At 41.3% G+C, this 115,343-nt stretch carries 107 protein-coding genes, 5 tRNA genes and 1 pseudogene (1 of these 113 running past the window's edge); 77 read left to right on the forward strand and 36 right to left on the reverse strand.

Annotated features, from left to right (window positions below; genetic code table 11):
- Nucleotides 1-141: 141 nt before the first annotated feature.
- Nucleotides 142-930 (reverse strand): DUF2071 domain-containing protein, encoded by a 789-nt coding sequence (locus ACE01R_RS00005; RefSeq protein WP_395543871.1) that lies wholly within the window; start codon nt 928-930, stop codon nt 142-144.
- A gap of 110 nt (nt 931-1,040) precedes the next feature.
- Nucleotides 1,041-1,820, reverse strand: coding sequence for a ferredoxin--NADP reductase (locus ACE01R_RS00010; RefSeq protein ID WP_395543874.1), 780 nt, complete (start codon nt 1,818-1,820; stop codon nt 1,041-1,043).
- Between the two features lie 105 nt (nt 1,821-1,925).
- Between ACE01R_RS00010 and tsaA the strand changes: the two genes are divergently transcribed.
- Nucleotides 1,926-2,639 (forward strand): tRNA (N6-threonylcarbamoyladenosine(37)-N6)-methyltransferase TrmO, encoded by a 714-nt coding sequence (tsaA, locus tag ACE01R_RS00015; protein ID WP_395543875.1) that lies wholly within the window; start codon nt 1,926-1,928, stop codon nt 2,637-2,639.
- 48 nt (nt 2,640-2,687) lie between these two features.
- On the opposite strand, the gene ACE01R_RS00020 is transcribed toward tsaA, so the two are convergent.
- Together ACE01R_RS00020 and ACE01R_RS00025 are read right to left on the reverse strand one after the other, a co-directional pair.
- Nucleotides 2,688-3,680 (reverse strand): hypothetical protein, encoded by a 993-nt coding sequence (locus ACE01R_RS00020; protein ID WP_395543879.1) that lies wholly within the window; start codon nt 3,678-3,680, stop codon nt 2,688-2,690.
- Nucleotides 3,681-3,878: 198 nt separating this feature from the next.
- The gene (locus ACE01R_RS00025; RefSeq protein ID WP_395544325.1) at nt 3,879-5,129 is read right to left on the reverse strand and encodes an MgtC/SapB family protein; all 1,251 of its coding nucleotides are present in this window, start codon (nt 5,127-5,129) and stop codon (nt 3,879-3,881) included.
- Nucleotides 5,130-5,387: 258 nt separating this feature from the next.
- Between ACE01R_RS00025 and ACE01R_RS00030 the strand changes: the two genes are divergently transcribed.
- The 4 genes from ACE01R_RS00030 (at nt 5,388) to ACE01R_RS00045 (ending at nt 9,755) form a co-directional block, all read left to right on the forward strand.
- A complete protein-coding gene (locus tag ACE01R_RS00030) occupies nt 5,388-7,145 on the forward strand; it encodes a GspE/PulE family protein (protein ID WP_395543880.1) in 1,758 nt (585 codons plus the stop codon).
- Between the two features lie 98 nt (nt 7,146-7,243).
- Nucleotides 7,244-7,606, forward strand: a complete 363-nt coding sequence (locus ACE01R_RS00035) for a NirD/YgiW/YdeI family stress tolerance protein (protein ID WP_395543881.1) — start codon at nt 7,244-7,246, stop codon at nt 7,604-7,606.
- A 144-nt stretch (nt 7,607-7,750) separates the two neighbouring features.
- A complete protein-coding gene (locus ACE01R_RS00040) occupies nt 7,751-8,410 on the forward strand; it encodes a response regulator transcription factor (RefSeq protein ID WP_395543882.1) in 660 nt (219 codons plus the stop codon).
- 1 nt (nt 8,411) lies between these two features.
- The gene (locus tag ACE01R_RS00045; protein ID WP_395543883.1) at nt 8,412-9,755 is read left to right on the forward strand and encodes a sensor histidine kinase; all 1,344 of its coding nucleotides are present in this window, start codon (nt 8,412-8,414) and stop codon (nt 9,753-9,755) included.
- Between the two features lie 63 nt (nt 9,756-9,818).
- On the opposite strand, the gene hemP is transcribed toward ACE01R_RS00045, so the two are convergent.
- Nucleotides 9,819-9,989 carry a hemin uptake protein HemP gene (hemP, locus tag ACE01R_RS00050; RefSeq protein ID WP_291352409.1) on the reverse strand — a complete coding sequence of 57 codons (171 nt, stop codon included), beginning with the start codon at nt 9,987-9,989 and terminating at the stop codon, nt 9,819-9,821.
- Between the two features lie 139 nt (nt 9,990-10,128).
- Between hemP and ACE01R_RS00055 the strand changes: the two genes are divergently transcribed.
- A complete protein-coding gene (locus ACE01R_RS00055) occupies nt 10,129-11,028 on the forward strand; it encodes a thiamine phosphate synthase (RefSeq protein ID WP_395543886.1) in 900 nt (299 codons plus the stop codon).
- Nucleotides 11,029-11,076: 48 nt separating this feature from the next.
- On the opposite strand, the gene ACE01R_RS00060 is transcribed toward ACE01R_RS00055, so the two are convergent.
- Both ACE01R_RS00060 and mrcB read right to left on the reverse strand, forming a co-directional pair.
- The gene (locus ACE01R_RS00060) at nt 11,077-11,643 is read right to left on the reverse strand and encodes a tetratricopeptide repeat protein (RefSeq protein ID WP_395543890.1); all 567 of its coding nucleotides are present in this window, start codon (nt 11,641-11,643) and stop codon (nt 11,077-11,079) included.
- Nucleotides 11,644-11,658: 15 nt separating this feature from the next.
- Nucleotides 11,659-14,052 carry a penicillin-binding protein 1B gene (gene mrcB, locus ACE01R_RS00065; protein WP_395544326.1) on the reverse strand — a complete coding sequence of 798 codons (2,394 nt, stop codon included), beginning with the start codon at nt 14,050-14,052 and terminating at the stop codon, nt 11,659-11,661.
- A 410-nt stretch (nt 14,053-14,462) separates the two neighbouring features.
- On the opposite strand from mrcB, the gene ACE01R_RS00070 reads away from it, so the two are divergent.
- Nucleotides 14,463-15,404: an NAD(+) kinase gene (locus ACE01R_RS00070; protein ID WP_086199634.1), complete on the forward strand. Its 942-nt coding sequence runs from the start codon at nt 14,463-14,465 to the stop codon at nt 15,402-15,404.
- Between the two features lie 3 nt (nt 15,405-15,407).
- Nucleotides 15,408-15,680: a YeaC family protein gene (locus tag ACE01R_RS00075; RefSeq protein ID WP_395544327.1), complete on the forward strand. Its 273-nt coding sequence runs from the start codon at nt 15,408-15,410 to the stop codon at nt 15,678-15,680.
- Nucleotides 15,681-15,980: 300 nt separating this feature from the next.
- On the opposite strand, the gene ACE01R_RS00080 is transcribed toward ACE01R_RS00075, so the two are convergent.
- Entirely contained in the window at nt 15,981-16,982 is a 1,002-nt protein-coding gene (locus tag ACE01R_RS00080; protein WP_395543891.1) for a glycosyl transferase family protein, read from the reverse strand.
- 435 nt (nt 16,983-17,417) lie between these two features.
- Between ACE01R_RS00080 and ACE01R_RS00085 the strand changes: the two genes are divergently transcribed.
- Nucleotides 17,418-18,764 carry a dicarboxylate/amino acid:cation symporter gene (locus ACE01R_RS00085; protein WP_395543893.1) on the forward strand — a complete coding sequence of 449 codons (1,347 nt, stop codon included), beginning with the start codon at nt 17,418-17,420 and terminating at the stop codon, nt 18,762-18,764.
- A gap of 152 nt (nt 18,765-18,916) precedes the next feature.
- Complete coding sequence (locus ACE01R_RS00090) at nt 18,917-20,059, forward strand: acyl-CoA dehydrogenase family protein (RefSeq protein WP_395543896.1); 1,143 nt, start codon at nt 18,917-18,919, stop codon at nt 20,057-20,059.
- An 89-nt stretch (nt 20,060-20,148) separates the two neighbouring features.
- Here the strand turns inward: ACE01R_RS00090 and ACE01R_RS00095 are convergent, their stop codons facing one another.
- Nucleotides 20,149-20,667 (reverse strand): type 1 glutamine amidotransferase domain-containing protein, encoded by a 519-nt coding sequence (locus ACE01R_RS00095; protein ID WP_395543899.1) that lies wholly within the window; start codon nt 20,665-20,667, stop codon nt 20,149-20,151.
- Between the two features lie 161 nt (nt 20,668-20,828).
- Nucleotides 20,829-22,535 carry a long-chain fatty acid--CoA ligase gene (locus ACE01R_RS00100; RefSeq protein WP_395543900.1) on the reverse strand — a complete coding sequence of 569 codons (1,707 nt, stop codon included), beginning with the start codon at nt 22,533-22,535 and terminating at the stop codon, nt 20,829-20,831.
- A gap of 457 nt (nt 22,536-22,992) precedes the next feature.
- On the opposite strand from ACE01R_RS00100, the gene pheA reads away from it, so the two are divergent.
- The 4 genes from pheA (at nt 22,993) to ACE01R_RS00120 (ending at nt 28,011) form a co-directional block, all read left to right on the forward strand.
- Nucleotides 22,993-24,102: a prephenate dehydratase gene (pheA, locus tag ACE01R_RS00105; RefSeq protein WP_395543901.1), complete on the forward strand. Its 1,110-nt coding sequence runs from the start codon at nt 22,993-22,995 to the stop codon at nt 24,100-24,102.
- Nucleotides 24,103-24,170: 68 nt separating this feature from the next.
- The gene (gene hisC / locus ACE01R_RS00110; protein WP_395543902.1) at nt 24,171-25,277 is read left to right on the forward strand and encodes a histidinol-phosphate transaminase; all 1,107 of its coding nucleotides are present in this window, start codon (nt 24,171-24,173) and stop codon (nt 25,275-25,277) included.
- A 3-nt stretch (nt 25,278-25,280) separates the two neighbouring features.
- Nucleotides 25,281-27,527 carry a bifunctional prephenate dehydrogenase/3-phosphoshikimate 1-carboxyvinyltransferase gene (locus tag ACE01R_RS00115; protein WP_395543903.1) on the forward strand — a complete coding sequence of 749 codons (2,247 nt, stop codon included), beginning with the start codon at nt 25,281-25,283 and terminating at the stop codon, nt 27,525-27,527.
- 109 nt (nt 27,528-27,636) lie between these two features.
- The gene (locus ACE01R_RS00120; protein WP_395543904.1) at nt 27,637-28,011 is read left to right on the forward strand and encodes a hypothetical protein; all 375 of its coding nucleotides are present in this window, start codon (nt 27,637-27,639) and stop codon (nt 28,009-28,011) included.
- Nucleotides 28,012-28,136: 125 nt separating this feature from the next.
- Here the strand turns inward: ACE01R_RS00120 and ACE01R_RS00125 are convergent, their stop codons facing one another.
- A complete protein-coding gene (locus ACE01R_RS00125; protein ID WP_395543905.1) occupies nt 28,137-28,769 on the reverse strand; it encodes an alpha/beta hydrolase in 633 nt (210 codons plus the stop codon).
- 124 nt (nt 28,770-28,893) lie between these two features.
- Here ACE01R_RS00125 and yaaA point away from each other — a divergent pair, with 124 nt between their 5' ends.
- The 5 genes from yaaA to ACE01R_RS00150 all read left to right on the forward strand — a co-directional run bounded on the left by yaaA (nt 28,894) and on the right by ACE01R_RS00150 (nt 33,281).
- A complete protein-coding gene (gene yaaA, locus ACE01R_RS00130) occupies nt 28,894-29,676 on the forward strand; it encodes a peroxide stress protein YaaA (RefSeq protein ID WP_395543907.1) in 783 nt (260 codons plus the stop codon).
- Between the two features lie 148 nt (nt 29,677-29,824).
- Nucleotides 29,825-30,055 carry a hypothetical protein gene (locus ACE01R_RS00135; protein WP_395543910.1) on the forward strand — a complete coding sequence of 77 codons (231 nt, stop codon included), beginning with the start codon at nt 29,825-29,827 and terminating at the stop codon, nt 30,053-30,055.
- A gap of 377 nt (nt 30,056-30,432) precedes the next feature.
- Nucleotides 30,433-31,755 carry an NCS2 family permease gene (locus ACE01R_RS00140; protein ID WP_395543927.1) on the forward strand — a complete coding sequence of 441 codons (1,323 nt, stop codon included), beginning with the start codon at nt 30,433-30,435 and terminating at the stop codon, nt 31,753-31,755.
- Between the two features lie 79 nt (nt 31,756-31,834).
- Nucleotides 31,835-32,836, forward strand: a complete 1,002-nt coding sequence (locus ACE01R_RS00145) for an adenosine deaminase (protein ID WP_395543928.1) — start codon at nt 31,835-31,837, stop codon at nt 32,834-32,836.
- Nucleotides 32,837-32,921: 85 nt separating this feature from the next.
- Nucleotides 32,922-33,281, forward strand: a complete 360-nt coding sequence (locus tag ACE01R_RS00150) for a hypothetical protein (protein WP_395543929.1) — start codon at nt 32,922-32,924, stop codon at nt 33,279-33,281.
- A 78-nt stretch (nt 33,282-33,359) separates the two neighbouring features.
- On the opposite strand, the gene ACE01R_RS00155 is transcribed toward ACE01R_RS00150, so the two are convergent.
- Nucleotides 33,360-33,914, reverse strand: a complete 555-nt coding sequence (locus tag ACE01R_RS00155; protein ID WP_395543930.1) for a cytochrome b — start codon at nt 33,912-33,914, stop codon at nt 33,360-33,362.
- A 233-nt stretch (nt 33,915-34,147) separates the two neighbouring features.
- On the opposite strand from ACE01R_RS00155, the gene ACE01R_RS00160 reads away from it, so the two are divergent.
- Complete coding sequence (locus ACE01R_RS00160; protein ID WP_395543931.1) at nt 34,148-34,540, forward strand: hypothetical protein; 393 nt, start codon at nt 34,148-34,150, stop codon at nt 34,538-34,540.
- Between the two features lie 74 nt (nt 34,541-34,614).
- Nucleotides 34,615-35,193: a ribonuclease HII gene (gene rnhB, locus ACE01R_RS00165; RefSeq protein WP_395544328.1), complete on the forward strand. Its 579-nt coding sequence runs from the start codon at nt 34,615-34,617 to the stop codon at nt 35,191-35,193.
- 57 nt (nt 35,194-35,250) lie between these two features.
- On the opposite strand, the gene csrA is transcribed toward rnhB, so the two are convergent.
- The 3 genes from csrA to alaS form a co-directional block, all read right to left on the reverse strand.
- The gene (gene csrA / locus ACE01R_RS00170) at nt 35,251-35,514 is read right to left on the reverse strand and encodes a carbon storage regulator CsrA (protein ID WP_067723263.1); all 264 of its coding nucleotides are present in this window, start codon (nt 35,512-35,514) and stop codon (nt 35,251-35,253) included.
- Nucleotides 35,515-35,761: 247 nt separating this feature from the next.
- The gene (locus ACE01R_RS00175; RefSeq protein WP_395543934.1) at nt 35,762-37,042 is read right to left on the reverse strand and encodes an aspartate kinase; all 1,281 of its coding nucleotides are present in this window, start codon (nt 37,040-37,042) and stop codon (nt 35,762-35,764) included.
- A 66-nt stretch (nt 37,043-37,108) separates the two neighbouring features.
- Complete coding sequence (alaS, locus tag ACE01R_RS00180; RefSeq protein ID WP_395543935.1) at nt 37,109-39,802, reverse strand: alanine--tRNA ligase; 2,694 nt, start codon at nt 39,800-39,802, stop codon at nt 37,109-37,111.
- Nucleotides 39,803-40,233: 431 nt separating this feature from the next.
- On the opposite strand from alaS, the gene ACE01R_RS00185 reads away from it, so the two are divergent.
- The 6 genes from ACE01R_RS00185 (at nt 40,234) to ACE01R_RS00210 (ending at nt 46,322) form a co-directional block, all read left to right on the forward strand.
- Nucleotides 40,234-41,259, forward strand: coding sequence for a type I glyceraldehyde-3-phosphate dehydrogenase (locus ACE01R_RS00185; RefSeq protein ID WP_395543937.1), 1,026 nt, complete (start codon nt 40,234-40,236; stop codon nt 41,257-41,259).
- 388 nt (nt 41,260-41,647) lie between these two features.
- The gene (locus ACE01R_RS00190; RefSeq protein WP_395543938.1) at nt 41,648-41,965 is read left to right on the forward strand and encodes a hypothetical protein; all 318 of its coding nucleotides are present in this window, start codon (nt 41,648-41,650) and stop codon (nt 41,963-41,965) included.
- 410 nt (nt 41,966-42,375) lie between these two features.
- Complete coding sequence (locus tag ACE01R_RS00195; RefSeq protein ID WP_395543939.1) at nt 42,376-43,542, forward strand: ATP phosphoribosyltransferase regulatory subunit; 1,167 nt, start codon at nt 42,376-42,378, stop codon at nt 43,540-43,542.
- Between the two features lie 70 nt (nt 43,543-43,612).
- Complete coding sequence (locus ACE01R_RS00200; RefSeq protein ID WP_395543940.1) at nt 43,613-44,932, forward strand: adenylosuccinate synthase; 1,320 nt, start codon at nt 43,613-43,615, stop codon at nt 44,930-44,932.
- A gap of 191 nt (nt 44,933-45,123) precedes the next feature.
- Nucleotides 45,124-45,432, forward strand: coding sequence for a hypothetical protein (locus ACE01R_RS00205; protein ID WP_395544329.1), 309 nt, complete (start codon nt 45,124-45,126; stop codon nt 45,430-45,432).
- A 113-nt stretch (nt 45,433-45,545) separates the two neighbouring features.
- Entirely contained in the window at nt 45,546-46,322 is a 777-nt protein-coding gene (locus ACE01R_RS00210) for a M48 family metallopeptidase (protein WP_395543941.1), read from the forward strand.
- A gap of 182 nt (nt 46,323-46,504) precedes the next feature.
- On the opposite strand, the gene ACE01R_RS00215 is transcribed toward ACE01R_RS00210, so the two are convergent.
- Together ACE01R_RS00215 and crp are read right to left on the reverse strand one after the other, a co-directional pair.
- Nucleotides 46,505-47,554, reverse strand: a complete 1,050-nt coding sequence (locus tag ACE01R_RS00215) for an NADP(H)-dependent aldo-keto reductase (RefSeq protein ID WP_395543947.1) — start codon at nt 47,552-47,554, stop codon at nt 46,505-46,507.
- A 183-nt stretch (nt 47,555-47,737) separates the two neighbouring features.
- Nucleotides 47,738-48,445 carry a cAMP-activated global transcriptional regulator CRP gene (gene crp, locus ACE01R_RS00220; RefSeq protein WP_395543956.1) on the reverse strand — a complete coding sequence of 236 codons (708 nt, stop codon included), beginning with the start codon at nt 48,443-48,445 and terminating at the stop codon, nt 47,738-47,740.
- A 147-nt stretch (nt 48,446-48,592) separates the two neighbouring features.
- Between crp and ACE01R_RS00225 the strand changes: the two genes are divergently transcribed.
- From ACE01R_RS00225 to ACE01R_RS00250, 6 genes and pseudogenes are all read left to right on the forward strand, one after another.
- Complete coding sequence (locus ACE01R_RS00225; RefSeq protein WP_131274600.1) at nt 48,593-49,015, forward strand: OsmC family protein; 423 nt, start codon at nt 48,593-48,595, stop codon at nt 49,013-49,015.
- 468 nt (nt 49,016-49,483) lie between these two features.
- A complete protein-coding gene (gene clpB, locus ACE01R_RS00230; RefSeq protein WP_395543960.1) occupies nt 49,484-52,066 on the forward strand; it encodes an ATP-dependent chaperone ClpB in 2,583 nt (860 codons plus the stop codon).
- Between the two features lie 227 nt (nt 52,067-52,293).
- A pseudogene (locus ACE01R_RS00235) lies at nt 52,294-53,079 on the forward strand (hypothetical protein); the annotation flags it as partial.
- A gap of 46 nt (nt 53,080-53,125) precedes the next feature.
- Entirely contained in the window at nt 53,126-54,670 is a 1,545-nt protein-coding gene (locus tag ACE01R_RS00240; protein WP_395543961.1) for a GH3 auxin-responsive promoter family protein, read from the forward strand.
- A 10-nt stretch (nt 54,671-54,680) separates the two neighbouring features.
- Nucleotides 54,681-55,850, forward strand: a complete 1,170-nt coding sequence (locus tag ACE01R_RS00245; RefSeq protein ID WP_395543962.1) for a GNAT family N-acetyltransferase — start codon at nt 54,681-54,683, stop codon at nt 55,848-55,850.
- A gap of 147 nt (nt 55,851-55,997) precedes the next feature.
- Entirely contained in the window at nt 55,998-57,275 is a 1,278-nt protein-coding gene (locus ACE01R_RS00250) for a DUF945 family protein (RefSeq protein ID WP_395543963.1), read from the forward strand.
- Nucleotides 57,276-57,339: 64 nt separating this feature from the next.
- Here ACE01R_RS00250 and rlmKL read toward each other — a convergent pair whose 3' ends face one another.
- A complete protein-coding gene (rlmKL, locus tag ACE01R_RS00255) occupies nt 57,340-59,547 on the reverse strand; it encodes a bifunctional 23S rRNA (guanine(2069)-N(7))-methyltransferase RlmK/23S rRNA (guanine(2445)-N(2))-methyltransferase RlmL (protein ID WP_395543964.1) in 2,208 nt (735 codons plus the stop codon).
- Between the two features lie 235 nt (nt 59,548-59,782).
- On the opposite strand from rlmKL, the gene ACE01R_RS00260 reads away from it, so the two are divergent.
- The 9 genes from ACE01R_RS00260 to ACE01R_RS00300 all read left to right on the forward strand — a co-directional run bounded on the left by ACE01R_RS00260 (nt 59,783) and on the right by ACE01R_RS00300 (nt 69,669).
- On the forward strand, nt 59,783-60,103 hold the full coding sequence (locus ACE01R_RS00260) for a hypothetical protein (RefSeq protein WP_395543965.1): 321 nt from the start codon (nt 59,783-59,785) through the stop codon (nt 60,101-60,103).
- A 155-nt stretch (nt 60,104-60,258) separates the two neighbouring features.
- The gene (locus ACE01R_RS00265) at nt 60,259-60,597 is read left to right on the forward strand and encodes a hypothetical protein (protein WP_395543966.1); all 339 of its coding nucleotides are present in this window, start codon (nt 60,259-60,261) and stop codon (nt 60,595-60,597) included.
- A gap of 222 nt (nt 60,598-60,819) precedes the next feature.
- Entirely contained in the window at nt 60,820-61,836 is a 1,017-nt protein-coding gene (locus ACE01R_RS00270) for an aspartate carbamoyltransferase catalytic subunit (RefSeq protein WP_395543967.1), read from the forward strand.
- A 9-nt stretch (nt 61,837-61,845) separates the two neighbouring features.
- Nucleotides 61,846-63,081: a dihydroorotase gene (locus tag ACE01R_RS00275; RefSeq protein WP_395543968.1), complete on the forward strand. Its 1,236-nt coding sequence runs from the start codon at nt 61,846-61,848 to the stop codon at nt 63,079-63,081.
- Nucleotides 63,082-63,243: 162 nt separating this feature from the next.
- Nucleotides 63,244-64,722: an OmpA family protein gene (locus ACE01R_RS00280; RefSeq protein WP_395543970.1), complete on the forward strand. Its 1,479-nt coding sequence runs from the start codon at nt 63,244-63,246 to the stop codon at nt 64,720-64,722.
- A gap of 138 nt (nt 64,723-64,860) precedes the next feature.
- Nucleotides 64,861-65,643, forward strand: a complete 783-nt coding sequence (locus tag ACE01R_RS00285) for a Rossmann-like and DUF2520 domain-containing protein (RefSeq protein ID WP_395543973.1) — start codon at nt 64,861-64,863, stop codon at nt 65,641-65,643.
- Nucleotides 65,644-65,690: 47 nt separating this feature from the next.
- The gene (locus ACE01R_RS00290) at nt 65,691-66,362 is read left to right on the forward strand and encodes a class I SAM-dependent methyltransferase (RefSeq protein ID WP_395543974.1); all 672 of its coding nucleotides are present in this window, start codon (nt 65,691-65,693) and stop codon (nt 66,360-66,362) included.
- A gap of 157 nt (nt 66,363-66,519) precedes the next feature.
- On the forward strand, nt 66,520-68,133 hold the full coding sequence (locus tag ACE01R_RS00295; protein ID WP_395543975.1) for a GMC family oxidoreductase: 1,614 nt from the start codon (nt 66,520-66,522) through the stop codon (nt 68,131-68,133).
- A gap of 75 nt (nt 68,134-68,208) precedes the next feature.
- Nucleotides 68,209-69,669, forward strand: a complete 1,461-nt coding sequence (locus ACE01R_RS00300; protein WP_395543976.1) for a coniferyl aldehyde dehydrogenase — start codon at nt 68,209-68,211, stop codon at nt 69,667-69,669.
- A gap of 59 nt (nt 69,670-69,728) precedes the next feature.
- On the opposite strand, the gene trmB is transcribed toward ACE01R_RS00300, so the two are convergent.
- A complete protein-coding gene (trmB, locus tag ACE01R_RS00305; RefSeq protein WP_291352304.1) occupies nt 69,729-70,445 on the reverse strand; it encodes a tRNA (guanosine(46)-N7)-methyltransferase TrmB in 717 nt (238 codons plus the stop codon).
- A gap of 141 nt (nt 70,446-70,586) precedes the next feature.
- A complete protein-coding gene (locus tag ACE01R_RS00310; RefSeq protein ID WP_395544330.1) occupies nt 70,587-72,032 on the reverse strand; it encodes a SulP family inorganic anion transporter in 1,446 nt (481 codons plus the stop codon).
- Nucleotides 72,033-72,251: 219 nt separating this feature from the next.
- Here ACE01R_RS00310 and ACE01R_RS00315 point away from each other — a divergent pair, with 219 nt between their 5' ends.
- Nucleotides 72,252-72,863, forward strand: coding sequence for a glutathione binding-like protein (locus tag ACE01R_RS00315; protein ID WP_395543979.1), 612 nt, complete (start codon nt 72,252-72,254; stop codon nt 72,861-72,863).
- Nucleotides 72,864-72,916: 53 nt separating this feature from the next.
- On the opposite strand, the gene ACE01R_RS00320 is transcribed toward ACE01R_RS00315, so the two are convergent.
- The 5 genes from ACE01R_RS00320 to ACE01R_RS00340 form a co-directional block, all read right to left on the reverse strand.
- A complete protein-coding gene (locus ACE01R_RS00320; protein WP_086200191.1) occupies nt 72,917-73,702 on the reverse strand; it encodes a thiazole synthase in 786 nt (261 codons plus the stop codon).
- A gap of 11 nt (nt 73,703-73,713) precedes the next feature.
- The gene (gene thiS / locus ACE01R_RS00325; protein ID WP_395544331.1) at nt 73,714-73,911 is read right to left on the reverse strand and encodes a sulfur carrier protein ThiS; all 198 of its coding nucleotides are present in this window, start codon (nt 73,909-73,911) and stop codon (nt 73,714-73,716) included.
- 18 nt (nt 73,912-73,929) lie between these two features.
- Nucleotides 73,930-74,295, reverse strand: a complete 366-nt coding sequence (locus ACE01R_RS00330) for a DUF423 domain-containing protein (protein WP_395543980.1) — start codon at nt 74,293-74,295, stop codon at nt 73,930-73,932.
- Between the two features lie 147 nt (nt 74,296-74,442).
- Complete coding sequence (rpoH, locus tag ACE01R_RS00335) at nt 74,443-75,312, reverse strand: RNA polymerase sigma factor RpoH (RefSeq protein ID WP_395543981.1); 870 nt, start codon at nt 75,310-75,312, stop codon at nt 74,443-74,445.
- A 140-nt stretch (nt 75,313-75,452) separates the two neighbouring features.
- Nucleotides 75,453-75,686: a sulfurtransferase TusA family protein gene (locus ACE01R_RS00340; protein WP_395543982.1), complete on the reverse strand. Its 234-nt coding sequence runs from the start codon at nt 75,684-75,686 to the stop codon at nt 75,453-75,455.
- A 383-nt stretch (nt 75,687-76,069) separates the two neighbouring features.
- Between ACE01R_RS00340 and ACE01R_RS00345 the strand changes: the two genes are divergently transcribed.
- Nucleotides 76,070-76,282, forward strand: a complete 213-nt coding sequence (locus ACE01R_RS00345; RefSeq protein ID WP_004648643.1) for a cold-shock protein — start codon at nt 76,070-76,072, stop codon at nt 76,280-76,282.
- Between the two features lie 97 nt (nt 76,283-76,379).
- Nucleotides 76,380-77,531, forward strand: a complete 1,152-nt coding sequence (gene rhlB / locus ACE01R_RS00350) for an ATP-dependent RNA helicase RhlB (RefSeq protein ID WP_395543984.1) — start codon at nt 76,380-76,382, stop codon at nt 77,529-77,531.
- A gap of 129 nt (nt 77,532-77,660) precedes the next feature.
- Here rhlB and ACE01R_RS00355 read toward each other — a convergent pair whose 3' ends face one another.
- Nucleotides 77,661-78,041: a hypothetical protein gene (locus ACE01R_RS00355; RefSeq protein ID WP_395543985.1), complete on the reverse strand. Its 381-nt coding sequence runs from the start codon at nt 78,039-78,041 to the stop codon at nt 77,661-77,663.
- Between the two features lie 225 nt (nt 78,042-78,266).
- Here ACE01R_RS00355 and ACE01R_RS00360 point away from each other — a divergent pair, with 225 nt between their 5' ends.
- From ACE01R_RS00360 to ACE01R_RS00425, 14 genes are all read left to right on the forward strand, one after another.
- Nucleotides 78,267-78,842, forward strand: coding sequence for a nitroreductase (locus ACE01R_RS00360; protein WP_395543986.1), 576 nt, complete (start codon nt 78,267-78,269; stop codon nt 78,840-78,842).
- Nucleotides 78,843-78,875: 33 nt separating this feature from the next.
- Nucleotides 78,876-79,949, forward strand: coding sequence for an NAD(P)H-dependent glycerol-3-phosphate dehydrogenase (locus ACE01R_RS00365; protein ID WP_395543987.1), 1,074 nt, complete (start codon nt 78,876-78,878; stop codon nt 79,947-79,949).
- A 72-nt stretch (nt 79,950-80,021) separates the two neighbouring features.
- A complete protein-coding gene (locus ACE01R_RS00370) occupies nt 80,022-80,477 on the forward strand; it encodes a phosphoglycerate mutase family protein (RefSeq protein WP_395543988.1) in 456 nt (151 codons plus the stop codon).
- A gap of 30 nt (nt 80,478-80,507) precedes the next feature.
- A complete protein-coding gene (gspL, locus tag ACE01R_RS00375) occupies nt 80,508-81,647 on the forward strand; it encodes a type II secretion system protein GspL (protein ID WP_395543989.1) in 1,140 nt (379 codons plus the stop codon).
- Nucleotides 81,647-82,126, forward strand: a complete 480-nt coding sequence (gene gspM, locus ACE01R_RS00380; protein WP_395543990.1) for a type II secretion system protein GspM — start codon at nt 81,647-81,649, stop codon at nt 82,124-82,126. Before gspL ends, gspM begins: the two co-directional genes overlap by 1 nt.
- A gap of 90 nt (nt 82,127-82,216) precedes the next feature.
- Entirely contained in the window at nt 82,217-83,227 is a 1,011-nt protein-coding gene (locus tag ACE01R_RS00385) for a quinone-dependent dihydroorotate dehydrogenase (RefSeq protein WP_395543991.1), read from the forward strand.
- Nucleotides 83,224-83,808, forward strand: a complete 585-nt coding sequence (locus ACE01R_RS00390; protein ID WP_395543993.1) for a CvpA family protein — start codon at nt 83,224-83,226, stop codon at nt 83,806-83,808. Before ACE01R_RS00385 ends, ACE01R_RS00390 begins: the two co-directional genes overlap by 4 nt.
- A gap of 24 nt (nt 83,809-83,832) precedes the next feature.
- Nucleotides 83,833-85,371, forward strand: coding sequence for an amidophosphoribosyltransferase (gene purF / locus ACE01R_RS00395; RefSeq protein WP_395543997.1), 1,539 nt, complete (start codon nt 83,833-83,835; stop codon nt 85,369-85,371).
- Nucleotides 85,372-85,500: 129 nt separating this feature from the next.
- Nucleotides 85,501-87,351, forward strand: coding sequence for a M48 family metalloprotease (locus ACE01R_RS00400; protein ID WP_395544004.1), 1,851 nt, complete (start codon nt 85,501-85,503; stop codon nt 87,349-87,351).
- A 97-nt stretch (nt 87,352-87,448) separates the two neighbouring features.
- The gene (locus ACE01R_RS00405; RefSeq protein WP_395544006.1) at nt 87,449-88,111 is read left to right on the forward strand and encodes a hypothetical protein; all 663 of its coding nucleotides are present in this window, start codon (nt 87,449-87,451) and stop codon (nt 88,109-88,111) included.
- Nucleotides 88,108-89,076: a 2-hydroxyacid dehydrogenase gene (locus ACE01R_RS00410; protein ID WP_395544011.1), complete on the forward strand. Its 969-nt coding sequence runs from the start codon at nt 88,108-88,110 to the stop codon at nt 89,074-89,076. Before ACE01R_RS00405 ends, ACE01R_RS00410 begins: the two co-directional genes overlap by 4 nt.
- Nucleotides 89,077-89,206: 130 nt before the next feature.
- Entirely contained in the window at nt 89,207-90,601 is a 1,395-nt protein-coding gene (locus ACE01R_RS00415) for a M48 family metalloprotease (RefSeq protein WP_395544012.1), read from the forward strand.
- A 46-nt stretch (nt 90,602-90,647) separates the two neighbouring features.
- On the forward strand, nt 90,648-91,016 hold the full coding sequence (locus ACE01R_RS00420; protein WP_395544021.1) for a GFA family protein: 369 nt from the start codon (nt 90,648-90,650) through the stop codon (nt 91,014-91,016).
- An 80-nt stretch (nt 91,017-91,096) separates the two neighbouring features.
- The gene (locus tag ACE01R_RS00425) at nt 91,097-91,456 is read left to right on the forward strand and encodes a hypothetical protein (RefSeq protein ID WP_395544033.1); all 360 of its coding nucleotides are present in this window, start codon (nt 91,097-91,099) and stop codon (nt 91,454-91,456) included.
- Nucleotides 91,457-91,626: 170 nt separating this feature from the next.
- On the opposite strand, the gene ACE01R_RS00430 is transcribed toward ACE01R_RS00425, so the two are convergent.
- Nucleotides 91,627-92,073 carry a GatB/YqeY domain-containing protein gene (locus tag ACE01R_RS00430; RefSeq protein WP_395544038.1) on the reverse strand — a complete coding sequence of 149 codons (447 nt, stop codon included), beginning with the start codon at nt 92,071-92,073 and terminating at the stop codon, nt 91,627-91,629.
- Between the two features lie 33 nt (nt 92,074-92,106).
- Nucleotides 92,107-92,322, reverse strand: coding sequence for a 30S ribosomal protein S21 (gene rpsU, locus ACE01R_RS00435; protein WP_001136722.1), 216 nt, complete (start codon nt 92,320-92,322; stop codon nt 92,107-92,109).
- A 146-nt stretch (nt 92,323-92,468) separates the two neighbouring features.
- Between rpsU and tsaD the strand changes: the two genes are divergently transcribed.
- Entirely contained in the window at nt 92,469-93,485 is a 1,017-nt protein-coding gene (gene tsaD, locus ACE01R_RS00440) for a tRNA (adenosine(37)-N6)-threonylcarbamoyltransferase complex transferase subunit TsaD (RefSeq protein ID WP_395544045.1), read from the forward strand.
- Between the two features lie 91 nt (nt 93,486-93,576).
- On the opposite strand, the gene ACE01R_RS00445 is transcribed toward tsaD, so the two are convergent.
- Nucleotides 93,577-94,449: an ATP-binding protein gene (locus tag ACE01R_RS00445; RefSeq protein ID WP_395544048.1), complete on the reverse strand. Its 873-nt coding sequence runs from the start codon at nt 94,447-94,449 to the stop codon at nt 93,577-93,579.
- Between the two features lie 191 nt (nt 94,450-94,640).
- On the opposite strand from ACE01R_RS00445, the gene ACE01R_RS00450 reads away from it, so the two are divergent.
- The 7 genes from ACE01R_RS00450 (at nt 94,641) to ACE01R_RS00480 (ending at nt 97,705) form a co-directional block, all read left to right on the forward strand.
- On the forward strand, nt 94,641-96,152 hold the full coding sequence (locus ACE01R_RS00450) for a DUF3336 domain-containing protein (RefSeq protein WP_395544049.1): 1,512 nt from the start codon (nt 94,641-94,643) through the stop codon (nt 96,150-96,152).
- Nucleotides 96,112-96,969: a protein kinase gene (locus ACE01R_RS00455; RefSeq protein ID WP_395544050.1), complete on the forward strand. Its 858-nt coding sequence runs from the start codon at nt 96,112-96,114 to the stop codon at nt 96,967-96,969. The genes ACE01R_RS00450 and ACE01R_RS00455 overlap by 41 nt, the downstream gene beginning before the upstream one ends.
- Before the next feature lie 107 nt (nt 96,970-97,076).
- Nucleotides 97,077-97,161 (forward strand) — tRNA-Leu (locus ACE01R_RS00460).
- A gap of 34 nt (nt 97,162-97,195) precedes the next feature.
- Nucleotides 97,196-97,269: transfer RNA gene (locus ACE01R_RS00465), tRNA-Trp, on the forward strand.
- Nucleotides 97,270-97,306: 37 nt separating this feature from the next.
- Nucleotides 97,307-97,391 (forward strand) — tRNA-Leu (locus tag ACE01R_RS00470).
- 71 nt (nt 97,392-97,462) lie between these two features.
- Nucleotides 97,463-97,548 (forward strand) — tRNA-Leu (locus tag ACE01R_RS00475).
- 72 nt (nt 97,549-97,620) lie between these two features.
- Nucleotides 97,621-97,705, forward strand: a tRNA-Leu gene (locus ACE01R_RS00480).
- Nucleotides 97,706-97,845: 140 nt separating this feature from the next.
- On the opposite strand, the gene ACE01R_RS00485 is transcribed toward ACE01R_RS00480, so the two are convergent.
- The gene (locus ACE01R_RS00485; RefSeq protein WP_086176023.1) at nt 97,846-98,049 is read right to left on the reverse strand and encodes a hypothetical protein; all 204 of its coding nucleotides are present in this window, start codon (nt 98,047-98,049) and stop codon (nt 97,846-97,848) included.
- Between the two features lie 490 nt (nt 98,050-98,539).
- Between ACE01R_RS00485 and ACE01R_RS00490 the strand changes: the two genes are divergently transcribed.
- Entirely contained in the window at nt 98,540-98,812 is a 273-nt protein-coding gene (locus ACE01R_RS00490; protein WP_395544052.1) for a hypothetical protein, read from the forward strand.
- Nucleotides 98,813-98,832: 20 nt separating this feature from the next.
- On the opposite strand, the gene gloB is transcribed toward ACE01R_RS00490, so the two are convergent.
- Nucleotides 98,833-99,564, reverse strand: a complete 732-nt coding sequence (gene gloB / locus ACE01R_RS00495) for a hydroxyacylglutathione hydrolase (protein ID WP_395544054.1) — start codon at nt 99,562-99,564, stop codon at nt 98,833-98,835.
- 248 nt (nt 99,565-99,812) lie between these two features.
- Between gloB and ACE01R_RS00500 the strand changes: the two genes are divergently transcribed.
- Complete coding sequence (locus tag ACE01R_RS00500) at nt 99,813-100,637, forward strand: PhzF family phenazine biosynthesis protein (protein ID WP_395544058.1); 825 nt, start codon at nt 99,813-99,815, stop codon at nt 100,635-100,637.
- A gap of 135 nt (nt 100,638-100,772) precedes the next feature.
- Complete coding sequence (locus tag ACE01R_RS00505) at nt 100,773-103,544, forward strand: M16 family metallopeptidase (protein ID WP_395544059.1); 2,772 nt, start codon at nt 100,773-100,775, stop codon at nt 103,542-103,544.
- A gap of 59 nt (nt 103,545-103,603) precedes the next feature.
- On the opposite strand, the gene ACE01R_RS00510 is transcribed toward ACE01R_RS00505, so the two are convergent.
- The gene (locus ACE01R_RS00510) at nt 103,604-104,668 is read right to left on the reverse strand and encodes an amidohydrolase family protein (protein ID WP_395544060.1); all 1,065 of its coding nucleotides are present in this window, start codon (nt 104,666-104,668) and stop codon (nt 103,604-103,606) included.
- Nucleotides 104,669-104,793: 125 nt separating this feature from the next.
- A complete protein-coding gene (locus ACE01R_RS00515) occupies nt 104,794-105,189 on the reverse strand; it encodes a DUF3144 domain-containing protein (RefSeq protein ID WP_395544063.1) in 396 nt (131 codons plus the stop codon).
- Nucleotides 105,190-105,298: 109 nt separating this feature from the next.
- Here ACE01R_RS00515 and ACE01R_RS00520 point away from each other — a divergent pair, with 109 nt between their 5' ends.
- Entirely contained in the window at nt 105,299-105,931 is a 633-nt protein-coding gene (locus ACE01R_RS00520; RefSeq protein WP_395544332.1) for a hypothetical protein, read from the forward strand.
- 36 nt (nt 105,932-105,967) lie between these two features.
- Here ACE01R_RS00520 and ACE01R_RS00525 read toward each other — a convergent pair whose 3' ends face one another.
- Nucleotides 105,968-107,428, reverse strand: coding sequence for a CHAD domain-containing protein (locus ACE01R_RS00525; protein WP_395544065.1), 1,461 nt, complete (start codon nt 107,426-107,428; stop codon nt 105,968-105,970).
- A 181-nt stretch (nt 107,429-107,609) separates the two neighbouring features.
- On the reverse strand, nt 107,610-109,070 hold the full coding sequence (locus ACE01R_RS00530; RefSeq protein ID WP_395544069.1) for an inorganic triphosphatase: 1,461 nt from the start codon (nt 109,068-109,070) through the stop codon (nt 107,610-107,612).
- Nucleotides 109,071-109,343: 273 nt separating this feature from the next.
- Between ACE01R_RS00530 and ACE01R_RS00535 the strand changes: the two genes are divergently transcribed.
- From ACE01R_RS00535 to ACE01R_RS00550, 4 genes are all read left to right on the forward strand, one after another.
- Complete coding sequence (locus ACE01R_RS00535) at nt 109,344-109,727, forward strand: Mpo1-like protein (protein WP_395544072.1); 384 nt, start codon at nt 109,344-109,346, stop codon at nt 109,725-109,727.
- 659 nt (nt 109,728-110,386) lie between these two features.
- Nucleotides 110,387-111,007 (forward strand): thiamine phosphate synthase, encoded by a 621-nt coding sequence (gene thiE / locus ACE01R_RS00540; protein WP_395544073.1) that lies wholly within the window; start codon nt 110,387-110,389, stop codon nt 111,005-111,007.
- A 43-nt stretch (nt 111,008-111,050) separates the two neighbouring features.
- Nucleotides 111,051-112,358 (forward strand): glutamate-1-semialdehyde 2,1-aminomutase, encoded by a 1,308-nt coding sequence (hemL, locus tag ACE01R_RS00545; RefSeq protein ID WP_395544078.1) that lies wholly within the window; start codon nt 111,051-111,053, stop codon nt 112,356-112,358.
- Between the two features lie 66 nt (nt 112,359-112,424).
- A complete protein-coding gene (locus ACE01R_RS00550) occupies nt 112,425-112,841 on the forward strand; it encodes a heme-binding protein (RefSeq protein WP_395544086.1) in 417 nt (138 codons plus the stop codon).
- A gap of 121 nt (nt 112,842-112,962) precedes the next feature.
- Here ACE01R_RS00550 and ACE01R_RS00555 read toward each other — a convergent pair whose 3' ends face one another.
- Nucleotides 112,963-114,171: a hypothetical protein gene (locus ACE01R_RS00555; protein ID WP_395544091.1), complete on the reverse strand. Its 1,209-nt coding sequence runs from the start codon at nt 114,169-114,171 to the stop codon at nt 112,963-112,965.
- Nucleotides 114,172-114,398: 227 nt separating this feature from the next.
- Here ACE01R_RS00555 and ACE01R_RS00560 point away from each other — a divergent pair, with 227 nt between their 5' ends.
- Both ACE01R_RS00560 and ACE01R_RS00565 read left to right on the forward strand, forming a co-directional pair.
- A complete protein-coding gene (locus tag ACE01R_RS00560) occupies nt 114,399-115,100 on the forward strand; it encodes a phosphopantetheine-binding protein (RefSeq protein ID WP_395544092.1) in 702 nt (233 codons plus the stop codon).
- 148 nt (nt 115,101-115,248) lie between these two features.
- Nucleotides 115,249-115,343: the beginning of an RluA family pseudouridine synthase gene (locus ACE01R_RS00565; RefSeq protein WP_395544103.1), read on the forward strand. Its footprint extends 550 nt past the window's final position; the window shows 95 of its 645 coding nt (coding positions 1-95); the start codon lies at nt 115,249-115,251; its stop codon lies off the right edge, out of view.

Raw genomic sequence — 115,343 nt, forward strand, 5'->3', positions numbered from 1 at the left:
CAGGTCAATTTATTTGAAAGGAAACTTTTAAGGTCACTCTTTGTGCCTGATAAAAAATGGCGAAAACAAGAAGAACCTCAATTGAGGTTCTTCTTGTGATATTTGTGGGACAGCAGTGGGCTGAAAAGTCCTCTTTTTAATTCAGCTCAGAACGGTGGGCGGCAAATAAATCGTAAATTCATTCATAGGTTCAATGAGTATGCTGTAGGGCTGCAACTGATCTTCAAAAGAAACTAAATTCATGCGTGCCAAAAGTTCAAAACGTGCATGATGCAGTTTTGCTGGCTTTGGCTGCAAACGATCATGCCAAACCCGATAAGTACCTAATTTGCCATCTCTACGATAATAAAAACCGGCAAGAGGATGAGTTAAATAAACCAGATAAGTTTCCAGGTCGGGAAAGCCTTCAAATTGCCAGCCGTCTTCTGCTGATTGCGTCAAATGCAATTCAGCGCTAGCCCATTCAGACTGGGTCTGTATTTTATATTGGCTGTAAAAGCCTTCGGTGTCCTGCTGGCAATCAAAATTAAAAACTGCAGGATGCCACGGCAATTGCCATAAATGGCGCGGTACAAGCAAAGTCCATGAATCTAGGGTCGTGCCAATAAACCAGACACAGCGTTCTTGCGTTTCCTTGTCAATGACGTATACGCGGTAATTGGTTTGTCCCATTTTAAATTTTGGAAATGGATAAACTGCTGAAGTAAAATCAACATCAAGAAAAGGAACCACAGACATCAGTGCCTTTTCTTGTCCTTGATATTGAATGGTATCCAGCTGAAAACGTGGTGGAATAATCTCTTTAAAACGGATTGGGTCAATTGCATAGGTGATGAGTGAAAAATGCTGTAATTTGCACAATACATCAATGCCTTTAGGCGCTGGACGCGGATGTAGAAAATCTTGAAATTTTAAATGTTGAAAGTTCATTACTTTAATAATCAATCATTTTGTTATTATTTTGATCTTAACCAAATGTTTAAAATCAGTAAATAAAAAAACCGAGGTATTAACCTCGGTTTTTTTAAGACTTAAGCATCTTATTTTTCAACGAATGCACGTTCAATCACGTAGTCGCCAAGTACACCCATACGAGGTGATTCTTTCAGACCGTGTTGGTCAAGAAGAGCGGCTACGTCGTCAAGGAATGCCGGGCTACCGCAAAGCATTGCGCGGTCAGTTTCCGGGTTGAAACGTGGCAAGCCAATTTTCTCGAACAATTGACCAGTTTCAATGGCAGTGGTTACACGGCCTTGAGTATGGAAATCTTCACGAGTTACAGTTGGGTAATACACTAATTTTTCTTTAGCGCCTAACTCACCGAAGAATTCATGGTTTGGAATTTCGTTTTCGATCAAGTCTTGGTAAGCCAATTCTGAAATGAAACGAGTACCATGAACCACGATGATTTTTTCAAAACGTTCGTAAGTTTCAGGGTCACGAATAACAGAAAGGAAAGGAGCAAGACCGGTACCAGAAGAAAGAAGGTACAAGTTTTTACCCGGGTTTAAATCGTCCAGAACTAAAGTACCTGTAGGTTTTTTAGAAACCAGAATTTCGTCACCCACTTTTACTTTTTGCAGAATAGAAGTTAAAGGACCATCTGGAACTTTAATAGAGAAAAACTCTAATTCTTCTTCGTAGTTAGCACTTGCAATTGAATAAGCGCGCATTAAAGGCTTACCATTCACTTCAAGACCGATCATCACAAATTGTCCGTTTTTAAAACGTAATGCAGTATCACGAGTTGTTTTAAAAGAGAATAAAGTGTCATTCCAGTGGTGGACGTGAGTAATCTTTTCGACGTTGAAAGCAGCCATTAAAGGTCTCAATAAGTTATCAAATTAGAACAGCTTACTATTCTAATCTAAAAACATTCTCGATAAACTGAATATATTTAATTGAACTTATCAGAAAAAGTGATTATGACTGAGCTTAAAATGCCAATAATCGGGTATATGAAATCGCCCTATAAAGAAAAATTTGGCATTCCACGCCAACCCAATCTGGTACAGGTTGAATCCTATATTGAGATGGTTGAACCTTATAATGATTTACTGGCATTTGAAGGGATTGAGGAATTTAGTCATCTCTGGTTGTTGTGGCAGTTCCATGACAATAAAAATAAGCAGGAAAGTCAAAAGTTTAGATCACAAGTTCGTCCGCCACGTTTAGGAGGGAACAAAAAAATCGGTGTGTTTGCCACACGCAGTATGTACCGCCCATCCCCGATAGGTTTATCTGTTGTCCAGCTGAAAGTAGTGAAGAAAGTCGGCAAGTCTGTACGTGTGTATGTGACGGGTAGTGATCTTCTGGATGGCACGCCTATTGTGGATATTAAACCCTATATTCAATATTCAGATGCTGTGATAGACGCACAATGTGGTTATGCACAGGATGAACCTGAACGAATGACGGTTATTTGGACAGAAAATGCCGAGCAGCAAAAGCAGGATTTAATGAAATGTCAAAAGTTAAATGAACAGCTTGTGGATGAATTGAAACAGGTCTTATCGCTCGATCCAAGGCCGGCTTATCAAAATGATGCAGATAGAGTGTATGGAATGCTATTTGCTGACTTGAATGTGAAGTTTAAGGTTGATGACCATAAGGTGCAAATTCTCGAAATTTTGACGTAAAAAAAAAGGAGCTTAAAGCTCCTTTTTTATATCGCTCGCTTGAGCAGTTTAAGGTTTCATTGAGTTTTGAATAAATTGTGCAGCGGTGTCGTTATACCAGCTGCATTCATTGTTCAAAGTTTCAATCTCTTCGATAGCCAGTTTGCGCTCTGCTTCAGTTAATGTACTGCTCAATTTGTCCTTTTGTTCTTGAATGTACTGCGCTAGGCTGTATTCAACTCCTTTCAGATAACGCCCAGCACCATAGTAGTTCCCCTTATATTCTGCCGCGCCATGAGTTGCGCCTGCATCTGTACCGTCATCGGAATATAAGTAGGCAATGGTGTCTTTATAGGTTTTCTTAAAGACGTGCTTGTCATTTTGGGCATAGTCTGCTGCATAATCATCAAAAGTAGGTTTTTTGTCACTCTTGCCAGTGTAGAGATACAGATTTTCTTGATTATTGCTGTGAATACTATTTTGTAAGCAATATGCACCAGCAGGGAAAGTTAGGTCTTTGACTGAATTATAATAAGCAAGGCGCTGTGCAGAAATATTTGAAATCGAATTATTTGCAATGTCCCATTGATCTCTGGACTCTAATGTTGCTAAAGCATTTTTGCCGCTGAGGTCAATTTTTTTGAAATTTGTGGTAAATATAAGACCGGTTGAGCCAACAGGAGAATAAGGCTTATGTGTAAACACTAAATTATCCAAAGATCCTGTCCCTGCTAAATATCCATATTTGGAATTTTTTGGTCCTAAATCTTGATAAACACCATCTTGAGTAACAAGAATGTCATTGTCTGGTGTAAGCGAGTCATCTTGAATATATACGGTGCCCTGATCAAGGGTTATCATGTTATGAACAAATTCAAGTGGTTCATTGACTGCATAGCCGGCTTCAATTTCAAAATAATGCCATTGTTGAAAATCTTTATTTTCTTCGGCAGATCCAGAATCTATACCTTGATAAGTGCTGTCTGAGCCACCTCCGCCGCCTCCACAGCCAGTCAAAGTGAATGCTGTAATAATTGATAAGCTCAGATATTTAAGCTTCATGATAAAACACCCCCGTTATTATTAATTAAAAATTTAAGTTTTTTGATAATAGATAAAAAATGAAGTCGATGATTAATTATTAATCTAATAATGTAAATGACTTATTGTTACTTCAAGAAATATTAACAAAATCATTATTTTAAATTTAACTAAAGATTTAATTTAATTGATTAATAATAGTTTATAATCAAACTCGATTTAAAGTTCATTAAGCCACCAAAGTACACCGATCAAAACGGTCATATGCAGAATTTGTACCGGTGCAAAATAAAGTGCAAATTTTAATCCTCCGCTTATGGCTGCATTAATGCATTTAGAAACTGCATGAGCACCCAGACCTAACATCATTGCATAGAGTAAACTGCTATTTGTAGGTTCACCTTGAACAACCACAGCGGCCGCAGCGGCATGAATTTCAAACAGTGACGCCAGGAGCGTACCTGCAATTAAACCTGCATCACCGAGTAAGAGTTCAAGTCCATAAACACCTGCCTGAATCAGGGTTAAAGTAACGGCAATGATCACTGCTTCCTTTAGGCTAAACATGGGACTGTCTTCAGGTTCTGTCTCTTCGACAGGTTCAGCTTTACGTATTAGCCAGTAAGCACAAAGTGCTAAAATAGCGATGGCGATGAGTGAGGGAAATGTCAGCAGCTTGAGCCAGGCTAAAGAGACACCACCGACTACAATCAATAAAAGTACCAAAGTGGATATACACGACATCAGTGCTGCACCGGCATTGGACCGGGCATCGGCCTCTTGATTGCGGACCTGTATGCCTAAATGTGCAATCGTTGCTGTACTGGAAACAAATCCGGAAGCAATTGAAGAAAGCATCAGCGCTTTCTTGCTTGAAAGTAAGCGCTTGGCTATATGCGCCAATGCCTGAACAACAAGGATTAGGGTAAGCAGTTTTAAAATAATATGTGGATTAAGCACATTGCCCCATAAAGGCGTATCGGGGGTCAGCGGTAAGGCGATTAAAATAAGGGCCAGTAAAAATACGCCATCTTTAAGTTCTGCCCCGGTAATCCATTTTCCAGCAATCCCATGCATGGAATGTTTCATCATTAAAATGAAGGTCAGTATTACAGAGAGACTGGCAGCTAGGGTAATATTCCACACGCACAGCGCACCGATAAAATAAGTCATGACGAAAGCCAGTTCGGTGGTGACCCCGGGGTCTTGCAGCTGATTTTTAAGGGAGAAAATACCGATACCGCCAACAATCAGTGCACCAATCACGCCAAAGATATCGCCAAAAGCAAAACACAAGGCGCCCAGTAAAGCGCAGATTGCAAATGAACGCACCCCTGCAAAACTATGCTGATTTTCACGTTGCTTGCTACGTTCACGTTCCAGACCAATCAGCAAGCCACAGCCTAATGCTGCTGCCATCACCATCAGCAATTCTTGAAAAGATGTAGTTTGAAGCGACAGGTTCAGCATATTATCCACAGGGAAAATCCAATTATCGGGTTATGCACATTCAGCTGCTGAATTAAACAGCATATTTGGCATTATTGGCTATAAATGTCCGAAAGTAAAAGCATAATGCTGATGAAAAACAGGCTATAGTTTATTTTGCAGTAAACGGTTATATAAATCAGTTTAGAAAAAGTTATGGGGAGATTTTTTTCTAAAATGGACTGACGCGAGATAACCTTTAGTTTGCTATAGTGTGTGAATGTTTTGGGGCATATAACAATGAAGTTTAATTTTGAAATGGATACATCCTGGTGTCTGGAACAATTACAAAAAGATGGACGTATTACCGAGCGTAACAAGCTGCTGATCCAAACCACACACCGTCAACGGGAACAACTGAAATGGCATCCCTTGCAGTGGATCGCACATTTTAATCTGGTCGATCAGGCGCATCCGCAATCGACCTTAACCTTAAACCGCTTGTGCCAGTGGATAGCAGACAAAGCCAATATTCCTTTTTATATTATTGATCCCTTGAAGGCCGATGTTGGTGCTTTGACCAATATCATGTCGCAAGAATTTGCGGTGCGTAATAAAATTCTGGCCGTCGAAATTCAGCCGGACAAAGTCCTGATTGCCACCGATCAACCGTTTAAAACGGAATGGGTGGCCAATCTTGAACATAGTATTGCCCCGAAAAAAATTCAGCGTGTACTGCTCAGTCCGGATCAGTTGCAGCGCTATCTGGTGGAATATTATCAGGTGAGCCGGGCGGTTAATTCATCGCAAAAAAACAGTGCTTATGACCGTGATAACAAAGGCGTAGAAGCACTATTGCAACTGGGCGATACGCAAAACCCGGATGCCAATGACCAACATATTGTCAAGCTGGTGGATTGGGTGTTGCAGTTTGCCTTTGAACAGGGTGCCAGTGATATTCATCTGGAACCCCGTAAAGATACCGGCAAGGTGCGTTTCCGTATTGATGGGGTATTGCATACCATTTATAAAATGCCGGCCAATACCCTGACCGCCGTGATTTCGCGCATTAAAATTTTAGGCCGCATGAATGTGGCGGAAAAACGCAAACCGCAAGATGGCCGTTTAAAAACCCGTACGCCTAAAGGACAGGAAACTGAGTTACGTCTATCCACCTTGCCGACCGCTTTTGGCGAAAAAATGGTGATGCGTATTTTTGACCCGGAAGTGTTGGTACGCAGTTTTCAGCAGCTCGGTTTTGAAGGCGGGTTACTGAATGATTGGCAGGCTTTAACTGCACACAGTCATGGCATTATTTTAGTCACGGGTCCGACCGGTTCGGGAAAAACCACCACGCTGTATTCTTCACTCAAACAGCTCGCAACTGAAGAAGTCAATGTTTGCACCATTGAAGATCCAATCGAGATGCTGGAACCGAGCTTTAACCAGATGCAGGTGAATCAGGGGATTGATTTAGGTTTTGCTGACGGTGTGCGTGCGCTGATGCGTCAAGACCCGGATATCATTATGGTCGGCGAGATTCGTGATCAGGATACTGCCAATATGGCGATTCAGGCTGCATTAACCGGTCACTTGGTGTTATCCACCTTGCATACCAATGATGCACCATCCAGTCTGACCCGACTGCATGATTTAGGGGTACAGCCATTTTTAACTTCAGCCACGATTTTAGGTGTACTGGCACAGCGTTTGGTACGTAAACTTTGCCCGCATTGCAAACAGGAAACCTTTATTAATGAACAGGAATGGAAGCATTTAACCTTTGATTATGCACTGGAAATGCCAAACTTTGTATTTCAGGCGGTGGGTTGTGAAGAATGTCGCCACACCGGCTATAAAGGACGTGTCGGCATTTATGAGTTTATGCCTTTAAGCCTTGCGACCAAACAGCTGATTGGTGCAGATGCGACTTTAAACCAGCTCCGTGATCAGGCGAAAAAAGAAGGGATTGAGCCGCTACGTATCGCGGGGGCGCGCAAAGTGCTGGCAGGAATGACCACTTTGGAAGAGGTGTTACGCGTTGTTCCACTGAATTGAAATACTGTTTGAAAATGAAGCTATCTTAAGATTCACCTCATCTTGATTTGTTTTAATCATGCTATTGAAATGAGCAACAACTTAATGAGGGTTTGAGCATGAACATGCTTTCTAAAGCAGCTTTAATGACCGCTTTGGTCGGTGCAACAACATTCGCCGTGGCAAATACTGCGGTAAATCAAGCTGCAATTGCACCACAAAAAGCCATTACAGTTAAACAGGCTTTAACTTTAAAAGATGACAGTAAGGTACAGCTTAAAGGCTATGTGGTAAAAGCAGTCGGGGATGAAAAATACCAGTTTCGTGATAATACCGGCACCATGACCGTCGAGATTGACGATGAGTTATGGCAAGGTAAACCCGTAAATGCCAAAACGCCAGTGACCATCATCGGTGAAGTTGACATCGATTACAAACCGGCTAAACGCATTGAAATTGATGTGGATGCCATCCGTTTTTAAGTGATGCCATGATAGATCAAGATGTAAGAGATTCTTCCTGATTTCTCCCCAAAACCACATGCATGTCATGTGGTTTTTTTGCAATCATGTGGTTTAAAAAACTGTTATCTTAAACAAAAACATATCCAGACATGAGAACAAGACATGCGAATCTTACTGGCAGAGGATGATGCTTCCCAAGCAGAAAGTATCAAAACATGGTTGGAAATGGATGGCTACAATATTGACTGGGTGGAACGTGGCGATCATGCCATTTTAGCCATTGAACAGCATCAGTATGACTGTGTCCTGCTTGATCGTGGACTACCTAAAGTCAGTGGTGATGACATTCTTAAAGCTCTACGTGCGTATCAGCAACAAACCCCTGTGATTTTTATTACCGCGCGGGACAGTATTCATGACCGTGTTGAAGGGCTGGATTTGGGTGCCAATGATTATCTGGTTAAGCCTTTTAGCTTGGAAGAACTTTCTGCGCGTGTACGTTCGCAATTACGCCAGCATCAAAGCAGTGCCGGACAATATCTGCGCTATGCAAATTTAGTCCTCGATCCACAGGCCAAAACGCTTATTCAGGATGGAAAGACCATCAACCTAACTGCCAAAGAATTTCAGATTTTACATAAATTGATGCAAAAGCCGGAGCATGTAATTACCCGTGAACAGCTGGAAGAATCACTTTATGCTTGGGGCGATGAAATAGAAAGCAATGCCATAGAAGTGTTTATCTATCAATTGCGTAAAAAGATTGGCAGCCAGTATATCAAGACCCTTCGTGGTTTGGGCTATCGCATGAGTCAGGGTTAGTATGTCAAAAGCCATTTCTCTACAAACCAGGTTAATCAAGACCTCATTATTCAGTTCCATGTTGGCTGGGGTTTTGGCCTTGCTGCTTTTTATGGGGATTTCCCTGTACCAGACCATGCAGGTGCAAGACCAGATCATGGATGAAATTGCAGATATGCTGTTAATTTCAGATGTAAGTACGAGTTCAGGACAACAGGTCGATGAACTCAGTGATGAATTTGACATTCAATACCAGTTAAAAGATCAGCAACAGGTGCTGAGCGAATCAGAAAATTTCCATTTGGACCATCTGTCTTCAACGTTCAAAAATAATGCCGATGAAGGTTATGATTTGATTTGGCACGATCAGCAGTTGTGGCGTATCTATACCTCTCAAAATCCTGAACTGAATACGTCGGTACTGCTATTGCAGCCCATGGGAGAGCGCTTTAAGGCTTTGGCTCAAAATGTCATGGGCTATAGTCTGATTTTAATTGTGCTCTGGTTCATTCAGTGGCTGATTTTACACTTTGCCGTGAAACGCCAATTTAAAGTCATTCATCAACTGTCCAGAGAAATTTCAGCTAAAAGTGCGGATGATCTCGCACCGATTCAGCAGCCAGTACCTGAATTAAAAGAATTACAGCCGATGATATGGCAACTGAACCAGCTATTACAACGCCTTGAACAGTCCTTGGTGGCAGAGCAGCGCTTTACTGCGGATGCTTCGCATGAATTACGTTCGCCATTATCGGCCATTCAAATGCGTTTGCAGGTACTGAAACGTAAATATCCGGAACTCGACCAAGACTTGGCGAGTATTCAAAATGATGTCAACCGTGGTACACAGGTGTTAGAAAACTTGCTGTTACTGGCACGACTGGACCCGGCCCATACGGGTCAATTGCCCAAGTCTGAAATGGATATGAACAGGGTGATCAATGAGGTCATGCAAGCCTTACAACCCTTTGCAGCCGAGAAAAATATTCAAATCCAGACACAATTCGCTGAAAATCTGGTGATTACTGGCAATGACAAACTCATTTTCAGTTGCCTGCGCAATCTGCTGGACAATGCCATCCGTTATGCTGGGCAAAATGGTCATGTATGGATTGAGATGCAGCACAAGCAATCATACATCAGCATCGTGATTGAAGATGATGGACAAGCTGTGACAGAAGAGGTCTTACAACGACTGGGTGAGCGCTTTTATCGGGCATTGGGTACTAAAACCCAAGGTTCAGGATTGGGGTTGTCGATTTGTAAAAAGATTATTGAATTACATGCCGGTGAAATTAATTTTTCTCGGTCGGCACATGATGGATTAAAAGTTGAACTGCAATTTCCATTGCATATCCAGCGTTAAAAAGCAGTATGTTTGCGCTCATACTGCTTGTTTCCACGTTTATTATTGTTGAGTTAATTATTTTTATTTGGTCAAAATAAGTCGATTGTTACGAGTTAAACGTAGACGATATTCTTCTCCGGCATGCATAATTCGAATTTCTCGACCCAGTGAAAACAGGTTGTTCGAGTGCAACATCGGTAGTGAGTGAGCTGTATCATGATTGCGGGTAAATAAGCTAAATGGTGCGTTCATTCCGTCGATTCCGTGGTATATATTGAATGATTTAAATGATAATCATTATCGAATAGACCTGTCAATGGATTATTTAAGATTTTATAAAAAACTTAAATTTGCTTACACTTTGTAATATTTTCAGGCTGAGGAACAGGGAATGTCTAAACCCATAATTCATGTTGCCATTGCAATTTTACTGCATCAAAACAAAGTGCTGGTGGGCTGGCGTGAAGCAAAACAGCATCAGGGCAATAAACATGAGTTTCCTGGTGGAAAGGTGGAGGAGGGTGAAACGCCCTTGGCTGCATGCCGCCGTGAAATTTATGAAGAAGTGGGTATTGGCCTGCATGACTGGCATGAGTTTGACCTGATTTGTCATGAATATGATGATGTGATTGTGAAGTTGCATCTATTTCAAGCCATCGTACCTACAGCTTTGTTGAATGAAATTCAGCTGCCTTGGAGCTGGTATAGCCGTGAAGAGCTGCTCAATCTAAATTTCCCCAAAGCCAATCTGGCCATGATTCAGCGCCTATATTGGCCCCATCAGATTAAAATTTCAGATCAACTTGAAACATTAAAACAGTTACAGCAAGACCAGTTGCTGTATTGGCGTGTTGATGGAAATCGGCAGCAGATTCGCGAACTGGCCGATATCAGTGTGGAGCATTTAGCTCAGCTCATTGTGAATGTCGATATTTATCAGCAACTCGGTGTAATCCAGCAAGCAGCCATTTCTACAATTCATTTAAAACAGTCACAGCTTATGGCTTTAAAGCCAGGTGATTTAAGCCTTGGAAAGCGTTACATTGCGGCATGTCATGATCTGGCTTCAATGCAACAGGCACAAAACATGGGTTGTGATGCGATCTTGCTGAGTCCGGTTTTGCCTACAGCAACTCATCCAGAAGCTGTAGCATTGGGATGGGAACAGTTCAAGCGCTGGGTTTCACAAGTTCATATACCTGTTTTTGCCTTGGGTGGCATGCAGGTGGGTGATCTTGCAGTTGCTAAAGAGCAGGGTGGCTATGGCATTGCAGGAGTGCGCTTTTTATAAAAAACCAGGAGGATGTATTGAAACTGTCAGTTCAACACATCCTCAATTTTATAAGCCTTGCAGGGCTTTTTGCGCTTGTTGAATGGTTTTTTGATCTTTTTGCTGTTGTGCCGCTTTTAAAATGACCTGCCAGAGTTGTTTCTTCATGGCATTGCTTTGTGCATAACTAAGTCCGCGTTGTGCCAGAGCTTTTGCATTTGCAGGCTGATTCTTTTTATTGGCGATCAGGGCCAAATACAGGAAGGTTTCAGCAGACTGCGGTGCAAGGCGCTGTGCCTGAAGTGCAGAGGCTTCCGCTTTATTCCATTGTCCTTGTTTATAGGCAAGCTGGGTTTGTTGCATGAGTTTTTGAAATGCAGGAAGCTGGCGGCCATCTTCAAACTGCTGCTTACTCCGTTGCTCAGGAACAATCACTTGCATCTTTTTACGTTGAATTTCTTCAAGTTCATAAGGTGTGATGACCACGCCCGAGGGTGTTTTAATGTCCTGTTTTTGTGTAGATGCAGGCTTCGACGGCTGTTTGGTCTCAGGGGCAGGCAGGCTTTGACAGCCCACCAAACCGATCAGGATCAGGGCGATTAGCCCGTGTTTATGCCGTTTAAATTGCCCATTCATGCTTAACGTTCACCCTTAATTGTCAAAACTACCACTTGAAATGACACGATCACTAGAACTATCGTTCTGCGTTTCAGTATCACTTTCACGAATATAGTTTCCAATACTATCGTTTTGATCAGCAGGTGCCTGATTGTTTTCAGTATCAGGATTGTAAGCAGGTTCTACCTGATAATTCGGTAAACCACAGGCAGTGGCCTGACGTGGCATATTACTGCGAAGTAATGGAATGTACATGGCACCCTCACAACCTTGCCCAGACAAATATCCACTAGAACGGTCAATCCATTGCCATTGCACACTGTCAGTTTGACGCAAGTTAACCGGTTTTTGACGCAATTGTTTCATCACGTTAATCCAGACCGGAAGTGCACCTGAAGAGCCAGTTAAGCCAGTTACCTTGTTATTATCCAGACCTAGCCAAACCACACTTAGATAATTACCTGAATAGCCTGCAAACCAGGAGTCACGGGTATCATTAGTGGTACCGGATTTACCTGCCAGTTTCAAGTCAGCAGGGAAAGCGCTATAAGCTGCACGTCCCGTCCCTGAGCTCATCACCTGTTGTAGGCCATAGTTTAAAATATACGCCGCGGAAGCATCGATGGTTTGTTGTGGTGTCAGGCCATAACGATCGAGCAGGCGTCCATTGGAATCGACCACTGAGCGAATGGACTTGATTGGATATTTGAAACCGCCGGTTGCAAAATTGCCGTAAATACTCATTACTTCCATAGGTGACATATCAACCGCACCGAGGAAGATCGATGGATAGCTTGGAATATTGGACGTCACGCCAAATTTTTTCAGGTGATTGCTAAAGGTCGAAATGCCAAATTCTTGCCCCAAACGTACGGCAGCCAGGTTGTAGGAGTTTGCCAGTGCTTCGGACATAGGAATAGTGCCATGCTCACCACCACTGTAGTTTTTAGGCGTCCAGTTTTTACCTTCGCTATAAATGTTCATGGCACTATCTTCAACCGGTGTGGCCCAGTTATAACGTCCCGATTCAATCGCACTTAAATAAATAACCGGTTTAAGCAAGGAGCCGACCTGACGTTTTGCATCCAGGGCACGGTTAAAACCGGTAAAGTCCTGGGTAGAACCTAAAGCGGCAACCAGTTCACCATTTTCAGGATGAGAGATTAAAACGGCACCTTGCAAATCTTTTAAACGTTTCGGATTGGCATCGGCCAGTTTGGAAACAGATGCTTTAAACGCTTCCTGTACTTTGGTTTGGGCAATTGGGTCCAGCGTGGTAAAGATTTTTAAACCTTGATTGGTCAGATCGCCTTCCTGATATTCAGTACGTAGTTGTCGACGTACAATATCCATGAAATCCGGAAAGCGGGCAGGCCCCAAGGTGGGTTTTGCAATGACATTTAATGGTCGTGCAACTTCTCGCTCATACTTTTCCTGAGTGAGATATCCCATTACCAGCATATTGTGCAACACAATATCACGGCGTTTTTTTGCACCTTCCGGATTTTTCCACGGATTAAACAGGGAAGGCCCTTGTACCAGACCGACTAAATAAGCCTGTTGGGCGATATTAAGTTCGCGTAGCGGTAAGCCAAAATAAAACTGTGAAGCCAGACCATAGCCATTAATCGAATAATTGCCATTTTGTCCCAGATTTACTTCGTTTAAATAAGCTTCCAGAATTTCATCTTTGTCATAATGAAGCTCAATCAGCATCGCCATCAGAGCTTCATTGACTTTACGTTTTAAAGTTCTTTCAGGGCTGAGATAGAAATTTTTCACCAACTGCTGGGTCAGGGTTGAGCCGCCCTGACGTTTCCCACCGGTGATATTGCTGACTAAAGCACGCGCTGTACCACGAACCGAGATGCCATGATGATGGTAAAAGTTACGGTCTTCAGTTGAGATCAGAGCTTCAATGAGTGGTTTAGGCACGCTATTGAGCTTAATCAGCACACGGTCTTCATTATGTTGTGGATAAATTCCGCCAATCAGCAACGGTTCTAAACGTGCAATGCCGGTAGAAGACGGTTTAGTCGCACTGACTTCACCAATCTGGTTATCGCTAAAGGTAACTTTTAACACCTGCTCGGGTTCAACGCTGTCACCAAAGTCGAAGCCGCGGGTATGAACATAGAGAGCATCACCGGACGTTACATAATTACCGGATTGGGCATAACTCTCAGAAATTTTATAGCCCAGAAGTTTCAGTTCTTGAGTGAAGTCTGTCTGGTTGACCGGTGCATTGGTATAAATTTCCAAAGGACGGGCAAAAACTTTTGCCGGAATATCCCAGCGCTGTCCTTCAAATTTATTACGTACAATATTGTCCATTCGGATTAAATAGACACTAAAAACCAAGAATACGCCAATGACTAATATTGAAAAAATAAGGGCCAGTAAACCGATACCGCGTTCAGACTTCATCAATGATTATAAGATCCAAATAAATTGTGCTAATCATGCGAAGCTTTTCATTTTTTTGCAATAATTAATCTGTGAATGAAGATAAAATATAATAATAAACTGCACAAAATATTTGTAATGAGTCTTTGATTTTATAAAAGATATTATTTCTAGTATTAAAACAGTATTTGCAAATAATATGCGCATATTAAAGCAAGTCAACAGTGTTAAGCATCTAAGTTGTTCCAATAAAAGCAATTTTATCAATCGGGTGACTTTTACTCTAAAAAACCATGCTGATTTTAGTCATGGCAGACTACCCAATAAAGTGATCTGAAGAGCGGGCTAAAATCTGGCCTGAGTCTTTGAATTCGCTAGATTGTCCGTGCAATCTGAACTTAAAGTTTTTTAAAATGAACAGGGTTAATGCTATGATAGGCAGGAATCGTAGCGGAGCGATGACCCAGGTGCAAATTTCACATAAAACTTTTCGGAACATTGGATTAATAGGCCGTCCAGATAAATCCTCCGTCGTGGAAACTTTAAGTCTTATTCATGACCATCTTTTAAGTTTAGGTTTACATCCTGTTTTTGATTCGGAAACAGCAGCTTTAGTCCCTTATAACAATACTCAAACCGTAAGCCGCAGTTTACTAGGTGAAGTGGTTGATCTGGTGATTGTGGTGGGTGGTGATGGCTCTTTACTGCATGCAGCACGCGCCCTGGTGAGACATAATACCCCTGTCATTGGGGTCAACAGGGGACGTTTGGGCTTTTTAACCGATATCAAGCCGACCGAAGTTATTTTTAAGCTGGATCAAGTGTTGAAAGGCGAGTTTCAGCTCGACCGCCGTTTCTTGCTAGAAATGGAAATCCGTTCCAAAGGTGAAAGTATTTATGATGCGATTGCCTTGAATGATGTGGTTTTACATTCCGGCAAGTCGGTTCATATGATTGACTTTGAACTTAATATTGATGGTCAATATGTCTATCGTCAGCATAGTGATGGTTTGATTGTTTCGACGCCTACTGGCTCTACTGCGTATGCGCTCTCTGGTGGTGGACCGATTGTCCATCCAAGCATGGATGCCATCTCTTTGGTGCCAATGCATCCGCATACCTTGTCTTCGCGTCCTATTGTGGTTGGTGGGCATAGTGAAATTAAGATTATCATTCGTGAAAACCGTGTGTTACCAATGGTCAGTGCCGACGGTCAACACAGCGTTTCACTCAGTGTTGGGGATAGTTTGCATATCCGTAAACATCCATTTAAATTGAATCTCCTTCATCCACCCGGTTATGATTTCTATATTGCTTGTCGTACCAAACTGGGTTGGAACCAAGATTTTGACTCTTTACAACAGCAGGATTAAATGATGAATATTGAACAAATGCTGGCCGTACTCGATCCTGAAATTGTTGCGCGTTTAAAGACAGCAGTGGAAATTGGTAAATGGCCGAATGGCGTAGCACTTACGCAAGAGCAACGTCAAATCTGTATGCAGGCGGTTTATGCTTGGGAAATGAAAAATTTACCTGAAACTGAACGTAGCGGCTATATTGATCGTGGTACCAAGGAAGAAGATGAACACTGCGATTCTCATGATCCTCAGCAAGACGAAGAATTCAAGCCGATTCGTTTTGTTTAAGTATTTCTTTATAATAAAAAAGACACTACGGTGTCTTTTTTATTGGTGGCCGACTTAAATTGATGTGTATCACGGCCACATGAAGCCTCAAGCCTTCAGGAGACTTTGTGTAGGCAAGGTTTTACTTTTGACAGGGCAAAAGTAAACAAAACCCTTTGTTGTGCTGATGATACATCCTTGTATCACAGCACAACGATCGGCGTCCTGCCGATCTCATGTGATTAAATGCTATTTTTAAAGTCTGAAAAAAATAAGGCAAAATAGAGCATCACTTACTCAGGCATTTATCGACAAACCCAATCAAATAACTTTTCGATTTAGCCATAGCTCTTTGGCTTTTAACATCGCTTCTTCATAAGAAGTACAGGCTCCCATCGTGTATAAAGCAATTCCCATGGTTTCAGTGACAGCAATTTCGCCATATTCATGATGTTGCTTGCCTTCCCACACCGCTTTAAAAACCGCTAAATCCAGTTCTTCTTCAATAGGACTACGGTTTTCGGTCAATTTCGGTAATTCATGTTCGTACAGTTCACCATTTTTAATGCCACAGATTAAGGTTTTGGCATCCGGATTACGTTCAAATTCACCACCTTCACCTTTAATGACTGCACTATTTTGATAGCCCAGTTTAAATGCAGCCTGCTGGTGTGAAGTACGATAAGCCGGATGGAAAATAGCCTGCATAGTAGCTTTGGCATTAAATGGATTAATCAAACGGGCCAAAGTATGAATCGGTGAGCGCAAGCCCATCACATTACGTAAAGAAATTAGATCGCTCAAAATAGGTGAAATCGCTGCTAAGGGCATATAAGCAAAATTGCGTTGCTGTAACTGCTGTTCCACATCGCTGTCATTCTGGCAAATTGGATAACCAAGATATTCCAGAACCTGTTCGGTATAAAGGCGGTTAATGGTATGTCCAGATGCGCCATGCATCACGACTTTATAGCCGTGTTGTGCCAAGGTCAGTGCTGCCAATAAAAACCATGGATAATGCTTACGTTTGCCGGCATAAGATGACCAGTCCAAGTCTACATCTAATGCCTTGAAATTGAGTTGATCACGGGTGGCCTGTACAAAGCCAGCCAGTTCATCTACAGATTCTTCTTTAACACGCAGTAGCATGAGGAAAGCCCCCAGTTGAACATCCAAAACCTCATTTTTCAGGATCATGCTGAATGCCTGATAGGCTTCGTCAAAAGTCAGCGAACGGGCACCGTTTTTTCCTTTGCCTATAATACGGACATATTGTGCGAAAGGATGTTCAGCATCTTTGTAGATATTTCTTTTGGTTTGCATAAGGAGTATTTCTTGGCAACGGAAAATGGGATGGATAATAGTTTATAAAGATAAGGTAAATATTTCAGCCTAATTTAAATAAAAGTAACTTTAGTTATTTCGACTAATGTCTAATGAGTAGTGGTGATATTTTAAACAAACTTAACAATATAGACCGCATCAATAAATAAAAATTAGGTAAAATTTAACATTAGGTAAAATTATGTAGATTTGCTTATCAGCATGTGTGACCGAATAGGTGGATTTTTTATAAATTCAATTCATTCATCATGATAAGTTTATGATTTTTTTGTTTTATATCCCAGTATTTGAGCTTACTCAATACTTTTTGTATGTTCTTTTGTGATGAATACAAAAGGATTAAAGGCTGTGTATTCGTAAGAATAGGCAAAAACTGAATATTTCTAGTGCTGAAATATCTAAAGAAGTAATGTTATGGCTAAGAAACCAATTTATAAGTCACTGTATTTTCAAGTGATTGTTGCCATCATTTTAGGTGTGATTGTTGGGCATTTTTACCCAAGTTCATCTGTAATCGTTGACGGCGTTAAGCAAAGTGTTCCAGGCTTGGGCGAGCAATTAAAACCATTAGGTGATGCCTTCATCAAGCTCATCAAAATGATTATTGCACCCGTGATTTTCTGTACTGTCGTGAGTGGTATCGCAGGTATGGAAAGCATGAAATCTGTTGGTAAAACAGGTGGTATTGCGCTGCTTTATTTTGAGGTTGTCTCAACACTGGCATTAATTATCGGTTTGCTGGTGATTAATATTGCAAAACCGGGTGTAGGGATGAACATTGATCCCGCATCTTTAGATACTTCAGGTATCAGCAAGTATGTGGAATCGGGTGCTTCACAATCGACCGTTGATTTCTTCATGAACATCATCCCGAATACGGTGGTGGGTGCCTTTGCTGAAGGTGAAATTCTTCAGGTCCTTTTATTCGCATTACTGTTTGGTTTCGCATTACATAAATTGGGCGATGCAGGTAAACCCGTCCTTAAATTCATCGATCAAATTTCGCATGTGTTCTTCAACATCGTAAATATGATTATGAAACTTGCGCCTATCGGTGCGTTCGGTGCGATGGCATTTACGATTGGTAAATATGGTATTGGTTCACTTGCTCAGTTAGCTCAATTAATCATCTGTTTCTATATTACCTGTTTGTTGTTCATCTTCATTGTATTGGGTGGGATTGCACGTTTCTGTGGTTTCAGCATCCTGAAAATGATCCGTATGATTCGTGAAGAGTTATTGATTGTACTGGGTACATCATCTTCTGAATCCGTGCTTCCACGCATGTTGAAAAAACTGGAAATCGCCGGGTGTGAAAAGTCAGTTGTTGGTCTGGTGATTCCTACAGGTTATTCATTTAACCTAGATGGTACTTCAATCTATTTAACCATGGCTGCAATCTTCATTGCACAGGCAACCAACACTCAGCTTGATTTAGCACATGAAATTACACTTTTAGCGGTGTTGTTAATTTCTTCTAAAGGTGCGGCAGGTGTAACAGGTTCTGGCTTTATTGTCATGGCGGCAACATTGTCTGCTGTAGGGCATATCCCTGTAGCAGGTTTGGCATTGATTCTGGGGATTGACCGTTTCATGTCTGAAGCACGTGCCTTGACCAATCTGGTGGGTAACTCACTGGCAACAATTGTCGTTGCAAAATGGGTTGGCCAATTAGATACAGCCCAATTAAATGAAGCATTAAACAACCCGGAAATGGTTGACAAAAAAATGCAAGAAGAAGCGACTCAAGCACACGCTTAATCGATTCTGATTTTAAAAAGGAAGCTGCGGCTTCCTTTTTTATTGACCCTAAAGTCATGAAATAAGATGGTTATAGCTCATGACAGCATCTAATAAAATGAATAGGATGGGAAAGTAAAAGAAATAACAATGACGAAAGACAAGGACGCTATATGTTGGCTTATGATGCTGATTTAGAATTATTCCGCGACAATTTCAAACGCTTTATGAATGAACATATTGCACCGCATTATGAACAGTGGGAACAGGAAGGCATTATGCCTCGTTCTGTCTGGAATCTGCTCGGAGAAAATGGTTTCCTCTGTGTGGATGTACCGGAAGAATATGGCGGTTATGGTGTTCCAACCCATTATTCACTGATGTTGGTAGAAGAATCTGCACGTGCCGGATTTAGTGCGCTGTCTACCGGGATTTCATGTCATTCTGAAATTGCAGCACCGTATATTTTGCATATTGGTTCGGAAGAACAAAAGCAGTACTGGTTGCCAAAAATGGTCACGGGCGAAGTAGTGGGTGCGATTGGTATGACTGAACCAGGCGCCGGTTCAGACTTGCAGGCGATGCGTACCAATGCCATCTTGCAGGGAGATCACTATCTTTTGAATGGTTCCAAAACCTTTATTTCCAATGGTCAACATGCTGACCTGGTGGTGTTAGCAGCTAAAACTGATCCGCAGGCCCGGGCAAAAGGCGTGTCTTTATTGCTTTTAGATACCCATCTGGAAGGTTTTAAAAAAGGCACCAACCTCAACAAGATTGGTTTGCATTCACAAGATACTTCAGAACTGTTCTTTGATAATATCAAGGTGCCTAAAGATCAGTTACTGGGTCAGCCAGGACAAGGTTTTGCCTATTTAATGCAGGAATTGCCACGTGAGCGCACCGCGATTGCTGCAACAGCCATTGGTGCCATTCGCGGTTCAATTGATGTCACTATTGCTTATGTCAAAGAACGACAAGCCTTTGGTCAGCCAATTAGCCAGTTCCAGAATACCCGTTTTGTTCTGGCTCAGGCAAAAATAGAGGAACAGGCGACTGCTGCTTTTTATAACCAAAACGTTGAGTTATATATGCAAGGTAAACTGGATGTCGAAACTGCCGCAGCTTTAAAAAGTTTTGCAACCGATATGCAGATGAAAATAGCGGATAATTTATTACAGCTGTTTGGTGGTTATGGCTATATGACAGAATATCCAATTTCACGTTTCTTTGTAGATGCCCGTATTCAGCGAATTTATGGTGGCACCAATGAAATTATGAAAGAAATTGTGGCACGTAGCTTATTGGGCCGCTAATGAATGAATAAGAACCTGAAATAAAAAATAGTCGAAAAGATGAGCACCCTGAAAGTTGGACACCAGGTCTGACTTTGAAGGGTGCTTTTTTATTGACTTAAAACCATTAAACTTTCTTCAATAAAAGCAGGTAAATCGTCAGGTGAGCGCGATGAGATATACAGATTGTTATCATTGACCACACCGACATCATAATAGACTGCACCTGCATTAATCAGGTCTTTTGCGACAGTTTTAATGGTGGTCATTAAGCGGCCTTTTACAACTTTGGCCGTAATCAGTAACTGCGGGCCATAACAGATGCTCAAAATGGGTTTTTGTGCATTGGCAAATTTTCGCACAAAATCCACGAAACGGTCATCACCACGAAGTCGGTCGGGAGAATATCCTCCAGGAATAAGTAAGGCATCAAAATCATGCACTGTTACATCATCTATACTTTGGTCGATGGTGACGGCTGATTTTCGCTTATGACCATAGACAATGTTGCCTGCTTTGTTTTCAATATTTAAAACACTATGGCGAGCAGCGCGGAAGGCTTGCACCGGTTCTAGATATTCAACATCTTCAAAATCATGGGTCAGTAAAACGGCGATTCTTTTTGACATTTTTATTCTCCGAATTGCTTTATTTAAAAGACTATAGAGCAAACATTAAACTTTTGTGATGCAGTTTGGTAAATTGCTCTTGCAAAAGAAAAAGTCCCAGATTTTTAACTCTGGGAGCTGATTTAAATTTTTGTAATTAATTAAAATCTATCAATATTTTTTTATTGATGGATTTGTCTGAGTTCTGCGCGCAGAATTTTTCCGACGGTTGACTTAGGTAACTCGTTCAAAATTTCTATAGATTTTGGGACTTTGTATGCAGTCAGGTTTTCTTTACAGTGTTTTAGAATGTGATCACTTGAGAGGTTTGGGTTACTTGAGGTAATGAATGCTTTGACCGACTCTCCGGTCTGTTCATCCGGTATGCCAATTACAGCTGCTTCCAGCACTTCAGGATGCTCGACCAGTATGGCTTCAATTTCATTAGGATAAACATTGAAGCCGGACACAATCACCATATCTTTTTTACGGTCTAAGATATAACAAAACCCGTCCTGATCGACTTTGGCGATATCCCCAGTATGTAACCAACCATCAACAAAAGTCTCGGTGGTCTCATTTGGACGATTCAAATAGCCCAAGACAATTTGCGGTCCTTTAATGCACAACTCGCCGGCTTCATCTAAGGGAACTTCCTGACCATCATCATTAATGATTTTGATGTCTGAACCTGGCAGGGGAAAACCCACAGAGCCTTGACGAATTTCACTGATTGGTGGATGCAGTAAGGCAGCACAACTGGTTTCAGTCATGCCAAAACCTTCAATAATGGTACCCACTTTGGCTTTCCAGTTTTGTGCGGTAGCGGGACGTAGCGCCGTTCCACCTGAGATCGCACAGGTCAGTTGTGGTGGATTTTGCACGAACCAGTCCTCTGCCAAAAGCCCTGCATATAAGGTATTTACACCGGTTAACCAGGTGACTTTAAACTGTTCGAATGCCGGTTTCAGGTTGCTGACCGGGCGGGGTGATGGAATGAGCAGGTTATGTGCTCCACCTTCAAAGAACATCAGGAAATTTACGCTAAATGCAAAAATATGGTATAGCGGAATTGCGGTTAAAATGCAGTCCTGACTGTTAAATTCTGACTGATGGGCACGTAAATAATCACCGGTGATTTTCACCAAGGATGCGATATTTTGATGACTGATCACCGCACCCTTGCTGCGTCCTGTAGTTCCACCAGTGTATTGATATAAGGCAATATCATGTTGAATCGGGGTGTGGGCGGCTAAAGTTGCTCCAATCTGCAAGGCATCGCTAAAAGTGCAATAGGGCACAGAAGGTTGTAGTGAGCGACCTTGGGCTGCGGCATCGGCCTGCATCTTTTGTGCAATCATCCCTTGATAAGGTTCAGCAAAAAATTCACTTAAACTTGCTGTAATTAATGCGAGTGATTTCAGTGCAGAGTTGTTTTCAATGACTTTTTCAAAAGTTGCTAAGAATAAATCCGAAACAATCAAGGCTTTTGCGCCACTGTCGCTGAGCTGGTAATCCAGTTCACGTGGCGTATAAAGTGGATTAATATTGGTAATGATCAATCCTGCTTTCCAGCAGGCAAAGACTGCAATCGGATAGTGCAAGGAATTCGGCATTTGTAAACCGACCACATCGCCTTTTTTCAACATGAGATGATGCTGCAAGTAATTGGCAAATGTGGTGGAAAGGTCATCAATTTCTTGAAAGGTGAGCGTTTTGCTTAAACCTACAGGCAAAACCACACTGAATGCAGGTGATTGAGAAAAATGAGCCGTAGTGTGGGTGAGTAATTCTGTCAGATTAGCTCGGACTTGATCCGGTTGAAGTTGATAGCCATGGAGTGAAGGTGGCAGATGCTTTTCCCAAGGGCGCTGTGCATAATGACTCATTACATATCCTTAAATTAGTCTTTTTAAATTGTTTTTGGTTTTGTATGTCAGTCCTGACATTCGCTTTTAAACATCTAGCAAATGTTGTGGCTTGACAATGATCAAATCTGCCAATGAAAGACATTGAAATCGAAAAAAATGAAAGAAAAAAGTCTTATGATTAAGAGCTTTAAAATATGATCTTATTTGCAAATACCGATAAATTTATTTAACGGAATGACATAAAATTGACATCATGGCTCTCGATTTAAAAATGTACAGTGCTTGCCCGATTGTTATGAAATTGGCAAAAGATCATCAATTTTAAAAAATTATTGCAAAAACATAAGCAATAAAATTGCTGATTAAATCAACTGTATGTTTTTAAGGCTGAATCAATCAAAGTCTTATTGCGCAACATTTGAAAGCTAACTATTGTTATACTGTTTGCATAACGTTTTTGAAGGGCAACATAACAATGATCAACGACGATCAAAACACATCGACTTCTCTTGATCTGGCTCAAATCCGTCAGGATATTGATTCTGTAGACCAACAGATTCAACAGCTTATTAATAAAAGAGCAAAACTGGCTGAAGCTGTCGCAAAAGCAAAATTTGCTGCTGAAGAGAATCCATTGTTTTACCGTCCTGAACGTGAAGCACAAGTTTTACGTAATGTTATGGAACGTAATGAAGGCCCGTTGTCTGACGTCACTATGGCGCGTTTATTCCGTGAAATCATGTCTGCGTGTCTAGCACTGGAAGCACCACAAAGTATTGCGTTTTTGGGGCCTGTGGGTACTTATACCCATTCGGCAGTACTAAAACATTTTGGTCAGGATGCCATTGTCCGTCCACTGCCTACCATTGATGAAGTGTTCCGTGAAGTAGAAGCGGGTAGTGCGCATTATGGTCTGGTGCCAGTAGAAAACTCATCTGAAGGTGTGGTGAACCATACTTTGGACTGTTTTAAATCTTCGCACTTAAACGTGATTGGTGAAGTTGAATTGCGTATTCATCACCAGTTCCTGGTGTCATCGAATACCCGTAAAGACAGCATCAAACAGATTTATGCCCATCAGCAGACCTTGGCACAATGTCGTAAATGGTTAGATGCTCATTATCCAGGCGTGGAACGTGTAGCCCTAAGTTCTAATGCCGAAGCTGCACGCCGTATTCGCAATGAATGGCATTCCGCTGCCATTGCGTCAGAAGTAGCTGCCAATATTTATGACCTAGAAATCTTGCACAGCAATATTGAAGATAACCCGGAAAATACCACCCGTTTCTTGGTGATTGGCCGTGAAAAAGTGCCGCCTAGTGGTAATGACAAAACTTCATTATTAATTTCTGCACATGACCGTGCCGGTGCTTTGCTTGAAATTTTAGCACCCTTTGCCAAACACAACATTAGTCTAACCAGTATTGAAACTCGTCCTGCATTGCCAGAAAAATGGGCCTATGTGTTCTTTATTGACCTGGAAGGCCATGTCGATCAGGACAATGTCAAAGCAGCGATTGAAGAAATTCGTCCTTTAGTCAAAGAAGTTCGAGTATTGGGTTCATATCCGATTGCAGTTTTATAAATCACTCTGGTGATCGGCTTAATTTTAAGCTGATCCCTTTTATCACTTGAAATAGCTGGAAGAGTAACATGTCGTTTGTCCCTGCCAATGAAGGCATCTCAAAGTTAAAGCCTTATCAACCAGGTAAACCTATTAGTGAACTTGAGCGTGAGTTAGGGATTACTGATATCGTCAAATTAGCCTCGAACGAAAATCCGTTGGGGTGTTCTGACAAAGTCAAACAGGCTGTTGCAGCTGAACTGGCAGAAATTGGTCGCTATCCGGATGGTGGTGGTTTTATCTTGAAAGACCAGATTCAGGCACAATTTGGTGTAACTGCTGACCGTATTACTTTAGGTAATGGGTCAAACGACTTGCTGGAAATGTTTGCCCGCGCATTCGTTTCAGAGAAAGACTCGGTAATTTATAGCCAGCATGCTTTTGCCGTATATGCTTTGGTGACTCAAGCGATTAATGCAGAAGCGATTGAAGTGCCGGCCAAAGGTTTTGCTCATGATCTGGATGCCATGGCGGCTGCGATTAAAGACAATACTAAACTGGTCTTTATTGCCAATCCAAATAACCCGACTGGAACCTGGTTTGAAGAAGCTGAATTTGAAGCTTTCATGCAAAAAGTTCCGGCCAATGTGATTGTGGTGCTGGATGAAGCTTATGTGGAATATTTCCCGGAAAACTTCAACAGCTTGAAATTCCTTGAGCAATATCCAAACATTATTGTTAGCCGTACCTTGTCTAAATGTTATGGTTTGGCAGCATTACGTGTTGGTTTTGCATTGGCATCAGTTGAAGTGACTGATTACCTGAACCGTATTCGTCAGCCATTTAACGTCAATCATCTGGCGATGGTGGCTGCTGTCGCGGCATTGAAAGATGAAGACTTTATTGAACAATCGCGTATTGTCAATAAAGCGGGCATGAAGCAGCTTGAACAAGGTTTTGCGGCTCTTGGTCTGGATTATGTACCTTCACGTGCCAACTTTATTTTGGTCGATGTACAGGCTGATCCTGCGCAAACGTTTAATGCATTATTGAAAGAAGGTGTCATTGTGCGTCCTGTCGGTATTGCAAATCATCTTCGTGTATCCATTGGTACTGAAGCTGAAAATGCCAAGTTCCTGACAGCACTTGCCAAAGTACTGGATTTGGAAACAAATGGTGTAGAGGAAAAAGCTTAAGCCATGTCTCAGCCACTGTTTGAAAAAGTTGCCTTTATTGGACTTGGGCTGATTGGCTCAAGTCTGGCTCGTGTGATTATTGCTGAAAAATTGGCAAAGCAAATTGTTGCTTCTACACGTTCACAAAAAACACTGGATGATGCAAAAGCACTTGGCCTGATTCAGGAAGGCTATAGTAATCCTGTCGATGCCGTGCAAGGTGCCGATCTGGTGGTTTTGGCTTTGCCTGTACGCGCAACGCAAAAAGTGCTGCAAACCATCAAGCCTTATCTGTCAGAAAAAACCATTATTACCGATGTGGGTAGTACCAAGGGTAATGTGGTCGATGCTGCAAAAGCGGTATATGGTGAAAACCTGCCGGCAGGTTTTGTACCGGGTCATCCGATTGCAGGTGCAGAACATACTGGCGTACACGCAGGTAAGGTTGATTTATTTGCCAACCATAAAGTGATTTTGACACCGCTTCCAAGCAGTGGCGACTGGGCCGTGGATAAACTGGTTCAATTGTGGCAAGCCGCAAAAGCGGAAGTGATTTGCATGGATGTGGAAAAGCATGATGAAGTGCTGGCCCATACCAGCCATCTTCCACATTTGATGGCCTTTAACCTGGTGGAACAACTGGCGAATCGTGAAGATAACCTGGACATTTTTCGTTATGCTGCAGGGGGCTTTCGTGATTTCTCCAGAATTGCGGCAAGTGATCCGCAAATGTGGCATGATATCTTTTTTGCCAATAAAAAAGCCATTTTGAATGCTGTGGACGGTTTTGAGCAGCAACTGGCTCAAATTCGAAAACTGATTGAAGATGAAAATTCCAAGGCATTGATCGGACTGTTGGAGCATGCACAAGCGGCACGACAACACTTCAATCATATGCTCGCTAAAAAACCTTTGATGGAGAACGATAAAGTGACACAACAATTTACCATTTTGCCGGGTGATAAGACATTTAAAGGTAAATTTACCGTGCCAGGTGACAAATCTGTGTCACACCGTTCCATCATGTTTGGTGCGATTGCTGAAGGCACCACGCATGTTACAGGTTTCTTGGAAGGTGAAGATGCTTTAGCGACGCTTCAGGCATTCCGTGATATGGGTGTGAGCATTGAAGGGCCTAAAAATGGTGAAGTAACCATTCATGGCGTAGGTATGAATGGTTTAAAAGCACCTGCAAGTGCCTTATACATGGGCAACTCGGGGACTTCTATGCGTCTGCTTTCAGGCATGTTGTCTGCACAGAAGTTTGATTCAGTCATGACCGGTGATGCATCATTGTCTAAACGTCCTATGGAACGTATTGCGAAGCCTTTACGTGAAATGGGTGCGCAGATTCAAACCACCGGTGAACGTGGTACACCGCCAATTTCAATCACTGGCAGCCAAAATCTTAAAGGCATTCACTATGATTTGCCGATGGCATCAGCTCAGGTGAAATCAGGGATTTTGCTGGCAGGTCTATGGGCGGAAGGTGAAACTGTAGTCACTGAACCAGAACCAACCCGTGATCACTCTGAACGTATGCTGCGTGCATTCGGTTACGAGGTAAAAACAGAAGGCAACCGCATTTCACTGCAAGGTGGCGGCAAGCTGGTCGGCACTGACATTCAGGTACCATCCGATATTTCATCTGCGGCGTTCTTTATGGTCGGTGCTGCCATTACTGAAGGTTCCGATGTAACTTTGGAAGCAGTGGGGATTAACCCGACACGTACCGGTGTGATTGAAATCCTGAAACAGATGGGTGCTGACTTAACTGTAGAAAATGAACGCATTGCCGGTGGTGAACCGATTGCAGATATTCGTATTCGCGGCACACGTACTTTAAAAGGTATTCATATGCCGGAAGATCAGGTGCCATTGGCGATTGATGAATTCCCGGCTTTATTTATCGCTGCGGCTTGTGCCGAAGGTCAAACTATTTTGACTGGTGCTGCGGAACTTCGCGTCAAAGAGTCAGACCGTATTCAGGTGATGGCAGATGGTTTAAAAACCATGGGCATTGACTGCACGCCAACCGATGATGGCATCATTATTGAAGGTAAGGGTAAGTCAGGCGACTGGTCTGCAATCTTCACCGGTGGTGAAATTGAATCGCATCACGACCATCGTATTGCCATGAGTTTCTCGATGGCAGGTTTGCGTACTTCGGGTGAAATTAAAATTGTGGGTACTGAAACCGTAGCAACCAGTTTCCCGACCTTCACGGAACTCGCAAATCAAGCAGGTTTAACCATTCAAGTGAGTGAGTAATTAGTCTAATTTTGTATATTTGTTAAACAACAGCCAAGCTTTTGCTTGGCTGTTTTGCTTTTATTGCTTATTCTAAAATCATACAAGAAAAATACCTTTGGATGTAGAGATGAGAAAATTACAATTTACAGCAAACTGTGAAAAGCATAATCATGTGTCGCAGCAATCCAATGATTGCCATGTAACTCAGGAATATGTTGCAGATCTTTTATCTAAAGAGTTGGGTCAATACGGTTTTCAGACCTTGTCACAAAGTGGTGATCAGGTTGCGGTAAGTGTAGACAATCAATCTTTGCCTTTATCCGTTACTTGCCAGAGTCATGATGCAGAAGGGCACTTGGTTTGTGAAATTACTTCGTACCCGGATGAAGAGCAGGATTGGCTAGATCGAATTACAGAGCAGAGTTTATTGAATCAATTGGCTCAGGCAGTTGAAAATACCTTGAAAGAAGATGAATCTTTTAGTGAGTTTGAGTGGAAATAATAAATTGCTATATATTTTCTGACTAATTAATATTTGAAAAAGGAGGTAATTAGCCTCCTTTTTCATTTTGATGTTGTCTGAGATTAGCAGATAAAAAGCATCCTCCAGAGAGGATATCTTTTGACTCAGGTGTTGACTAGAAAACGAGAAATAGCCACACGCAATTGTTTCAAATAGCCGGTAAAGAAGTGATTTGCGCCTGGTAAAACAGTAATTAAATGGCGTTGTGGTTTAGCCCACTGAATGAGATCAGATAACAGGGTTACATCATCTGCTTCACCATGAATAAATAAAATATCACCCTTAATATGTGGGGTTACATAGTGACGAACACCTGCAACTGTTGTGGTCGGTAAACCACATAAAATGGTCTGAACAGGTTGTTGTTCAACAGGAAGCAAAGCATAGCATTTTGTCATTACATTCGCGCCAAAACTAAAGCCACCTGCATAAAATGGCAGGTTTGCATGTTGGCTACGTGCATATTCAATCACGTGCATAGTATCTTTGGTTTCACCGTTGCCTTCGTCATGTACTCCAGCACTTTGCCCAGAACCACGGAAACTGGGACGATAAACGACATAACCGCGTTCTAAAAACATTTGTGCTAAAAGTGCAGGGACTTTATGCTGTGGCGTGCCACCTTGGAGGGGGTGAGGGTGAGTAACAACCGCGAATCCTTTCACTTCACTCTGGGGATAATCAACAAAAATTTCCAGTTGGCCCGCAGGACCTTGAATGAAAATTTGCTCGGACATGTCACAACCGACTAATAACAGGAGAATCGGATATTTTACCGATAATGTTCAGTAAAAACACAAATTGGAAATAAAATAAGTCTACTGTTATAGTTTGTTTAATTGTTTTTTGATCAGGTTATCCATGCTCGCCTTAATTTCTCCTGCTAAGACTTTAGATTACGAATCTGCACTTCCAACCGATGTATATACATTACCAAGATTGCTAGAACATTCACAAGAACTTATAGACGTAAGTCGTAAACTGTCTGCTGCAGATATCGCCAATTTAATGAGCGTGAGTGAAAAAATTGCCAAGTTAAATGTAGAACGTTTTAATGACTGGCAAGCAGAGTTCAATTTTTCTAATGCACGTCAGGCTTTATTTGCCTTTAAAGGGGATGTGTATACCGGTCTGGATGCTTATGCGCTGAATGATCTGCACATTACATATGCACAGCAGCATTTGCGTATGTTGTCTGGACTTTATGGTTTGTTGCGTCCTCTGGATTTGATGATGCCCTATCGCCTGGAAATGGGAACCAAACTAAAAAATCCACGTGGTCATAATCTGTATGAGTTTTGGGGGGAAAATATTACCCATTTAATCAATGCTGATTTAGAGCAGGCAAATTCGGAGTTATTGGTAAATCTTGCATCGGATGAATATTACAAGTCGGTCAAGCCAAGCAAGATTAAAGCCGAGATCATTAAGCCGGTATTTTTAGATCAGAAAAACGGCAAATATAAAGTGATTAGCTTTTATGCAAAAAAAGCACGGGGCTTAATGGCACGATATATCGTTGAAAATCAGCTAAATAAAGCTGAAGATTTAAAATCATTTAATGTTGAGGGCTATTATTTTGATGCTGAAAGTTCGCTTAGAGGAGAGCTGGTGTTTAAGCGTGATGAACAGCAAGCCGCCTAAATGAGAGATGAATATGATACCAATCCCGATGCATTTCGGGATTTTTATACACTGAAAAAAATCAATAAAATGATAAGTTTTTGTCAATAGAGAGAGTTTTCTTTTTTGTTACTATAAGTCAAAGTTTTTTAAATAATAAAATTTTATTATGAAAAGATTATTGGTTCCAATGTTTATTTTTGCAGTGGTGGTACTGGGTTATGCAGTTTACCAGGACAATCAGATGAAAAAAAGGCAGGAAGTAGATCAATTGATTCAGGATGCTCACCAGTCATTGAAGGTTGTAGAGGGTAATCCGAATAATACGGTTTTAGGCCCGATTGAAACTACGGATACACATTCTGCCAGTCCTTTACAGGTGAAATCCCGCCAGTTTTAGTGCTTGGATTTTTACTATATGTTTGAAAGATACTTTTAAATTATTGGAATTTAACTAAAAATAAATTTTAGAAACAATAAAAAAGCATTGTGTTATAATTTGCCATGATTTTAATTAAATCATTATATTTATATTGTAAGTATTTGATTTGTTTTATCTAAGTAGGCTGCATAAAAGTTATGCGGCTTTTTTGTTTACGATTTTTGTTGTCTGGTTATTTTTGACCGAATGAAAATATGTGCAAAATACTTGTTTTTAAACGGAAATATTGGCATATCCATTGCTTGGACATCTATAAACTTAATGGTGATTTGATAAACGGATCATTAATTTTATAGCGTGCTGACGGCATAAAGTTTACTTACAGGGGTAAAGTCATGACGACTCCTAATCCATCTTCAGAGAATATGCTGGAACGCTTATTTAAGCTCAGCGAAAACAAAACCAGTTTTCGTACAGAAGTTCTTGCAGGTGTAACCACTTTCTTAACCATGTGTTACATCATTATTGTCAATCCAATGATTTTATCCGAAACCGGGATGGATCATGGGGCTGTTTTTGTTGCAACCTGTCTTGCAGCCGCAATTGGCTGTTTGGTGATGGGGCTTGTTGCAAATTATCCGATCGCACTCGCACCGGGTATGGGCCTGAATGCCTATTTTACCTATTCAGTGTGTATGGGCATGGGTGTGCCTTGGCAAACTGCACTGGCTGCCGTGTTTGTCTCGGGGCTGGTGTTTATTGCCATCAGTATGTTTAAAATTCGTGAGGCGATTGTCAATGCCATTCCAATGTCGCTGAAATTTGCGATTGGCGGGGGAATTGGTTTATTCCTTGCACTGATTGCATTAAAGAATTCAGGCATTATTGTCGATAATCCGGCAACGCTTGTCGGCTTGGGTGACTTGAAACAACCGACAGTATTGCTGACTTTGATTGGCTTCCTGATGATTGTGGTGATGCATCATTTTAAAGTTCGCGGTGCCATCATTATCAGTATTCTGGTGGTTACTGCTATTGCGACAGCAATGGGCTTGAACGAGTTTAAAGGTGTGGTAGGTGCGATTCCTTCTATTGCTCCAACTTTCCTGCAAATGGACTTTGAAGGCTTGTTCACAGCCAGTCTGATTGGTGTGATCTTTGTATTTTTCTTGGTGGATTTATTTGACTCGACTGGTACCTTGGTGGGTGTTTCACATCGTGCCGGCCTGTTAAAAGATGGCAAATTACCACGTTTGAAAAAAGCACTCTTTGCTGACTCGACTGCAATTGTGGCGGGTGCGGCATTAGGTACTTCCTCAACAACACCTTATATTGAATCGTCTGCGGGTGTTGCTGCAGGTGGTCGTACAGGTTTGACCGCTGTGGTTGTTGCTGTATTGTTTGTACTATGCTTATTTCTGGCACCTTTGGCGCAATCGGTTCCAGGTTTTGCGACAGCGCCAGCATTGTTATTCGTTGGTGTGTTAATGATTCAAGGGATCGTCAACATTGAATGGGATGATATCACTGAAGCTGTTCCTGCATTTTTAACCATCGTATGCATGCCATTTACCTATTCAATTGCCGACGGTATTGCGATGGGCTTTATTAGCTACGCATTAATCAAACTGCTGACTGGGCAAGCGAAAACTGTACCTTATATGGTATGGATTGTTGCGGCTCTTTGGGCATTGAAGTTTGCTGTATTTGGCGGCTAATTCACCACATTCAGAATAGGGTGTAAACTCAGTTTGCACCCTTTTTTATTTTTAGAGAAAGGTTTTATAAGGATAAGATATGAATCAACTAGAGCTTATTCAAGCCATGCCAAAGGCAGAGTTACATGTCCATATTGAAGGGACTTTTGAGCCTGAGCTTATGTTCGCGATTGCTCAACGCAATCATATTGATATTCCGTATAAATCTGTTGAGGAAGTGAAACAGGCTTATAACTTTCATAATTTACAGTCTTTTTTAGATATTTATTATGCGGGCGCGAATGTTTTAGTTTATGAACAGGATTTCTATGATCTGGCTTGGGCATATTTTGAAAAATGCGCTGCAGATAAAGTTGTGCATACTGAAATGTTCTTCGATCCGCAAACCCATACCGATCGTGGTATTGCTTTTGAAACAGTGATTAATGGTTTGAAACGCGCCTGTGATGATGCCAAAGCAAAATTCGGCATCAGCTCACATTTAATTATGTGTTTCTTGCGTCATTTGAGTGAAGAAGCGGCATTTGAAACTTTAGAACAGGCTATGCCATTTAAAGATCAAATCATTGCTGTGGGGCTGGATTCAAGTGAAGTAGGACATCCTCCGTCAAAATTCGAACGTGTATTTGCCAAGGCGCGTGAAGCAGGTTTCTTGGTGGTGGCACATGCAGGCGAAGAAGGTCCGGCTGAGTATGTCTGGGAAGCACTGGATTTACTTAAAGTAAACCGTATTGATCACGGGGTACGTTCTGAAGAAGATCCGAAGCTTATGCAGCGTTTGATTGCAGAGAAAATGCCACTTACAGTATGTCCTTTAAGTAATTTAAAACTCTGTGTTGTAGATGACATGGCACAGCATAATATCCGCCGTTTATTGCAACAGGGCGTACATGTGACGGTCAATTCAGACGATCCATCTTATTTTGGTGGTTATATGAATGATAATTTCATTGCAATTACAAAAGCGCTCGATCTTTCCAATGAAGAATTGAAACAACTGGCTAAAAATTCGTTTGAAGCATCTTTTATTTCTGCTGCTGAAAAACAAAAATGGGCAAATGAGATTGACACTTTAGCGTAATTGGCCATCTTGACATATGTTTTTGATTCAGCGGATTCATTTATGGTTCCGCTGAATAATTAGGTGTTAAATATTGGGTTCTAATGTGAAAAAGTTTTTTTGCTGGTTGGTTGTGATCTGTGTGGTAGCTGGTTCTGTATCGGTTTTTGCAACAGATAAAAATTCGACTTTAACCCAGAAAATGTTGAAACCAGTGATTGAGCAAGGCTGTAAAAGTGAATTAAATGATTCAAAGGTCTGGCAATCAGCAGCTTTTTTTATGAGTTCAGAACAGCAAACAACAGTACAAAAACAAATCTGTGGTTGCGTAGGTGAGCATGCATTGCAGGATATCTCGGCCAAAGAGCTAGCTATGGCATCGATGAGTGAATCTGCAAAAGATAGCCTGATTAAACAGGCGGTGATGAATAGTGTAAAAGGTTGTGCCCAAGACGCTTTGAAATAACTTAGAGTTATAAATTGAACTATAAAAAAGCCGCATCAGTAATACATCAATGCGGCTTTTTTATAGAGACAAAATTGATTATTTTGCTTGTCGGGTCATGCTGCGCAAGACGTTATCTTTATCAATAAAATGATGCTTGAGTGCTGCGGCGATATGACCGATGACAAGTAAGCCCGCAAACCAGGACAAATAAATGTGTACAGGTTTTACGATGGCTAAAAGGTCGGGATTATCCTGGACCAAACGTGGAATTTCGAATAAATACAAAACGGGTGCTGGATGTCCGGCACTCCAGCTAAATAGACAGCCGGTAATCGGTAAAGCTAGTAACATGAGATATAAAGCTAAATGTCCCAGATGTGCCAAGACTTTCATCAAAGGTGACATGCTGTCGGGTAGTCCTGGAACAGGGTGGGTATAGCGCCAAAATATACGAATCAGGACCAGAAAGATAATGATGGTGGCGATATTTTTATGCAGGGTGATGACATCGCCTTTAAAGCTGCCATCGATTTCATAACTTAAAAAATTACCGCTATAAAAACCAATCAGCCATGCCGCAATAAAGATAATCGCCATGATCCAATGCAGCCATTGTGCCGTACGCGTATAGTATTGTGAAGTATTTTTCATGTTATACCCATGTACCCATATATCATTCTAAAAGTCTGCATATGCTAATTAAAAAGCACATATTTAAAAATGATGAATATAGAACGAAGCGTGTAGTTCTTGAAACACTGCGTGCATGTAGGTTTTTTAATCAGATCATCCGAGTGTGGAAAATTCAATTGAAATATAGATTTCTTCCTTGGGAAAGTTTCGGCAAAATATGGCCAACAGATTTTATAACTCAGGATAATACTGTGAAAAAATTAATTGCTGTGCTTGCACCTTTAACTTTAGCGCTTACTGCATGTGTATCAACTGGCACAACTACAGGTACAACTGGTGCAACAGGCACTCAATCGGCAACTCAGCAACTGGGTACTGCTGCCATTAAAATTGCAATCAATGCAAAATGTACAACTGAATTGAATACCATCCCAGCATGGCAAACTGCAACAAAATTAATGACTGCAACTCAGAAGCAAAACATTCAGACCGAAATTTGTGGTTGTGTAAGTGAAAAAGCACCGCAAAGCGTAACAGCAGTAGATCTGGCTACAGCTGCAATTGATCCGGCTGCGCGTAATACCATTGTTTCAAATGCGGTCACTAAAACGATTAATGCCTGTGTTGCTGAAGCTGTGAACTAATACCGATTAAATTCATGTTAAAATTAAAGAGGCTGATGTAATTCAGCCTCTTTTTTTTTGTAGGTAAAGCATTGATGAAAATTGCGGGTGTAGATGAAGCGGGGCGTGGTCCCTTGGTGGGTTCGGTGGTAGCGGCTGCGGTTATTTTGGATCCCAATAATCCGATCGAAGGTTTGAATGATTCTAAAAAACTCACTGAAAAGAAACGTGAAAAATTATTCATAGAAATACAAGAGAAAGCCTTGGCTTGGGCGATTGCTGAAGCAAGCCACGAAGAAATTGATGAGATCAATATTCTACAGGCCTCTTTACTGGCCATGCGGCGCGCTGTAGAAGCTTTGCAGCTTCAGCCAGAACATGTACTGGTCGATGGCAATAAAGTTCCACAAGGCTTGAGTATGAGCTGTGATGCAGTGGTGGGTGGGGATGCGCTACATGCAGAAATTTCAGCAGCCAGTATTTTGGCAAAAGTGACCCGTGACCGTGAGATGGTTGTACTAGATCAGCAATATCCGCATTTTGGCTTTGCCAAACATAAGGGTTATCCAACCAAAGCGCATTTTGAAGCCATTGCTGAGCATGGTGTGATTGATCAGCATCGTCGTAGTTATGCACCGGTTAAAAAAGCTTTAGCCTTGCTGGAACATAAATAAGCGGCAGATAAATTTAAAGCGGCTATATAGCCGCTTTATAAGAACAACATTTAACCTTTAGCGATTAAAGTCATTCTGGGTATTTTGTGGAAAATTATCTTCTTCAAAAGAAGGCTGATAATCCTGATCCAGGTGTTGCAGATGTTCATGCATAGCGCGTTCATGTTGAATTCGTTGGTAAATTTCTTCACGATGAACAGATACTTCTTTTGGAGCATTTACGCCAATACGAACCTGATTACCTTTTACGCCAAGTACAGTTACACTGACTTGGTCCCCAATCATTAATGTTTCACCGACACGTCGGGTCAGAATCAGCATGTTTATCTCCTTGCAAAACGCTAAACGTGCAATTGATTTTAAATTTAAAAAACACAACCTTAAATATCAAACAAAATATTAACAAAATGGATGTATCAAAAGTTTGACCGATACAATTCGTTAATATTTTAAAATCCTCGGTTCCAAATATAACAGAGCCACTATAAAAAAAACTATAGTGGCTCTGTTCTTTTTGTAGTATTTCGCAAATTTTGTCCAACAATGGTCAGGAATTTGCTACTACAAATTAAGCACGTGCGCTTGATTCGCCAGATTCACGGTCTAAACCGAAAGCAGTGTGAAGAGTACGCACAGCAAGCTCTAAATAATTTTCTTCAATGATCACTGAAATTTTAATTTCTGAGGTCGAGATCATTAGAATATTGATGCCTTCTTCAGCTAGAGCAGTAAACATTTTGCTTGCCACGCCAGCATGTGAACGCATACCTACACCCACGATCGATACTTTCACGATGTCTGAACGAGTCGCAACTTCACGTGCACCAATTTCTTTCGCAGTTTGCTCCAGAATTGCTTTTGCTTTGGCAAACTCACCACGGTTGACTGTGAAAGTGAAGTCGGTTGTACCATCTTCTTCGACATTCTGAATAATCATGTCGACTTCGATATTCGCTGCACCGATTGGCGCCAGGATTTTGGATGCAATACCAGGTAGGTCAGGCACGCCCAAGATAGTCAATTTTGCTTCGTCACGGTTAAACGCGATACCAGAGATAATTGGCTGTTCCATGTTGTCTTCCAATTCAGTAGTAATAAGAGTGCCGACGTTGTTTTTGAAGTCTTCGTCAAATGCGCCATCATCGTCATTATCAAAACTTGATAATACGCGTAAAGGCACCTGGTATTTACCGGCAAATTCAACTGAACGGATTTGCAGGACTTTCGAACCAAGTGATGCCATTTCCAGCATTTCTTCAAAAGAAATACGATCAACTTTTTTCGCTTTTGGTGCAACGCGTGGGTCAGTAGTATAAACACCATCTACGTCTGTATAAATTTGGCATTCATCTGCTTTTAATGCAGCTGCAAGTGCCACACCAGATGTATCTGAACCACCACGACCTAAAGTCGTTGTATTGCCAGATTCATCAAAGCCCTGGAAACCGGCAACGACAAGTACGCGGCCTGCATCCAGGTTTTCAGTTAATACGTCAGTATCAATAGATTCAATGCGGGCTTTGTTAAATGCGCTGTCGGTTTTAATGCCAACCTGGCGACCAGTCAGTGATTTCGCTTCTACTCCAATTGAGTTAAGCGCCATCGCTAACATAGAAATCGTAACCTGTTCACCTGTAGAGACCATTTGGTCAAGCTCACGTGGATCAGGGGTTTCGGTAATGGCCTTCGCTAAAGCAAGCAGACGATTGGTTTCGCCACTCATTGCTGATACAACAACCACTACCTTGTGGCCGTGGTCATGCCAGCGCTTTACACGACGAGCAACATTTAAAATGCGCTCGGGAGTACCCATTGAGGTACCGCCATATTTTTGAACGATTAATGCCATAGTTGTTCCATAAAAGCCATGATCCTGAATTACCTTTTCAGGATCAGTTACACAAAAGGTGAAGTTTTATTTTGCTTCAAGCCAAGCAGTCAAATCTGCCATCACTGGAGCAAACTTCTCGTTAAGTGGCGCGCCACCTTGTGCCAAGTCAGGTTTACCACCACCTTTACCACCGAGCTCAGTTGCCAAGTGTTTGATGATGTCGCCCGCTTTAATAGTGTTCGTGAAGTCTTTTGCTACTGAAGCAAGAAGGCTGACTTTGTCATCCTCTACAGCTGCAAGCACAATCACTGCATTGTCTAGTTTAGATTTTACACCGTCGTGCAGGTTACGAAGTGATTTCGCATCCATGTTTTGTACAGTGGTAATCAGTGTTTGACGACCAGCCACAGTTTGAACTTGGCTTAAAAGTTCAGCTGCCTGGAAGTTTGCTAATTTCTGGTTCAACTGCTCAATTTGTTTTTGCAAACTCGATGCAGTATTCGCTAATGCTTCCACTTTTTCTAAAGTCTGGTCTTTTTGCGCTTTTAAAACATCATTGATTGCATGAATGTCACGATCTGCTTTTTGTGCAGCTTCAATCGCTTTAGTACCTGTGACTGCTTCGATACGGCGTACACCTGCTGCTACACCACCTTCTGAAGTGATTTTGAACAGACCGATATCACCAGTGCGTTTTACGTGAATACCACCACACAGTTCGATCGAGAAGTTTTTCTCTTCAATGATTGAACCCATTGAAAGTACACGAACTTCATCACCGTATTTTTCACCGAACAACATCATCGCACCTTTTTCTTTGGCAGATTCAATGTCTAAAAGTTCAGTAGAAACGGCAGTATTGGCAATGATTTCGCGGTTTACAATGCGTTCAACTTCCTGCAATTGTTCAAATGACACCGGTTGATCGTTAGCAAAGTCAAAACGTAACAGATCACTTGCAACCAATGAACCTTTTTGTTGTACATGTGAACCTAATACTTGACGAAGGGCAGCATGTAACAAGTGAGTTGCTGAGTGGTTGCGTGAAGTCGCTTCACGGATGTCTGCTTTAACAATCGCTTCAACAGATTGAGTTGCTTTTAAGCTACCCATGGTCACGATCCCTTGGTGAACGAATGCACCACCAGATTTTTTGGTATCTTGAACTTCGAAGATACCTGTATCATTTTTGAAGATACCTGTATCACCGATTTGACCACCGCTTTCCGCATAGAAAGGTGTTTGGTTCAATACGATTAAAGCTTCATCGCCTTCATGAACTTCATCAACCTGTTCGCCATCTTTATAGATCGCAACAATTTGACCTTGAGCTTGAGTTGCCTCGTAGCCTTCAAACTGGGTTTCACCTTCGACTTTTACAATGCTGTTGTAGTCGATGGCGAATTTACCTGCGTCACGCGCACGTTGACGTTGAGCTGCCATTTCAACTTCAAAGCCAGCTTCGTCAATGCTTAAGTCGCGTTCGCGTGCGATATCAGCTGTTAAATCAGTCGGGAAGCCATAAGTATCATATAGTTTGAATACTGTCGAACCTGGAATCACAGAACCTTTAAGTTGAGCCAATTCACCTTCAAGCAATTTCAAACCTTGCTCTAAAGTTTTTGCAAATTGTTCTTCTTCTTTTAGTAATTGAGCTTCAATACGTGCTTGGTTGGCTGCAAGTTCAGGATATGCAGCACCCATCACTTCAATCAAAGGCTTCAACATTTTGTGGAAGAATGAACCGGTTGCACCCAATTTGTTACCGTGACGCACTGCACGACGGATGATACGACGAAGTACATAACCACGGCCTTCGTTAGAAGGGTTCACACCATCAGCAATCAGGAAGCAGCATGAACGTGCATGGTCAGCAACAACTTTAAGGGAAGCAGGGTAGTCAACGAGTTTACTTTCTGCTTGAGCTTTTGCTTCAAGTTCAGAAGTATCTAAACCAATGATTTCAGCCGCAGCTTTTAACAAGTGCTGGAACAGGTCGATTTCGTAGTTTGAATTGACATGCTGTAAAACTGCAGAAATACGTTCCAAGCCCATACCTGTATCTACAGACGGCGCTGGAAGCGGGTGCAGTACACCATCCGCAGTACGGTTGAACTGCATGAATACATTGTTCCAGATTTCAATGAAACGGTCGCCATCTTCTTCAGGCGTGCCTGGTAAGCCGCCCCAGATGTGATCGCCATGGTCAAAGAAGATTTCAGAACAAGGACCACAAGGACCGGTATCGCCCATAGCCCAGAAGTTGTCGGATGCGTATTGACCACCTTTGTTGTCGCCAATACGGATAATGCGAGAAGCATCTAGACCAATTTCTTTGTTCCAGATATCAAATGCTTCGTCATCGGTATGGTAAACAGTGGCATACAGCTTATCTTTAGGAAGACCAAGCCATTTTTCGTTGGTCAAGAAATCCCAGGCAAATTTGATCGCATCACGTTTAAAGTAATCACCAAAAGAGAAGTTACCTAGCATTTCAAAGAAGGTGTGGTGACGTGCAGTGTAGCCAACGTTGTCTAAGTCGTTGTGTTTACCACCGGCACGTACACATTTTTGTGAAGATGTTGCGCGAACATAGTCACGTTTTTCAAGACCCAGGAAGCAGTCTTTAAACTGGTTCATACCAGCGTTAGTGAACAATAATGTTGGGTCGTTGGCAGGAACCAGAGAACTCGACGCGACACGTGTATGCCCTTGCGATTCAAAATAGCTTAAAAAAGCTTCGCGAATTTCAGCTGATGTCATAAAACGAGTACTCACAACCAAGTCACTCCATAAATCTTGTATTTGGCTAATAGCATGTCAAGCAAGTCTTACTTTTATAAAGCTGGCTTGAGATACTGGCTTAAAATTTTAAAACGCTAAAGTATAACGGAAAAAGCCGCATGCACCAATCACTTTAAAACGAATTAATCACAATTCTGTATAAGCTGTGTCTGGGGTTCTTGCACTTAATTTATAAGCGGAATTCTGATACAGGCATGACAGGTAAAATAAATGAAAAGTGAAGTGAATATTTTATGCAGTCTGGTCTGAATAAAATTTGAGGCGAAATCAGCTCGAATGATACGAGCCAAAACCACTGTTGCAGGATATTTAATGCATAGAGCTGCAGAAATGGTATCAGTATCTGGTTAAAATCTATTAACATAGTGTCGTGTTTACATCTACCCAAGAGTTAAGGATATCTGATGCAACGAGTAGCCATTAATGGTTTCGGGCGAATTGGTCGCAATGTATTACGTGCTTGGTTTGAAAATCCTAAAGATTTTCATTTTGATATCGTGGCGATTAACGATATTGCAGATGTAGAAACACTGGTGCATTTATTTAAATACGACACCACTCATGGCCGTTTTAAAGGCAAGGTTGACGTACTTTTACAAGATGAACAGATTTTTTTGCATATTTCCGCAGGTCTGGTGCAATTAAAAGTACAGGTCTTTTCTCAGCAACAACCTGAACACTTGCCCTGGAATGATTTAAATATTGATGTGGTGCTGGAATGTACCGGGTTATTCCGTTCACGTGCAGCAGCAACAGGACATGTGACTGCAGGGGCGAAGCGGGTGATTATTGGCGCAGCGCCTTTTGATACGGTTGATGCTGCCATTGTCTATGGGGTAAACCATCACGAAGTCAAAGCCACAGATCAGATCATTTCCAGTGTATCCTGCACCACGCAAGCCTTGGTGCCTTTGGTGAAAATTATTGATGATGCTTTTGGTATTGATACCGCACTGATGACGGAAATTCATGCAGTGACGGCAGATCAGTCGGTACTGGATCATGCCCACCGTGACCTACGCCGTGCCCGTGCTTCGGGACATAACATTATTCCAACCACATCTTCGGCTCTGGGGGCTTTAAAACGGGTGATGCCGAAAATGGAAGAGCGCATAGATGGTTATTCCATTCGGGTACCCACCATTAATGTGGCAGCCATTGACCTTACTTTTGTTGCACAATCGCACGTCACTGCGCATAAAATTAATGAAGTCTTGATCAAGTCGGCACGTCAGGATTATGCGGAAATTATGGATGTCACTGATGAGCCGCTAGTTTCCTCAGATTTTAACCATTCACCTTATTCACTGATTGTGGATTTGAGCCAAACCATGGTGGTTGGACATCAGGCTAAAGTTTTTGCCTGGTATGACAACGAATGGGGATATGCCAATCGCTTGCTGGATTTGTGTGAATCATTTACCTCATAAAAGGATACTGGCTTTTATTTAAAAGATGATTGCAGGATGATTTTTTAAATAAAGCTATTTCTGCCAATGATACGAATTTCACCCTGCTTGGTGGTATTGAGTGTGATATGTAACTCAATTATTGTTAATTTGTTCGAGTGGTCGATTAAATCTTGAGTAAATGCCTTGTCTTCAGTAGGATGAATAGACTGCTATGAAGTTCCATTTTTGTTGGAAATGGTAGTGGATGATCGACCAAAAATAATGCTTATAATAAATATAAATCCAAGCACGGTTAATTTTATAATCACTTTTCGATTACTATATGAAAATTATAAGCTTTTAAAATTTAATTCCATCGATTTGTGGCAAAGATCAGTCATGAATCAATAACATGAGTAGCGCACCTATGTTGATATTTATATGGGGATTTATTTTCCTTTTAGCCATAGCAGTGATCTTTTTGATTTGGGCACAATTTACCAATCAGGGTGCTGCACTCAGTGAAATTCAATTGAATCAACAATTGGAAAAAAAAGTGATTCATCTGGAAGAGAATCTCAAGAAAACCTTGGAAATTATGCAGGACCTGGCGAAGAAAATGCATATTCAGCAAGAAGTGATTGATAAAACCACGATTAAACTGAATCTGGTGGAATCGCAAAATGCCGAATTGGTGGGACTGTTGGTGAAAACCGTTCATTCAACAGACAAACCCACACTTTAATTTCAATATCGGCTTTATATACCAGAATCATTTTTAAAGCTGCTGCAGAGTGATCTTTGAAAAAATATGATACCAAGATCGACTTTCGACGCGTTGCTGTAAACAGCCCGGTTCATCGCAATTTTTGGTAATTATTACTCCCTACAAATAGCCTGGACTGCCTTTTGCTATTTGGCTTGATTCAAGTATTTTTTATTTTAGCAGTTGGACAGGCATGGGTGCTGATCAATCATGAATGATTCAGGTGATTCAGTTTTCAAACGGTAGAAATTAGTTGGTAAAAATCGAACAAATCTGCAAAAAGTCATGTGCACAGCTAAAGTGATCGTGCTAGACTAGGAGAAATCGGGTGTGCTCCCGATTTTTTTATGCGGATTACTTCCGCGCTGACAAGTATTTAGGTTTACAACATGCCCATTTCAGAGACATGGTTATTACCTGATGGTGTAGCTGATGTATTACCAGAACAAGCGCAAGTAATTGAAGCTTTGCGCCGTGAAGCATTGGATTTCCTCGCATCTCGAGGTTATCAGCTGGTGTACACGCCATTTATCGAATACATCGAATCTCTTTCTTCTCTCTCAGAATCGAATCAAGATTTAGACTTAGCCACTTTTAAAGTAATCGACCAGCTCTCTGGTCGTTTGCTTGGTGTGCGTGCCGATATGACACCGCAAGTGGCCCGTATCGATGCGCATGTACATCCAGTCGAAGGCGTAGCGCGTTATTGCTACGCTGGCACGGTTTTACACACCAAACCACAAGGTTTTAATACCACGCGTGCACCCTTACAATTGGGTGCGGAACTTTTTGGTTCAGACAGTATTGATGCTGACGTCGAAATGATTGACGTGATGCTCAGCTTGTTAAAAACAGCAAGCTTTGTAGATGGCATCCATCTGGATTTAGGTCATGTCGGTTTATTCCGTAGTCTGGTTAAACATGCCGGTTTAAGCAAATCGGAAGAAAGCCAGCTTTCGGATCTTTATCAACGTAAAGCATTGCCTGAACTGGCTGAATTTACCCAAGAATTAAAATTTGGTGCAGATTTTTATGCACTAGGTCGTTATTCAAGTGATTTAGATGCTTTAGAAGCCAACCTGAGTGCTGAAATTATTGCAGACCCGGCATTTAAACAGGCATTTGATGCAGTAAAAACCACTCGATCTGAAATTCAGGCACGTTGGCCAGACTTGCATATTGGTATTGATGTTGTAGAACTTCGTTCATATCACTACCACACTGGTTTAATGTATGCCGTCTATGCGCCAAACCGTGCAGCACCACTGGCTCAAGGTGGTCGTTATGACGGTATTGGTGAACACTTCGGACGCGCACGTCCTGCAACTGGTTTCTCTTGTGACTTATATGCACTCAGTGCAGGTCAGTTTAAACAGGTTCAAAAAGTTGTTGCACCGAAAGGTAGCGATAAAGCATTACTTGATGCAATCGCTGCTGCGCGTGCACAAGGCTTAAGTGTTATTCAGTTATTAGGTAATGATGATTTAAACTCAATTCCGTTTGCGACTCACCAATTGGTGAACAAAGCGGGTGAGTGGACAGTCGAACCGATTTAATCGCAGAACTGAATGTTCATGTCATTCAGTTTTGTTTTCTATTTTAACAGCATGATGCAATGAGGCTATTATGGGCAAGAATGTTGTGGTACTGGGTACCCAATGGGGCGACGAAGGTAAAGGTAAGATCGTCGACCTGCTCACAGATCAAGCGGCAGCGGTAGTACGTTATCAAGGCGGACACAATGCAGGCCATACTCTTGTGGTTGGTGGTAAGAAAACTGTATTACACCTCATTCCATCTGGTATTTTACGTGAAAACGTACTGTGCTTAATTGGTAACGGTGTTGTACTTTCACCTGAAGCGCTTATTAAAGAGATGGACATTCTTGAAAAAGAAGGCGTGCCAGTACGTGAACGTTTACGTATTTCTCCAAACTGTCCATTAATTCTTCCACACCACATCGCGCTTGACCAAGCACGTGAGAAAAAACGTGGTAATGCGAAAATTGGTACTACAGGTCGTGGTATTGGTCCTGCGTACGAAGATAAAGTTGCACGCCGTGCAATTCGTGTTGCTGACTTGGTTCGTGGTGGTGAACATCTTAAAGCTCAACTTGAAGAGTTGCTTGAATACCACAACTTCCAGTTGACTCAATTCTTCGGTGTTGAAGCAGTTAAAGTTGAAGATGTGATCGCACTTTGCGACGAATGGCGTAAAGTTGTTGCTCCATTAGTGGTCGACGTTACTTCTGAGCTTCATAATTACCGTAAAAACGGTGACAACATCATGTTTGAAGGCGCGCAAGGTTCACTTCTTGACGTTGACCATGGTACATATCCGTATGTAACTTCTTCAAACACAACTGCTGGTGGCGTAAGCTCAGGTTCAGGTCTTGGTCCATTGCACCTTGACTATGTATTGGGTATCACTAAAGCGTATACAACACGTGTAGGTGCAGGTCCATTCCCAACTGAACTTGTTTACGATGCTGCTAACGATGTTGGTGATGCGATTGGTAAACACTTGGGTACGATTGGTGCAGAATTTGGTGCCTCTACTGGTCGTCAACGTCGTTGCGGTTGGTTTGATGCTGAAATTTTACGTCGTTCTGTAGATGTAAACTCTCTTTCAGGTATTTGCTTGACTAAACTTGACGTTCTTGACGGTTTGGAAGAAGTGAAAATCTGTGTAGGTTATGAAGCAGCAGACTCTGGTTGTGTAGGTTCTTCTGATGCGCTTGCATTTGAAACTTTAAAACCAATTTACGAAACAATGCCAGGCTGGTCTGAATCTACTTTTGGTGCAAAATCTTTAGATCAATTGCCACAAAATGCGATCAACTACATCAAACGTATTGAGCAGTTAATTGAATGTCCAATCGACATCATTTCTACTGGTCCTGACCGTGAAGAAACCATGATTCTACGTCACCCATTCGAAGCTTAATCGGCCAAGAATCAATATGTATAAAAAGCCCCGCAATTGTGGGGCTTTTTTTTGCCTATTTCATTTAGAAAATATACTTACACTCAGTATGCGAAGTTTTTTGCCCGACTAAAGTTGCATCAGGGAATACTGGTTAATTCATTTGCACTTGCTAGAATGTCAAACATAAAAGAAATACAAGGTTGTGCATGATGCATAAAAATATATCAGCGACGATGTTTTATTCATTACTCTTTGCAATGGGCGGGGCACCAACGATTGCCATGCTGGTTATTCAGGCACAAACACAAGATCCTGCGATTATTAATGCGGCATTTATTGGGTTAAGCGTCATTATTGCCTGTATTTTGGTACCGATCGTTCTTATTCAAAATGCAGTTTTATTTTTTAAGCGCAAAAATGAACAACTGGAACAGAAAATTAAGCCACTTTGCCAGGTATATTTGGGATTAAATATTTTGTGTTTAATTTATTGGCTTAGTTTTCAATTCCTTAAATAAGCCCGGTTACATAAATGATATGATTGTGAAGACAATATTAATTTAAAGATTGTTCACTATTACATATAATCTCTGGAAAAAAGATATCTAGTTTTAAGGCGGAGATTATTATAATGAACAGCAAGCTGATTTTAAGTTTGTGTGCAGCGAGTGTAATCACTATTTCAGGTTGTACCACTGTAGCAGAAATGGCGGGGGCAGATTCATCTACATTAAATGTGACGGCTGCGCAGGGCTTTAATAAAACTGTTCAAGAAGCAAATGCAAATAAAACCTTAGATACTTCATCTACGACTTATAAGCGAATTAATTCAGTATTTTTACGTTTAAAACCTTATGGTGATCAAATCAACCAGACGGGCCAAAAGTTCGATTGGCAATTGGCTGTGCTGAAATCAGATCAGATCAATGCTTATGTTGCGCCAGGTGGGAAGGTGGTGTTCTATACCGGTATTGTGAATAAACTCAATCTGACTGATGCTGAAATTGCAGCGGTGATGGGGCATGAAATGGTGCATGCCTTAGAAGAGCATTCTAAACAAAAAATTGGTGCACAAGCTTTAACTGATTTGGCTTTAAACATTGGTTTAGGCTATGCAGGCAATAATGTCGGTCAATTGGGTGCAGCAGCAGCTCAGTTAGGCGCACAAGTGGGTGTGGGCTTGCCATATTCACGTAGTCTTGAAAGCCGTGCAGACCAAGGTGGTTTAATGCTAATGGCACGTGCCGGTTATAACCCGCAAGCCGCGATTACCCTTTGGGAAAAAATGAACAAGTTGGAAGGTGCGGGCGGTACATCATTCCTGTCGACTCACCCTTCAAATGGCCAGCGTATTGAAGCAATGCGTAAAAACTTGCCTGCAGCTCAAGCTATTTATAACAGACGTTAATTGTTATTTAGTTCATAAAAAAGGATGCGTGAAGCATCCTTTTTTATGAAGATTTTTTGATTTTAAAGAGCATAAAAAATTATGAGTTGCAGCTAACGTAACATTTTTCAATTTAAAAACCGGCTAACAACTTATTTACTTCAATTTTCTAATTTCATTTTAAAGCAGTGCTTAAAATGAAATTAGGGTGCCGGATTTGGCTGCTGGCGGTGAATATCTTCAATGCCCTGTAAAACTTCAGGAGATAAGTCAATTTCGAATGCCTGAATATTTTCTTTCAGTTGATCCAGGTTGGTTGCGCCAATAATGGTACTGGTAACAAAGAACTGCTGTTTAATAAAGGCCAATGCCAGTTGGGTCAGGGTTAAGCCATGCCGTTCTGCAAGCTGAGCATACTGTTCGGTTGCCCATTCACTTTCAGGATTGCTATAACGGCTGAAACGGGAAAAGAGGGTTACTCGTGCATTTGCAGGGCGAGCACCATGACGGAATTTACCGGTCAAATAACCAAAAGCTAAAGGTGAATAGGCAAGTAATCCAACATTTTCATAATGGGCAATTTCAGACATGCCAATTTCATAAGTCCGGTTCAGGAGGCTATACGGATTCTGCACGCTGACAAATTTTTCCAGGCCTAGTTTTTCGGCCAGATGTAAAAACTTCAATGTTCCCCACGGGGTTTCATTGGACAGCCCAATATAACGGATACGGCCTTTTTTAATTTCATCACTTAAGGCACTTAAAGTTTCTTCTAAAGCAGTCACTTCTTGCTCACTTTGAGCTTCAGCATTGCCATAACCCAGTTTGCCAAAGAAATTGGTTGGACGTTGCGGCCAATGCAATTGATACAGGTCAATATAATCACTCTGCAGGCGTTTTAAGGAGCCATCGATTGCCGAGCTAATCTCAGCTGCAGTAAAGCGTGTTTTGCCATCACGGATATGGCTGCCGCCTTGTGAAGGGCCGGCAATTTTTGAAGCAATGAACAACTGGTCGCGCTGACCACGTTGTGCAATCCAGTTGCCCAGAATAGTTTCTGTTGCTCCTTGAGTTTCAGGTTTTGGCGGGACAGGATACATTTCTGCCGTATCCCAAAAAAACAGACCCTGATCCAAGGCATATTCAAGTTGTTGAAAGGCCTCTGCCTGGGTATTTTGTTCACCAAAGGTCATGGTGCCTAAACAAATTTCAGGAAGCAGAATTCCTGTATTTGCTAAAGGTTTAAGTTGCATGGAAGTTGATCCTTTAATTGTTATCAAGTTTAAAATCGTGCACTAGGCTAACTGATTTTTGCATCAGCGTTAAATCATCAATTGTTTTAAAGTTGTCATAAAAATTTAAAAAGAACAGGTCAGAAATACAGACATAAAAAAAGCAAATCTTAAGATTTGCTTTTAAATTGAAATGAAGAAAATTTATTCTTCATCATCCTCATCTTCTAAAGATGAATTGGTATCTTCAGCAGAAACATCATAAATCAGTATGGCTTTACCATCGGTCTGGATCATGCCTTGTTCTTCAAGTGTTTTTAAGACACGACCAACCATTTCACGCGAACAACCGACAATACGGCCAATTTCTTGACGGGTAATACGGATTTGGCGTCCATTTGGTAAAATCATGGCTTCTGGTTGAGAAGACAGGTCAATCAGGCAGCGTGCAATACGACCAGATACATCAATAAATGCCAGGTCAGTCACTTTACGGGTAGTGTTTTTTAAGCGACGAACAAGCTGGGCAAATACGGCATAGCTCAGATCTGGATACTGTTTGCTTAATTCGTGGAAGTTGTCATAGGTAATTTCGGCAATTTCACATACGTCGCGTGTACGAACTTCTGCAGTACGTTGTGGATTTGCTTCAAAAAGACCCATTTCCCCAAAAAAGTCCCCGGCATTCAAATAAGCAACCACAATTTCACGTTCATCATCTTCACGTAAAATAATGGATACTGAACCTTTTAAAATCAAATAAAGCGATTTTGATTCTGAGCCTGCATCTACAATAGCAGTGCGTTTTGGATAACGATTTATATATGCACGTTTTAATAATGCTTTCACTGACTCTGGAAGTTGACCTGGAGACAGTGCATCGGTGCTTAGTTGTGAAAAGTTTGAAGTCATGCTAACGGTTCCGAATGTGGATAATTAATAGATCGCACAAGACCTAAAATGAACTTGTCACACAGAAGAGCTGAAATTCCTTATCAACTCAATTTATGTTAGTGTACAGGTACATCGTAAATTTATAGTTTTTTTCAGGTAGTTGCAATGCAAACAAGCGTTCATTGGCTAGAGAATGTTGCTTTTGAAGCAAAATCGGAAAGTGGTCACCAAATCGTGATGGATGGGGCTGAGGCATATGGTGGTCAAAACCGTGGACCACGTCCTATGGAATTGATATTAATGGGACTTGGTGGGTGTGCTTCCTTTGATATTGTGACTATTTTAAAGAAATCTCGCCAAGATGTGACAGATGTCGTATGTCAGCTCAAAGCTGAGCGTGCAGACAGTATTCCGGCTGTGTTTACCAAAATCCATTTACATTTCGTGGTGACAGGTAAAGCAGTGAAAGAAAAACAGGTTGCTAAAGCAGTGGAACTTTCAGCTGAAAAATACTGTTCTGCAAGCAAAATGTTATCGGATGGTGGGGTGGAAATTACCCACGATTTTGAAATTATTGAAGCTGAATAATAAATTCTAGATGGCAATTCATTCATGAATTGCCATTTTTATCCATCCTGAAAACTTAAAAATAAAAACAATCTCATAAAATATTATTAGCTTCACTTTTATTCTGGTCTTTCAAAAATATCTGATTACTTGGCTTTTAATTCTATTGAAATCCAATTTAAAAGTTTCAGTTCAAATTCATGGAGCTAATGTGTTGGGTTGATCAGCTTGAAACAAATACGATGGTTTTCAAATCCATTTAGTGTCATTGACAAGAAAATACCCAATTTCATAGGATTTGATACATAACCACGTAAAATAACCTTGAAAAAAAGCGCGTAAATACCCATATTATAATTAAGGTCTATGTTTTATGTAGATTACTTTAGTTGTTGAAAATTAAAAATATTTTTTAAAAATGTTATTGAAAAATATCAACCCATTCCCATCTATTATCCAAGTACAAAATTTGTTGTGAGGAAAATAAGAATGCGTTTTGAAAAATTTACAAATCGCTTGCAGCAAGCTTTATCAGATGCTCAATCTCTGGCAATGGGTAAAGACAATACTTCAATTGAAGGCATACATATTTTATCCGTGCTATTGGAAGAGCCAGCCAATATCAGCTTGTTCCAGCAAGCCGGGGCAAATCTACGAAATCTTCAAACCAAGTTGCAGCAAGCATTAAATGATGCACCGACCATCGCTAATCCAACTGGAGATATAAACCTTAATCCCGAAGCGGTTCGTGCCTTAAATCTGGCGGATAGTTATGCGCAAAAAGCCGGGGATGAGTTCTTATCGACCGACTGGGTGTTGCTCGCTTTAGCGGAAACCGGTGCAACCAAAACTTTATTAAATAATGTCGGCGTAACCAGTGAAAGTTTACGCAAAGCGATTGAAAAAATTCGAGGTGACGAAAAAGTCATGAGTAATACCCATGAAGATCAACGTGATTCACTGAATAAATACACCATAGATTTAACTGAACGTGCCATGTCAGGCAAACTGGATCCTGTGATTGGGCGCGATGAAGAAATTCGTCGTACCATTCAGGTCTTGTCACGCCGTACCAAAAATAACCCGGTACTGATTGGTGAGCCTGGTGTTGGTAAAACGGCAATTGTTGAAGGTTTGGCACAGCGTATTGTTAATGGCGAGGTTCCGGAAGGCTTAAAAGGTAAGCGTGTTCTATCTTTGGACTTGGGATCATTGCTGGCGGGTGCAAAATATCGCGGTGAGTTTGAGGAGCGCCTAAAAGCGGTTCTTAAAGATCTGGCCAAGCATGAAGGCGAAATCATCCTCTTTATTGATGAGTTGCACACGCTTGTCGGTGCAGGTAAAGGTGAGGGCGCCATGGATGCAGGCAATATGCTGAAACCTGCATTGGCCCGTGGTGAGCTGCGCTGTGTCGGTGCAACTACGCTGGATGAATATCGTCAGTTCATTGAAAAAGATGCTGCACTGGAACGCCGTTTCCAAAAAGTATTGGTCGATGAACCAAGTGTTGAAGATACCATTGCGATTCTACGTGGCTTAAAAGAGAAATATGCAACCCATCATGGGGTGCAAATTCTGGATTCAGCCATTATTGCTGCTGCGAAGATGTCACACCGCTACATCACTGACCGTCAATTACCGGATAAAGCTATTGATCTGATTGATGAAGCAGCTTCACGGATTAAAATGGAAATTGATTCCAAACCTGAGCCACTCGATCGTCTGGACCGTCGTTTGATTCAATTAAAAATGCAGTTGGAAGCCGTGAAACAGGATGAGGATTCGGTCAGTAAAGCTGAAGTTTCTCATCTGGAAAAACAGATTGCTGAAGTGCAGAAAGAATATAGCGATTTGGAAGAACAGTGGATTGCCGAAAAACGATTGGTGGAAGGCACCAGTCAGGCACAGGTGGAACTGGACAAGGCACGTACCGCGTTTGAAAAAGCCCAGCGTGAAGGTGACTTGGCCGAAGCCAGCCGTTTGCAGTATGGGGTTATTCCTGAGCTGCAAAAACGTCTCGCTGCCGAAGAGGTTGCTGAGGAAAACGGTGAGGAACCAAAACTCATCCGTACCAAAGTTACTGAAAATGAAATTGCTGAAGTGGTCAGTGCGGCAACCGGTATTCCTGTGGCGAAAATGCTGCAAGGTGAACGTGAAAAATTGCTGCATATGGAAGAATTCCTGCATAACCGTGTGGTTGGGCAAGATGAAGCCGTAGTAGCGGTATCGAATGCGGTGCGTCGTTCGCGTGCAGGATTGTCTGATCCGAACCGTCCTAGTGGTTCATTCCTGTTCCTCGGACCAACCGGGGTAGGTAAAACCGAGTTGACCAAAGCCTTGGCCAACTTCCTGTTTGACAGTGATGATGCCATGGTGCGTATAGATATGAGTGAGTTCATGGAGAAACATTCGGTCAGCCGTCTGGTGGGTGCACCTCCGGGATACGTCGGTTATGAAGAGGGTGGTGTTTTAACGGAAGCTGTACGCCGTAAGCCTTATAGTGTGGTGTTATTTGATGAGGTCGAAAAAGCGCATCCTGACGTATTTAACATCTTGCTGCAAGTACTGGATGATGGCCGCTTAACCGACTCGCAAGGTCGTGTGGTGGACTTCAAAAATACGGTGATTGTGTTGACTTCCAACCTGGGTTCACAAGATGTACGCGAACTGGGTGAACATGCAACGGATGATGAAGTACGTGCGGTAGTGATGAGCGCAGTATCTCAACATTTCCGTCCGGAATTTATTAACCGTATTGATGAACTGGTGGTATTCCATTCACTGAAAAAAGCCCAGATTCGTGGTATTGCCGATATTCAACTGGACCGTTTACGTGCACGTTTAAGCGAAAAAGACATGCGTCTTTCAGTTGATGACAGTGCATTTGATCAGTTGATTGAGGCTGGTTTCGATCCTGTCTATGGCGCACGTCCATTGAAACGTGCCATTCAGCAGCAGGTTGAAAATACCTTGGCACAAAGAATTCTGAGTGGTGATTTTCTGCCAGGAGATACCATTAGTGTTAAGGGAGAAAATGGTCATCTTGAATTTGAGAAAATGAAATTAAGTTAATCATTTGGTTTGACTAAAAGGTAAAAATAGAGAAAAAACCTAGCTTTGGCTAGGTTTTTTTATGATTTGCGTTTATCGTTTTTTGTGAAATTCGTCTGACTTTATTTGATTTCTCAACTTTTCAAACCATAAAATAGCGTCACTTTATATAAATACACTTGTATAAAAAGTATTTAAAACAAAAACAATATTGCCTTCCAAAGAGAAGGTTACATGGAATCGTAATCATGATCGAATTTAAGCTGATGCGTTTGCTCAAAAACGAGCCTTATAGTGCTTATAAAAAATGTAGCCAAGTAACGGTTCAAGAACTCAAATGTATGTATGGTATTTATCAAAAATATTATGCCAATACGCGTTATGAAATTTTTGAGCGTGACTTTTTAGAAAAAACAGGTGTTTTCCTTATTTTAGAACCTAAAAATAAACAAATCGTTGGCTTTTCTACCGTAATGGAGCGTGATTTTGTAGTTAATGGTAAAGCCCATCATGCCTTTTTTAGTGGCGACACCATTATTGAAAAAGAATATTGGGGCAACAGAGCTTTAACCCGTGCGATGTTCCGTTATATCGTGACTTTTAAAATGCGTTATCCATTGAAGCCAATTTATTGGATCTTGATTTCTAAAGGATTCAAAACCTATTTGCTGTTGGCCAATAATTTTTATAGTTATTATCCGCATTACAATGAAAAACATCCGCATTTAAAAGATTTTGTAGAGTCCTACTGTCATCAATATTTTTCTGAATACTATGAAAAATCCACAGGTTTACTGAATTTTGGTGAAGATTATCAGCCTTTAAAAGCGGATGTTGCCCCCATTACCAATGATGTACGTGAAAAAAATTTCAAGGTAGCATTTTTTGAAGACAAGAACCCGACATGGGTGGACGGTACTGAATTACCTTGTATTGGGGAATTGCGTTGGAGCGATTTATACCGTTATGTGAATCGTTTTTTGAGCAAAAGCACCAGTGAAAGCAAATATGATAGTAAAATCGTCATAAAAACCGCCCTCTGCATATCGCCTCGGACTCAAATTCTAAGGTGGCATAACGATGGATTTATTGCTTTCAGCTTCACATCAAGTATTGCAATTTGCCTGCCGAAAAGCTTTCAACCGCTATCGGCAGCAAGCGAATAATTTGGAAATGGTCCAGCGTCAAAAATTGGATCATTTTTTAAAACAACATACCGCACAAAGGCTGAGTTATGAGGACTTTGCAGAACAATATCCTTTGACACGATATGCGGACTGGAAAGAGAAAATTGAACAGTCCAGGCAAAGCGGGAAAAACTGTTTAGGTCCAGAGACAATTGTACGTTTTCAGCCGACCAGTGGTTCAAGCGAAGCACTGAAATTTATTCCTTATACACAATCTTTCCTGAATGAGCTGGATGAAGCGATTGGACTGTGGTTAAGCAATTTATATCGCCAACATCCCCAATTAAAAAATTCTACCCACTATTGGTCAGTATCCTGGTTGCCAGAAAGCCAGCGCAAACTTTTAGAAAATAGTAATCTTAATGATGACAGTGCTTTACTTAATGTTTCTAAGCGGATATTGAGTAAAGTCACCCAATCAGTGCCGACCGATATTGCACTGGCAGAATCGGCCGAAGATGCCATGTTTGCCACAGCTGTATTTTTGGTGGCAGATAAAAATTTAGGCATGATTTCAGTCTGGAGTCCGACATTTGCATTACAGTTACTCGATATTATCGAGCAATACCAGGATGAAATTGTCAGGGTATTAAAAACGGGACGATGGTCACGCCAAGGTCTGGATTATTTGCAAGCTCCGAAGTCCTCGGAACAAAGTTATAAATTGCAGCTACTGAATTTACAAGATCCAATGGCGTGGAAAGAGCTTTGGCCGAAATTAACCCTGATTTCCAGTTGGGACACTGCAAGTGCTGAACGCTGGGCAAAAGATTTACAAGACCGTGTGGCAAATGTTGCTTTCGAAGGCAAAGGCTTATGGGCAACAGAAGGTGTAGTCACCATTCCGTTTGCAGATCGTTTTCCACTCAGTTATCAATCACATTTTTATGAGTTTATTCTGCAAGATGGTGAGCAAGTCTTACCGTCCTGGCAGCTTAAAGTAGGTGACATCGTCAGTCCGGTGATTACCACAGGCTCTGGTTTGATTCGTTATGTGATTGATGATGAACTGGAAGTGGTCGATTTTTATCAACGTATTCCATGTTTCCGCTTTTTAGGACGGAAAATGACAGTCGATCTGGTCGGTGAAAAACTGGATCATAGTGTGGCGGTCAAAGTTTTGGCAGAGTTTAAACAGGATGAGTATCTACCGATCAGTATTTTGGGTATTGAACATTGCAATAAGAAAAAGCCGCATTACATGATGTTGAGTGAAGGAAATATCCATAAACAACCCACTGCTGCTGCTTTAGATCAGTTATTAAAAGAAAATTTTCATTATGAATTGGCACGCAACCTTGGACAGTTAGACGAGCCTGAAGTAAAACATGTTGAAAATGCCTGGGATTATTACAAAAACCTGGCCATGAAGAATGGAATGATTGAAGGCAATATTAAGCCTGAACCGTTGAAAAAAATGAAAACAAAAATAATTTGAGTAAAAATTTATGAGCTTAAATGTATTACATGCATCGAACAACAATAATAATGAAATTTATCGTTCTCAAAACGAACCTAATTTTGTGGTGCGATCAGCCACAGCGGCAGATGATGAGCAACTGGTGAAGTTGATTGCGGAAACCATGCCCAGTAATGGCATGACTTGGGCTTTTGAACGCTATCCAAGTTATCTTGGTGCCAGCCATGCACAATACCATCATCCTGATATTAAGTTGGTTGTGCCAGAAGATAATCACTCAGAAATTGTGGCCATGATGAATTTGGGTTGGCGCAATTGTTTTATCAATGGCAGGTCAGAGGTGTTGCGCTATGTCGCGGATTTACGCATGCTGCCTGAGCATCGTGGCAACAAAGTCATGCGCTTGTTGATGGACTATGTCTATGATGAAATTCCACGTGAGACTATTTTTGAAAGCGTGGTTCTAGAAGATAATACTGTGGCATGTGGGATTTTGCATAACGAGCGTAAAGGTTTTCCCATCCCTTTTCATTATGACGATATTTCTACCTTTACTGTTTCCCAGGTAGTTAAACCCGCACAATTTTCTCAGTATAATTTTCAGCAAATGAAGGCGAGTCATGTCAGTGAAGTTAATGCCTTTATTATTTCAATGAAAGAGCATTATAACTTTCTGCCCAATTATGATTTTTCCGGATTGGCGGAACCCAATCATCCATTTTGGCTAGGCATGAAAATTCATGATTTTTATCTGATGTATGACCAAAATCATAAGATGGTGGGGGTATATGGATTGTGGAATCAGAAATCCTTTAAGCAAACCCGTGTAGTTCAGTATTCACTGCCATTAAAAGTGCTGAAACCTTTTTATAATGTCTATGCTGAAATTCGTGGTGTCTTGGCTTTACCCAAGGTCAACGATGCCTTTGAATATCTCATGATTCATAGTGCACTGTGTCATCCTGAACAACTCGATGTATTTGCCAGCCTGATTTTTCATGCCAAGCAACAAACAAAATTACGCCAGAAACAGGCATATTGTATTACTTTGGCTAATAATGACCCAAGAATCAGCTGGATGGATAAGACAACCTCACATGTCATTCAAGCCAAACATTATTTCCATAGCTTTAAAGCCTGTCCATATACGACTTTTGATCGGAGAAAAATCAGTTATTTCGAGTCGGGGCGGATTTAAAAAGCTCAGAAACATCATTTAAACGTAAAGATAGATTCCCTCATCATGCAGTATGATTTGGGAGTTATCTAGTTGTGTGAAAAATTACACTAAATTTATTTTTTAACATATACTTGTCTGCAAAATAAGCAAAAAATGAGACATGTGATGTCAAAATTAATCTGGGGTGTGGGAAGTATTATTGTATTGGCAACATCTGTAATAGGTGGAAACTTATATGCAGATAAGAGTCTAAATTCGTATTATCAACAGAAGCAAAAATCCGATTTAATGTCGATTCAGTATCATAATTTTAATATGGGGCCGATGCAGGGTTCTGCAGACTGGGTTGCTGAATTCACCATTGATCCATGTAAACCCAAAGATGTTTTAATTCTGAATGGGACCGATGCAATTAAACGCAGCTGGAATGGTTATCATATTGAGTCGCAAATTCATCTCAAGCAAGGCAATGAGGTCTTTAAAGTGCTATTGAAACAGCCTTTGACAGCTCAAACCAAAATTGACTGGCTGGGAGTGATTCATTCATCCTTGACTACGCCTGTATATGAAAAAAATGAGGCTGATATACAAACTCGAATTGATTCGATGACGTTAAAAATAGATGCAAAATCTAAAGCTGATCAACTGGATGTACTTAATCTCAAATTCCAGATTCCGAATATTACTGTGAATGATAAATTGGGTCATGTGCAGATGCGTGATTTAGAGTTCGAGACCAATCAGGGGTTAAATTCTGTTTTGGATGAAGGGAAAACTCGAGTAAATATTGCTTCAATCCAGCGTACTGATCGAAATGTACAGCAATTTGGCAGCGGAGAATTGAAAGACTTTGCATTGATTGTGAATACTGAGTTAGATGAACACAAGGTCAATTTTGATACCCAGATTAAAATTGGTGAAATGAATTTGCATAAAACACCAAGTTTTCGTGATTTTCAAATGAACATGAACCTGAAAGCACTAAACAAGCAGAAAATACAGACTTTCTTGGATTTATTGGAAAAAAAATCTGAAGTCTGCGCAACGAAACAAGAGTTGAGTCAAGACCTGGCGAATAGTTTTCTGGCTATTGTGAATGATGGGTTTAGTTTTGAATCACAAAATAATCAAATCAAAGTGGGGGATGGATACGCCAAGGCGAGTCTGACCGGCAAAGTCATGCCAGGACATCAATCCTCTTTTGAAAGCCTATTGAAAATGGCACCCAATCTGGTCGAATATCAGGCCAATGTTGAATATGATAAACAGATAATGAAAACCATCATGAAAAACTATCTGCAACAGGGCGGTAAAACCTTATCGGATCAAGAACTTGAGCAAATGCTGGATGGTATGCAGCAGACGCTGCAAGCGAAACGGGAAGGCGATATCTTAAAAATCGGTATTGAATATAAATACGGTGAAAAGAAATTTTTAAATTAACATATGTAAAAACAAAGGCTGCCAGATAGGCAGCCTTTTTAGTTAGTGCAGTATCTAAAATATATTAGCCATTTTGTGGATGTTGAATTTTCCAGGCACGGTGAATTTTAGTATTACGTTTGAAGTCCAACCCAATGGTTTCATTGGTAATTTCCTGCACATCAAAGAAGGCTAAAATTTCTTCATCCATTTCAAAGCCACGATAGTTGTTAGAAAAGTACAAGGTACCATCTGTGGTTAAGCGGTTCATTGCACGCTTGATCAGGGACAAGTGGTCACGTTGTACATCGAATGTGCCATGAAACTTTTTCGAATTCGAGAACGTTGGCGGATCGATAAAGATCAGGTCATATTGCTCATGACCTTCTTTTAACCACTCAAAACAGTCACTGGCAAAGAACTGGTGTTGTTCATCGGCATGATCTACGGTTAAACCGTTCAAGACAAAGTTTTCTTTGGACCAGTTTAAATAAGTATTGGATAAATCGACACTGGTGGTACTTGCAGCGCCACCTAAAGCAGCATGCAGACTTGCTGTAGAAGTATAACTATACAAGTTGAGGAAATGCTTTCCTTTGGCTTCCGCAGCAATACGCAAACGCATTTGACGATGATCCAGGAACAGGCCGGTATCTAGATAATCCGTCAGGTTGACTAAAATTTTGGCTTTACCTTCCTGTACAATAAAACGTTTAGAAGCAGTACTCTGTTTGGTGTACTGGTTTTTACCTTCTTGACGTGCACGCGTTTTAATAAAGATCGCATCACGGCCTAAACCAGTTACCGAACGAATGGCCTGTAAGGCAAGATTGAAACGTTTTTTAGCCTTTTCAGGATCGATGGTTTTTGGTGGTGCATATTCTTGTACATGTAGGCGATCACCATACAAATCTACCGCAACATTAAAATCTGGCAAGTCTGCATCATACAAACGCAAGCAGAAAATATTTTCTTTCACTGCCCATTTTTTTAGATTCTGCATGTTCTTTTGCAGACGGTTGGTGAAGTCCTGAGCACCTTCAATTGGCTCAAACTGTTGCGGTTGCCAATGCGCTAAAAATGGTTCTGATACAGCAGCTGGTTTGATGATACCGAAACGCACATAAATCGGCAGTTTACCATTCATCAAACGCAGAATTTGCGGTTCATTGAATGCCAGCACGTCAGCCTGTTCAACCTGCGCCGCAATGACAGCAGCATATTGATTCGGGAAATTCTTTTGTAGCAGCGCAGATAAACCTAAATATAAAGCACGGTTTGAAGCTTTATCTCCTAAACGTTCACCATAAGGCGGGTTGGTGACAATAAATGAAGTTTTGCCTTCAGCCTTGAAATCTGGCCAATCCGCCAGCGTGCGCTCTTCAATTTTGATATGATCAAGCAGTTTTTCAAAACCGGCGGCAATGATATTTTGCTTGGTGGCTTTGACTGCTTCCCAGTCTGCATCATAGGCATAAAATTGTGGTAAAGGCTGTTGCAATGCTGTTTGATGGCGTTCTGCGGCTTCTGCTTTAATTGACATCCAGAGTTCATGGTCATGACCGTTCCAGCCGTTAAAGCCAAAACGACGTACTAGGCCCGGAGCACGGTCAGTGAGCATCATCAAAGATTCAATGATAAAAGTACCCGAACCGCACATTGGATCTAAAATAATATCGGGATTACGTTGTTTTAATTTGGCTTTTTGCAGAATGGCTGCTGCCAGATTTTCTTTAATCGGGGCATCGGTCATGTAATGACGATAGCCACGTTTATGTAAAGAATCACCAGATAAATCCAAGCAATAGGTATGTGCAGTTTTGCCTGCCAGGACATACAGGGTAATTTCAGGCTGTTTGATGTCGATGCTTGGACGTTTGCCCACGGCTTCCATAAAGGAATCTACAACACCATCTTTTACACGTAAGGTTGCGAACTGTGTATTGACCTTAATGTCACGTTCTACGTGTAAACGGATAGCAAATGTACTTTGTGGTGCAAAAATAAGCGACCAGTCAAAGTTGATTGCACCTTCATAGAGCTCTTCTGCCACATCACGTGCGTCATGGGTGAATTCAAGTTCATGAGTATGAATTGGGGTTAAGACACGTGAAGCCAAACGCGACCACATGCAAATACGGTATGCATCTGCCAATGTACCTTTGAAAACCAAACGACCCGGTAACTGTTCAATATTTTGAACACCTAAACCTTCAATTTCCTCGCGGAGTAAGGTTTCAAGTCCATCTGCACAGGTGACCCAGTAATTGCTTAAACGTGAAGAGGTATTCATAAAATAGAGAGACCGAAAAAAATAAAATAAAAACTTGCATAAGTTTAACTTATTTTAGTGCTGAAAAATTTTTATATTTTGAAAACTTCAAGCAACTTAGGTCAGTGTATTAATTATAAAAAGCTCTAAATGTTGGAATAAAAAGCCAATTGAAAATTCAGGGGATATGTAAAATTACACTGCACTTAAAAATGAATTTTAAATTTTAATGAATGGATTTTATTTAGGATAAGGTATGAATATTACAGCAAAAAAGGATGATATTTTTTCAATTGCGACATTGTTGTATGCACGCTTAAGGAAAGTGAATAGCCGGGTTATTGATGTCATGTATTTAATGCAGGATCGTTCCTATGCACATCATGTTGTCACACTTGCACTTGAGACAAAAGATCCAGAGCTTGCAAGTTATGTGGAACGTTTGCGAGCTGTTTTAGATTTACAAGACGATCATGAACTTATAAATGAAGAAGACCAACAGATTCGTCTTTCCAAGGAAAATAAAACCAATAAAAAAGCTTTTGACGAAGACCATGTAAGTTTTAGCATATTCTAAAATATAAGAAAAACATCATTTTAAGAGAGCTCATATGTTGAATCATGTGGGCTTTTTTTATATTGGTACAGATATTGCTACATAGCCCTGTGAGGCTGCTTGATCAAGGGGAGTGCTTGATGCCTCACTTTCTTTTTTAGAGATGGGAATTACAAATGTCAGAAAGTGTAATCATTACAAATGAAGTTTTTTCAGTTGCAACACTTATTTATGCACGGTTAAGACGGGTATCGGGGCGAGTGATCGATGCAAGCTATCTTACAGAGAACTTGGAATATGCTGAACATGTGATGGTGATGGCGAAGCAAACACAAGACCCAGAATTACTTCGCTTGGTTGAACGTTTGACTAAAGTGCTGGGATTAAAAGTTCATGAAGAGCCGGTAAATGAAATTCTGTTCACGCAACATGAAGGCTTAATTTCGGTTGAACCTACTCAAGAAGACATAGAACGTGCACAAGGGGCAAACCGCTACATTGGTGCCTTACGCTAGTTGCCTAAGGTAACTCGGAACCAGACTGAGTTACCTTTTTTTATTTTAAAATCAGGGGGCTAAATCGTTGAATGGTTAAATTATGTTATTGAAAAATTAAATAGGAATTATATTTTTTATTTCAAATACCGAGCTGCTTTTTAGACAAGTAAGGTCAAGCTGAACTATTTAAATCGATTAAACTCTGTATAATACGTTGACTTAACGTATAAGGAATCTCTCATGCACTTGGCGGCATTGCATACTCCGAGCCAGATTCAACTCAACCAAGATGGTAACTTAAAACACTTCCTCACCATCGAAGGTCTTTCCAAAGAAACCCTCACAAAAATATTGGACACAGCACAGTCCTTTTTTAATGACCAAAATCAGCTGATTACCAATAATCTGCTCGAAGGTCGTACGGTAATGAACCTGTTTTTCGAAAACTCGACCCGTACCCGTACCACCTTTGAAGCTGCAGCAAAGCGTCTGTCTGCCAATGTACTCAACATTGATATTGCCCGTTCAAGTACTTCCAAAGGTGAAACCCTGCGTGACACGCTGTGGAATCTGGAAGCGATGGCAACAGACATTTTTGTGGTGCGTCATTCATCTTCAGGTGCGCCGCACTTTATTGCCAAAGATGTCTGCCCGAATGTAGCGATTATTAATGCCGGCGATGGCCGTCATGCACATCCGACACAAGCGATGCTGGACATGCTGACCATTCGCCGAGAAACCAAAAAGAATTTTGAAGATATCAGTATTGCCATCATTGGTGATATTAAACATTCACGCGTTGCACGTTCAGATGTTGCCGCACTACAAACCTTAGGTTGTAAAGATATCCGTGTGATTGCGCCAAATACCTTGCTGCCATATGGTTTTGCTGAATATGGTGAAGATGTTCGTCTATTTAACAACATGGAAGATGGCATTAAAGATTGCGACGTGATCATTACCCTGCGTATTCAAAATGAACGTATTGATTCGCCAGCTTTATCTTCACAAGCTGAATTTTACAAAATGTACGGCTTGAATAAAGAACGTCTGGCTATGGCGAAACCGGATTGCATCGTGATGCATCCAGGTCCAATGAACCGTGGTGTAGAAATCGATTCCAGCATTGCTGATGGAACCCAGTCAGTGATTTTAAATCAGGTGACCAATGGTATTGCGGTACGTATGGCGGTGTTGGCTTTGGCAATGCAAGGTCAGTTGCAGGAAAAAGGTTTGTTAGAAGCGGTTGCGGGATAAGGGAAAGTCATGAGTATTGTAAAAATTGAAAATGTACGTGTCTTGGACCCCATCAACAAAACCGACAGCGTACAGACTGTATATATTGAAAATGGCAAACGGGTTGCTGAAACTGCTAATGTCACTGAAACCATTGATGGTCAGGGCAAATGGCTGATGCCAACCATGGTGGATCTGTGCGCTCGTTTACGTGAACCGGGTCAGCAGCAGCATGGGACTTTAAAGTCCGAAGGCAAAGCTGCCCGTGAAAACGGTATTCTGCATGTGTTTACCCCACCAGATTCAAAACCAATCGTACAGGATAACGGCGCACTCATTCACGGCCTGGTTGAAAAAGCCATGCTGGATGGTGGCATTTACTTAGAAGTGATTGGTGCGCAAACTCAAGGTTTGAAAGGAAATCAACCTGCCAATATGGCTGGCCTGAAAAAAGGTGGCTGTACTGCAGTTTCCAATGCCAATGCGCCGTTCGCTGATGATGATGTAGTGATTCGTACCTTGGAATATGCTGCAGGTCTGAACATGACCGTGGTGTTCTATGCGGAAGAACCACAAATTGCCAAAGACGGTTGTGTGCATGAAGGCTTTATTGCTTCACGTCAGGGTTTGCCGATGATTCCAGCTTTGGCTGAAACCGTTGCGATTGCCAAATATTTGTTGATGATTGAAGCGACTAAAGTCCGTGCTCACTTCGGCTTATTGTCTTGCGGTGCTTCAGTTGAACTGATTCGTATCGCCAAAGAAAAAGGTTTACCGGTGACCTGTGATGTTGCCATGCACCAGTTACATCTGACAGATCAATTGATTGATGGCTTCAACTCACTTGCCCATGTACGTCCGCCATTACGTTCCGAACAGGATAAAGCGTTGCTGCGTCAAGGTGTGAAAGAGGGCGTCATTGATGCCATTTCTACCCATCATGAGCCGCTCAGCAGTTCTGCAAAAATGGCGCCATTTGCTGAAACTCAACCGGGTTTCACCGCATTCGATACTTTTGTCCCGTTTGGACTTCAGCTGATTAATGAAGGTTTGTTTGAGCCTTTAGACTGGGTGGAAAAAGTCACGGTTGCTCCGGCAAAAGTGGCCAACATGTTGGAACGCTGGACTGAAGAAGCGGGCTGGGCTCTGGTTGATCCTCAACTTGAATGGACAGTCAGCAAAGAGAGCATCGTGTCTCAAGGTAAAAATACTCCGCTGATTAACCAGAAAGTGGTGGGTAAAGTGATTAAAACTTTCGCAGCTTAAACGATTAAATCGTTTTTTAAAAATTAAAAGAGTCAGCTTCGGCTGGCTTTTTTATTGTTGAAAAATAATAGTATTCAAATAATACAATTTATTACACTGTCTAAAAAATGAACGAATAGACTAAAAAAGGACATGATAAGAAGACAATAAGAGGAATACGCAATGAATCTTGATTTGATTGATTTATTAAAGCAGAAAGTATCTGCAACGGTTCTTGAGGGAGACACAGCATATCTGAGTGAAAAGAGTCAGGCATTAAGCAGTTTTCTCCCTATTTTATTATCTATTTTCAAATCTAAACCCGATCTTATTGTAAATTTACAGAATCAATTAAATCCAAGACTGGGAGATATCTTCAACATCAACCCATCTTTAAAGCAGGAGTTTTTGCAACAGGTTTCCGGCACGGTGCCGACAGAAACAATTGAATCAACTCTCAATCGTTCTATAGCACCCACCTTGGGGGTATTGGAAACGGAGGCTGGATCTTCCGAACCCGGTGCCATTACTCATCTGATTGAAAGCCATTGGCCTGCTGTAACCAGTGCCTTGCCACATTGGGCTCCTGCACTCCTTAGTGCTTTAGGGATCAGTACGGCATCAGGGCAAAGTCTACATCAAGCGCCACCCGTTGACCCTTATCGGGTCACTGAGGAAAAAAGGAAATCAGGCTTTTTAATTCCCTTGATTGTTTTCCTTATTTTAGCTGCGCTATTGGCATTTATTTTTAAGTCGTGTTCAGATAAAAAACAGATCACCCCGGCAAGTGGTATACCTGCTGAAACTGCGAGTAGTGAACCGGCAAAATTACAGTTAAGTACCGGTTCGACAGGAGATTTAACCACATGTCAGCTCTATTCTGGCAATGCAAATTATATTGATATTCTGCAACAGGAAATTAAACAGATTTTTAATCACAACACGGGTTGTGGTGTGGAAAACAATAGCCGCTATCATTCAGAATTTATCGATCAAGATGTCATTCCAAGCGTATTAAAACTGGTCAAAGGTGTGCCCAATGCCTCATTAACTTGGGTGGGAAATCAGCTCTCCATTCAGACCGCTAATCCGGCTGATGCTGAACAACTTGCCGCTAAAATTCGACCCCTGGTGAAAAACATGACTGTGCTGACTCCGGCTGGAATGAGCAGTGCATCGGCAGCTAATACTGCTATTACTGCCGGCAATAGCAATGCAGAAAAAGCATTGGCAGAAATTAATCCGGATCAGATTCGCGCACTGGATATCGCGACCGCATTGAATATGCAGATTATCAATTTTGATATTGCAAGTGCAGAGATTCCAGATGCCAATAAATCTATTCTGGATCAGGCTGCTGCATTGATCAAACGTGCGCCCCAAGTTCAACTAACTGTACAAGGGCATACAGATGCTGTAGGTAATGCTGAAAAGAATAAAGCATTATCGCAAAAACGTGCTCAAGCCGTTGTGGATTACCTTGTCAAACAAGGCGTTGATCCGGCCCAGTTACAAGCAGTAGGGTATGGTTCGGAACAACCCGTAGCGGATAATGCAACGCCTGAAGGGCAATTTAAAAATCGCCGTATTGAGTTTGAAGTGCTAAATACCGAAACAGGCATGATACGTGAAGTGGATGAGCAGGGCGTAAATAAACAGTAAATAAATTAAAGGTAGACCTTATCCCAGTTTAAAAAAGTTTGCCTAACAGACCCTAATAGCAATTAAATAAAAGGATGAATTGATTCGTCCTTTTATTATTGGCATGCTTGTACAGAATTGTAAAACGTGAACTTAGCTATGCGAATTAGTTTTATTGGTGCGGGACGCGTGGCGCATCATCTGGCTACTGTGTTAAGCCAAAATCATCAGATTGTGCAGATATATAGCCGTACTCTAGAACATGCCCAGACTTTGGCAAGTCAGGTCGCTGCAAGGGCTACGGTCAATATTGCAGAACTTCAGTCAGATGTGGATTTGGTGATTATTGCAGTGAGTGATCAGGCGATTGCTGAGGTCATTCAACAGGTGCATGCACAATTCGCCGATGTCTTGATTGTGCATACCTCAGGCAGTACCGATATTCAGGTTCTGGCAGAGGTTCATGCACGTGCCGGAGTATTTTATCCTTTACAAACCTTTAGTTTGGCGCGTGAAGTAGATTGGCAGGCCACACCATTGTTTGTGGAGGCAACCCAGCCCAATGACCTGGCACAATTGACTGAGCTAGCAAACAGCTTAAGCTCACGCGTCTATACATATACATCGACCCAGCGTTTAAGCTTACATCTGGCAGCAGTATTTGCCTGTAATTTTAGCAATTATTGTTATGACATGGCGAAGCAGATTGTCGATGCCAAGCATGTCGATTTTTCGCTGCTTTATCCACTGATTTTAGAAACAGCCCATAAAGCCGTACAGCATGACCCTAAGCACATGCAGACAGGACCTGCAATGCGAGGTGATCAAAATATCCTGAATATGCATCAACAGATGCTGGATGATGCCAAAAGGGAAGATTTGAAAAATGTTTACAATTTGATGAGTCAGCAGATTTTGCAATCGCATCATGTTGAAGAGTGACTTAAACTTAAACAAATTAAGATCATGCATTGCAAAAGGAGGCGCGTATGGCAAAGGATTTTAATAGTCAGTATGTTGTGGATGGCTATGATGAACATATCCGAAAGCTCATTCCCGGCTATGAAGTGGTACATCAACAAATTAGGGCTTTATTGAAAACGTATGTGGATGAATATGCACATGTGTTGATTGTCGGCTGTGGTACCGGCTATGAGCTGGGGCATCTGGTTCAGCTGTTTCCTGACTGGACCTTTACTGCAACAGAGTTATCGGAAAACATGCTGGATAAAGCCAGACATCATATCCGTGCCTTAAATGCATCGCATCGGGTGGAGTTTGTCTTGGGCAATGTGGATCAGTTAAAAATAGGTTCAACTTATGATGCAGCACTTTCTATCTTGGTCACGCATTTTGTGGACTTTGCAGATAAGCCCAAGTTCTTTAAGGCCATTTCTTCGCGTTTGAAATCTCAAGGATTATTCATGACTTTTGATTTGACCAAAATCAGGTCCGATCAGGAGTTGCAAACGCTCAGATATGTATGTGAGGCAAATGGCTTAACGACTTCGCAGACTGCAGTCATGGTGGATCGTTTAGATGATGATTTTTATCCACTCTCGGAACAGGAAACCTTTGAACAGCTTAAAGGCTGCGGTTTTGATACGGTAGAACGGTTTACCCAGATTCTCTGCTATCAGGGCTTTATGGCTAAAACTTAAATTAGCATTTAAAAGCGTGTGGTCATGGCGATTAAATTACCGTACATCTAGATATTTATATCATTTGTAGCAAAGCCACTGCTGTTGTACTGCGTTCTATGTTATTAGAAGACATTATAAAATTAATCAATAAAAATAATGTTAAGGAACGAGAAATATGCAGCAGGAATTCGATTATATCGTGATTGGCGGGGGCAGTGCCGGCAGTGTTTTGGCGAGCCGTTTAAGTGAAGACCCAAATATTTCAGTATGCCTTGTAGAGGCCGGAGGTAATGGGGAAAATTGGACCATAAACATCCCTGCTGCAGCTGTGGTCAGTTTACCGACCAAAATTAATAACTGGGCTTTTGAGACGGTTCCACAAGCAGGGCTGAATGGACGTAAAGGCTATCAGCCACGCGGCAAAGGTCTGGGTGGTTCTTCCAATATTAATGCCATGATTTATATTCGCGGCAACCCGGCCGATTACGATCATTGGGCTTCTTTAGGCAATAGCGGATGGTCTTATCAAGAGGTGTTGCCTTATTTTATCAAGTCTGAAAATAACGAACGTCTACAGAATGAATACCATGGCAACTCAGGGCCACTTTCAGTTTCCGATGTCCGCACCGATAATCCGCTGCATCAGCGCTATATTGCTGCCGCTAAGGCACAAGGCTACAAAATACTGGATGATTTTAATGGCGTGGAACAGGAAGGTTTGGGCGTCTATCAGGTCACGCATGTGAATGGTGAACGCTGCAGCGCTGCCCGTGCATATTTATATCCGCATTTGCAGCGTCTAAACCTGAGAGTTTTAACCCAGACACTGACACAGAAAATTCTGATTGAACAGAAAACAGCGGTAGGTGTAGAGGTGCAGCATGCAGGACAAATCAAACAGCTGCGTGCCCGCAAAGAGGTCTTGCTGAGTGCTGGGGCAATCCAGTCTCCGCAAATTTTGATGTTGTCCGGTATTGGTGATCAAGCTGAGCTGGCAGCGCATAAAATAGAAGTGCAGCATCATTTACCGGGTGTGGGTAAAAATTTTCATGATCATCCAGACTTTATTTTTGGTTATAGCGTGAAAGATATACAGGGCACGTTTGGTGTGTCGATGTCCGGCTCACTGGATCTGTTTAAGCAGGTGGGGCGTTACCGCAAGGAACGCCGTGGCATGATTGCTTCAAACTTTGCCGAATGTGGCGGTTTTTTAAAAAGTGATCCTTCATTGAAGATACCAAACTTGCAGTTGCATTTTGTCGTGGCACTGGTCGATGATCATGCCCGTAAATTTCATGCCAGCCACGGCATTTCCTGCCACGTTTGCCTGCTGAATCCGCGTAGCCGTGGTTCGGTTCAGCTCAGCGGCAACAAGATTTCTGATCCATTAAAAATTGATCCTAATTTCCTGGGTGATGAACAGGATCTGGAAGATCTGGTGCAAGGTTTTAAACTTACGCAGAAACTGATGCAGTCGCCATCATTATCCGAAATTTATAAACGTGATCTGTTTACCGAACATGTAAAAACTGATGATGATATTCGTCAGATTCTGCGTGAGCGGGCAGACACGGTTTATCATCCGGTGGGCAGTTGTAAAATGGGTGTGGATGACATGGCGGTGGTTGACCCGCAGTTACGGGTTTATGGCATACAAAATTTACGTGTGGTAGATGCATCCATTATGCCTACAGTGGTCAATGGCAATACCAATGCTCCGGTGATCATGATTGCGGAAAAAGCGGTCGATTTGATCCGTCAAGGTGCGCGAACACAGTATGTGGCTTGAATAGACAAGGAATTGTACTGACATCAGCTTAAGTTTCATTTATGTTGTAAAACAAGAAAAATAGGAAATAAAACTATGGCGATGGAACAACATCAGCTTTTTGAAACCATCGATGAGTTTGGGGCAGAAGATTCTGACACGGCAGAGGAGCAATTGCAGCAGGTTTTTGAACTGCAGAAGCAGGCATTTAAGGCCCAGACTTATCCAGGTTTGGAGCAGCGCAAGCAGCATTTGCAGACCCTGTATCAAATGATTGCGCAGCATCAGGATGAAATCGCGGCAGCCATCAGTCATGATTTTTCCAACCGCAGTTCAGATGAAACCCGTCTGTTTGAAGTGATGACCAGCTTGAATGGCATCAAGCATAGTCTGAAACATTTAAGAAAATGGATGAAGCCGAGCAAGCGTGAAGTCGGCATTTTGTTCCAGCCGGCTAGCGCTTATGTGATGTATCAGCCCTTAGGGGTTATTGGCGTGATTGTGCCCTGGAATTATCCTTTGTTTTTGGCGATAGGGCCATTGGCACAGGTCTTAGCTGCTGGCAATAATGTCATGCTTAAAATGAGCGAATATACGCCAACATTTTCTGAGCTGTTCAAGAAGCTGATTGCAGAAAATTTTGCGCAAAGTCATGTCAATGTCATTACTGGTGATGCGCAGATTGCACAAAAGTTTACCCAATTGCCATTCGATCATCTGCTGTTTACAGGGGCAACTGCTATTGCACCGCATGTACTGCATGCAGCAGCTGACCATTTGACGCCAGTCACTTTGGAGTTGGGTGGAAAATCTCCGGCTATTGTGGCTCAAGATGCAGACTTGAAAGAAAGTGCACGTCGTATCGCTTTTGGAAAAACCATGAATGCAGGTCAAACCTGTGTGGCACCGGATTATGCTTTAGTGCATCGCAGCCAGCAGGATGAATTCATCAAGGTTTATTTCGAAGTGATTCAGCAGTTTTATCCAGACAGTATTGCTGACAATCCTGATTATACGGCCATCATTAATAACCGTCAGTTCGCGCGATTACAGCATTATTTACTGGATGCACAGCAAAAAGGTGCGCAGCTGATCCAGATTGAAGCGGAAGCAGATGGCAGACGCATGCCGCATGCGGTCGTCACCGATGTGAATGACGATATGCAATTAATGCAGAATGAAATCTTTGGGCCTATTCTGCCGATTGTCTGTTATGAGCATATTGAAGAAGCGATTGAATATATTAATGCGCGTGAACGTCCTTTGGCTTTGTATTACTTTGGCTATAACAAGGCTGAACAGCAGAAAGTCTTGCATGAAACCCACAGTGGCGGTGTTTGCCTGAATGAAACACTCATGACCGCCGGGATGGAAGATATGCCGTTTGGCGGCGTTGGTGCCTCAGGCATGGGGCATTATCATGGTCATGAAGGCTTTAAAACCTTCAGTCATGCCAAGTCTGTTTTTGTACGGCCAAAATTCAGTTTAATGAAATTGATTTATCCACCCTATGGAACGTGGATTCAACAGCTAATTTACCGCTTATTTATACGCTAATGACCCAATAAAAAAGCGCTCAGTAGAGCGCTTTTTTATTACCGTATTTCTAACCGAAATCAGCCAATTTTCTTGAACAGGAAGTCATTAATTTTATGACCTTCCTCTAAACCACGACGTTCAAACTTAGTTTGTGGGCGCCAGTCAGGGCGAGGATAGCTGTTGCCTTTGCCTGCCATATTTTCCAAATTTGGACGGTTATCCAAAACGTCCAGCATCCACTCAGCATACGGTTCCCAGTCAGTTGCAGAGTGGAAGGTACCGCCCATTTCCAGTTTTTGTTCAACCAGTGGCATACGGTCATGTGATACAAAACGACGTTTGAAATGACGTTTCTTTTGCCATGGATCAGGGAAATACAGCTGAATGGCATTAATACTGTTGTCTGGCATTTCACGAAGCACCTGAATGGCATCGGCATCCAATAAACGCAGGTTGGTTAAGCCTGCCATACCCGCTTCATACACACATTGCGCAATACCCGGAACATGGACTTCAATACCGACATAGTTGCGTTCAGGATTAGCCTTGGCCATCAGCACCAGTGAGCGGCCCATACCGAAACCAATCTCTACAGTAAGCGGGCGTTCTGGATGCTCGAACTGCTGACGTAAATCACCCACCGGATATTCCAAAATTAGGTGACCATATTGTTCAAGCGCAGTACGTTGAGAGGTGTTCAGCGGAGATGAACGACGCATAAAAGTGACAATTTCACGATGTTCATTCAAGTTGTCCAGCTCCACAACTTGCTGGTCTAATTGATCGTTCGACATAACTTTGGCAAATGTAAAAAATTCGAATGCGGTATTTTAAGTCCTGCGCCTGACAAGTCAAACTTTTATCAGATTTTTCACCACTTAAAACATCTTGCTGGTACTAAAAAAATAAAGAGCCCGAAAACGCTTAATATTTCTTCAGGACTGGTTATATTGGTCAATCAAGGTGCTGCTGGCTTCATTCAGCCCGATCAAAGTAGTTTGAATGCCTTTATCTGCAAATTTTTGTACGACTGAATTCAGCATGTTCGCTGAAGTAATGTCCCAAATATGCGCATGCGTCAGATCAATGGTGACTTGCTCGATGTGTTCCTGAAAGTTAAAAAACTGGAAAAATTTTTCTGAACTGCTAAAGAAAATTTGCCCGGTAACAACATAGTTACGTTGCTTATTGTGCAAGGTGGATTGTACTTTCACTTCACTTTCAAGCTTATTGATGATGAACAGCGCAGACAGCAGCACACCAGTCAACACGCCCAAAGCCAGGTTATGCGTTGCCAGTACCACAATCACCACAGCAATCATCACCACATTAAATGCAGCAGGATGCTGACGGAACTGTTTCACTGAGTCCCATTGGAAAGTAGTGAAGGCTACCATCACCATAATCGCCACCAATGCTGCCATCGGCACATAAGCCAACCAGTCTTTGAAGAAAACGACCAGACAGAGTAAAAATACCCCAGCCACCAAAGTCGACAGTCGGGTACGTGCACCTGAAGAAACGTTAATAATCGACTGGCCGATCATGGCACAACCCGCCATACCGCCCATAAAACCGCTGACAATATTTGCAATTCCTTGGCCACGACATTCTTGATGGCGGTCAGCCTCCGTTCCGGTGATTTCATTAATCACCGTGGTGGTCATCATGGTTTCAAGTAAACCGATCGTAGCAAGGGTGATGGAATAAGGAAAGATGATCTGTAGTGTTTCAAAGTTCAGCGGAATGTCTGGAATCAGGAAAATTGGCAAAGTCTCGGGGAACTGTCCTAAATCACTGACAGTACGCATGTCGGCACCCAAAAATACTGCTAAAGCACTCAGCACAACAATACAGACCAAAGGTGAGGGAATGGTTTTGCCAATTTTGGGCAGATAAGGAAACAGGTAAATAATGCCTAGTCCCATCACCATAAATAAATAGCCTAAGCTATCCATTTTATTAATTTCCGGCAGTTGTGCGGCAAAAATTAAAATGGCGAGAGCATTTAAAAAACCATACACCACAGACTGCGATACAAAGCGCATCAGTTTTGCGACTTTAAAATAGCCTGCAATGACTTGAATGATGCCGGTTAAAATCGTCGCAGCCAGTAAATATTGCAGTCCATAATCTTTCACCAAGGTAATCATCAGCAAGGCCAGGGCACCTGTAGCCGCAGAAATCATGGCAGGACGACCGCCAAAGAAAGCAATCGTTACCGCTATACAGAAAGAGGCATATAAGCCTACTTGCGGGTCAACACCAGCGATAGCCGAAAAAGCGATAGATTCGGGAATTAAGGCTAAACCGACCACCAATCCGGCCAATACATCGCTACGGATATTGGAAAACCATTGTTCTTTTTTAAGGCTAATCACACGAATTGATTTCATCAAATTTTAAAGGTGCGTATGGTAAAACAAGTTCAGTCAAAAAAGCATATGAATTTGACTTGAAAATATGCGAAATTTAGACAATATTCAGAAGGTAAATGATTTTTATATATTTACGCTTTTTTGCAATTTACAGGTTTGATCACTTGAAAGTTTGTTAGAAGCCATTTAAAACAGTGAATAGACATATAACAAGGATCAGGTATGAAGCTTTATTATTCTCCAGGTGCATGCTCTTTAGCGTCTCACATTATTTTGAATGAAATTAATGTAGATTTTGACTTGGAACGCGTTGATTTAAAAACACACAAGACAGAAAAAGGGGCTGATTATTACGAGATTAATCCTAAAGGTTATGTTCCTGCTCTAGAAATTAATCCAGGTTTGATCCTTACTGAAAACGTTGCCATTTTACCTTTCCTTGCTCAGCATGACCCTAAACAAGATTTGATTCCGCCATCCGGGCTAGGACGTGCCAAAGTTCTCGAATGGTTGGGATATTTAAACTCAGAATTACATGATGCTTATGCGGTTTTCTTTGGTGCTCCTCTGGAAAAAGAAGCAAAAGAAAAAGCTTATGCAGAAATCGACCGTTTATTGACTTATATCGATAAAGTGATTGGCGAGTCGGATAATGATTATCTGGTAGATGATAACTTTGGCCCTGCAGATGCATATTTATTCGTATTAACCAACTGGTCGAATGGTATTGAACATGACTTAATGCCGTATAAGAATATTATTGCCTTGCGTAATAAAGTGGCAGAACGCCAATCGGTACAAATTGCCATGCGCGATGAAGGTTTGATTCCTTAATTGGAGTGCATAAAAAAAGGACTCATTTGAGTCCTTTTTTTTGTTGGTAGATTTTATTTAAAGAAGTAACCGGTTTCAGGTGAGCTAGCATTGGCCATGCGTTTACGCGGCATACGGCCTGCAAGGAATGCTTCACGACCGGCTTCAACTGCTTTTTTCATGGCAGAGGCCATTAAAATTGGGTTTTGTGCAGCAGCAATCGCAGTATTCATCAGTACGCCGTCACAGCCTAGTTCCATCGCAATTGCAGCATCACTTGCTGTACCTACGCCTGCATCAACCAGTACAGGAACTTTGGCATTTTCTTTAATAATCGAAATGGTATGCGGATTTAAAATCCCCAAACCTGAACCAATCAGGCTACCTAAGGGCATAATTGCTACACAGCCCATGCTTTCCAATTCCTGAGCAATAATCGGATCATCCGAGGTATAGACCATGATCTCGAAGCCATCATCAATCAAGGTGCGGGCAGCTTTTAAGGTTTCTGTGACATTTGGATAAAGGGTTTTTTCATCGCCTAAAACTTCTAGTTTAACCAGATTGTGACCATCCAGCAGTTCACGTGCCAGCATACAGGTACGCACTGCACTGTTGGCATCAAAGCAGCCTGCCGTATTGGGTAGAATGGTATATTTTTCTGGAGGAACAACCGAAAGCAAATTCGGCTGATCAGGATGCTGACCAATATTAACCCGGCGGATTGCAACCGTGACGATCTCTGCGCCACTAGCCTGAATAGCCAAGTCGGTTTCAGTTAAATCTTTATATTTACCTGTACCGACCAATAAACGTGAATTAAATGTACGTGAACCAATTATTAGCGGGGTGTCTTCCATGGGAGCTCCGATTAACCGCCACCGACGGCATGAATAATTTCAATATGATCTTCAGCGCAAATAGGGGTCTGTGCCAATCTGCTTTTGGAAATAATCATTTCATTCTGCTCTACAGCAAAACGTTTACCTTCAAGTTTAAGTTCTTGAATTAATTCTAATAAATTAGTGCACGAGGTATTTTTTGCTTCGCCATTCAAATAAATCTGCATCATTAATTCCCTTTAATTTTATTTCACGTATTTAAAGGCATTCCACGCCAGAACCAGCCATCCTGCAATCATCAAAGCGCCACCAAACGGGGTAATTGCCCCTAAAACGCGGGGTAGACCTAAGGCCATCACATAGAGTGAACCACAGAAAAATAAAATGCCAATTTGAATCAGCACGAAACTGGCTTTAATAGGAAGTTGGGGGATGACTCTGGCTAAAATGGCAAGTGCCAAAAGCCCAAGTGCGTGATAGAAAAAATAGTCAGTTGCAGTTTGCCACCAAGCCAATTGTGCTTCAGTTGCCCGTGTTTTTAAGCCATGAGCACCAAAAGCACCGAGCATGACAGCAAAAGCTAAATTGAGGGCTGAAATTGCAATCCACATAAGCAATGACTACCTGAGTAAATTTGCGCATAACTTAGCATATTCTGGTACTTGCACGAAAGGCAAAATGCAACATTACTGCAGCCTGAAGATGAAAAAAGAGCACGCAGCCCTTTTTTCAAAATATCATTAAATAGATTCGGTCACTTAGTTGGAAGACATGGCCACTTTAATTTTTTCCATGGCATTTTTCTCAAGCTGGCGAATACGCTCGGCAGATACGTTATATTCCGCTGCCAGTTCATGCAGGGTTGATTTCTCGTCGTCAAGCCAGCGGCGCTGTAAGATATTACGTGAACGATCATCCAGCTGATCCATGGCATCATGCAGGGCAGAAGTACTTTGTTCTTCGTAGTCTTCTTCTTCAGCTAAACGAGCAGGGTCGTAACGGTTGTCTTCCAGATATAAGGCTGGAGCAACATGGGTTGAACCTTCATCATCGTCATCACCTTGCGCTTCAAATGCAGCATCATAGGCAGTTAGACGACCTTCCATTTCCAGCACCTGTTCATGTGTGACATTCAGGTCATTGGCAATGGATTGTGCTTCATCCAGAGTGAGTTTTTTACTGGATTTTTTTAAGCTGCGCAGATTGAAAAACAATTTGCGTTGAGCTTTTGTGGTGGCAATTTTCACAATACGCCAGTTACGAATCACATATTCATGAATTTCAGCTTTAATCCAGTGCACGGCAAAAGATACCAAGCGCACGCCCATATTCGGGTCAAAGCGTTTCACGGCTTTCATTAAGCCCAGGTTGCCTTCCTGAATCAGGTCGCCTTGTGGCAAACCATAACCGGCATAACTGCGGGCAATATGAACCACAAAACGCAAATGTGACATCACCAGCATTTTTGCGGCATCTAAATCTTGGTCGTAATAGTAGCGTTCGGCTAACTCTTTTTCTTGTTCAGCCGTCAAAATAGGAATCTGATTGACGGTACTTATATAAGCACCGAGATTTACCCCTGGTGCCGATAATGACAGGGGCATCAATCGATTGCTGCTGTCACTCATGTGTTCTCCTTTAGAGTTGGATGACATAACCATCTTAATAAATTTATCTTAATCCAATATTTTCTTGAATTAAGGAATATTGGGTAGAGAAATGTAATTTTTTATGCACATTTGAAACGTTCTAGTTTAATTGAAAATAATTAAGATTCAATTAAGTAGTGATACTCAGAATCAGAAATTTTAGTCATATCACAGTTCATTTGATGCATCTGGCAATAACGGCTTACATCTTGCTGACTATGAGGGTCTGAAGATTTGAGTAGAAATATGCCACCTGATTTATTCTTGATCGCTCGCTTAAGCATCAATAATGGCATGGGGCAAGGTTTGCCCATGGCATCAATGATTATTGCTGAATTGGCCTGATCGTTCATCACATTCAATATCTAATTAAATTTATATAAATATTAGCAAATTTAGTGCCAAAGCCCAATAAAATTATATAACTTCAACATAAAAGTACTTATCTAAAATAAGGAAATAATTAGTAAAAAATAAGCTGAATCAAAAAGAAGATTAATCGAAAAAAAAAGTATGAATTGTTAGAAACCCGTGTTAAGCTCCTTGCGTATTCAAAATTAATGACACTATTTAAGGCGTCTTAAAATTGGATATTGCAATGGATGTAACCGGGATTTTGTTAATAGTAATACAGAATGATTACAAGCTTAGAAATAATAATTATTTTTAAACCTTGTTTACTCTGCTGTTTGCAACACCGGGTGGTCCTTTAATTAAATACAATGAGGATTAACTTATGACAGCTCGTGAACAAGGCGTAGTTAAATGGTTCAACGACACTAAAGGCTTCGGCTTTATTCAACGTAACGGCGGCGATGACGTATTCGTTCATTTCCGTGCTATCCAAGGTGACGGCCACCGTTCACTTCGTGACGGTCAACGTGTTGAATTCAGCGTAGTTAAAGGTCAAAAAGGCTTCCAAGCTGAAGAAGTACAACCTTTAGACTAATCGCCTGATTATTCATGAGAACGCCCCAATGTAATTTGGGGCGTTTTTGTTTATAATGGGTTCCTATTTTCCTGATATTAAGTTAGAGCACATTTATATGTCATCTGGTTTTGAAACCTTAAATTTACATCCGAAACTGAAACAGGCAATTGATGCTTTAGGTTTCAAAGAAATGACACCTATTCAGGAAAAGGTTTTAAAATTCACTTTGGCTGGTCATGATGCCATTGGTCGTGCACAAACCGGTACAGGGAAAACAGCAGCTTTCCTGGTGAGTGTAATTAATGATTTACTCAACAATCCGATTAAAGAACAACGCTTTCGTGGCGAAGCGCGTGCGCTGATTCTTGCTCCAACCCGTGAACTGGCCTTACAGATTGAAAGTGATGCCAAAGAGCTCACCAAATTTACCGATTTGCACCTGGTGACATTGCTGGGCGGTGTAGATTTTGATAAGCAGAGAGCACAGCTGGATAAAAAGTTTGTCGATATTATTGTTGCAACTCCAGGTCGTTTAATCGATTTTGTCGAGCAAAAAGAAGTCTGGCTGGATCAGATTGAATTTTTAGTGATTGATGAAGCGGACCGTTTGCTGGATATGGGTTTTATTCCATCGGTAAAACGTATCGTGCGTTTTTCTCCGCGTAAAGAACAACGTCAGACCTTAATGTTCTCTGCCACTTTTAGTTATGATGTGTTGAATTTGGCACAGCAGTGGTTGTTCGAACCGGTGACTGTAGAAATTGAGCCAGAAAAGAAAACCAATGCTGATGTAGAACAGCGTGTTTATATGGTTGCAAAAACAGATAAATATAAGTTGTTGCAAGAAATTTTACGTGATGAACCGATTGAAAAGGTCATGATTTTTGCCAATCGTCGTGATCAGGTACGTAAACTTTATGATCACCTGAAAAAAGACGGTTATAAAGTGGTGATGCTGTCTGGTGAAATAGCACAGGACAAGCGCTTAAAAATGCTGGACCAGTTTAAGCATGGTCAACATAATATTATGATCGCGACTGATGTTGCAGGTCGTGGTATTCATGTGGATGGCGTTTCGCATGTCATTAACTTTACCCTGCCTGAACAGTCAGATGACTATGTTCATCGTATTGGCCGTACTGGCCGTGCGGGAACCCGTGGAGTCAGTATCAGTTTCCTTTCTGAAGATGATGCGTTCTATCTTCCGGAAATTGAAAAGGCCATTGGTCAGAAATTACCTTTAACCCGTTTAGAAGGTTATTGTTAATTTTAATATATCTATCTCAGAATTAAATGATGTGTAAACCAAAAAGCCGCTTATTGAAGCGGCTTTTTGGTTTTTTACTTAGACATCTTTATTGAGTGAATAAGATGAAATAGATCCTTATTAGAGTGTTTAGTTGGCTCGACAAGTGAACGTTAGTACAGTTTGGTAGTCTTCATCACGTGCCAGACTGCCACTTTTGCCAGCCAGGGTGCCAAGTACAGTGGTTGCCGCCTGAATCATTTGTCCAGTTTGTTCATCAACTACACCTTTTAAGGCACCATTGTATTCAGTTTTTTCATTCACGATAACAGGTGTGGCTTTTTTACCACAGGCGTTATTGGCTGCGGTAATCGCGTTATTTTTAGAAATTAAACTGCTTTTACCTATACCCGTCACTTCGTATTGATTATTTTCTTTTTGAATCGCTAATGATGTGGTTGGATTGGATGCACAGGCAGTTAAGGCAAGAGCAACGGCAACAGTTGAAGCGAGCGCAAAAACTTGATTCATCTTTTTCCCCTGGATTGTTTTAGAAAAAATTTAAGTTATTTGAACATGATTTTTTGAATGATATTTGAAGGGCTTGTATAAAAAATGCAGCTTTATATGAGCACTATGTGACTGATAGAGATGCAAGATGAATATTGGAAGAGACATTCACTCAACGCTCTAGAGTATCTGAACAAGATTATGCTAATCTTGGTGAAATATTTTAGTACACAGATATAAAAGTCAATGACGGATTCAGCGGCAGATACGGTTCATCAAAATATTCATCAACGTCAGTCGATTGGGCATTTGGTAGGGCCTGCACCGAATGCGGAGCAACTGGAGAAAGCCTTTCAGGCTGCCTTGACTGCACCAGATCATCATCGTTTAAAGCCCACGCGTTTTGTGGTGATTCCGAGTGATCAGCGTGAAGCTTTTGGCGAGTTGCTGTCCAAAGCTCTGGCGGATTTGGGTGAAACCGATCCAGCACAGTTGGAACGTGTTAAAAACCATCCATTTCGCGCACCACTGCTGGTTTTGGCATTAACCCAATTTCAGCCGCATCCTAAAGTTCCCAATTTTGAACAGACTTTAAGTTCGGGCGCGGCAATCGAAAACTTCTTGTTGTCTTTACAGGTACAGGGTTTTTCCACCATGTGGCGTAGCGGGGCAGTGGTTGAATCACCATTGTTTAAGCGAGTTCTGGGGCTGGCAGAAGATGATTTGATTTCTGGAATTATTTATATTGGAACGGCGGCAAAGGCAATTCCAGCGCGTATAGCAGTGAATACACAAAATTATGTCAGTTATTGGAATAAGTAACTGTATTGAATCATGAGTTGAGATATAAAAATAATGTCAGAGTTGAAATTTTCAGATCTTGTTGAACCGGTTGCAGTTGATAAAAAAACGGCCTTGCGTGTGACCGTGTTGGGTGGTGGTAGTTTTGGTACGGCTATGGCCAATACCGCTGTCCGTAATGGTTGCGACACCATGATCTGGATTCGTGATGAGGCGGCAGCCGAAGAAATTAATCAGACCCATATCAATAAACGCTATTTACCTGATTTTACTTTAGAGTCAGGTTTAAAGGCGGTATCGGATTTAGAAACTGCTGTTTGTAATCGTGACATTATTTTAGTGGCTATTCCTAGCCATTCTTTTCGCGATGTACTGAAACAAATTAAGCCTTTTATTAGCTCGCAGGCCGTCATTTCCTTAACCAAAGGAATTGAGGCGAAAACGTTCCATTTTATGAGTGATATTATTCGTGAAGAACTGCCCCAGGTTCCCTATGGTGTACTTTCCGGACCGAACCTGGCCAAAGAAATTATGGCTGGGCAACCTGCGGGAACGGTGATTGCCAGTCAATCAGAACTGGTGCGTTATGCCGTACAGCAAGCATTACACAGTGCATTATTCCGGGTTTTTGCCAGTGATGATGTACATGGCGTTGAACTGGGCGGGGCATTAAAAAATATCTATGCTGTGGCTATGGGTATGGCTGCTGCTTATAAGGTGGGTGAAAACACCAAGAGCATGATTTTAACCCGTGCACTGGCAGAAATGAGCCGTTTTGCGGTGAAACTGGGTGCAAACCCGCTGACTTTCCTGGGTTTGTCAGGGGTGGGTGACTTGTTTGCAACCTGTAATAGTCCGCTCAGCCGTAACTATCAGGTAGGTTTTGCCTTGGGTTCAGGCAAGACTCTGGAGCAGGCCACCAAAGAATTGGGTCAAACTGCTGAAGGGATTAATACCATTGTGCAGGTGCGCAGCCGTTCGGAAGAATTAGGTGTCTATATGCCGATTACCAGTGCATTATATGATGTGATTTTTGAAGGTGCGCCGCCTTTAAGCATTGCACTTTCACTCATGAAAAATGGTCACCGTAGTGATGTGGAATTTGTTTTGCCGCATAATGAGGTGTAATTTTTAAATCATATTATTGCGTTCATAAAGCTTGGCTATAATGGCTGCATATTCGAAAATAAGGAATTTTTTATGCAACTTACCTTAGTCCGTCATGGTGAAGCTGTTCCAGCGGTACATGGCAATGATGACAAGCGTCCTTTAACCGAGCGTGGACATACGCAGGCGCAGCTTACTGCAGAATATTTAAAGGATATCATTCAGCCTGATGCGTTTGTGGTGAGTCCCTTATTGCGTGCACAAGAAACTCTGGCACATTTGCAACATTATTTTCATGATGTACCTGTGCTGGTGTGCAATAAGATTAAGCCCGATGATGATGCAAAATTGGCAGTGGACTGGTTGTCACAGTTACCTTATGAATCCATTGTGGTGGTGTGTCATATGAATGTGGTGGCACATATTGAATCATTGTTGACAGCAGAACCTTTTCATCCGTATGCTTTGGCTGAAGCGCGGATATATGAGCAGGCAGTGATTGCAACTGGATTATCAACGCAGTTAAAAAGTTTTATTCCAAACGCATAAAATATTAATTAAAACGGCAGAAAAATATTAATGTTGTATATATGGATGCCTGAAGCCAATGGGGTTTGGCAATGGTCGACTGGAGAGCGCTGGTATCCAGCCTCTAGTCTTGAACAATTAATTCAAGAGACTCAAGACCAGCATGGGCAAGAAGCAGTTGTATTTTTCCCTAGTCGTGAAGTGCAGATGCTGCAACAAAGTCTGGCCAAGCCTCAATACAAGAAATTGGGTGCGGACGGAGTAAAATATTTATTAGAAGAATTTGTGGTTTTGCCCATCGATTCAATGAAAATATTGCATCATTTTCAAAACCCAGATCAATTGATCATTTTGGGTGTGGCAAATAGTACGGTTGAAACCTTGCAACATGCCTTGAGTTTAATCCCGGTTAAAGTCGTTTCCTTATTGCCTGATTTTCTCATTTTACCGGTTCCGGAGATGGGGCAAACCATCATTGCGAATTTATCAGGACGCTTGCTGGTACGTGAAAGTGAGTTTAGGGGAAATTCGGTAGATGATTTGTCCCTCTTTTTAGACTATCAGCCTCCGGGTCAGTCTTATAAAATCAGTAATTTTACTGCTGAACAAATGCAAAGCCTTGAAGCTATGGTGACGCATGAACAGATTGAATCTTTTCATTATGAAGTTCCGTTATTAAAGAAAGCACAAAGCCATCCGTTTAATATTCTGCCCAAAGCTAAAAATAGCACGGGTGTATCGGGCTATTGGAAAGCCTGTGCTGTCGTATTGGTCGCAGCTTTAATCATCCAGTTTAGCTATGATGCGACACGCTGGTATAAGTATAAGAAGGTAGCAAACCAGACTGCACAGCAAGCCATTGATCAGTATAAATACTGGTTTGGACAGAGTAGCCGTGTCACCGAACAGAATTTAAAAAGCCAGTTTGAAAGTCATGTGCGCTTGAATAAAAGCGCCAATACCCAAGCCTTGCAGTTACTTAGTCGTATTGGCCCGGTGCTCATGCAAAATCAGATTGTGGCGAATCGTATCCACTACGAGGCTTCGGTCTTAAACATGGAGCTGAAAGCAAACTCATCGACTGTGCTGCAAAATTTAATCCAGCAGCTGAATCAGCAAGGCTTTAAGGCAGAATTAGGCAATATTCAGCCGAATGGTGCAGGTGTAATGGGATTGGTGAAAATACAATAATGAATACATCAGAAAAACTGCAAAACTCGATTGACCAGGCCGTTGAAAGAATCACCGATTATCTGGATCAGCTGTCGCCACGTGAACGTTATATGGTGATTTTTACCACTATTTTTGTTCTGGTTGCGGCTATTGGTTCAGCACTTTGGTATATGCATGCGGCTGCGAATAAACAGCAGAATCGGGTTAATGACTTAAAAGATATGATGGTCTGGATGCAAAGCAATGCAGTGACCATGAAACCGTCTGATGATTTGCAGTTAAGTGCGGCAGATAAAGTTCAGCGTGTTGCCCAGCAGCAGGGATTATCTGTGGCATCGCAGCAAACAGGCGAGCAAATTCAGATTGTGGCAGCGCATGAAAATTATGCCATTTTGGCAAATTTTTTAACTCAATTGGCGCAGATGGGTCTAAGCCTTGAAAAAATAGAGTTAATTTCTGAGGCAGGTCAGATTAAATTAACAGCGACAGTGCAATAATGGGTAAAAATAAAGATCTGTGAAGCATGGTGTTTTGTACAGGCTATGCCTATAATATGGCGACTTAAAAAGCAGTAGACTTTTATAGATATGTTGTATTCTCTTGCCCGCCCTTTGTTGTTTTCTTTAGCACCGGAGCGTGCACATGAGCTAACATTATCGTTATTGAAATCAGCTCATCGCATGGGCATGATGCGTCAAAACGTAGCGTCCAAACCTGTGACCTGTATGGGGATTGAATTTCCCAATCCGGTAGGTTTGGCAGCCGGTTTAGACAAAAATGGCGCTTATATTGATGCCCTGGCTGGACTGGGGTTTGGTTTTATTGAAATTGGAACCATTACACCGCGCCCACAAGCGGGTAATCCGCATCCCCGTTTATTCCGGTTGCCTGAAGCTAAAGCCATTATTAACCGTATGGGTTTTAATAATGACGGGGTAGACAAACTGGTTGAAAATGTCAAAGCTGCAAAATTCAAAGGCATTTTAGGCATTAATATTGGTAAAAATGCCGATACTCCTGTTGAAAATGCAGTTGATGACTATCTGATTTGCCTGGAAAAAGTCTACAACTACGCCTCTTATATCACGGTCAATATTTCCTCACCAAATACTAAAAACTTGCGTAGCCTGCAAAGTGGTGATGCCCTCACTGAATTGTTACAAACCTTAAGAAAGCGTCAACTTGAACTGGCGGAAGAGCATCAGCATTATGTCCCTTTAGTTCTTAAAGTTGCGCCAGATCTGACTGCTGAAGATATCGAGTTTATTGCTAAACAATTGCTTCAGTTTAAAATTGATGGTTTGATTGTCACCAATACCACCTTGTCACGTGAAGGTGTAGAAAACCTGAAACATGGTGATGAAGCAGGGGGCTTGTCTGGTGCTCCAGTATTTGAAAAAAGTACCGCTTGTCTTGCAGCTTTTGCTAAAGTATTGAAAGGGCAGATTCCATTGATTGGTGTAGGCGGGATTTTGTCGGGCGAACAGGCCGTTGCGAAACAACAGGCAGGTGCCAGCCTTGTACAAATTTATAGTGGCCTCATATATACGGGTCCAACCTTGGTTAAAGATTGTGTTGATGCTTTAAACACGCCATGAATACACTGGATATCTTCATACTGATTATTTTGCTCATTGGAGGGCTCAACGGTTTGCGACAAGGATTGGTTTCAGCCTTTGCGAACTTGGTAGGATGGGTTTTTGCGCTGGTCATCGGTGCAAAATACGCAGCTATCCTGGCACCTTCGATGGTCTCACTCAGTGCAGATCCAGTGGTACAAAAAATTGCAGCTTTTGCATTTATTGTATTGGTGATGGTGGTTTTAACCTGGATTATTACCGCATTACTTAACAAGATATTAAAGAGTCTAAAACTTGGCCCCCTCAACAGATTGGCGGGCGGTGCTTTTGGCTCTTTAAAGGGTTTATTGATTGTACTCATTACAATGCAGGGTCTGGGTCCTTGGGTGGAAAGTTCTCCGCATTGGAAACAATCTAAATTTGTACAACTTCTTATTCCTTATGCACCCTGGGCGACCGAACTTTCTAAAGAAGCGGCGCAAGGGGCACTTGCTCATATCAAGTCTGAAGATACAGCGTCATCTTCCGACACAACGTCTGAAAAAACGCAGAAGCATGCAGCGCGTACAGGCGAATCAACAAATAATCCTTTTTATTAATCCTAGCTTGTTTGCGAGGTTGCTATGTGTGGAGTAGTTGGTATAGCTGGTAAGTCACCCGTTAACCAAATGTTGTTTGATGCATTGACGATGTTACAGCATCGTGGTCAGGATGCAGCCGGAATAGTAACTTGTCATGAAGGACGGCTGTTCCTGCGTAAAGACAACGGTATGGTGCGAGATGTCTTCCATACGCGTCACATGCGTGCACTGCTAGGTAATTACGGTATTGGTCATGTGCGTTATCCGACAGCGGGTTCTTCAAGTAGTGCAGAAGCACAGCCATTTTACGTGAACTCGCCTTACGGTATTACTTTGGCGCATAACGGTAACTTGACCAATGCTGAAGAAATTCATGAAGATTTGTTTAAAACAGATCTTCGTCATATGAATACCGACTCGGATTCTGAAGTGCTGTTAAACGTTTTTGCACATGAAATGCACAAGAACGGCAAATTGAATCCATCACCGGATGATATCTTTGAGGTGGTGTCGCGTGTACATGAGCGCTGCAAGGGTGCTTATGGTGTAGTTGCCATGATTACTGGACATGGTCTGGTGGGTTTCCGTGACCCAAATGGTATTCGTCCACTGATCTATGGTTCGCGTGAAACTGAAAAAGGTATTGAATATATCATTGCTTCCGAGTCTGTAGCGATTACCGCTTTAGGCTTTAAGGTTGAACGTGATATTGAACCAGGCGAAGCCATTTTGATTACTTCAAAGGGTGAGTTGTTTAGCAAGCAATGTGCGGAAAATCCTGAATATCGTCCTTGTATTTTCGAATATGTGTATTTTGCACGTCCAGATGCAATCATCGATGGCATTTCAGTGTATAAAGCACGTTTAAAGATGGGCGAAAAGCTTGCCAACAAGATTATCCGTGAATGGGGTGATGAGCACGACATCGACGTGGTTATTCCAATTCCAGATACTTCTCGTACTTCTGCTTTGGAACTGGCAAATAGTTTGGGGGTTAAGTTCCGTGAAGGTTTTGTGAAAAACCGTTATATCGGACGTACCTTCATTATGCCTGGCCAGAAGCAGCGTGAGAAATCAGTACGTCAAAAGCTAAACCCGGTTGAACTGGAGTTTAAAGGCAAAAACGTTTTACTGGTGGATGACTCGATTGTACGTGGTACGACCTGTAACGAAATTATTCAAATGGCACGTGATGCCGGTGCGAAAAAAGTATTCTTTGCTTCAGCTGCACCGATGGTGAAATATCCAAACGTGTACGGTATTGATATGCCTGCAAAAGCAGAATTGATTGCATCGAATCGTAGTGTTGAAGAAATTCGTGAAATTATTGGTGCTGACCGTTTAATTTTCCAGGATCTGGAAGATTTAAAAGGCGCAGTTCGTACCAGCAAGGTGCCGGCATTACAAGAGTTTGACTGTTCTGTGTTTGACGGTGTATATGTGGCAGGTGGTATTGATGAAGCTTATCTTGATGAACTTGAGAGCAAGCGTAATGATTCTGCTAAAAAATCCCAAGGCGGTTATATTGATGTCAATATCGATGCGGCATCAGTAGACTTGACTGGGGTGAAAGAAGAATAAATTCTTCTTTCATACTATGAAAAGCGGGAAATTCCCGCTTTTTTAATTTATGATAGGTGAATAAATACAATGTAATACAGGAACTTTACATTGAAGTATGTGGGTTATTCTTTCATAAAAAATAAAAATATGGTTTGGTCTGCAAGTGTCTGTATGCTTGCGGTACTGCTTTCGCTATTTATTTTAAATACTATTGTCGGATTAAACGTTTTTTATTTTGACCAAACTCAATCTATTTTCTGGCATGTACTCAGTCCTTATCTCATTGTGCTCTTACTGAGCGTGATGACTATTTCTGTGCTGTATGAGTTTTATGTGTTTCGTTCAGGTGGACACTCACTGGCAAAACAGTTGGGAGCACGTCGCTTAAGCCTTATTGAAAGTATTCCTGAAGAAAGTATTGCACTTAAAATTACCGAACAACTGGCTGATACTTTTTTAATTGATGCTCCAGCAGTATACGTACTTCCTGATGAAGTAGGCGTGAATGCACTTACAGCAGGGTCCTATCCACCTAATATTGTGATTATTTTGACTTGGGGTGCTTTACAGAATTTGGATGAATTGGAACTTTATGGCTTGCTCAGTCATGAGTTTAATAAAATTTTATCTGGTGAAACCGCTGAAAATACCCGTTTAAAAATTCTCTACAGTAGCCTGACCACGTTTAGTCAGTGGGGCAGTAAAATTGCCAAACTGGGCTTTACCAAGCATGGTCAGGCACATACACATAAATTAGCGACTTCCTTTGTGGCGATGGGTGGGGTGATCTGGCTGATTGGAAGCCTGGGTGTTTTGGTTACCCGATTTATTAAATATATTTCACTGGGTGGTCGTACTTTTAGAAATGACCAAAAAACCAGACGCCTGATTCAAAACGATGCCAATGTACAAACCTTGCTCAGAATTTATGTGCATCATTCAGGTTCGCAGATTCATAGCGAATATGCCGAATCTATTTCGCATATGTGTTTTGCTAACTCATTAAGTCCACAAAACTGGATGAATATTCATCCCAGTATCGAACAGCGTATTTATGAATTGAACCCTGGGCTGGTGCAGGATTTACAACTTGAAAATTTAAAAAAATTGCGGAATCAGCCATTATTTAGTCTGTTTCGTTCGCTTGATGAACTGAATAGTGAAGTATATACACCGTGGAGCTCACCACAGCCCTTGCCATTGCTGCGTTTATCACCGATTAGTTTTGCCATTAATGATGCGATCAAGCCTTTAAATCCGGAAATTCGCGACAACATGCAGCGTCCTGAGCTGATCCAGCGTGCCCTGCAAACTGCAACAGGTTCACGAGAAGTGATGGTGGCGATTTTAATGATCCGTCAGTACCGTGAATTTATTCCTGCCGAGGCCGAAGTCAGTCGTGCAATTGTGGATTCATTGCTGCATTTGGATGGTCGGGTACATATCTCGATCTTTCATGAAGCCTGTAAAAATATTGGCACGATGCCTGCGACCATTGCACGACAGTTTTTAATGAAACTAGCGCGAATTATTCAGGAAGATGGTGAAATTGGTCTACTGGATGCCTTGTTGCTGGAATGTGTGAAATATGAATTAAATCTGCTGCCCCTGCATACCCCGACATCACTGGAAGACGTTAAACCGCAGATCGTGCGTTTGATAGATGCCTTGTTACATGTACAGCAGATTAATAGCCAGAATCAGCTTGATGTACGTAAAAAAATTCTCCATCGGGTGCTGACGGGGCAAGAACTGGAAATGTATGCTGAAATTTCGGATGAACCGATCGATTTGGCAGAAATCTTAAATGATATTGCAGGTTTGCTGCTTCGTGACCGTTTAAGTATTTTAGGTGTTGCTGAATTGTGTTTATGGAATGATCGTATTATTACTCAGGATGAGCTTGATGTACTGCAACTGCTGTATTGGCGTTTTGGTTTTGAAACCGATGAAATTGTCGAGTTGATGCAGAAGAAAAACAGTTTGATGATTGTCTAGACAAGCTGCGATAAAATTGGTGATGATTCAATAAAAGCACAGCAAAAAATCAGTAATCTCGTTAGAATACCAAGTATTCAATTGGTGATGAAAAAAGATGATAGGGCATCAGCGTGACATATTGGCAACATTGGGGATCGATATCTGGATTCCTCGGGATGTTGCATGTCAAAAATTGCCATCTTCATCACTCTGGCGAGATCAGGCTGCACCTGAATATCAGACTGAAATTGTGCTGGCAAAAGCGCCGGCCGTATTGCCATTAGAGCTTAAAATAGACCAAAAGCCAGAGCCTAAACCTGACTTGTTGGACACTTCGGTTTCCACAAACGTTGAAAAAGTGGAAGTTGTCACTGAGGTTATTGCAGAGCGTGCAGCACTGCAAATTGCAGCTTTCCAGTTACAGGCCTTGAGTTTGCCGCATTGTGTCATTGTTGTCGAAGCAACCGAAATCACAGCAGAACAACAGCAACTTTGGAATAATATCCAGCATGCAGTAGCGGCTGAATATTATGAATTGCAGTGGCCATTTCCTTTAATGAATTTTCAGGATGGTCATGGCGCGGAAAGTTATGTGCAAGGCTTTCTTGATGCAATAAGTGCAGATAAAAACATTATTTTTCTCGGGCAATGTGCTTATTTTGAACATTCAAAAAGTATTAGTCTGGCTGGCTTGCAGGAAATGCTGGATCAGCCCTTATTAAAAAAACGCTTGTGGCAGTTTATGCAAAAATCGCCTCAAAACACGGATGGAACATGAACAAGAAAGTCGTGGTTTTTAGCCAGTTAGATCAGGAAATCCTTCAACGATTACAACAACAATATCATGTAGTCCTCATTAACCCGAAACAGGGTGATGTGAATGAACAAATACGTGAACAGGTTAAAGATGCCGATGCAATGATTGGTGCAGGGCGTTTACTCAATGAGAGTAATTTGGCCACGGCACAGCAACTTAAAATTATTTCCAGTGTTAGTGTGGGATATGATAATTATGATCTGGCCTATTTAAACCAGAAAAAAATCTGGTTATCCAATACCCCGCATGTATTAACTGAAAGCACTGCTGATTTGGCTTTTAGCCTGCTGTTGAGTGCAGCACGTAAAGTTCCGGCTCTGGATCGGTGGACCAAGCAGGGCAATTGGCAACGTACTGTGGGCCAAGCACAATTCGGGCAAGATGTGTTCGGTAAAACCTTAGGTATTGTCGGTTTAGGCAATATCGGCGCTGCGATTGCACGCCGTGGTTTTTATGGTTTTAACATGAATATTCTTTATCATAACCGTCGTGAGAAACTGGAACTGGCCCAGCCTTTAAATGCCTGTTATTGTGAGCTGGATGAATTGTTACAGCAGTCAGATTTTGTAGTGGTTGCTGTGGATTTAAATGCAGAATCCAAGGCATTGATTGGACAGCACGAGTTCGATCAAATGCAGCCGCATGCGGTTTTTGTCAATATTGCCCGTGGTTCCGTGGTGGATGAGCAGGCACTCATTGATGCGCTAAAAACTAGTAAAATTTTTGCCGCCGGACTGGATGTATATGCAAAAGAGCCTTTACAGGAGTCCGAACTGTTTAGCTTGGAAAATGTAGTGACTATGCCGCATGTGGGTTCTGCGACTGCAGAAACGCGTAAAAAAATGGCTGAACTGGCTTATCGTAATTTGGTGGATGCATTGGAAGGGCGCACACCGCCTTATGTAGTGAATGCTTCCTTTTCTTAAAATTTGATAACACTTCATTGCATATCCCTTCAATCTTCAATGTTATAGTCGGATAAATTGAAAAAAACAGTTTGAGAACATCACATTGAAACGGTTTTTATGGGCTTGCAACATCACTTTGATTTCAGCAATGGCATTGACGCACAGTGAAAATGTCAATTTAGCTCCGCAATTTAATGTTCCTGAAATTGGTAGCGGCGTAGGCTTGATAGACCAGCAAAAAGAAAAAATGATTGGTGAAAAAGTATTTCGTGAAGTACAGCACCAAATGCCAGTTCTGCAAAACCCGTGGTTGGAAGATCAGTTGGGGAACGTATTTTCACATATTTTAAGCCAGACTCAGCTGGGACAACCCATAGGGCTGGTGATTATCAATGACCCTCAAATTAATGCTTTTGCTGTTCCGGGTGGATTGTTTGCCATTAATACGGGAATGGTGACCTCTGCCCGAAATATGGATGAAGTGGCAGGGGTGATGGCGCATGAAGTGGCACATGTGTCACAACGTCATTACAGTCGTTCACAGGAAGCGTTTAAAGGACAAGGACTGTTGACCCTGGCTGGATTGCTGGTGGGTGCACTCATTGCCTCACAAGCGGATGGTGATGCTGGAACGGCAATCATGCTAGGGACACAGGCGGCTTTAATGGATAAGCAGCTGAACTATAGCCGTAACCAGGAGCGAGAAGCAGACCGGATTGGTATGCAGTATATGTATAGCGCAGGCTATAACCCGCAAAGCATGGCTGACTTTTTTGAAGTGATGGACCGGGCAACCAGTAAGGTTAGTTTTTTACCCGATTTCTGGTTGACTCATCCGCTTAGTACGCAGCGGATGAGTGAAGCGCGTTTAAGGGCCAATCAATTTCCTCGAGTGAAATCGAATTTGCATGATGAGGATTTTGAAATTCTGAAATGGTATAGCCGGGTCATTTCTAACCAAACCACAGAGCAACAACTTCAGGTTTTGGCGAATCGTAATAATTTTGCCGGGCAGTTGGCATTGGCTGCATTTTATCTTAAACAGGGCGATTATGTTTTAGCGCAGCAGGTCTTGGATCAGGCAAAAAAACATCAGCGCCTTAACAATTTATTGGTTTTAATTCAGACCGATATTTATCTGGGACAAAATAAAACCGAGCAAGCGTATCAGGCTATTCAATCCGCAGCACGGATTATGCCGGAAAATCGGGCTTTGGCTTTTAAATTGGCTGAAGTTTTGATTCGACAGAGAGATGCTGCGCAGGCGCAGAAACTGATTCAGCGATTTATCAATAAAAATCCACGTGATATTCAAGCTTGGCGTTTAATGCAGCAAACGGCCAATATAGACCGGCAGTCAGCGTTTAGGACGGTGAATGTGCTGCGTTATCGGGCGGAAGTGGAATACTGGTCAGGATCGGAAGAAAATGCGATTAAGTCCTTATTGCATGCACAGCGCCTGATTAAAGATAATGCGGTGTTGGCTGCAAAATTAAAAACACGGATTCAAGAAATGCAAAAAGAGCGGCAGTTAAGAATCTAATTGCAGATGATTATTTTGCAGTAATAATAAAAATAAGGAGTGGCACATGCTAGAAGGTCAATGCTTATGTGGAAGAGTGAAGTATTGTTATGATGGTGAAATTGAAAAAACTATCATCTGTTACTGTAAAGATTGTCAAATGGCCCAAGGCTCAATCTTTGGCTGGAATAGTCCCTTACAGAAATCAAAATTTGAAATTACCACTGGGATTAAATTTCTAAAAGAATATTTACATAGCCCGAATAAAGCACGGGTTTTTTGTCAGGAATGCGGCAGCCCGATTTATTCATATCACGTCGATTTACCTGACATCATTCGTTTGCGTTTGGGAACGGTCACGCAAGGGTATTTACCCGCACCTTCCGAGCAAGCCTATATTCAATATAAACCTGATTTTCTACATATAGATGAATAAAATCTGCAGCTGAAATGATGAGGCTTATGATAATCTTTATGGGTTGTATATTTCGAATAACGAACAGTATTGATTGATTTATGAAAAAAATATTATTGGCTTTATGGCTGTTGGGGTGTGTGGGATCAAATATGGCTGTTGCAAGTGTAGAGCAATATGTTGCGGCCGTGGATCAAATCTCTGAGCAGTATAAGCAGGAGAGCAGAAACTTTTTTAGAAGTTTAAATGCGCAGCAGGCAAGCTTTACGCCACAGCAGCAAGCACAATATTGTGCAATAGTGGGACGTTATATTGATAGTTTGTATCAGGCGGCAGATCAGAACAGGGAATCTTTAGATCGTCAATTTAGACAGATGACCAGGCAAGATGTGATTAACCAAGTGATGTCGTCAAAAGAAATGCTGATTTTGAAAAAATATAATATTCAGTGCAATTTTTAGAAATCCATCTGCTGTTTAGATGACTGGGCTAAAAAAATACAATAAAAGAAGACGATGTGGAAAAATTTAAATAAGGGAATGTTTTATTGATTTAGGGCTATTTAACCAGGTTGTTAAATAGTCCAAACCAAACAATTGAATTTTATTTTGATAAATCAGGTTATGAAAGATTAAGAAAGTTTCGCTTTAATTTTAGCTGAAACTTGTGCAGGATCGGCACGCCCGGCTATGAGCGGACGTAGAGAGTTCATCACCTTACCCATATCTTTCATGCTAGTAGCTTCTTGCGCAGCAATAGTTTGCGCAATGATAGAATCAAGCTCTTCCTCAGTCATAGCTTCTGGTAGAAATTGAGATAAAACTTCAATTTCGGCTTGTTCTTTACTAGCTAAATCATCACGGCCAGCACCTTCAAAGGCTTTAACCGATTCTTTTCGTTGTTTGATTTGCTTTTCAATGACCGCAAGAACCTGAGCGTCGTCAAGTTCTTTACGCTCATCGACTTCGATTTGCTTAATTGCCGCCTGTAGACCACGTATTACCGTTAACTTATCCATTTCTTTAGCACGCATAGTTGCTTTCAAAACTTCAGTTATCTGGTTTTTTAAAGTAGTCATTATTTATTCCAAGCAGTCAATCACAAATTAATCTTAGTAAAGGCGAGTAGTACGTACTGATTCACGCGCCAATTTCTTTTGGTAGCGTTTAACAGCAGCAGCTTTTTTACGTTTACGTTCTTGAGTTGGTTTTTCGTAGAATTCACGTTTACGAACGTCAGCTAAAACACCCGCTTTTTCGCATGAGCGTTTGAAACGACGGATAGCTACGTCTACTGGTTCGCCTTCTTTCAATTTAACTTGTGGCATGAAGAATCCTCATTAAGTTATGGATAAGATCTGCGGCACGATTGCCTTAGATCACAAGTGAAGGACAGTATTTTACTCATTTACATCTCATATCACAAGTCTATAATAGCTTTAGCAATATTTAGATACGGGTAAAAGGCAGTTTAATGATCGTTCTGGGCTTGGAAACTTCTTGTGATGAAACCGGGTTAGCACTCTATGACAGTGAAGTCGGCTTAATAGGACAGGTGTTATATAGTCAGATTAAACTGCATGCCGAATATGGCGGCGTGGTTCCTGAATTGGCTTCCCGTGATCATGTGCGCAAGTTAATTCCTTTAATTAATCAATTGCTTGAACAAAGTAATGTAAAAAAATCAGACATTGATGCAGTTGCCTATACACGTGGTCCGGGCTTGATGGGTGCGTTGATGACGGGAGCCTTGTTTGGCCGGACTTTGGCTTTTGCGCTGAATAAACCGGCGATTGGTGTGCATCATATGGAGGGTCATATGCTGGCGCCATTGTTGTCCAAAACTCCGCCAGAATTTCCGTTTGTCGCTTTATTGGTCTCTGGTGGTCATACCCAGCTCATGGCAGCACATGGTATTGGTCAGTATGAATTGCTGGGTGAGTCGATTGACGATGCGGCCGGTGAAGCATTCGATAAAGTGGCCAAGATGATGGGCCTGCCATATCCGGGTGGTCCAAATATTTCACGTCTTGCAGAACAGGGCGATGCTAAAGCTTTTGATTTTCCACGTCCGATGTTACACCAAGGTCTGGACTTTTCATTTAGCGGTTTAAAAACGGCTGTTTCAATTCAGTTGAAAAAAGTGGAAGGCCAAGGTCGTGAAGCGGATATTGCGGCAAGTTTTCAGGAAGCTTTGGTCGATACACTGGTTAAAAAATCAGTGAAAACCTTGAAGCAAACGGGTTTAAAACGTTTGGTGATTGCAGGTGGTGTAAGTGCCAACAAGCGTTTACGTGAGCGTTTGGAAGCAGACTTGGCTAAGATCAAAGCAACTGTATATTATGCAGAACCTGCTTTATGTACCGATAATGGTGCGATGATTGCTTTTGCAGGTTATCAGCGATTAAAAGCAGGGCAGCATGATGGTCTGTCTGTGACGACTACGCCACGCTGGCCAATGACAGAACTGACCAATCCGAGCGAAGCTTGAATATAAAGAATTAAAAAGAGGCTCTCGCCTCTTTTTAATTCTGGAAAAGAAGACGAGAAACTCTTTTCCAGTTTTCACAAATTTAAGGTAATTATTGAGACTGAAGTAATTGTGAACCAATCCAATGTTTAGAAAACTGATAGGCAGCACGACCTGAGCGCTGTCCACGTGCCTGACACCATCTTAACGCTTCGGCGCGTACTTCATCCGTCATGGACATACCTGCTTTGGTTAAATAGTGCTGCACGATTTCCAGGTACAAGTTCTGATCCATCGGATAGAAAGACAGCCACATGCCAAAACGGTCAGACAGTGAAATTTTCTCTTCAATGGCTTCTTGCGGGTGCAGCTCTGTATATTGCGGTACATCTACACGAGTGACTGGCGTATTTTCATGCATAAACTCAGGCAGCAAATGACGACGGTTGCTGGTGGCATAAATAATAAAATTGCTTGAACCGGATTGTAATGAACCATCCAGGACACTTTTTAAACTGCGATAATTTTCATCTTCGGCGTTAAAAGCTAGGTCATCACAATAGACAATAAATTTTTCAGGACGTCCTTCAATTAATTGCTGAATGATGGGCAGATCAGCTAAATCATCACGTTCAATTTCAATTAAACGCAAGCCTTTAGATTCATACTCCGTTAACAGTGCACGTACAATTGATGATTTCCCTGTACCGCGTGAGCCTGTCAGTAGCACATCGTTGGCAGGCAAGCCTTTTAAAAATTGTCGGGTATTCTGAATCACTTTTTCTTTTTGCTTTTCAATACCTTTTAAATCGTCCAAATAGATTTTTTTAGGCTGCTGAATGGCTTTTAACTGGTGATCTTGCCACTTATATGCAGAAGCTTCAAAGTTGGTTTCTTGTTTCAGTTCAGGTAAGTTTTGCTGTAGTTGTTGGAGTACAGTAGCAAGAACTTGTAAGATATTGTCAGGTAAATCAATTGTTGCCATGATGGTTCAGCTTATATGCACAAAGTGAAAAGAAAGATTGTCTTACATGGGGACTGTATATCAAATAGTCATAGTTTGCCAATTGAATAGGGGGTATCATGATTGATGAATCACTTGTGGATTGTGCAAATATGATGTTCGATATCCGATCAGGGATAGGAAATAACAATGAAAGTGTTTGAGGGATAGATATGTTATTTAATGATTTCACAACAAATATTAATCCACATCAAGCGTACCGTATAAAAAAATTAAAAAGCCAGCTCGCTGCGGCTGAAACATATGAAGAATGGAAAAGCATCGCACTAAAAATAGACGAAGAATCCGGTGCACAAGAATGGAAATTTGACAACTGTTCACCTTATTTTGATGCTGAAATTATTTCCGAGCGATTAAGCCGGTTAAAGCGCTACCGTTTTCAAAAACGGACTGAAGATCTCATGTACATATTACGTGAAGGTTTAAGTTACGATATCGCCAATATTGCACATCCCATGCTGTTTAGTGCCACCTATGTGGGCACTAAAAAAATCATTGAAGATTATGTGGAAGAAGTCAGTGACAGCCTGGCTTACATCGCTTCGGCTGACTGTACTTGTCTGTGTCTGGAAAAAAAAATAGAGTTCTTTCAGCAGTGTAAAAAAGCTTATGGCCAGCCTGCGATCATGTTTTCAGGTGGGGCAACTTTAGGACTGTTTCATACCGGCGTATGTAAAGCACTGCTTGAACAGGATTTAATGCCTAAAGTGTTATCCGGTTCGAGTGCCGGGGCAATCATGACCACCATGCTCGGTACTTCAAAACCTTCAGATATTACCGGTCTTTTAAATGGTGAAAACTTTTTTACCGAAGCTTTTCACTTTCGTAAATTTGGTGACCTTTTAAAGGGCAACGGTGGTTTTGCCGATGTAAAATACCTGAAAAAATTCCTGCTAGAAAATCTGGGTGATGTGACATTTGAAGAAGCCTTTAAAACTTCCGGTTTACATATTAATGTCGCTGTAGCACCTTATGATACCTCACAACAAGCCCGCATCATGAATACTTATACTTCGCCAGATTTACTGGTCTGGAGTGCTGTGCTGGCATCCTGTGCTGTGCCTATCCTATTTCCACCAGTTAAACTCACCAGTAAGCGTTACGATGGCAAGTTGACACCTTATATGTCCAATACCCGCTGGGTGGATGGCAGTGTGAGGAGTGATTTCCCGCAAGAAAAAATGGCACGACTGTATAATTTAAATTACACCATTGCCAGTCAGGTGAATCCACATATTGTTCCTTTCATGCAAAGTGATGCAGAACGCTACCGTCGAGATGTGATGAGCTGGCCAGAGCGCATTGTACGTCGTCAGGGCAAAGTTATTACCAAGGGAATTATGGATTTTGCGCGTGGCCGAGTCGGAATGCTTCCTCCTGTACGCCGTTTGCTCGATCATGGTTTTGGGGTGATTGATCAAGGCTATTATGGTGATTTAAATATCGTCGGTGATTATAGCTTACGCCATTATAGTTATATGTTTCAGAACCCACGTCCATATTTGTTCAAGTTATTGCAAAGAGAAGGCGAGCGCGCAACATGGCCGAAAATATCTTCGATTGAAACTCATGCCCGTGTCGGTAAAACCATCCAGCACTGTTTGGAGCTTTTAAGTTATCAACATGATCCAGAGCAAAAAACTGCAGAATTTATTGCAGTTTAAGGATGTAGATTTTTCTAACATCTGTTTAATATCAAAGACCAAGCCCAAAAGTTTAACTTTTGGGCGTTGTTTATATACCTTTGAATATCAGCAGCAACGCTATTGGTTAAAAACCCAAAGCTTAAATAGCCATCCAAGCGTTGAAGCCGGGTTCTTGAATGAACTGGTTTTTTATCAGCAATTTTTAGATCAACCCAATTCTTCTAACTGTATGCCTGATTTTCTATTACCTTTTCAAATGATTCCTCATTATAAAAAACTGGCTGCGTTAGAAGCGGAGGGCAGTGCTGCATTGATTCTAAGCGATGCAGAGTTATTGCTCGGTGATTGTGTCAAGATGTCACTGCAACAGATCAAACAGACGTTTTTAAAGCTTTTGGATGCTGTGGATCAATTACATCAGTCAGGCTGGATTCATGGCGATTTAAAACGCGAGCACTTCGTTGAATATGAAAACCGTACATGTTTAATCGATTTTGAACAGGTACAAAAAATCAATTCAGTACAAAACCTGAAAAACCTAACTGCAACACCGCGCTATATGGCACCCGAACTTTTTCATGGTGCAGAGAAAACCGTGCAAACCGATATTTATGCTTTAGGCATTATTCTCTATGAATGGCTCAGCGCACAGCGTCTAAGTGCTAAAAATTACCAGGAATGGGCTTATTTACATTGTCAGCAGTTAAATATTGAACTGCCACAACATTTTTTGCTGTTTGAAACCTATTTACGTGGAATGTTAGCAAAGCAAAAAGAGAAGAGATTTACTGATATTTACACGATAAAACAGGGCTTACTCACTGAAATTGTTTAAGAAAAATACAGAAAAACGGTTTTTGTTTTTTATTTAAACAAACAAGTGGATTTTTCATAAAAAGGTCTTGTCATGAGTAATCGATCTCTATAATATACACAGCCATTGGGGACGTGGCGAAATTGGTAGACGCACTGGATTTAGGTTCCAGCGCCGCAAGGTGTGAGAGTTCGAGTCTCTCCGTCCCCACCACTTAAATATCAACTTAGCTTGATAATTAAGTAACAGAGGATTGGTGTAATGGTAGCATGACGGTCTCCAAAACCGTTCGTCAAGGTTCGAATCCTTGATCCTCTGCCAAGTTTTAAAAATCCAACGACTTAGTTGGTACCCTGATGGGGACGTGGCGAAATTGGTAGACGCACTGGATTTAGGTTCCAGCGCCGCAAGGTGTGAGAGTTCGAGTCTCTCCGTCCCCACCATCATATTAAGGCAAGGTAAATAACCTTGCTTTTTTGTTGTAAGAAATCCAGCATTTAGTTGGTGCCCTGATGGGGATATGGCGGAATTGGTAGACGCACTGTGTTCAGGTCGCAGCGCCTTCTGGGCGTGAGAGTTCGAGTCTCTCTATCCCCACCATCAGATTAGAGCAAGGTAAATGGCCTTTCTTTTTTGTTGTAAAAAAATCCAGCACTAAGTTGGTACTCGAATGGGGACGTGGCGAAATTGGTAGACGCACTGGATTTAGGTTCCAGCGCCGCAAGGTGTGAGAGTTCGAGTCTCTCCGTCCCCACCATATTAAAGCAAGGTAAATGACCTTGCTTTTTTATTGCCTGAAAGAAAGTAAATATAAATAAAAAGCCCAAAAGTGGGCTTTTTAGAATAGATTTGAAATTATTATTGTTTTTGTCTCGATCCAAAATTACAAATAGTCTTTTAAGCTTTTAAATGATCTTCAAATTCTTCACCAAGCTGCATGGCAAGGGCATTACCTGCTAAGTCACAAGTCACCAGCCCATATTCTTTTTTAAAGCTAAAGGTAAATCCACGATTATCCGTCAATGATTTTACCGAATAACCCAATTTTTCTAACCAGATACGAAATGCAATTAAATTTTTTGCCTTAACAACTTTCTTCACGAGAGAACTCCTTGTTTATATTGGATACCGACTGCTGTTAAATAATTAATAGGGATGCTGGTATTTTTTTAAAGGGTAGCGTGAGCAGGTTTTTTATAAAATAAATATTTTGTATTTTTTTTATGCAGTAAATGCATAAAAAATAATTAAATTGCGGATAAAAAATAATCTTGTATTTAAGTTTATGATTTATATCTAATTGATTTATATTTATTTAAATCTATGTTTCTTGTTTTTTGCACTGGAAATATTTAAACACAATTTTAAGTAGGGCTTAAATGTTTCTATCTTTGAGCTGTTTGGGGGAATTATTTAAAAACACAGAGCTGAAGAGGAAACCCCATATCATTTTATCAACAACTCAATCGCTGCCAAAAAAAATGACGGTGCTTCTGATTTTAAAAAACGATAAAGTATAGGGCACCGTACCGAGGAATTTTTTGAATTCTAGTCGGTGTGAAATATTGATTAAGACGATGACTAGATTGAAATGACCACAGAAACCATTGAACAGAATGTACTCAAGCAAATTCAACAGATGCAGCAACAAGATTTGGTTCCTGTTGCTGTGATGCTGGGACATGAGGACTGGCTGTTTTTTGCAGAACAGTCTAAAGTTTCCTATACACCTTTTGGCAGTGCCCGCCGTTATCAACCGGCTTTGGGTGGTTTATTACTTGTTCGGGTTGATGAAATGAATGTCACCAAAGTGGTGACGCAAGCCGAGCTTGATGCGTATATGCAAACACATCAGATTTTATAAACATTTCATAGGACACAAAATTAAAACTGGTCTTTTAACTGGCGTATACGTTGAAATTCTTCAACACTTTCCACCCTTAAAAAGGGATTAGTTTGCAGTTCCAGTTCAATGCTGCTTGGCAAAGTCGCTTGACCGAGCATACGCTGTGCTTCAACCTGTTCAAAGCGCTGTTGAATTGCAAGGTTGTCAGGTTCGACATGTAAAGCAAACTTGGCATTGGCCAGCGTATATTCATGGGTACAGTAGACTTTGGTGCGCGCAGGCAAAGCGGCCAAGCGATTGAGCGAGTGGTACATTTGCTCATAGCTTCCCTCAAACACACGGCCACAGCCCATGGCAAACAGCGTATCGCCACAGAACAGCACATCCAGGGCATCAATAAAATAAACGATATGGCCTAGCGTATGCCCAGGTACGGCAATAATCTCAATATTCAACTCATGAAAGCTGAGATGGGACTGATGCTGTAGAGGGTGGCTAATAAATGGAACTTTGCTTAATTCTTCCCGTGGACCATAAACGGGGATATGACGATCTTTTAAAAGTTCAGGTACACCGCCAGTATGGTCTTTATGCCAATGCGTCAGCCAGATTTGACTCAGCTTTAAACCCTGTGCTGCACAAAACTCTTCGACCAGATGCGCTTCAGTAGGGTCAACTGCCACCACTTCTTTACTCGGGATATGTTCTAATAACCAAATATAGTTCTGTAATTGATTTTTCACATCAATCATATGGACTTGAAAATTCATGAGATATAAATCAATGATATAGATATAGATAAGCTAGCCTTAAAGCCAGGTTTTTTCCAGGGGAAAATCACAATTAATACGTCAGTATTTATACATAAAGTTGCTGATCTATAGGTGGATGTAAAAACAGTCTTTCTAGATCAGCTTTTTTGTTTTTAAAAAGCACGCTATGGAATACTTGCAGCAATAATGTCTGTATTGCATTTAGAACATGCAAAAGTGCTGAATCTAAAATTGGGGAGATCAAGATGAAAATGTATCAGGTGGATGCCTTCACAACGGAACTGTTTAAAGGAAATTCTGCGGCAGTGATTGTGACTGAACACTGGCTGGATGAAGCCCTGATGCAAAATATGGCCTTGGAAAATAATCTGGCTGAAACCGCATTTGTGAAAGTCATAGATGCAGAAAATTATGAAATCCGCTGGTTTACCCCAACCACGGAAGTGAATTTTTGTGGGCATGCCACTTTAGCCAGCAGTTTTGTGCTATTTAAAGATTACACCACAGCGCGCACCATCCAGTTTCATGTGAAAGACTTAGGAGTTTTTGTGGTGAGCCAAGTGGCTGATGGCAAAATTAAAATGAATTTTCCAGTCCGCCGGGCAAAAAAAATTACCCATTATCCTGAAATTTTAAAGCAAATTTTAAGCAAGCCATTTAAAAATGTTTTTTTAAATCATCAGGCCTATATTGTGGAATATGAAAATTCACAAGATGTATGGGATGAAAAGCCCAATCTGGAATTATTCAAACAATGGGCACAACTTCAAGCTGAAGCAACCGAACAACAGGTTGTATTGGATCTGGCCATCACTGCTCAGGCTGCTGAGCCTTATGATTGTATATCGCGTTATTTTGCTCCAGCCAATGGCATTGATGAAGATCCGGTCACCGGTTCAATTCATACCGCGATTGCACCGCTTTGGGCGGAGAAATTGGGCAAGAACCAAATTCTGGCTTATCAGGCATCCGCACGTGGAGGAAAATTGTATTGTGAACTGCTTGAAAATGAACGGATTGAAATTTCAGGCTATGCAAAATTATATATGCAGGCAGAACTACATCTTTAACATATGGATATAAATGGACTACAAAGCTGTTGAAATAAACAGCAATTCTTGCAAAAAGTGACTACTCAACATCACGATCATTTTCTAAGATGTGATGGCTTAAAAATTCATATGACTGAATAAATTGGAATAATTATGCTCATGCGGTTTAAACAACTTACTATCTCATTATTATTTGTTGGTTTTAGTGCAGCAGCCTGGGCACAACCGATTTTGGTTAAATCTGAGCAGAAGATTGAAGAATATAAATTAGAAAATGGTTTTCGCGTGGTGCTGGCGCAAAATAATAAAGAAAATAAAGTATTTATGAATACGGTCTATCTGACCGGTTCACTTAATGATCCGCAGGGCAAAGGCGGTTTGGCACATCTGCTCGAGCATTTGGCATTTAAGGGTACACAAAATATCAAAGGTGAAGAATTTCAGCGCCGACTGGATCAATACACCTTAATGACCAATGCTAGCACAGATTATTATTCCACCAAATATACGAATGTGATTCGTCCTGAACAGAATGTAATTAATGAAGTGATTCATCTCGAAGCTGAGCGCATGGATAAACTGGTGCTGCAGGAAAAGTTTGTTCCTTCGGAAATTGCCATTGTAAAGCGCGAACGTGAAGTTCGTATGGATCAACCTTTTGCAGTGATGATGGACCAGATGTGGAAATCGGCTTATGGCAACCAGTATCTGGGGCGTTTACCGATTGGGGATTTAAAAGAATTGCAGTCCATCAAAATGGATGAGCTGAATAAGTTTTATCGTACCTGGTATGCACCCAACAATGCCGTGATGGTCATTTCCGGTAAATTTGATAAAACTGAGGTATTAAAACAGATTGATAAAAAATTCAGCCCAATAGCAGCCCGTCAGGTTCCCGAACAAAGCAAGGTTCCTGTGCTGGATGCAAGCAAGATTCAGAACCGCAATTATCTGGTACAAAAGGGCAGTGATCTAGCCAAATTCAATATTTACCTGAACGGCAAAAATGAAAAGATCAAATCTGCTTTGGCGCTGGCACCTTATTTATATACCATGCAGCCGAGTGGGCATTTATATCAGAGCGTGGTGGAAACCGGTTTAAGTACAGGTGTTCAATCCACCACCTGGCTGGATCAGGATTTTAATCTGGTGTTTATGGGCGCGATTTATGCCCCGAATCATGATGAGAAAAAAGTTCAGTCAGAATTGGTGGCAGGTGTTGAAAAAAATAAGGCCTTTAATGAAACCGAACTGAACAGGGTAAAAAATCTGATTCAAAATCAGGCAGACAGTGTGCTCAGCAATGCAGCTGCTTTGGGGGATCGTTTAAGTGATTATTACGTTTCTTATCAGGGCAATTGGTCACAGTATTTTACCGATCTGAATAATGTAAAACAGTTGAAGCTGGCTGATGTCAATCAAACCCTGACCCAGTTTTTAGTTCCTGAGCATCGTATTTCTGGCGATATCAAACCGACCCCAGAAGATCAGAAAAAAGCACTAGAGCAAAAACAGGTTGCTGAACAGCCTAAAACCCTGGATCAGACCGGTACCCAAGAAGAACCGCTCAAAGAAAGCAGTGTCTATAAGCAGGAGGTGGCTGAATACGTCAAAACCTCTAAACAGTATTTAGTCGATACCGAAAAGAAAATTCAGCGTGGCAAGTTAAAGAATGGCATTGTATATGCCTTATATCCGACATCGACCCGTGATGATAAAACCTATGCCACCATTTCTGTAGACTTTGGTACGGACAAATCTTTGTTTAATAAAGGTGAAGTACTGGATTTGATGGCTTATCTACTCTTGCGTGGCTCAGATCAATACAGCTTGCAGGATATTGCCGATAAATCGATTGAAGCCGGTGGTGGGGCAACGGCGACTGCATCTGCGAATAGCATCACCATTCAAATTGTAGCGAAAAAAGAGAAATTTGATGACTATTTCAAATTTATGCTCGAGGTTTTGAAAACACCAAAGTTTGAACAGTCTCAATTTGATTTGATCAAGTCACAAAGCTTATCGAGTCTAGACCGACCATATACGGAACCTGAAACGGTTGCAGCACTGACCATGACCCGATTGCTTGAAACATACCAGCCGGGGGATTTGCGTTATCATTTTGAACCGGATCTGTCCAAACAGCAGCTTACAGCGGTAACAGTTGAGCAAGTGAAGCAGCTTTATCGGGACTTTTTTGTCAGCAATCATGCCCAAATTGCCATCACTGGCGATTATCAAGCTCAGCCCATGCTTAAATTGCTACAAAAAGAATTTTCAGGATGGAAGGCGCAATTGCCTTATCAACGTTTAAGTTCTGATTATCAGGCTTATAAAGCACAAAAAATCCATGCCTTATCGGAGCAACGTGAATTTGGTAATTATCAGGCAATTTTGACCTTGCCAGTGGGCTCAAATCATGCCGATGCGCCAGCATTAATGGTGTTTAGTTATATCTTGGGAGACTCGCAACTATCTTCACGTTTAGCCCAAGAACTGCGTGAGAAAAATGCGCTGGTCTATGGTTTTGGCAGTGATCTTGATCTGGATGACTGGATGGATTCAGGTGCAATCACCATTGAAGCCAACTATACGGCAGCGAAGTCGGCACAAGTTTCGCAAGGGGTGCATAAAGTGCTGAGTGATTTACTTAGTAAAGGTGTGACTGAACAGGAGCTGGAAGCAGCCAAAGCCAATATTATGAAAAAACGGGTCACCGCCTTGGAAGATGAACGCAATATTCACGCAATGCTTATGCCGCAACTGGAACACAAGCGCGACTTATTGTTCCGTGAAAAACGTGACCTGACTTTTGCAAAATTGACCAAGGCAGATGTAGATGCCGTGATCAAGAAATACATCAAACTGGATCAGTTAGTGGAAGTCATGGCAGACCAGTATGGCAAACCACAAAACAAGTCATAATGCTTGATCCTCTTTTTTCAATTTCCCTCTCCTGAAAAGAGAGGGTGAGGGAGAGGTTATTAAAGCCGGTAAAACTGCTTCGCATTATGATGAAATACCCGTTCCAATGCATCAGGGTCACAAGCCACCACTGCATCACTAAAGGCATCAATGATGTTCACCAGTGAAGTGCTGACCCGATCCATGGGAAAATTGGAAGCAAACATCACGCGGTAACTGCCAAAATTCTGCAGCACATGGCTGATCAGTGGCAGTGCTAAATCATAGACTTCCTGTTTGCTGGCGAGTCGATCCTGCTTATGAAACTGATGCCCCAACACTGGCATCAACAGGCCAGACATCTTGATATAAACATTCGGGCAGCTGGCCAGTTCGGCAATATCTTCCTGCCAGCGTGCCAGAATATTTTCCCTGGCGACTTTGGTCAACCCGGTCAAAGTACCGACTTGGCCAAACAGACCGGCGGGCGTGCCAAAATGGTCCAACACAATAGAGGTTTCCGGGAATTGTTTGGCTAGGGCAATCACATCATTCAATTGAGTGGAATATACCCAGGCATCAAAGCTTAAATTGTATTGTGCGATGGCTTCAAAACCTTTTAAAAACTTTTTATTGCGGTATAAATGCGGTTCATCTGCCCAGGCATGAATACCTTTATCTTCATGCACTGCCGCCATTTTGCGAATACCTTTAAAGCGCGGCGAAGCTTTTTTATGTAATTGCAAAATCTTTTTAAAATTGCTGTCTCGTGGATCGGTAGTTGCAACGATACCGCCGAGTTTAACGGTTTCAGCATTGAAGGGTAGCGATTCAATAAAACGGGTTTCACCGATCACGCCTTTACCTTTATTTTTATGCCAGCTGGCTTCCACATGCACCACTTGTTCAACCTGATAATGACCAATATCTTCGACATAGTTTTCAGGCAAATAGGGCGCTGTCACATGATTGGTCAGGCCAACAGTTTCGATCAGATCATCGGAGTTCACCAGCCGCACGAATTTATCGAGCAAATAAGGGTGTTTGCCCAATAATTTCACTGCCAAAGCTGCTGCATGGGGCGTATTATAAGGATCCCATTGGTGAATATGCGAATCAATAATTGCAAAATCCAGCTGTTGCATATCTGTCCTTGGTTCAGCAAATCTCTGTTATTTAAACATACTGTAAAGTGATCCGGCTTTAAATGACCTTTCATCCAAAAACTGGGGGCATAAAAAAAGCCCTGAAGGGCTTTTTAAACTTGTGATCAGTGCTGATGATCATGGTCATGTTTGTTGGCATGAAATTCTTCGTTATGACGGAAGCGAAGATAGTTTTCAAACTGTTCGCAATATTCGTCATAGTTATCTTCCAGCATCATCTGGAACTGCTGCATGATGTAAGACATGACCTGATCTTTGGCATCACGCATTTCGTTGCCATCTTTAAAATTATTGGCAGCGACCCAGGTATTAAAACGGGCAGTACCAAATAGCATGGCAGCACTGACTTGTCCGCGCATTTCAGCAGGTTTCACTGCAGAACCTTTTTCGATACGGCAAAATTCGTTGGCCTGTTTAATAAATTCATCAGCACGTTCAAAAAAAGCAGCATTTAACGCTTCTTCTTCGGTTACATCTGTTGCTTCAATCTTTTGAACCATGAACTTTTCCTGCAAAAACGATCTAATGGTATATTATAGGCAAAGCCTTGCAGAAACTAAACCTTTGGATTAATCTAAAAATAGCCTAAGCATAAAAATGGATACTCCAATGCAAGATGCCATTGCTGTACAGAGTCTAAAAAGTGACATCGCCTTATTGCGTCAAAATATTTGGCCACCTGCAAACCTGGCCAATGTTGAAGGCTTGCCCATTTATTATGGAACTCAAAAAGAAGTTGATGAATATTACCGCCAATGGACGGGTTTAATTGAAAGGGCACAAGACCTGTTTCAACCTTTTATGGAGGATGAAACCATAGATGCCGTACATTTACCCAGCCATTTGAATCTGCCGTTATTTTATTTTCATGTTGATCGCATCCGGATTAACAAAACCCGCGCCAAAGAATCGAAAACCTTTCGTGGTATTGCCAGCCTGGTGGATAAGTGTGGACAATATGAGCCTGCACAAATTCAAGCCATGAGTGCCTGGTTAGAAAGTGATGATACGGCAGCTTTGGTGGCACATCGCGAATTTATCGACTTGCGCACTTATGTGTTTCAACATGGACAAAGTGAATACACACGCACACGGTTTTATGTGAATGGCATTGTACTCAGTACAGAGTCACATTTTGAACTGGTCGATGCACGCGATAAACCGCGCAAACAACGTAATGACAGTTATAGCGATCCATTGGCAGATAATGGAACCTGGAAAATTTTTGGCAAATATCGTTAAAGCATGGAAAGAGGTCAATCTTATCTGTGCCTCGAATTACCAAAAAGTGTCGGTTTTCGCATAATCCTCTAAATGTGCTTGCGCTTGTTGTAGAATGTATTTTTTCTCACTGGCAATCCAGCCCAAGGCAAACCACAGTTTTTGTTTACGCTTTACCATGTCCTGAAACAGTGCTTCGGCCACCATTAAATCGTTATATTGACCCAAACTTTCCTGGGCGGGTTTTAAATCTTTGAGATAACGCTTTACCTTTTGGCCTGGATAGAGTGAAGCAACGAATTCTACGCAATAGCGTAAGCGTTTGACCCGTTTGCGGGTGCGATGCCGGGATGGAATATCCAGCTGTAGAAACTGATCGGCATCTTTGCAAATTTGTTGATGCAGTTTTTGCAGTTTTTTTGCAATATCCTTTTTCAATTGCGGTTTTTTCTGTTCTTTACCTGGCTGATCGACAAAGCGCAGCAAATGCAGAATCAATTCCACAAAGTCTGGGGAACGTAATGATTCATCAATCGGAATGCTGGATTCTTCAGGTATATCCGGAAGCTGAACAATAGGTGCACCAGCCTGTTCGAGCTGGGGTAACAATCCTTCACTTAAGGCATCACGGTCGCGGGTTGAACCTAGCTGGCGGAACAGATGAGTCAGTTGCTCTTGCCAATCCGGATTGACATCTTTTGACCAGTCATCAAAAACACGCAAGGCACTTCTTAAACGGCGAATGGCCACACGCATTTGGTGTACATGTTCGCTATCATACTGTCCAGAAGCGATAGCTGATGCATTGGGCAATAAATGCTGCAAGGCATTATTGATGATCTGTTTTAATGCATTATCTGTTGAGTCCTGTGGATTCAGTTTGAGTGGGCTTGCAAATTGAGCGGGAAGAATTGTTAAATTTTGTGCCAGCAAATCGCCGCGTTGAGCTTTACTTCGCACATCTAGCCATAAATGGTATCGCTGCACCCAAGGGTGAATAAACTTGATCAGGTCTTGTACGGAACCTTGTTTAAGCTCAAATTCAATTTCATAAATTGGCACGCTCTGATCGTTATGTCGAATTTCACCGCGATCCAGACACACTTCAATTTTTGAACGGTTAAAATGAATCACATGCACCAGACGTTGAACTACCGTTTCATATTGCATAATCAGGTTTTTAGCCTGTTTGCCCAAAGCATTTTGCAGCAATTGTTTTGCTTTCGAATCGGATTGATAAATCTTAAGATCTAAATCCGGGTCTTTTAGCTTGCCTAAATCGCTTTCTAGTTCAAAACGTTGTAAGGAATGATCGCTGGGTGCTTTTAAAGTTTGTATCCAGTGATCATCTTCAAGACGTTGCCGTAAAGAAATATTTTTTTCAGCCAAATGCCGTTCGGGCGTGTCGTAGTATTTTGCGTATAAAGAAATCAAGCGAGCATTCTTGTTCAAGAAGAGCTGATAGAGCTTCTCTTGATGTGATGCGGGGATCTGAAATTTTAATTCTATTTCAAGCATGTTAAAACTCCTGACACTTCACCATCGATCGGGTCATAACATTGATTGTAAGCCAGTATCAAAAAAAGAGTAGGGTTTTGCTGAAAAGTAAATAAAGCGTATATCGACCGATCAATGCTGTGCATTAAAAAATCGTACCATACGCTTTGATTTTATTGGTTTAGTTTTATTAATTTATTTGTTATTTAATAAATTTACGGCTCACCAGAAATTGTTCTGTCGCTTCCAGCAGGTTTTGTGCATAGACTTCCTGTTTCGCTGTCAGCCAGCCCAAAACAAACCAGTCACTGGCTTCAAGTTCAGTTTGCTGAATATACTCGGCAGATGAGGCCAGAATCTGATATTCACTGGCGGCAAGTTGAGCGTCATTTAAGGCTTTGCTGTATTTTTGCAAATTCTTGACATCATAAATCGAGGTTAAAATAGGAAAGCTAAATTTCAGTTCATGAATTTTAGTCGCTAACTGATCCAGACTCTCGAAATGAGCAATATCGGCAGCCAAAAGATGCTCTTGTAATTGTTTATATTGATTTTGCAAGGTATTTTGCGCAAACCATTTTAAGTCATGCGCTTGTGACTTGTCCTCATGGTCTAAGCCAAACATCAATAATTCCAGATAATGATGCACGTTTTGGGTTGAACGTACTAGGTTGGCCAACTTTTCTTTGGCATACAAGATATCTTTGGCTAAATTTGACGCCGTATTTGGATTTTGTAAAAAAGCACCTAAAGTCGATTGCATGTGTTCCAAATGCTGCAAATGATCGAACTGCTGCTTAAATGCCCGCAGCTGTATTGCCCACTTGTCTGAAACAGCATCATTCCAGTCTTTAAATAACGACAGGGTTAAATGCAAGTGATCCAGGGCAATTTGTGCTTGCTGAACATGTGTTTGCTCAGCAACACCTGCAGAAATAGCCGCAATATTCGGCAATAAATGCTGTAACTGCTGTGCAATTAGCAGGCGTAAGTTCTTATTGGCAGGATCTTTTTTACTTAAGTTAAATTCGTTGGCAGGTTTCGCCGGACTGACGGGTTGCTGGATGGCCAAAAGATTGCCGATTTCGGCTTTACTGCGCACATCCAGCCAAAGGTGATATTTTTTCACCCATTCAAAGCTAAAGGCGAGAAGAGATTGGACTGAGCCCGACTTCAATTCAAACTCGACTTCATGTACTTCACTCTGGGCTGTTTCGGTACGCACTTCACCAACATCTAGACTGACTTCTATCTCGGTTTCTTCAAAATGAATGACGCGAAAGGTACGCTGTATATCAGTTTCAAACTGTAATTTAAGTTGATCCTGTGCCTCACCCAAAGCATTTTTCAGGATGTGTTGTGCTTCAGCATCCTGCTCATAAATAGATAAATCCAGCTGTGGTGTTTGTTCCAGTTCTCCTAAGTCATGGTTATGCTCAAAACGATGTAAATGACTTTTACCGGCAGCTTTCAAGGTCTGAATCCAGCGCGTGCCTTCGAGACGTTGCCTTAAGGCAACACCATGTTGTGAGAGTAAGGGTTCCGATGTGTCGTAATATTTGGCTTTCAGTTGAATAATTTCAGATTTTTTAGGATCCAATGCTTTCAGTAAAGCATTACGTCTTGCTTCAGGAATTTGAAATTTTAATTCAACTTCAACCATGATTTTTCATCCTAATTTTTTGATGTGATGTCAGCAATGCAAACATTATCTATAGCTTACACATGCGTTATGAAATCTGTTCTTTTATAGTGCCGGAAATAGCATTGTTCATTCTAAGCTGATGATTGTAGCGAAAATGATTTTTGATGTAAGACTTGACGAACGGATTCTTGACTGGTTGCTTTGCAAATGATCAAAAAAATGATAAAAGCGGACACTTTAATTTGGCTGAAATATGAGCTAACTTGAATCAAAATAGGCAGGACTATGACCATGAATACAACAATCCAGCTCAAATTTGAACATCATCCAGAACCGGAATTTCAGCTGCCGATTCAAAACTATCATGAATTCTATCGGTTTTATCTAACTGAGCATCGTAATATCATGAGTCGCCGTTTGCACATATTTGGCAGCAGTGTCGGGGCCTGCCTATTAAGTCGTGCCATTGTAAAAAGAAAGCCAAAGTATCTGGTTTATGGCTTATTGTTTGGCTATGCCAGTGCATGGGCAGGTCATTTCTGCTTTGAAAAAAACAAACCGGCCAGTTTTAAACAGCCGCTCTATAGTTTTATTTCAGATTGGCGTATGTTATCTGATGTGGTGCGTGGTAATTTAAGTTTAAAAGACCGTTCACTGGATAAAATTCCAAGTTAGGTAAATAAGCTGCTCACGATTTTTTATTATGTGAACATAATCGCAAAAAATCACCATCAGATAAAATAGATGAAAATTTATGGGGTCTGGGCTTGCAATAATAGAATGAATATTCTATTAATAGAGTAGACGTTCAAGAAGTTGATTTTTTTGTTTCCGAATTGTCCCAGTCTTAAAGTTTTCCAAGCCTAGAGTGACCTTCTCTAGGCTTTTTTTATGTAAGGGATGCAGTAAAAAAAGCTAAATGCTTTGAGACAAAAATTAATTATTTACTGTAAATCATTCAGTAAGATTGAAGGTGTCACACAATTTGAGTTGAGTAAAAAATAGGGCGACTTTCTAATCCTTGGTCCGCTTCCCCAAGCGCGTTTTATAACAAAGGATTAGAAAGTCTGATCATTGTTGTTGCAAGTTTTATTATTATATTGTCTTTGTTATTTATTGTTATTCTGTGACTTTATTAAAGCGTTTAATATCCAGATGGTCTATCACTGAAAATAGGTATTTTTTCACTTTTTTCGAAAAAAAGTTGCGATAGTCAGGTATTTTTAAATTTTTGCAAATTTATTGCTTTTATTCCTTAGGGAATTAAGACAGTTCCGCTGAATCTCATCCCTGATATGCCTATAATAGGGCAGTTTTAGTTTTGGCAGTTTTTTATGCGCGGTTTATATTTGATTACCAATGATGATCCATTGGAACTTTTGTTGGCAAAACTTGAAGGTGTTATGGCGAATGGTGGGGTCGCTGTATTGCAATATCGTCGTAAAAAAGTTGCTAAAGAAGATCAAATTTACGAAGTCGAATACATGAAAGCCATGTGTGCAGAATACAATGTGCCATTTGTGATTAATGATGATCTTGAAATGGCGGTTCAATATGGTGTTGGGGTTCATCTTGGACAAGATGATGGCTCAATCGTTGAAGCAGTTGAACGCTTACCTGAAGGGGTTTTGATTGGTCGTAGTTGCAATAACTCTTTGGAATTGGCTGAACAGGCAATTGCTGAGGGTGCAAGCTATGTGGCCTTTGGCGCAATTTATGCCACTGAGAGTAAGCCTGAGGCTGGAAACATTGGTCTGGAAACATTGAAACAAGCCAAAGCAAAACTAAATGTGCCTATCTGTGCCATTGGTGGTTTAACTGTTGAAAATTCACAAGTCGTGATTGAATCTGGTGCAGATTATTGCGCGGTGATTAGTGATATATTAGGTCGTCCAATGCAGACCATTCCTGAACGTCTTGATGAATGGTCTGCACTTTTCCAAGACCACCTTTAATAAAATAGATTTAAATTGATTTAATTTTGAGTTGAGTAAATTCATGAGCCTATCTCCAAAGCAAGAACAATTGTTTAAACAAGCCAGCAAACATATTCCGGGTGGGGTGAATTCACCGGTACGTGCGTTTAATGGGGTGGGTGGTACGCCTGTATTTATTGAAAAAGCCAAAGGTGCGTATTTATACGATGTCGATGGTAAACGCTATGTCGATTATGTCGGTTCATGGGGGCCGATGATTTTAGGCCATGCCCATCCGGCAATTATTCAAGCCGTTCAAGAAGCTGCTGTTGATGGTTTAAGTTTTGGTGCGCCAACTGTTCATGAAACGACTTTGGCGGATATTATTTGTGAAATCATGCCGTCTATTGAACTGGTTCGTATGACCAATTCGGGCACTGAAGCAACCATGACAGCGATTCGTCTGGCACGTGGTTATACCGGACGTGACAAGATTGTGAAATTTGAAGGCTGTTACCACGGTCATTCAGACTCGCTTTTAGTTAAAGCAGGTTCAGGTATGTTGACCAGTGGTGAGGGTGAAGCGACTTCTGCGGGCGTGCCTGCAGATTTTGCCAAACATACTTTAACGCTGCCGTACAATGACATTGCTACCTTAAAAGAATGCTTTGCCAAATTTGGTCATGAAATTGCGGGTGTAATTGTTGAGCCTGTAGCAGGCAACATGAATCTGGTGAAACCGATTGATGGATTCCTGCAAGCGATTCGTGATGTATGTGATGAACACGGTTCAGTGTTTATTATTGACGAAGTGATGACTGGCTTCCGTGTGGGTTTAGGCGGTGCGCAAGCACATTATGGCGTGACTCCTGATTTAACCACTTTAGGTAAAATCATTGGTGCAGGCCTACCAGTTGGTGCTTTCGGTGGTAAACGTGAAGTGATGGAATGCATTGCGCCGCTGGGTAAAGTTTATCAAGCTGGCACATTGTCAGGTAATCCACTTGCAATGCGTGCCGGTATTGAAATGTTTAAGCATTTACGTGCTGAAGGTTTCTATGAAAAATTGACCGCACAACTCGAAAAATTGCTTGCCGGCTTACAAGCGGCTGCCGATGAAGCAGGCATTCCATTCAAGACTCAACAAGTAGGCGGTATGTTCGGTTTGTACTTCACAGACCAAGAAGACATCACCAGCTTCGATTCAATGTTGAAATGTGATGTGGATGCCTTCCGTAAGTTCTTCCATGGTATGTTAGAGCGTGGTGTAAACCTTGCGCCATCTGCCTTTGAAGCAGGATTCATTTCAGCCGCACACAGTGATGAAGATATTGAATTTACTATTCAAGCTGCAAAAGAGACATTCGCGGAAATGAAAGCATCAGCTTAATTTTGAGTATGTAAATGAAGCCCGTTTTATAGCGGGCTTTTTTATAAAGAATTTTTGAGAGTGAATATGCAAATCAAACATTATCTGACACTGAGTGATGCCGAGTTTTTATTAAATCAAGCGTATGAATATGCATTAGAGCAGGGCTTTAATGTCAGTATCGCCGTTGTAGATGAAACTGGAAATTTGCTTGCAATGAAGCGTATGGATTGGTCATCTCCAATGACAGCTAATCTGTGTTTAGAAAAAGCCAAATGTTCTGCGATCAGCCGCCGTCCTTCCAAGTTGTTTGAAGATATTATCAAAGGCGGTCAAATGGGCTTTCTGACTATGGAAACTTTTTCCGGGATGCTTGAAGGTGGCGAGCCGATTATGTATGAAGGGCAGTTGGTCGGTGCGATAGGTGTGTCTGGTGTAAAATCCTTTGAAGATGCGGAGATTGCGCAGCAGGCGATTGAGAAGTTTTTGGCGCTACAGAATTAAGTTTTAGTGTAAATTCCAAAAGAAATTTAATTAAAATAATCGTGGAATTTGAATAATCCTCAAACAGCCCAAGTTGATATGCTTGGGCTTGATTTTTGTAAATGATCCTTTTTAATAGGTATTATTTGATTAAGGTAGCTATTTCTTGCCATTCATCAAAATTAGTATTGCTAGGAATATCCCAATTAATTTCTTGCCCTACCTTTAATGCTCGCATACCCATATTTTTACGGTATATAGCAATTTCAAAAAGCTCTGGCAATACCTCCCATAGCTCAATTATTACTTCACGATTTGGTGGAGTTCCACTATGTGCTAATTTGTTGCGTGAATAGCGTACTCGATTAAGTTTCTGATAAATTTGATTTGTTATAATTTTAGATAATTTTAAAAGCTCATGTTTTGCGCTAATTATATTATTATCTATCTTTGATTTGAGTTTAGCATGTCGTTTGTGCACGTCCTGTAGATAGATATTCCTATTCTTAGAGTACTGATTTACCCATAATATCTCTGTAAGTTGTTCTACAACTATCCACAGGTTATTAAGAGCATCATTATTGTTGTGATTAATCAAGGATGTATAGCCATTTAAAAGAAAAAATGGCGTAAATTGGGGAAGGGATTTAATAATTGCCTGACCTTCAGAAAAAGCTTTTTGTAAATTCCCAACACTCAAAACTCTAGGACACATAAGTGGTCCAAATCGTTCAGTTATGGATGCCCAATTTAATCTTAGTTGAGTATGAATACATGGTGTATAAGCAAATAAGTTGGTTTTTTCATGAAGTGATCCAATCACTAGCTCATGTGCATGCAAAACTTCAGTATGGATTCCGCCTAATAATAAAGAGCATAGAATCTCATTTAATTTGGTAATTCCTTCAGATCTTGTTGAAAATGCATTGCACTGGGGAATTGCTATTGCTCCATCGTAGCTTACTAATGCATCTAGTCCTTTATTAATCTTTAGAGGGAGTGTTCCTACTACTTTTGATAGTTGCTTTCCCTCATAAGAATTTTCATTGATTTGGCCTAATGAGAAACTTATTTGATTTCCATTTTCGCTAATGATTGCTGAATAAGGTCTTAAATGAACTATCCAAGCAGGATTATATGATGGCACACTAGAAATTGGCTCTTTATAATCAGTTGGTGCATCTGTTAGTTCAACCCACTCTCCGTTGTACCAAACAGATGTGTCTGTCGCTTTATTTTTAATTATTTCTGTTAGGGTTTTAGGAATATTGCGATTATCTGATATGAAGGGGTCAAAATTATCTTCAAATGCGTAAATTTGCCCTGTTTGAGTGTCTTGATAATGTTTCATGATTTATTGATTTTCATATTTTAATTGTCATTATAAATATATAACCTAATAAAAAATATAAATAAAATCAGCCTTAGTAACTTTTATCATTTAGAGCTTTTAATTTGACATAAAATCTCTTATGTGAAGTCCATTTAGAATACTGAGAACAATCCAAAAAACTTATCAAACAGTTAAATCTAAGCTAGCATAGTCTAACTATGTAAATATTAGATGAATCATCTCCCATGCTTTACCCCATGCCCAAAAAAATCCAACTTGCACCATCTCAAGCCAAATGGCAACTATCTTCAACACAATCTGTGCTGGTGCTTGTTGGATTGCAAAACTTACGCATGCAAACGGGCATAAAAGACACAGATCTAATGACCAATCTGATTCAGATCAGTAATAAAGCCAAAGCACTGGAAATTCCGATTGTAGATTTATATGGCGATGATCTTATTCAAGGTATGCAACAGCTTGGAGAATATGCAAGCACACATCCACAACTGATTTTTGCAGGACAAATCACGCCAATGCTGAAACAGATACTGCCACATCTACAAAGCGTGACCGAGCAGATCTGTGTAGTGGATGATGCAATACACATGCATAACCAAGAACAACATATCCAGTGGATAGACAGTATTTCAGCTCAAGGCGTGCATCACATGAACAGCTATAGTGTGATGCGCTTATGGAGTTTAAGTGCGCCGAAAGAATTGATTTTATCGGCCAGAGGCATCTTACTTGCGGTTGCAGAACAGCTAGATATAGAGCCTTTGGAAATTGATCCATTACAAGATTTACGCAGCTATGGACTAGACTCGGTAGCAATCGTCAGTTTGATCGGTCTATGGCGGGCCAATGGTGCCAATATCACTTATGAAGATTTCCTGCAGCATGCTTCATTGGCAAAGTTATTGCTTTTTTTACAGCTGAACTAAGTCTATAGATTTTATTTTTCATCCAATTGAAATTTTTTTTACTTAAAATCGGAAAATCCGTCGCCAATTCCAGCATTGTGCATTGTAATTCTGTGCCAAGCTTTCTATTATTGCCGGCTCGTTTTCGCGATCAGCCTGGGATTGAACATTGAGTAATTTTCTAACCGAACATCTGATACATCGTGATCAAGATTTTATGGTCATCCATAAACCAGCAGGTGTGCTCACTGTTCCCGGTAAAAC

It is taken from the genome of Acinetobacter sp. BSP-28, from assembly GCF_044130285.1.
GTDB lineage: Bacteria > Pseudomonadota > Gammaproteobacteria > Pseudomonadales > Moraxellaceae > Acinetobacter.

Excerpts from the sequence above, each read along its gene's own strand:
- purF (WP_395543997.1), top strand. The coding sequence starts at position 83,833 with ATGTGTGGAGTAGTTGGTATAGCTGGTAAGTCACCCGTTAACCAAATG.
- ACE01R_RS00060 (WP_395543890.1), bottom strand. The coding sequence starts at position 11,643 with ATGAATGGGCAATTTAAACGGCATAAACACGGGCTAATCGCCCTGATC.
- gspL (WP_395543989.1), top strand. The coding sequence starts at position 80,508 with ATGTTGTATATATGGATGCCTGAAGCCAATGGGGTTTGGCAATGGTCG.
- ACE01R_RS00365 (WP_395543987.1), top strand. The coding sequence starts at position 78,876 with ATGTCAGAGTTGAAATTTTCAGATCTTGTTGAACCGGTTGCAGTTGAT.
- ACE01R_RS00055 (WP_395543886.1), top strand. The coding sequence starts at position 10,129 with ATGTCTAAACCCATAATTCATGTTGCCATTGCAATTTTACTGCATCAA.
- ACE01R_RS00175 (WP_395543934.1), bottom strand. The coding sequence starts at position 37,042 with ATGGCATTAATCGTTCAAAAATATGGCGGTACCTCAATGGGTACTCCC.
- ACE01R_RS00405 (WP_395544006.1), top strand. The coding sequence starts at position 87,449 with ATGATAGGGCATCAGCGTGACATATTGGCAACATTGGGGATCGATATC.
- ACE01R_RS00200 (WP_395543940.1), top strand. The coding sequence starts at position 43,613 with ATGGGCAAGAATGTTGTGGTACTGGGTACCCAATGGGGCGACGAAGGT.
- ACE01R_RS00125 (WP_395543905.1), bottom strand. The coding sequence starts at position 28,769 with ATGTCCGAGCAAATTTTCATTCAAGGTCCTGCGGGCCAACTGGAAATT.
- rpsU (WP_001136722.1), bottom strand. The coding sequence starts at position 92,322 with ATGCCACAAGTTAAATTGAAAGAAGGCGAACCAGTAGACGTAGCTATC.
- ACE01R_RS00100 (WP_395543900.1), bottom strand. The coding sequence starts at position 22,535 with ATGAGTCATTATGCACAGCGCCCTTGGGAAAAGCATCTGCCACCTTCA.
- ACE01R_RS00035 (WP_395543881.1), top strand. The coding sequence starts at position 7,244 with ATGAACATGCTTTCTAAAGCAGCTTTAATGACCGCTTTGGTCGGTGCA.
- ACE01R_RS00525 (WP_395544065.1), bottom strand. The coding sequence starts at position 107,428 with ATGCTTGAAATAGAATTAAAATTTCAGATCCCCGCATCACATCAAGAG.
- tsaA (WP_395543875.1), top strand. The coding sequence starts at position 1,926 with ATGACTGAGCTTAAAATGCCAATAATCGGGTATATGAAATCGCCCTAT.
- ACE01R_RS00430 (WP_395544038.1), bottom strand. The coding sequence starts at position 92,073 with ATGACTACTTTAAAAAACCAGATAACTGAAGTTTTGAAAGCAACTATG.
- gspM (WP_395543990.1), top strand. The coding sequence starts at position 81,647 with ATGAATACATCAGAAAAACTGCAAAACTCGATTGACCAGGCCGTTGAA.
- ACE01R_RS00285 (WP_395543973.1), top strand. The coding sequence starts at position 64,861 with ATGCGAATTAGTTTTATTGGTGCGGGACGCGTGGCGCATCATCTGGCT.
- ACE01R_RS00490 (WP_395544052.1), top strand. The coding sequence starts at position 98,540 with ATGACCACAGAAACCATTGAACAGAATGTACTCAAGCAAATTCAACAG.
- thiE (WP_395544073.1), top strand. The coding sequence starts at position 110,387 with ATGCGCGGTTTATATTTGATTACCAATGATGATCCATTGGAACTTTTG.
- ACE01R_RS00030 (WP_395543880.1), top strand. The coding sequence starts at position 5,388 with ATGAAGTTTAATTTTGAAATGGATACATCCTGGTGTCTGGAACAATTA.
- ACE01R_RS00400 (WP_395544004.1), top strand. The coding sequence starts at position 85,501 with ATGGTTTGGTCTGCAAGTGTCTGTATGCTTGCGGTACTGCTTTCGCTA.
- ACE01R_RS00390 (WP_395543993.1), top strand. The coding sequence starts at position 83,224 with ATGAATACACTGGATATCTTCATACTGATTATTTTGCTCATTGGAGGG.
- ACE01R_RS00205 (WP_395544329.1), top strand. The coding sequence starts at position 45,124 with ATGCATAAAAATATATCAGCGACGATGTTTTATTCATTACTCTTTGCA.
- ACE01R_RS00025 (WP_395544325.1), bottom strand. The coding sequence starts at position 5,129 with ATGCTGAACCTGTCGCTTCAAACTACATCTTTTCAAGAATTGCTGATG.
- rpoH (WP_395543981.1), bottom strand. The coding sequence starts at position 75,312 with ATGAGTGACAGCAGCAATCGATTGATGCCCCTGTCATTATCGGCACCA.
- ACE01R_RS00020 (WP_395543879.1), bottom strand. The coding sequence starts at position 3,680 with ATGAAGCTTAAATATCTGAGCTTATCAATTATTACAGCATTCACTTTG.
- thiS (WP_395544331.1), bottom strand. The coding sequence starts at position 73,911 with ATGCAGATTTATTTGAATGGCGAAGCAAAAAATACCTCGTGCACTAAT.
- ACE01R_RS00355 (WP_395543985.1), bottom strand. The coding sequence starts at position 78,041 with ATGAATCAAGTTTTTGCGCTCGCTTCAACTGTTGCCGTTGCTCTTGCC.
- ACE01R_RS00280 (WP_395543970.1), top strand. The coding sequence starts at position 63,244 with ATGAATCTTGATTTGATTGATTTATTAAAGCAGAAAGTATCTGCAACG.
- hemP (WP_291352409.1), bottom strand. The coding sequence starts at position 9,989 with ATGAACGCACCATTTAGCTTATTTACCCGCAATCATGATACAGCTCAC.
- ACE01R_RS00070 (WP_086199634.1), top strand. The coding sequence starts at position 14,463 with ATGATAGGCAGGAATCGTAGCGGAGCGATGACCCAGGTGCAAATTTCA.
- rhlB (WP_395543984.1), top strand. The coding sequence starts at position 76,380 with ATGTCATCTGGTTTTGAAACCTTAAATTTACATCCGAAACTGAAACAG.
- ACE01R_RS00140 (WP_395543927.1), top strand. The coding sequence starts at position 30,433 with ATGACGACTCCTAATCCATCTTCAGAGAATATGCTGGAACGCTTATTT.
- ACE01R_RS00415 (WP_395544012.1), top strand. The coding sequence starts at position 89,207 with ATGGCATTGACGCACAGTGAAAATGTCAATTTAGCTCCGCAATTTAAT.
- ACE01R_RS00510 (WP_395544060.1), bottom strand. The coding sequence starts at position 104,668 with ATGCAACAGCTGGATTTTGCAATTATTGATTCGCATATTCACCAATGG.
- ACE01R_RS00260 (WP_395543965.1), top strand. The coding sequence starts at position 59,783 with ATGAATATTACAGCAAAAAAGGATGATATTTTTTCAATTGCGACATTG.
- ACE01R_RS00145 (WP_395543928.1), top strand. The coding sequence starts at position 31,835 with ATGAATCAACTAGAGCTTATTCAAGCCATGCCAAAGGCAGAGTTACAT.
- trmB (WP_291352304.1), bottom strand. The coding sequence starts at position 70,445 with ATGTCGAACGATCAATTAGACCAGCAAGTTGTGGAGCTGGACAACTTG.
- ACE01R_RS00500 (WP_395544058.1), top strand. The coding sequence starts at position 99,813 with ATGAAAATGTATCAGGTGGATGCCTTCACAACGGAACTGTTTAAAGGA.
- ACE01R_RS00450 (WP_395544049.1), top strand. The coding sequence starts at position 94,641 with ATGTTATTTAATGATTTCACAACAAATATTAATCCACATCAAGCGTAC.
- tsaD (WP_395544045.1), top strand. The coding sequence starts at position 92,469 with ATGATCGTTCTGGGCTTGGAAACTTCTTGTGATGAAACCGGGTTAGCA.
- mrcB (WP_395544326.1), bottom strand. The coding sequence starts at position 14,052 with ATGAAGTCTGAACGCGGTATCGGTTTACTGGCCCTTATTTTTTCAATA.
- ACE01R_RS00135 (WP_395543910.1), top strand. The coding sequence starts at position 29,825 with ATGAAAAGATTATTGGTTCCAATGTTTATTTTTGCAGTGGTGGTACTG.
- ACE01R_RS00075 (WP_395544327.1), top strand. The coding sequence starts at position 15,408 with ATGAATATTGAACAAATGCTGGCCGTACTCGATCCTGAAATTGTTGCG.
- ACE01R_RS00320 (WP_086200191.1), bottom strand. The coding sequence starts at position 73,702 with ATGGAAGACACCCCGCTAATAATTGGTTCACGTACATTTAATTCACGT.
- ACE01R_RS00080 (WP_395543891.1), bottom strand. The coding sequence starts at position 16,982 with ATGCAAACCAAAAGAAATATCTACAAAGATGCTGAACATCCTTTCGCA.
- ACE01R_RS00560 (WP_395544092.1), top strand. The coding sequence starts at position 114,399 with ATGCTTTACCCCATGCCCAAAAAAATCCAACTTGCACCATCTCAAGCC.
- ACE01R_RS00550 (WP_395544086.1), top strand. The coding sequence starts at position 112,425 with ATGCAAATCAAACATTATCTGACACTGAGTGATGCCGAGTTTTTATTA.
- ACE01R_RS00215 (WP_395543947.1), bottom strand. The coding sequence starts at position 47,554 with ATGCAACTTAAACCTTTAGCAAATACAGGAATTCTGCTTCCTGAAATT.
- ACE01R_RS00185 (WP_395543937.1), top strand. The coding sequence starts at position 40,234 with ATGCAACGAGTAGCCATTAATGGTTTCGGGCGAATTGGTCGCAATGTA.
- ACE01R_RS00385 (WP_395543991.1), top strand. The coding sequence starts at position 82,217 with ATGTTGTATTCTCTTGCCCGCCCTTTGTTGTTTTCTTTAGCACCGGAG.
- ACE01R_RS00425 (WP_395544033.1), top strand. The coding sequence starts at position 91,097 with ATGAAAAAAATATTATTGGCTTTATGGCTGTTGGGGTGTGTGGGATCA.
- ACE01R_RS00195 (WP_395543939.1), top strand. The coding sequence starts at position 42,376 with ATGCCCATTTCAGAGACATGGTTATTACCTGATGGTGTAGCTGATGTA.
- ACE01R_RS00370 (WP_395543988.1), top strand. The coding sequence starts at position 80,022 with ATGCAACTTACCTTAGTCCGTCATGGTGAAGCTGTTCCAGCGGTACAT.
- rlmKL (WP_395543964.1), bottom strand. The coding sequence starts at position 59,547 with ATGAATACCTCTTCACGTTTAAGCAATTACTGGGTCACCTGTGCAGAT.
- ACE01R_RS00270 (WP_395543967.1), top strand. The coding sequence starts at position 60,820 with ATGCACTTGGCGGCATTGCATACTCCGAGCCAGATTCAACTCAACCAA.
- ACE01R_RS00290 (WP_395543974.1), top strand. The coding sequence starts at position 65,691 with ATGGCAAAGGATTTTAATAGTCAGTATGTTGTGGATGGCTATGATGAA.
- ACE01R_RS00340 (WP_395543982.1), bottom strand. The coding sequence starts at position 75,686 with ATGAACGATCAGGCCAATTCAGCAATAATCATTGATGCCATGGGCAAA.
- ACE01R_RS00210 (WP_395543941.1), top strand. The coding sequence starts at position 45,546 with ATGAACAGCAAGCTGATTTTAAGTTTGTGTGCAGCGAGTGTAATCACT.
- csrA (WP_067723263.1), bottom strand. The coding sequence starts at position 35,514 with ATGCTGATTCTGACCCGACGTGTCGGTGAAACATTAATGATTGGGGAC.
- ACE01R_RS00345 (WP_004648643.1), top strand. The coding sequence starts at position 76,070 with ATGACAGCTCGTGAACAAGGCGTAGTTAAATGGTTCAACGACACTAAA.
- ACE01R_RS00190 (WP_395543938.1), top strand. The coding sequence starts at position 41,648 with ATGTTGATATTTATATGGGGATTTATTTTCCTTTTAGCCATAGCAGTG.
- ACE01R_RS00240 (WP_395543961.1), top strand. The coding sequence starts at position 53,126 with ATGGATTTATTGCTTTCAGCTTCACATCAAGTATTGCAATTTGCCTGC.
- ACE01R_RS00555 (WP_395544091.1), bottom strand. The coding sequence starts at position 114,171 with ATGAAACATTATCAAGACACTCAAACAGGGCAAATTTACGCATTTGAA.
- ACE01R_RS00330 (WP_395543980.1), bottom strand. The coding sequence starts at position 74,295 with ATGTGGATTGCAATTTCAGCCCTCAATTTAGCTTTTGCTGTCATGCTC.
- yaaA (WP_395543907.1), top strand. The coding sequence starts at position 28,894 with ATGCTCGCCTTAATTTCTCCTGCTAAGACTTTAGATTACGAATCTGCA.
- hemL (WP_395544078.1), top strand. The coding sequence starts at position 111,051 with ATGAGCCTATCTCCAAAGCAAGAACAATTGTTTAAACAAGCCAGCAAA.
- gloB (WP_395544054.1), bottom strand. The coding sequence starts at position 99,564 with ATGAATTTTCAAGTCCATATGATTGATGTGAAAAATCAATTACAGAAC.
- ACE01R_RS00455 (WP_395544050.1), top strand. The coding sequence starts at position 96,112 with ATGATCCAGAGCAAAAAACTGCAGAATTTATTGCAGTTTAAGGATGTA.
- ACE01R_RS00155 (WP_395543930.1), bottom strand. The coding sequence starts at position 33,914 with ATGAAAAATACTTCACAATACTATACGCGTACGGCACAATGGCTGCAT.
- ACE01R_RS00515 (WP_395544063.1), bottom strand. The coding sequence starts at position 105,189 with ATGGTTCAAAAGATTGAAGCAACAGATGTAACCGAAGAAGAAGCGTTA.
- ACE01R_RS00505 (WP_395544059.1), top strand. The coding sequence starts at position 100,773 with ATGCTCATGCGGTTTAAACAACTTACTATCTCATTATTATTTGTTGGT.
- ACE01R_RS00300 (WP_395543976.1), top strand. The coding sequence starts at position 68,209 with ATGGCGATGGAACAACATCAGCTTTTTGAAACCATCGATGAGTTTGGG.
- ACE01R_RS00120 (WP_395543904.1), top strand. The coding sequence starts at position 27,637 with ATGAGAAAATTACAATTTACAGCAAACTGTGAAAAGCATAATCATGTG.
- ACE01R_RS00535 (WP_395544072.1), top strand. The coding sequence starts at position 109,344 with ATGAATACAACAATCCAGCTCAAATTTGAACATCATCCAGAACCGGAA.
- rnhB (WP_395544328.1), top strand. The coding sequence starts at position 34,615 with ATGAAAATTGCGGGTGTAGATGAAGCGGGGCGTGGTCCCTTGGTGGGT.
- ACE01R_RS00115 (WP_395543903.1), top strand. The coding sequence starts at position 25,281 with ATGTCTCAGCCACTGTTTGAAAAAGTTGCCTTTATTGGACTTGGGCTG.
- ACE01R_RS00095 (WP_395543899.1), bottom strand. The coding sequence starts at position 20,667 with ATGTCAAAAAGAATCGCCGTTTTACTGACCCATGATTTTGAAGATGTT.
- ACE01R_RS00520 (WP_395544332.1), top strand. The coding sequence starts at position 105,299 with ATGCAAGATGCCATTGCTGTACAGAGTCTAAAAAGTGACATCGCCTTA.
- ACE01R_RS00295 (WP_395543975.1), top strand. The coding sequence starts at position 66,520 with ATGCAGCAGGAATTCGATTATATCGTGATTGGCGGGGGCAGTGCCGGC.
- ACE01R_RS00090 (WP_395543896.1), top strand. The coding sequence starts at position 18,917 with ATGTTGGCTTATGATGCTGATTTAGAATTATTCCGCGACAATTTCAAA.
- crp (WP_395543956.1), bottom strand. The coding sequence starts at position 48,445 with ATGACTTCAAACTTTTCACAACTAAGCACCGATGCACTGTCTCCAGGT.
- ACE01R_RS00010 (WP_395543874.1), bottom strand. The coding sequence starts at position 1,820 with ATGGCTGCTTTCAACGTCGAAAAGATTACTCACGTCCACCACTGGAAT.
- ACE01R_RS00005 (WP_395543871.1), bottom strand. The coding sequence starts at position 930 with ATGAACTTTCAACATTTAAAATTTCAAGATTTTCTACATCCGCGTCCA.
- ACE01R_RS00245 (WP_395543962.1), top strand. The coding sequence starts at position 54,681 with ATGAGCTTAAATGTATTACATGCATCGAACAACAATAATAATGAAATT.
- ACE01R_RS00410 (WP_395544011.1), top strand. The coding sequence starts at position 88,108 with ATGAACAAGAAAGTCGTGGTTTTTAGCCAGTTAGATCAGGAAATCCTT.
- ACE01R_RS00085 (WP_395543893.1), top strand. The coding sequence starts at position 17,418 with ATGGCTAAGAAACCAATTTATAAGTCACTGTATTTTCAAGTGATTGTT.
- ACE01R_RS00445 (WP_395544048.1), bottom strand. The coding sequence starts at position 94,449 with ATGGCAACAATTGATTTACCTGACAATATCTTACAAGTTCTTGCTACT.
- ACE01R_RS00250 (WP_395543963.1), top strand. The coding sequence starts at position 55,998 with ATGTCAAAATTAATCTGGGGTGTGGGAAGTATTATTGTATTGGCAACA.
- ACE01R_RS00315 (WP_395543979.1), top strand. The coding sequence starts at position 72,252 with ATGAAGCTTTATTATTCTCCAGGTGCATGCTCTTTAGCGTCTCACATT.
- clpB (WP_395543960.1), top strand. The coding sequence starts at position 49,484 with ATGCGTTTTGAAAAATTTACAAATCGCTTGCAGCAAGCTTTATCAGAT.
- ACE01R_RS00265 (WP_395543966.1), top strand. The coding sequence starts at position 60,259 with ATGTCAGAAAGTGTAATCATTACAAATGAAGTTTTTTCAGTTGCAACA.
- ACE01R_RS00530 (WP_395544069.1), bottom strand. The coding sequence starts at position 109,070 with ATGGTTGAAGTTGAATTAAAATTTCAAATTCCTGAAGCAAGACGTAAT.
- ACE01R_RS00040 (WP_395543882.1), top strand. The coding sequence starts at position 7,751 with ATGCGAATCTTACTGGCAGAGGATGATGCTTCCCAAGCAGAAAGTATC.
- ACE01R_RS00225 (WP_131274600.1), top strand. The coding sequence starts at position 48,593 with ATGCAAACAAGCGTTCATTGGCTAGAGAATGTTGCTTTTGAAGCAAAA.
- hisC (WP_395543902.1), top strand. The coding sequence starts at position 24,171 with ATGTCGTTTGTCCCTGCCAATGAAGGCATCTCAAAGTTAAAGCCTTAT.
- ACE01R_RS00275 (WP_395543968.1), top strand. The coding sequence starts at position 61,846 with ATGAGTATTGTAAAAATTGAAAATGTACGTGTCTTGGACCCCATCAAC.
- ACE01R_RS00420 (WP_395544021.1), top strand. The coding sequence starts at position 90,648 with ATGCTAGAAGGTCAATGCTTATGTGGAAGAGTGAAGTATTGTTATGAT.
- pheA (WP_395543901.1), top strand. The coding sequence starts at position 22,993 with ATGATCAACGACGATCAAAACACATCGACTTCTCTTGATCTGGCTCAA.
- ACE01R_RS00045 (WP_395543883.1), top strand. The coding sequence starts at position 8,412 with ATGTCAAAAGCCATTTCTCTACAAACCAGGTTAATCAAGACCTCATTA.
- ACE01R_RS00360 (WP_395543986.1), top strand. The coding sequence starts at position 78,267 with ATGACGGATTCAGCGGCAGATACGGTTCATCAAAATATTCATCAACGT.